This window comes from Micromonospora sp. NPDC000121, assembly GCF_042899165.1.
Lineage (GTDB): Bacteria > Actinomycetota > Actinomycetes > Mycobacteriales > Micromonosporaceae > Micromonospora.
Window position 1 is genome coordinate 450,050 of sequence record NZ_JBIAZP010000001.1, and the last position, 110,682, is coordinate 560,731.

At 72.9% G+C, this 110,682-nt stretch carries 109 protein-coding genes and 1 tRNA gene (2 of these 110 only partly in view); 75 read left to right on the forward strand and 35 right to left on the reverse strand.

Annotation, left to right across the window (positions count from 1 at the left end; all coding sequences use genetic code 11):
- Window positions 1-617, forward strand: partial view of a carboxylesterase family protein gene (locus ACFY23_RS02195; protein ID WP_350681841.1) — the end only. It extends 961 nt beyond the left edge of the window; the window shows 617 of its 1,578 coding nt (coding positions 962-1,578); its start codon lies off the left edge, out of view; its stop codon occupies window positions 615-617.
- A gap of 76 nt (window positions 618-693) precedes the next feature.
- Here ACFY23_RS02195 and ACFY23_RS02200 read toward each other — a convergent pair whose 3' ends face one another.
- Together ACFY23_RS02200 and ACFY23_RS02205 are read right to left on the reverse strand one after the other, a co-directional pair.
- Window positions 694-1,218, reverse strand: coding sequence for a hypothetical protein (locus ACFY23_RS02200; RefSeq protein ID WP_350681842.1), 525 nt, complete (start codon window positions 1,216-1,218; stop codon window positions 694-696).
- A 180-nt stretch (window positions 1,219-1,398) separates the two neighbouring features.
- Window positions 1,399-2,052 (reverse strand): TetR/AcrR family transcriptional regulator, encoded by a 654-nt coding sequence (locus tag ACFY23_RS02205; RefSeq protein ID WP_350681844.1) that lies wholly within the window; start codon window positions 2,050-2,052, stop codon window positions 1,399-1,401.
- A gap of 47 nt (window positions 2,053-2,099) precedes the next feature.
- Here ACFY23_RS02205 and ACFY23_RS02210 point away from each other — a divergent pair, with 47 nt between their 5' ends.
- Window positions 2,100-2,639, forward strand: a complete 540-nt coding sequence (locus tag ACFY23_RS02210; RefSeq protein ID WP_350681846.1) for an HXXEE domain-containing protein — start codon at window positions 2,100-2,102, stop codon at window positions 2,637-2,639.
- Window positions 2,640-2,765: 126 nt separating this feature from the next.
- On the opposite strand, the gene ACFY23_RS02215 is transcribed toward ACFY23_RS02210, so the two are convergent.
- Window positions 2,766-3,602: a glucose 1-dehydrogenase gene (locus tag ACFY23_RS02215; protein WP_350681848.1), complete on the reverse strand. Its 837-nt coding sequence runs from the start codon at window positions 3,600-3,602 to the stop codon at window positions 2,766-2,768.
- A gap of 221 nt (window positions 3,603-3,823) precedes the next feature.
- On the opposite strand from ACFY23_RS02215, the gene ACFY23_RS02220 reads away from it, so the two are divergent.
- Window positions 3,824-4,270 carry a hypothetical protein gene (locus tag ACFY23_RS02220; RefSeq protein ID WP_350681850.1) on the forward strand — a complete coding sequence of 149 codons (447 nt, stop codon included), beginning with the start codon at window positions 3,824-3,826 and terminating at the stop codon, window positions 4,268-4,270.
- Window positions 4,271-4,402: 132 nt separating this feature from the next.
- On the opposite strand, the gene ACFY23_RS02225 is transcribed toward ACFY23_RS02220, so the two are convergent.
- On the reverse strand, window positions 4,403-5,575 hold the full coding sequence (locus ACFY23_RS02225; RefSeq protein ID WP_350818920.1) for an N-acetylmuramoyl-L-alanine amidase: 1,173 nt from the start codon (window positions 5,573-5,575) through the stop codon (window positions 4,403-4,405).
- 274 nt (window positions 5,576-5,849) lie between these two features.
- Window positions 5,850-6,605: a class I SAM-dependent methyltransferase gene (locus ACFY23_RS02230; RefSeq protein WP_350681854.1), complete on the reverse strand. Its 756-nt coding sequence runs from the start codon at window positions 6,603-6,605 to the stop codon at window positions 5,850-5,852.
- 156 nt (window positions 6,606-6,761) lie between these two features.
- On the opposite strand from ACFY23_RS02230, the gene sigJ reads away from it, so the two are divergent.
- Together sigJ and ACFY23_RS02240 are read left to right on the forward strand one after the other, a co-directional pair.
- Window positions 6,762-7,706: an RNA polymerase sigma factor SigJ gene (gene sigJ / locus ACFY23_RS02235; RefSeq protein WP_350681856.1), complete on the forward strand. Its 945-nt coding sequence runs from the start codon at window positions 6,762-6,764 to the stop codon at window positions 7,704-7,706.
- Between the two features lie 93 nt (window positions 7,707-7,799).
- Window positions 7,800-8,984 carry an FAD-dependent oxidoreductase gene (locus ACFY23_RS02240; protein WP_350681858.1) on the forward strand — a complete coding sequence of 395 codons (1,185 nt, stop codon included), beginning with the start codon at window positions 7,800-7,802 and terminating at the stop codon, window positions 8,982-8,984.
- Here ACFY23_RS02240 and ACFY23_RS02245 read toward each other — a convergent pair.
- On the reverse strand, window positions 8,981-9,370 hold the full coding sequence (locus ACFY23_RS02245; protein ID WP_350681860.1) for a hypothetical protein: 390 nt from the start codon (window positions 9,368-9,370) through the stop codon (window positions 8,981-8,983). The two genes, ACFY23_RS02240 and ACFY23_RS02245, sit on opposite strands and share 4 nt — an antisense overlap.
- 545 nt (window positions 9,371-9,915) lie before the next feature.
- A complete protein-coding gene (locus ACFY23_RS02250) occupies window positions 9,916-10,263 on the reverse strand; it encodes a DUF5713 family protein (RefSeq protein ID WP_350681862.1) in 348 nt (115 codons plus the stop codon).
- Window positions 10,264-11,304: 1,041 nt separating this feature from the next.
- Here ACFY23_RS02250 and ACFY23_RS02255 point away from each other — a divergent pair.
- From ACFY23_RS02255 to ACFY23_RS02275, 5 genes are all read left to right on the forward strand, one after another.
- Window positions 11,305-11,376: transfer RNA gene (locus tag ACFY23_RS02255), tRNA-Lys, on the forward strand.
- Window positions 11,377-12,027: 651 nt separating this feature from the next.
- The gene (locus ACFY23_RS02260) at window positions 12,028-12,375 is read left to right on the forward strand and encodes a PadR family transcriptional regulator (RefSeq protein WP_350681864.1); all 348 of its coding nucleotides are present in this window, start codon (window positions 12,028-12,030) and stop codon (window positions 12,373-12,375) included.
- The gene (locus tag ACFY23_RS02265) at window positions 12,372-12,758 is read left to right on the forward strand and encodes a DUF1048 domain-containing protein (RefSeq protein ID WP_350681866.1); all 387 of its coding nucleotides are present in this window, start codon (window positions 12,372-12,374) and stop codon (window positions 12,756-12,758) included. The genes ACFY23_RS02260 and ACFY23_RS02265 overlap by 4 nt, the downstream gene beginning before the upstream one ends.
- Entirely contained in the window at window positions 12,755-13,567 is an 813-nt protein-coding gene (locus ACFY23_RS02270; protein ID WP_350818919.1) for an ATP-binding cassette domain-containing protein, read from the forward strand. Before ACFY23_RS02265 ends, ACFY23_RS02270 begins: the two co-directional genes overlap by 4 nt.
- Entirely contained in the window at window positions 13,564-14,328 is a 765-nt protein-coding gene (locus tag ACFY23_RS02275; protein ID WP_350818917.1) for an ABC transporter permease, read from the forward strand. Before ACFY23_RS02270 ends, ACFY23_RS02275 begins: the two co-directional genes overlap by 4 nt.
- 634 nt (window positions 14,329-14,962) lie before the next feature.
- Here ACFY23_RS02275 and ACFY23_RS02280 read toward each other — a convergent pair.
- Window positions 14,963-16,159 carry a tyrosine-type recombinase/integrase gene (locus ACFY23_RS02280; RefSeq protein WP_350679092.1) on the reverse strand — a complete coding sequence of 399 codons (1,197 nt, stop codon included), beginning with the start codon at window positions 16,157-16,159 and terminating at the stop codon, window positions 14,963-14,965.
- A 250-nt stretch (window positions 16,160-16,409) separates the two neighbouring features.
- Between ACFY23_RS02280 and ACFY23_RS02285 the strand changes: the two genes are divergently transcribed.
- The 5 genes from ACFY23_RS02285 (at window position 16,410) to ACFY23_RS02305 (ending at window position 19,159) form a co-directional block, all read left to right on the forward strand.
- The gene (locus ACFY23_RS02285; RefSeq protein ID WP_350679094.1) at window positions 16,410-16,670 is read left to right on the forward strand and encodes a hypothetical protein; all 261 of its coding nucleotides are present in this window, start codon (window positions 16,410-16,412) and stop codon (window positions 16,668-16,670) included.
- The gene (locus ACFY23_RS02290) at window positions 16,664-16,927 is read left to right on the forward strand and encodes a flavin reductase (RefSeq protein WP_350679096.1); all 264 of its coding nucleotides are present in this window, start codon (window positions 16,664-16,666) and stop codon (window positions 16,925-16,927) included. The genes ACFY23_RS02285 and ACFY23_RS02290 overlap by 7 nt, the downstream gene beginning before the upstream one ends.
- 154 nt (window positions 16,928-17,081) lie before the next feature.
- On the forward strand, window positions 17,082-17,570 hold the full coding sequence (locus tag ACFY23_RS02295) for an anthrone oxygenase family protein (protein ID WP_350679098.1): 489 nt from the start codon (window positions 17,082-17,084) through the stop codon (window positions 17,568-17,570).
- Window positions 17,571-17,703: 133 nt separating this feature from the next.
- Complete coding sequence (locus ACFY23_RS02300) at window positions 17,704-18,006, forward strand: hypothetical protein (RefSeq protein WP_350679100.1); 303 nt, start codon at window positions 17,704-17,706, stop codon at window positions 18,004-18,006.
- Window positions 18,007-18,076: 70 nt separating this feature from the next.
- On the forward strand, window positions 18,077-19,159 hold the full coding sequence (locus tag ACFY23_RS02305) for an NAD-dependent epimerase/dehydratase family protein (RefSeq protein WP_350679102.1): 1,083 nt from the start codon (window positions 18,077-18,079) through the stop codon (window positions 19,157-19,159).
- 10 nt (window positions 19,160-19,169) lie between these two features.
- Here ACFY23_RS02305 and ACFY23_RS02310 read toward each other — a convergent pair whose 3' ends face one another.
- From ACFY23_RS02310 to ACFY23_RS02320, 3 genes are all read right to left on the reverse strand, one after another.
- Complete coding sequence (locus ACFY23_RS02310) at window positions 19,170-19,919, reverse strand: ZIP family zinc transporter (RefSeq protein ID WP_350679104.1); 750 nt, start codon at window positions 19,917-19,919, stop codon at window positions 19,170-19,172.
- Window positions 19,920-19,954: 35 nt separating this feature from the next.
- A complete protein-coding gene (gene eis, locus ACFY23_RS02315) occupies window positions 19,955-21,154 on the reverse strand; it encodes a GNAT family N-acetyltransferase (protein ID WP_350679106.1) in 1,200 nt (399 codons plus the stop codon).
- A 135-nt stretch (window positions 21,155-21,289) separates the two neighbouring features.
- Window positions 21,290-22,009 (reverse strand): PP2C family serine/threonine-protein phosphatase, encoded by a 720-nt coding sequence (locus ACFY23_RS02320; protein WP_350679108.1) that lies wholly within the window; start codon window positions 22,007-22,009, stop codon window positions 21,290-21,292.
- Window positions 22,010-22,071: 62 nt separating this feature from the next.
- Between ACFY23_RS02320 and ACFY23_RS02325 the strand changes: the two genes are divergently transcribed.
- Complete coding sequence (locus ACFY23_RS02325; protein ID WP_350679110.1) at window positions 22,072-23,226, forward strand: LuxR family transcriptional regulator; 1,155 nt, start codon at window positions 22,072-22,074, stop codon at window positions 23,224-23,226.
- A 24-nt stretch (window positions 23,227-23,250) separates the two neighbouring features.
- Here ACFY23_RS02325 and ACFY23_RS02330 read toward each other — a convergent pair whose 3' ends face one another.
- Window positions 23,251-23,718: a helix-turn-helix domain-containing protein gene (locus tag ACFY23_RS02330; protein ID WP_350679188.1), complete on the reverse strand. Its 468-nt coding sequence runs from the start codon at window positions 23,716-23,718 to the stop codon at window positions 23,251-23,253.
- Between the two features lie 146 nt (window positions 23,719-23,864).
- Here ACFY23_RS02330 and ACFY23_RS02335 point away from each other — a divergent pair, with 146 nt between their 5' ends.
- On the forward strand, window positions 23,865-25,217 hold the full coding sequence (locus ACFY23_RS02335) for a benzoate/H(+) symporter BenE family transporter (protein WP_350679112.1): 1,353 nt from the start codon (window positions 23,865-23,867) through the stop codon (window positions 25,215-25,217).
- A 122-nt stretch (window positions 25,218-25,339) separates the two neighbouring features.
- Here the strand turns inward: ACFY23_RS02335 and ACFY23_RS02340 are convergent, their stop codons facing one another.
- From ACFY23_RS02340 to ACFY23_RS02355, 4 genes are all read right to left on the reverse strand, one after another.
- Entirely contained in the window at window positions 25,340-25,711 is a 372-nt protein-coding gene (locus ACFY23_RS02340) for a hypothetical protein (protein ID WP_387035560.1), read from the reverse strand.
- A gap of 83 nt (window positions 25,712-25,794) precedes the next feature.
- Complete coding sequence (locus ACFY23_RS02345) at window positions 25,795-26,043, reverse strand: hypothetical protein (RefSeq protein ID WP_350679114.1); 249 nt, start codon at window positions 26,041-26,043, stop codon at window positions 25,795-25,797.
- 82 nt (window positions 26,044-26,125) lie between these two features.
- Window positions 26,126-26,599 carry a large conductance mechanosensitive channel protein MscL gene (gene mscL / locus ACFY23_RS02350; protein WP_350679116.1) on the reverse strand — a complete coding sequence of 158 codons (474 nt, stop codon included), beginning with the start codon at window positions 26,597-26,599 and terminating at the stop codon, window positions 26,126-26,128.
- A 39-nt stretch (window positions 26,600-26,638) separates the two neighbouring features.
- Window positions 26,639-27,322, reverse strand: a complete 684-nt coding sequence (locus ACFY23_RS02355) for a FadR/GntR family transcriptional regulator (RefSeq protein ID WP_350679118.1) — start codon at window positions 27,320-27,322, stop codon at window positions 26,639-26,641.
- Window positions 27,323-27,372: 50 nt separating this feature from the next.
- On the opposite strand from ACFY23_RS02355, the gene ACFY23_RS02360 reads away from it, so the two are divergent.
- The gene (locus ACFY23_RS02360; RefSeq protein WP_387035556.1) at window positions 27,373-28,680 is read left to right on the forward strand and encodes an MFS transporter; all 1,308 of its coding nucleotides are present in this window, start codon (window positions 27,373-27,375) and stop codon (window positions 28,678-28,680) included.
- A gap of 10 nt (window positions 28,681-28,690) precedes the next feature.
- Here ACFY23_RS02360 and ACFY23_RS02365 read toward each other — a convergent pair whose 3' ends face one another.
- Window positions 28,691-29,047 (reverse strand): STAS domain-containing protein, encoded by a 357-nt coding sequence (locus ACFY23_RS02365; RefSeq protein WP_350679120.1) that lies wholly within the window; start codon window positions 29,045-29,047, stop codon window positions 28,691-28,693.
- A 163-nt stretch (window positions 29,048-29,210) separates the two neighbouring features.
- On the opposite strand from ACFY23_RS02365, the gene ACFY23_RS02370 reads away from it, so the two are divergent.
- Genes ACFY23_RS02370 through ACFY23_RS02395 form a run of 6 tightly spaced genes read left to right on the forward strand, consistent with a single transcriptional unit; the run spans window position 29,211 to window position 34,818 of the window.
- Window positions 29,211-30,071: an STAS domain-containing protein gene (locus tag ACFY23_RS02370; protein WP_350679122.1), complete on the forward strand. Its 861-nt coding sequence runs from the start codon at window positions 29,211-29,213 to the stop codon at window positions 30,069-30,071.
- Window positions 30,071-30,484, forward strand: a complete 414-nt coding sequence (locus tag ACFY23_RS02375; protein ID WP_350679124.1) for an STAS domain-containing protein — start codon at window positions 30,071-30,073, stop codon at window positions 30,482-30,484. Before ACFY23_RS02370 ends, ACFY23_RS02375 begins: the two co-directional genes overlap by 1 nt.
- On the forward strand, window positions 30,481-30,900 hold the full coding sequence (locus ACFY23_RS02380; protein ID WP_350679126.1) for an ATP-binding protein: 420 nt from the start codon (window positions 30,481-30,483) through the stop codon (window positions 30,898-30,900). Before ACFY23_RS02375 ends, ACFY23_RS02380 begins: the two co-directional genes overlap by 4 nt.
- Complete coding sequence (locus tag ACFY23_RS02385; RefSeq protein WP_387035898.1) at window positions 30,897-31,916, forward strand: SpoIIE family protein phosphatase; 1,020 nt, start codon at window positions 30,897-30,899, stop codon at window positions 31,914-31,916. Before ACFY23_RS02380 ends, ACFY23_RS02385 begins: the two co-directional genes overlap by 4 nt.
- Window positions 31,917-31,948: 32 nt before the next feature.
- On the forward strand, window positions 31,949-33,277 hold the full coding sequence (locus ACFY23_RS02390; RefSeq protein WP_350679194.1) for a sensor histidine kinase: 1,329 nt from the start codon (window positions 31,949-31,951) through the stop codon (window positions 33,275-33,277).
- 2 nt (window positions 33,278-33,279) lie between these two features.
- Window positions 33,280-34,818, forward strand: a complete 1,539-nt coding sequence (locus tag ACFY23_RS02395; protein WP_350679130.1) for a SpoIIE family protein phosphatase — start codon at window positions 33,280-33,282, stop codon at window positions 34,816-34,818.
- Window positions 34,819-34,895: 77 nt separating this feature from the next.
- On the opposite strand, the gene ACFY23_RS02400 is transcribed toward ACFY23_RS02395, so the two are convergent.
- Complete coding sequence (locus tag ACFY23_RS02400; RefSeq protein ID WP_350679132.1) at window positions 34,896-35,744, reverse strand: AraC family transcriptional regulator; 849 nt, start codon at window positions 35,742-35,744, stop codon at window positions 34,896-34,898.
- Window positions 35,745-35,775: 31 nt separating this feature from the next.
- On the opposite strand from ACFY23_RS02400, the gene ACFY23_RS02405 reads away from it, so the two are divergent.
- The 3 genes from ACFY23_RS02405 (at window position 35,776) to ACFY23_RS02415 (ending at window position 39,115) form a co-directional block, all read left to right on the forward strand.
- Window positions 35,776-36,348 carry a TIGR03086 family metal-binding protein gene (locus ACFY23_RS02405; protein ID WP_350679134.1) on the forward strand — a complete coding sequence of 191 codons (573 nt, stop codon included), beginning with the start codon at window positions 35,776-35,778 and terminating at the stop codon, window positions 36,346-36,348.
- A gap of 209 nt (window positions 36,349-36,557) precedes the next feature.
- Window positions 36,558-36,980, forward strand: a complete 423-nt coding sequence (locus ACFY23_RS02410) for a hypothetical protein (RefSeq protein WP_350679136.1) — start codon at window positions 36,558-36,560, stop codon at window positions 36,978-36,980.
- A gap of 2 nt (window positions 36,981-36,982) precedes the next feature.
- Window positions 36,983-39,115, forward strand: a complete 2,133-nt coding sequence (locus tag ACFY23_RS02415) for a bifunctional polysaccharide deacetylase/glycosyltransferase family 2 protein (protein WP_350679138.1) — start codon at window positions 36,983-36,985, stop codon at window positions 39,113-39,115.
- Between the two features lie 12 nt (window positions 39,116-39,127).
- On the opposite strand, the gene ACFY23_RS02420 is transcribed toward ACFY23_RS02415, so the two are convergent.
- Together ACFY23_RS02420 and ACFY23_RS02425 are read right to left on the reverse strand one after the other, a co-directional pair.
- Entirely contained in the window at window positions 39,128-39,319 is a 192-nt protein-coding gene (locus ACFY23_RS02420; protein ID WP_350679140.1) for a hypothetical protein, read from the reverse strand.
- Window positions 39,320-39,489: 170 nt separating this feature from the next.
- Entirely contained in the window at window positions 39,490-41,586 is a 2,097-nt protein-coding gene (locus ACFY23_RS02425) for a S9 family peptidase (RefSeq protein WP_350679142.1), read from the reverse strand.
- Window positions 41,587-41,676: 90 nt separating this feature from the next.
- Between ACFY23_RS02425 and ACFY23_RS02430 the strand changes: the two genes are divergently transcribed.
- A complete protein-coding gene (locus ACFY23_RS02430) occupies window positions 41,677-43,026 on the forward strand; it encodes an FAD-binding oxidoreductase (protein ID WP_350679144.1) in 1,350 nt (449 codons plus the stop codon).
- 70 nt (window positions 43,027-43,096) lie between these two features.
- On the opposite strand, the gene ACFY23_RS02435 is transcribed toward ACFY23_RS02430, so the two are convergent.
- Window positions 43,097-45,184, reverse strand: coding sequence for a SpoIIE family protein phosphatase (locus ACFY23_RS02435; RefSeq protein WP_350679146.1), 2,088 nt, complete (start codon window positions 45,182-45,184; stop codon window positions 43,097-43,099).
- Window positions 45,185-45,471: 287 nt separating this feature from the next.
- Here ACFY23_RS02435 and ACFY23_RS02440 point away from each other — a divergent pair, with 287 nt between their 5' ends.
- Window positions 45,472-49,839: a HAMP domain-containing protein gene (locus ACFY23_RS02440; RefSeq protein WP_350679148.1), complete on the forward strand. Its 4,368-nt coding sequence runs from the start codon at window positions 45,472-45,474 to the stop codon at window positions 49,837-49,839.
- Window positions 49,836-50,390, forward strand: coding sequence for a response regulator (locus ACFY23_RS02445; protein WP_350679150.1), 555 nt, complete (start codon window positions 49,836-49,838; stop codon window positions 50,388-50,390). The genes ACFY23_RS02440 and ACFY23_RS02445 overlap by 4 nt, the downstream gene beginning before the upstream one ends.
- Before the next feature lie 20 nt (window positions 50,391-50,410).
- Here ACFY23_RS02445 and ACFY23_RS02450 read toward each other — a convergent pair whose 3' ends face one another.
- Window positions 50,411-50,746: an STAS domain-containing protein gene (locus tag ACFY23_RS02450; RefSeq protein ID WP_350679152.1), complete on the reverse strand. Its 336-nt coding sequence runs from the start codon at window positions 50,744-50,746 to the stop codon at window positions 50,411-50,413.
- A gap of 195 nt (window positions 50,747-50,941) precedes the next feature.
- Between ACFY23_RS02450 and hemL the strand changes: the two genes are divergently transcribed.
- The 6 genes from hemL (at window position 50,942) to ccsB (ending at window position 57,058) form a co-directional block, all read left to right on the forward strand.
- Window positions 50,942-52,279, forward strand: a complete 1,338-nt coding sequence (gene hemL / locus ACFY23_RS02455) for a glutamate-1-semialdehyde 2,1-aminomutase (RefSeq protein ID WP_350679154.1) — start codon at window positions 50,942-50,944, stop codon at window positions 52,277-52,279.
- Between the two features lie 64 nt (window positions 52,280-52,343).
- The gene (locus ACFY23_RS02460) at window positions 52,344-52,991 is read left to right on the forward strand and encodes a histidine phosphatase family protein (protein ID WP_091099474.1); all 648 of its coding nucleotides are present in this window, start codon (window positions 52,344-52,346) and stop codon (window positions 52,989-52,991) included.
- Window positions 52,991-53,566, forward strand: a complete 576-nt coding sequence (locus ACFY23_RS02465; protein WP_350679157.1) for a TlpA disulfide reductase family protein — start codon at window positions 52,991-52,993, stop codon at window positions 53,564-53,566. The genes ACFY23_RS02460 and ACFY23_RS02465 overlap by 1 nt, the downstream gene beginning before the upstream one ends.
- Window positions 53,566-54,429: a cytochrome c biogenesis protein CcdA gene (locus tag ACFY23_RS02470; protein ID WP_350679159.1), complete on the forward strand. Its 864-nt coding sequence runs from the start codon at window positions 53,566-53,568 to the stop codon at window positions 54,427-54,429. Before ACFY23_RS02465 ends, ACFY23_RS02470 begins: the two co-directional genes overlap by 1 nt.
- Window positions 54,429-56,084: a cytochrome c biogenesis protein ResB gene (locus tag ACFY23_RS02475; protein WP_350679161.1), complete on the forward strand. Its 1,656-nt coding sequence runs from the start codon at window positions 54,429-54,431 to the stop codon at window positions 56,082-56,084. The genes ACFY23_RS02470 and ACFY23_RS02475 overlap by 1 nt, the downstream gene beginning before the upstream one ends.
- Window positions 56,084-57,058: a c-type cytochrome biogenesis protein CcsB gene (gene ccsB / locus ACFY23_RS02480; RefSeq protein ID WP_350679163.1), complete on the forward strand. Its 975-nt coding sequence runs from the start codon at window positions 56,084-56,086 to the stop codon at window positions 57,056-57,058. Before ACFY23_RS02475 ends, ccsB begins: the two co-directional genes overlap by 1 nt.
- A 66-nt stretch (window positions 57,059-57,124) precedes the next feature.
- Here the strand turns inward: ccsB and ACFY23_RS02485 are convergent, their stop codons facing one another.
- Window positions 57,125-57,598, reverse strand: a complete 474-nt coding sequence (locus tag ACFY23_RS02485) for a MarR family transcriptional regulator (RefSeq protein WP_350679196.1) — start codon at window positions 57,596-57,598, stop codon at window positions 57,125-57,127.
- Window positions 57,599-57,706: 108 nt separating this feature from the next.
- Between ACFY23_RS02485 and ACFY23_RS02490 the strand changes: the two genes are divergently transcribed.
- Window positions 57,707-58,261, forward strand: a complete 555-nt coding sequence (locus ACFY23_RS02490) for a carboxymuconolactone decarboxylase family protein (RefSeq protein ID WP_350679165.1) — start codon at window positions 57,707-57,709, stop codon at window positions 58,259-58,261.
- Window positions 58,262-58,273: 12 nt separating this feature from the next.
- On the opposite strand, the gene ACFY23_RS02495 is transcribed toward ACFY23_RS02490, so the two are convergent.
- Complete coding sequence (locus ACFY23_RS02495) at window positions 58,274-59,089, reverse strand: alpha/beta hydrolase (protein ID WP_350679167.1); 816 nt, start codon at window positions 59,087-59,089, stop codon at window positions 58,274-58,276.
- 164 nt (window positions 59,090-59,253) lie between these two features.
- Here ACFY23_RS02495 and ACFY23_RS02500 point away from each other — a divergent pair, with 164 nt between their 5' ends.
- Both ACFY23_RS02500 and mqnP read left to right on the forward strand, forming a co-directional pair.
- On the forward strand, window positions 59,254-60,714 hold the full coding sequence (locus ACFY23_RS02500; RefSeq protein WP_350679169.1) for a menaquinone biosynthesis decarboxylase: 1,461 nt from the start codon (window positions 59,254-59,256) through the stop codon (window positions 60,712-60,714).
- Window positions 60,714-61,628: a menaquinone biosynthesis prenyltransferase MqnP gene (gene mqnP, locus ACFY23_RS02505; protein ID WP_350679171.1), complete on the forward strand. Its 915-nt coding sequence runs from the start codon at window positions 60,714-60,716 to the stop codon at window positions 61,626-61,628. The genes ACFY23_RS02500 and mqnP overlap by 1 nt, the downstream gene beginning before the upstream one ends.
- Window positions 61,629-61,722: 94 nt before the next feature.
- Here the strand turns inward: mqnP and ACFY23_RS02510 are convergent, their stop codons facing one another.
- On the reverse strand, window positions 61,723-62,706 hold the full coding sequence (locus ACFY23_RS02510; protein WP_350679173.1) for a terpene synthase: 984 nt from the start codon (window positions 62,704-62,706) through the stop codon (window positions 61,723-61,725).
- A 192-nt stretch (window positions 62,707-62,898) separates the two neighbouring features.
- Between ACFY23_RS02510 and ACFY23_RS02515 the strand changes: the two genes are divergently transcribed.
- A complete protein-coding gene (locus ACFY23_RS02515) occupies window positions 62,899-63,528 on the forward strand; it encodes a UbiX family flavin prenyltransferase (RefSeq protein ID WP_350679175.1) in 630 nt (209 codons plus the stop codon).
- Between the two features lie 66 nt (window positions 63,529-63,594).
- Here the strand turns inward: ACFY23_RS02515 and ACFY23_RS02520 are convergent, their stop codons facing one another.
- Window positions 63,595-63,861, reverse strand: coding sequence for a BldC family transcriptional regulator (locus tag ACFY23_RS02520; RefSeq protein ID WP_089002465.1), 267 nt, complete (start codon window positions 63,859-63,861; stop codon window positions 63,595-63,597).
- A gap of 269 nt (window positions 63,862-64,130) precedes the next feature.
- On the opposite strand from ACFY23_RS02520, the gene ACFY23_RS02525 reads away from it, so the two are divergent.
- The gene (locus ACFY23_RS02525) at window positions 64,131-64,589 is read left to right on the forward strand and encodes an Lrp/AsnC family transcriptional regulator (protein ID WP_350679178.1); all 459 of its coding nucleotides are present in this window, start codon (window positions 64,131-64,133) and stop codon (window positions 64,587-64,589) included.
- A gap of 110 nt (window positions 64,590-64,699) precedes the next feature.
- Window positions 64,700-65,791, forward strand: coding sequence for a PLP-dependent cysteine synthase family protein (locus tag ACFY23_RS02530; RefSeq protein ID WP_350679180.1), 1,092 nt, complete (start codon window positions 64,700-64,702; stop codon window positions 65,789-65,791).
- Window positions 65,792-65,873: 82 nt separating this feature from the next.
- On the opposite strand, the gene ACFY23_RS02535 is transcribed toward ACFY23_RS02530, so the two are convergent.
- The 4 genes from ACFY23_RS02535 to ACFY23_RS02550 all read right to left on the reverse strand — a co-directional run bounded on the left by ACFY23_RS02535 (window position 65,874) and on the right by ACFY23_RS02550 (window position 71,569).
- Window positions 65,874-66,494 carry a putative glycolipid-binding domain-containing protein gene (locus tag ACFY23_RS02535; protein WP_350679198.1) on the reverse strand — a complete coding sequence of 207 codons (621 nt, stop codon included), beginning with the start codon at window positions 66,492-66,494 and terminating at the stop codon, window positions 65,874-65,876.
- A 109-nt stretch (window positions 66,495-66,603) separates the two neighbouring features.
- Entirely contained in the window at window positions 66,604-68,460 is a 1,857-nt protein-coding gene (locus ACFY23_RS02540; RefSeq protein WP_387035533.1) for a DEAD/DEAH box helicase, read from the reverse strand.
- A gap of 199 nt (window positions 68,461-68,659) precedes the next feature.
- Entirely contained in the window at window positions 68,660-69,844 is a 1,185-nt protein-coding gene (locus ACFY23_RS02545; protein ID WP_350679184.1) for a hypothetical protein, read from the reverse strand.
- A 165-nt stretch (window positions 69,845-70,009) separates the two neighbouring features.
- On the reverse strand, window positions 70,010-71,569 hold the full coding sequence (locus ACFY23_RS02550; RefSeq protein WP_350818915.1) for an NlpC/P60 family protein: 1,560 nt from the start codon (window positions 71,567-71,569) through the stop codon (window positions 70,010-70,012).
- Window positions 71,570-71,812: 243 nt separating this feature from the next.
- On the opposite strand from ACFY23_RS02550, the gene mqnE reads away from it, so the two are divergent.
- Genes mqnE through ACFY23_RS02565 form a run of 3 tightly spaced genes read left to right on the forward strand, consistent with a single transcriptional unit; the run spans window position 71,813 to window position 73,749 of the window.
- A complete protein-coding gene (gene mqnE / locus ACFY23_RS02555) occupies window positions 71,813-72,982 on the forward strand; it encodes an aminofutalosine synthase MqnE (protein ID WP_350686558.1) in 1,170 nt (389 codons plus the stop codon).
- 23 nt (window positions 72,983-73,005) lie between these two features.
- Window positions 73,006-73,428 carry a hypothetical protein gene (locus tag ACFY23_RS02560; protein WP_350686559.1) on the forward strand — a complete coding sequence of 141 codons (423 nt, stop codon included), beginning with the start codon at window positions 73,006-73,008 and terminating at the stop codon, window positions 73,426-73,428.
- A 45-nt stretch (window positions 73,429-73,473) separates the two neighbouring features.
- Complete coding sequence (locus ACFY23_RS02565) at window positions 73,474-73,749, forward strand: DUF4229 domain-containing protein (protein ID WP_350686560.1); 276 nt, start codon at window positions 73,474-73,476, stop codon at window positions 73,747-73,749.
- Between the two features lie 70 nt (window positions 73,750-73,819).
- Here the strand turns inward: ACFY23_RS02565 and ACFY23_RS02570 are convergent, their stop codons facing one another.
- On the reverse strand, window positions 73,820-75,151 hold the full coding sequence (locus tag ACFY23_RS02570; RefSeq protein ID WP_350686561.1) for a peptidase C39 family protein: 1,332 nt from the start codon (window positions 75,149-75,151) through the stop codon (window positions 73,820-73,822).
- Between the two features lie 212 nt (window positions 75,152-75,363).
- Here ACFY23_RS02570 and ACFY23_RS02575 point away from each other — a divergent pair, with 212 nt between their 5' ends.
- From ACFY23_RS02575 to ACFY23_RS02590, 4 genes are all read left to right on the forward strand, one after another.
- The gene (locus tag ACFY23_RS02575; RefSeq protein ID WP_350686562.1) at window positions 75,364-77,250 is read left to right on the forward strand and encodes a M14 family metallopeptidase; all 1,887 of its coding nucleotides are present in this window, start codon (window positions 75,364-75,366) and stop codon (window positions 77,248-77,250) included.
- 359 nt (window positions 77,251-77,609) lie between these two features.
- Window positions 77,610-78,545 (forward strand): ABC transporter substrate-binding protein, encoded by a 936-nt coding sequence (locus tag ACFY23_RS02580; protein WP_350686564.1) that lies wholly within the window; start codon window positions 77,610-77,612, stop codon window positions 78,543-78,545.
- A gap of 13 nt (window positions 78,546-78,558) precedes the next feature.
- Entirely contained in the window at window positions 78,559-79,662 is a 1,104-nt protein-coding gene (locus ACFY23_RS02585) for an iron ABC transporter permease (RefSeq protein WP_350818914.1), read from the forward strand.
- The gene (locus ACFY23_RS02590) at window positions 79,659-80,531 is read left to right on the forward strand and encodes an ABC transporter ATP-binding protein (protein WP_350683137.1); all 873 of its coding nucleotides are present in this window, start codon (window positions 79,659-79,661) and stop codon (window positions 80,529-80,531) included. Before ACFY23_RS02585 ends, ACFY23_RS02590 begins: the two co-directional genes overlap by 4 nt.
- Window positions 80,532-80,587: 56 nt before the next feature.
- On the opposite strand, the gene ACFY23_RS02595 is transcribed toward ACFY23_RS02590, so the two are convergent.
- Window positions 80,588-81,349 carry a VOC family protein gene (locus ACFY23_RS02595; RefSeq protein WP_350683139.1) on the reverse strand — a complete coding sequence of 254 codons (762 nt, stop codon included), beginning with the start codon at window positions 81,347-81,349 and terminating at the stop codon, window positions 80,588-80,590.
- Between the two features lie 193 nt (window positions 81,350-81,542).
- Between ACFY23_RS02595 and ACFY23_RS02600 the strand changes: the two genes are divergently transcribed.
- Together ACFY23_RS02600 and ACFY23_RS02605 are read left to right on the forward strand one after the other, a co-directional pair.
- Window positions 81,543-82,025, forward strand: a complete 483-nt coding sequence (locus ACFY23_RS02600) for a sigma-70 family RNA polymerase sigma factor (protein ID WP_350683141.1) — start codon at window positions 81,543-81,545, stop codon at window positions 82,023-82,025.
- On the forward strand, window positions 82,018-82,749 hold the full coding sequence (locus ACFY23_RS02605; RefSeq protein WP_350683143.1) for a hypothetical protein: 732 nt from the start codon (window positions 82,018-82,020) through the stop codon (window positions 82,747-82,749). Before ACFY23_RS02600 ends, ACFY23_RS02605 begins: the two co-directional genes overlap by 8 nt.
- Before the next feature lie 17 nt (window positions 82,750-82,766).
- On the opposite strand, the gene ACFY23_RS02610 is transcribed toward ACFY23_RS02605, so the two are convergent.
- Window positions 82,767-84,947, reverse strand: a complete 2,181-nt coding sequence (locus ACFY23_RS02610; protein ID WP_387035522.1) for a HelD family protein — start codon at window positions 84,945-84,947, stop codon at window positions 82,767-82,769.
- A gap of 282 nt (window positions 84,948-85,229) precedes the next feature.
- Here ACFY23_RS02610 and ACFY23_RS02615 point away from each other — a divergent pair, with 282 nt between their 5' ends.
- Window positions 85,230-86,081 (forward strand): menaquinone biosynthesis protein, encoded by an 852-nt coding sequence (locus tag ACFY23_RS02615; RefSeq protein ID WP_350683145.1) that lies wholly within the window; start codon window positions 85,230-85,232, stop codon window positions 86,079-86,081.
- Between the two features lie 33 nt (window positions 86,082-86,114).
- Here ACFY23_RS02615 and ACFY23_RS02620 read toward each other — a convergent pair whose 3' ends face one another.
- Both ACFY23_RS02620 and ACFY23_RS02625 read right to left on the reverse strand, forming a co-directional pair.
- The gene (locus tag ACFY23_RS02620) at window positions 86,115-87,062 is read right to left on the reverse strand and encodes a hypothetical protein (protein ID WP_350683147.1); all 948 of its coding nucleotides are present in this window, start codon (window positions 87,060-87,062) and stop codon (window positions 86,115-86,117) included.
- Window positions 87,062-88,015, reverse strand: a complete 954-nt coding sequence (locus tag ACFY23_RS02625; RefSeq protein ID WP_350683149.1) for a hypothetical protein — start codon at window positions 88,013-88,015, stop codon at window positions 87,062-87,064. The genes ACFY23_RS02620 and ACFY23_RS02625 overlap by 1 nt, the downstream gene beginning before the upstream one ends.
- Before the next feature lie 360 nt (window positions 88,016-88,375).
- Between ACFY23_RS02625 and paaA the strand changes: the two genes are divergently transcribed.
- The 23 genes from paaA to ACFY23_RS02740 all read left to right on the forward strand — a co-directional run.
- A complete protein-coding gene (gene paaA, locus ACFY23_RS02630; RefSeq protein WP_350683151.1) occupies window positions 88,376-89,443 on the forward strand; it encodes a 1,2-phenylacetyl-CoA epoxidase subunit PaaA in 1,068 nt (355 codons plus the stop codon).
- Window positions 89,440-89,760 (forward strand): 1,2-phenylacetyl-CoA epoxidase subunit PaaB, encoded by a 321-nt coding sequence (gene paaB, locus ACFY23_RS02635; protein WP_350683153.1) that lies wholly within the window; start codon window positions 89,440-89,442, stop codon window positions 89,758-89,760. Before paaA ends, paaB begins: the two co-directional genes overlap by 4 nt.
- Before the next feature lie 76 nt (window positions 89,761-89,836).
- Window positions 89,837-90,562, forward strand: coding sequence for a 1,2-phenylacetyl-CoA epoxidase subunit PaaC (gene paaC, locus ACFY23_RS02640; RefSeq protein ID WP_350683155.1), 726 nt, complete (start codon window positions 89,837-89,839; stop codon window positions 90,560-90,562).
- A gap of 19 nt (window positions 90,563-90,581) precedes the next feature.
- Entirely contained in the window at window positions 90,582-91,058 is a 477-nt protein-coding gene (paaD, locus tag ACFY23_RS02645) for a 1,2-phenylacetyl-CoA epoxidase subunit PaaD (protein WP_350683191.1), read from the forward strand.
- Window positions 91,055-92,164, forward strand: a complete 1,110-nt coding sequence (gene paaE / locus ACFY23_RS02650) for a 1,2-phenylacetyl-CoA epoxidase subunit PaaE (RefSeq protein ID WP_350683157.1) — start codon at window positions 91,055-91,057, stop codon at window positions 92,162-92,164. The genes paaD and paaE overlap by 4 nt, the downstream gene beginning before the upstream one ends.
- A 31-nt stretch (window positions 92,165-92,195) precedes the next feature.
- Window positions 92,196-92,474 carry a type II toxin-antitoxin system prevent-host-death family antitoxin gene (locus ACFY23_RS02655; protein ID WP_350683158.1) on the forward strand — a complete coding sequence of 93 codons (279 nt, stop codon included), beginning with the start codon at window positions 92,196-92,198 and terminating at the stop codon, window positions 92,472-92,474.
- Entirely contained in the window at window positions 92,471-92,881 is a 411-nt protein-coding gene (locus tag ACFY23_RS02660; RefSeq protein WP_350683160.1) for a type II toxin-antitoxin system VapC family toxin, read from the forward strand. The genes ACFY23_RS02655 and ACFY23_RS02660 overlap by 4 nt, the downstream gene beginning before the upstream one ends.
- Window positions 92,882-92,958: 77 nt before the next feature.
- A complete protein-coding gene (mqnC, locus tag ACFY23_RS02665) occupies window positions 92,959-94,149 on the forward strand; it encodes a cyclic dehypoxanthinyl futalosine synthase (RefSeq protein WP_350683162.1) in 1,191 nt (396 codons plus the stop codon).
- A gap of 340 nt (window positions 94,150-94,489) precedes the next feature.
- The gene (locus tag ACFY23_RS02670) at window positions 94,490-95,662 is read left to right on the forward strand and encodes an LPXTG cell wall anchor domain-containing protein (RefSeq protein WP_350683164.1); all 1,173 of its coding nucleotides are present in this window, start codon (window positions 94,490-94,492) and stop codon (window positions 95,660-95,662) included.
- A gap of 208 nt (window positions 95,663-95,870) precedes the next feature.
- A complete protein-coding gene (locus tag ACFY23_RS02675; RefSeq protein WP_350683166.1) occupies window positions 95,871-97,124 on the forward strand; it encodes a cell wall anchor protein in 1,254 nt (417 codons plus the stop codon).
- A gap of 108 nt (window positions 97,125-97,232) precedes the next feature.
- Complete coding sequence (locus tag ACFY23_RS02680) at window positions 97,233-97,943, forward strand: demethylmenaquinone methyltransferase (protein WP_350683168.1); 711 nt, start codon at window positions 97,233-97,235, stop codon at window positions 97,941-97,943.
- A 65-nt stretch (window positions 97,944-98,008) separates the two neighbouring features.
- Window positions 98,009-98,239 carry a hypothetical protein gene (locus tag ACFY23_RS02685; RefSeq protein ID WP_350683170.1) on the forward strand — a complete coding sequence of 77 codons (231 nt, stop codon included), beginning with the start codon at window positions 98,009-98,011 and terminating at the stop codon, window positions 98,237-98,239.
- A 182-nt stretch (window positions 98,240-98,421) separates the two neighbouring features.
- A complete protein-coding gene (locus tag ACFY23_RS02690; protein WP_350683172.1) occupies window positions 98,422-99,699 on the forward strand; it encodes a geranylgeranyl reductase family protein in 1,278 nt (425 codons plus the stop codon).
- Between the two features lie 181 nt (window positions 99,700-99,880).
- The gene (locus ACFY23_RS02695) at window positions 99,881-100,246 is read left to right on the forward strand and encodes an NADH-quinone oxidoreductase subunit A (protein ID WP_350683174.1); all 366 of its coding nucleotides are present in this window, start codon (window positions 99,881-99,883) and stop codon (window positions 100,244-100,246) included.
- A 14-nt stretch (window positions 100,247-100,260) separates the two neighbouring features.
- Window positions 100,261-100,938 carry an NADH-quinone oxidoreductase subunit B family protein gene (locus ACFY23_RS02700; RefSeq protein ID WP_350683175.1) on the forward strand — a complete coding sequence of 226 codons (678 nt, stop codon included), beginning with the start codon at window positions 100,261-100,263 and terminating at the stop codon, window positions 100,936-100,938.
- Window positions 100,935-101,672 (forward strand): NADH-quinone oxidoreductase subunit C, encoded by a 738-nt coding sequence (locus ACFY23_RS02705; RefSeq protein ID WP_350683177.1) that lies wholly within the window; start codon window positions 100,935-100,937, stop codon window positions 101,670-101,672. Before ACFY23_RS02700 ends, ACFY23_RS02705 begins: the two co-directional genes overlap by 4 nt.
- Window positions 101,669-102,994, forward strand: coding sequence for an NADH-quinone oxidoreductase subunit D (locus tag ACFY23_RS02710; protein ID WP_350683179.1), 1,326 nt, complete (start codon window positions 101,669-101,671; stop codon window positions 102,992-102,994). The genes ACFY23_RS02705 and ACFY23_RS02710 overlap by 4 nt, the downstream gene beginning before the upstream one ends.
- Window positions 102,991-104,148 (forward strand): NADH-quinone oxidoreductase subunit NuoE, encoded by a 1,158-nt coding sequence (nuoE, locus tag ACFY23_RS02715; RefSeq protein ID WP_350683181.1) that lies wholly within the window; start codon window positions 102,991-102,993, stop codon window positions 104,146-104,148. Before ACFY23_RS02710 ends, nuoE begins: the two co-directional genes overlap by 4 nt.
- Complete coding sequence (gene nuoF, locus ACFY23_RS02720; protein ID WP_350683183.1) at window positions 104,145-105,461, forward strand: NADH-quinone oxidoreductase subunit NuoF; 1,317 nt, start codon at window positions 104,145-104,147, stop codon at window positions 105,459-105,461. Before nuoE ends, nuoF begins: the two co-directional genes overlap by 4 nt.
- Window positions 105,461-107,974 (forward strand): NADH-quinone oxidoreductase subunit G, encoded by a 2,514-nt coding sequence (locus tag ACFY23_RS02725; protein WP_350818912.1) that lies wholly within the window; start codon window positions 105,461-105,463, stop codon window positions 107,972-107,974. Before nuoF ends, ACFY23_RS02725 begins: the two co-directional genes overlap by 1 nt.
- A complete protein-coding gene (gene nuoH, locus ACFY23_RS02730) occupies window positions 107,971-109,326 on the forward strand; it encodes an NADH-quinone oxidoreductase subunit NuoH (RefSeq protein WP_350684290.1) in 1,356 nt (451 codons plus the stop codon). The genes ACFY23_RS02725 and nuoH overlap by 4 nt, the downstream gene beginning before the upstream one ends.
- 1 nt (window position 109,327) lies before the next feature.
- The gene (nuoI, locus tag ACFY23_RS02735; RefSeq protein WP_350684291.1) at window positions 109,328-109,969 is read left to right on the forward strand and encodes an NADH-quinone oxidoreductase subunit NuoI; all 642 of its coding nucleotides are present in this window, start codon (window positions 109,328-109,330) and stop codon (window positions 109,967-109,969) included.
- On the forward strand, window positions 109,966-110,682 hold the 5' portion of the coding sequence (locus ACFY23_RS02740; protein WP_350684292.1) for an NADH-quinone oxidoreductase subunit J. 54 nt of this gene lie beyond the right edge of the window; the window shows 717 of its 771 coding nt (coding positions 1-717); its start codon is at window positions 109,966-109,968; its stop codon lies beyond the right edge, outside the window. The genes nuoI and ACFY23_RS02740 overlap by 4 nt, the downstream gene beginning before the upstream one ends.

Here is a 110,682-nt window from a genome sequence, read left to right on the forward strand (position 1 = left end):
TCAACCGCGTCCCCGTGCTCGTGGGCGTGAACCACGACGAGGAGAACGGCATGTACGCCGGGATGGAGGTCAACCCGGGCGGGGCGCCCATCCCGGCGGAGGCGTACGAGCCGACGGTCCGTGAGCAGTACGGCGCCGACGCCGACGCGATCCTGGCCCGCTACCCGCTGTCGGCGTACGACAACTCCGCCGGGCTGGCCCTGTCGACCATCGGGACCGACCGGAACTGGGCGACGCCGACGTACGACACCGCCAAGCTGCTGTCGAGGTGGACGAAGACGTACATGTTCGAGTTCGCCGAGGAGCAGACGCCGTGGTTCGTCGGCTATGACGAGCCGAGCTTCCCGTGGCGGGCCCAGCACATGGCCGAACTGGCGTACCAGTTCGACATGGCCCTCTTCCCGGCGCTGACCCCGCAGCAGGACCGGCTCGCCGACCGGCTGATCGGCGCCTGGGCCCGGTTCGCCGAGGAGGGCGACCCCAACGGCAAGCGTGACGGCGGCTGGCAGCCGTTCACCGAGCGTCGTCCGCACGTCCAGTCGCTGACCTCGGGGCGCTGGAAGCCGACCGAGTTCGTCCGCGACCACCAGTACGCGTTCTGGTCCAGCCTGAGCTGACCCCGTACGCCGCACCGAGCGGCCCCGGCGCCCCGCGCATCGGGGCCGTTCCGCGTCCTCCCTGGCGGCCCCGCCGCTAGCGGTCGTTCAGCATGAGCAGCACCGTCTCGTGCTCGACGTCGAGGAACGCCACCCGCCGGCGCGTGGCGGGCGGGGCCTCGTCGTACGACCGGCTGTGCAGCCAGCGGGCCTCGGCCGGGACGTGCGGCTGGAGGTCGGGCCACACGTCGGCGGGCGTCTTGCCCTGGTCGTGCTGGGCCGGGTCGCCGGCCGCGATGGGCGCGAAGTCGTACTGCTCCGCCAGTTCTCGCGCGTCCTGCGGATGGAGTCTGACGACGGCCTGGTACGCCCAGTCCGTCGGGCCCGGCACCCGGGAGCACGGGTCGCCCAACGCGCGAGCCTGCCAGTGGATCTCGGGATAGTCCCCGAGACCCGGCAGTTCCTCCGGCGGGTCCCAGCGGTCCACCCGGACCTTGGCCTCCGCCTCGTGCACCGACTCCTGGCACCCCCGCCCCTCGCGCGCCGCCGCGCCGCCGCAGCCCGCGACCAGCCCGATCGCCGTGACGATGGTGGCGGCTCGTGCCAGCGTCCCCGTCCTCATGGCGAGGACAGTAGGCGGTCGCCGCTCACCCCTGACCCGGGGGACGGTGCGGCTCGGGACTCACGTCCAGATCGCCGTGCCTCTCGGTCTTCGTAGAGCGGGTGCTCCCTGGTGTTCGGCTTCGTGTCGTCCACACCGATCGCCCGCAGGTCGGCCGTGCTGAACGTCAGGTCCGCGCGGTCACCGAGCATCACCGCGACGAGTGCGTCGAGCATCTCCAGGTGGTGCGTCGACAGCTTCGGTTTCAGGCGTCGACGGCAGCGCCGCCCCGGCCGTCAGAGCCTTCCAGGCGGTGTCGACGAGTTCGTGGACGTCAGTGTCCGTCAGGGTGCCGTCGACCAGCCAGCGGTATACGAGCGGGCCGGCGAGGAGATCGCGGGCGGTGGCCGGCGAGGTGTCGGACGGGAGGTCACCGCGGACGATGCCACGGTCGACGACGTCGGTGATGGTGGCGAGGCGGGGGCGCAGGTACCGATCCCGCAGCGGCGCGGCGAGGTCGTCGCGTCCGATGCTGTCGGCGAGTACGCCGAGGATGACCGGCGCCAGGCCGGTGAGCCGGTCGACGAGGCCGCGCGCCAGGTGGTGCAGGTCGGTACGGGTGTCGCCGGTGTCCGGAGCGGGCGCGACGGGCACCGCGTCGGCCAGGGCGTCCACGACCAGGCTGGCCTTGTCGGGCCAGCGGCGGTAGACCGTCGGCCGGGTCACGCCCGCCCGGGTGGCCACCTTCTCGATGGAGAGGGCGCGGTAGCCGCCGTCGCGGAGCAGGTCCAGGGTCGCGCGCAGAATCGCCGCGTCGGTCTCCGGCCGTCGCGGTCGGCCTCGGTCGTTGGCCACGCCACATCCTCTATAATTTACGGTCTGTATCGTAAATTATAGAGCCCATGACATCACAGCAGGACGGAGCCCTCCCCGCAGCGGCCACCTGGGGGCTGCTGGCGGCCTGGGCGATCCACGACGCCGAGGAAATCGCCACGATGGGCGGCTGGCTCGACCGCGCCCGGCCACGACTGCGGGCCCGCTTCCCGCAGGTGCCCGAGCGGGTGTGGGACCGGCTCCGGGTCAGCCCGGCGCAGGCACGCATCGCCATCGGCACGATGGGCGTCGTGATGGCCGCCGCCGCGGCCCGGGGCGCTCGCACCGGCGGACGCAGCCGCTTCTACCAGTCGGCCCTGGTCGGCTTCGGCCTGCACGCGGGCGGGCACGTCGCCCAGGCCGTGGTCACCCGCGGCTACACGCCCGGCGCGGTGACCGCGCCGCTGGTCGTCGCCCCGTTCTCGCTGTGGGCCTGGCGGCGCCTGCGGGCGGCCGGCGTGCCCCGGGTCGGTGGCGGTGCTGCCGCCAGCGCGATCCTGCTGCTGCCGCTCGTCGCCGGCGCCTGTCACGCCGTGGCCCGCACCCTGGCGCCGGAGCGGCCACGCTGACGGACGTGCCGGACAGGCCGAGCAGTTGCTCCACGTCGGCGAGGTGCAGGCCGGTGGTCGAAGGAGAGGACCCCGCGGGCGTCCGTGCCGCGCTGGCGGGTCACCGCGGGCGGGGACGCCGGGTCGTCAACGGGTGCTGAACTCGTTCGCGGCCGCGACCACGTCGGTGGCGAAACCGCCCGCGTACGCTGTCGTTGCACCGCCGTCAACGGGCAACACGACCCCCGTGACGAAGGACGACGCGTCGCTTCCGAGCCACAGGGCGGCCTCGGCGATGTCGGACGGCAAGCCCAAGCGCCCGATCGGCTGTGAGGCGCCCAGCTTCTCCTCGAGGAAGTCGCTGAACGCCTCCGCCTGGTCTGGGGCAATGCCGAAGCTGCGCGCCATGATGGGCGTGCGGATGATCCCGGGGGCGATGGCGTTGGACCGGATGCCGAGCGGTGCGAGCTCGGCGACGGCCTGCCGCACGACCCCGACGACCGCGTGCTTCGCGATCGTGTATCCCGCGGCACTCCAGCCGCCCTGTAGGCCGGCGGCGCTCGCCGTCGAGACGATCGAGCCGCCGGTGCCCTGGCTCCGGAACTGCCGCGCCGCGTACTTGTGGCCGAGCACGACCGAGCGCGTCAGCAACGCGATCGTCTTGTCGAAGCCCTCGCTCCCGATCTCGATCATCGGAGACGGGTCGCCCTGCGCGCCCGCGTTGTTGAACATGATGTCGAGCTTCCCGAACTCGCTCACCGCCCGGTCGACAGCAGCGGCGATGTCGGCCTCGCTCGTGACGTCGGTGTGTACGTAGACGAGCGAGTCCCCGTACTCCTTCTGGAGCGCAGCGCCCTGTTTGTCGTCGATGTCGGCGGCGACGACCTTCGCGCCCTCGGCGACGAAGAGCTCAGCACCGCCGCGACCGATGCCGCTCGCCGCGCCCGTGATCACCGCGACTTTGCCCTTCAACCGATCTGCCATGAGTCTTGTCCCTTTCGTGAGACCCGCCTCTGGTAGCCGTCCGCCCAGCGTGCGCGGGCGGCTGCGGCAAGCCCACCCGGAGCGGCCCGCCTCGACCAACGAGCCTCCGCCATTCCCGTTGCCAATATCGTTAAGCCAGGGAGCGGTCTGGTTGTGGACCGCTGGGACTCGAACTCTCCGAGCTGACGCAGCTCGACGATCAGATGTGGCGAGGGGCGGTAGTGGATATCGACGCGCTGCTACCACGTGCACGGACACCACAGGACTACCTGAACCTCGTTGCGGACCCACGAATCGATCAGGACGGGCTGCACATCCTTGCCCGAAGTCCCTACTCGTTCGTGCGGCTCGCCGTCGCCAAGGACATCCGCACCGGGCCGGCGACCCTGATCGGGTTGCTCGCAGGCGAGTTCGACCAGTGGGACCGCAACCAGCTGCTCCGGCTGGTCGCTCAGCACCCACAGGCGGGCCGAGAGGTCCTGCTCAAGGTCCTGCAGGAGACCGAGGTTCTGCTACGTCGGGCCGACACCAGACCGTACGGCGCAGTGGTTGCCCTGGCCAGTCGACAAGAGTTGGAACCGCACGAGGTTCGCCGATTGCAGGGCCTGTCAGGTGCGTCGAGACGGATGCGTCGAGGCGTGGAGCGGGCACTCGCGCGACGACCATGAACCCGATGGAAGGGATTCCGGCCGATCGCCTCCGCCGACGACCCGGCCCGACCCGATCTCTTCGCGTCGGGAGGGCGCGGAGCGTGACCATGCACCGGCCGCGCCCTCCCATTCAACGCTGAGGTCGGCGCCTCAGACCCGGGTGACCCGCACCGCGTCGGCGATCACGTATCCGCCGGCGCTGGTCCAGCGGCTCACGCCGACCAGGTTGCGGTCGCCCGCAGCGAGGTTGAAGGTGCCGATCGAACGCCAGGCACCGCCGTTGCTGCGCTGGTCCACATGCACGGTCTGGTTCCCCGCAGCGGTGACGATCACGTGCGGCGCCGCGCTGTTGTAGCCGGAGTTGGCCGGGTGCCTCACCTCGACGCGGTAGTTGCCGGCCTGCGGGATGTTGACCTTGAACCATGCGGCGTCGCTCGCGGACACCGGGTTGGCGTACCGGTAGTCGGCTCCGTATCGCTGGGTCGAGTACGTCGAGGTGCCCCAGTTGGCGCTTGCCGTGAAGCGGCCTGCGGTGGCGTTGTCCACGATGGTGCTGTATGCGGGCGGAGGAGCGCTGGCGAGCCCCAGGTACTGAGCGATGCCTCGGGCGTGACCGCGGGCGGTGGCGGTGATGAAGTCGGCCCGCTTCAGAAGGTTCGCGTCGGCAACGGTGTCGATGAACAGGTTCTCGGTGAGGACCGCCGGCATGGTGGTCTCGCGGAGTACGTGGAAGTTGGCCGTCCGCTTGCCTCGGTCGGCGACGGCACCGATCGAACGCATGCCCGACAGGACCTGCGAGTGCAGGGCGTTGTGCAGGTTGACCGTAGCCGTGTCCGTCGTCGGGTAACGGTAGCTTTCGAAGCCGGTGCCACCGCCCGAGTTGATGTGGACGCTCACGAACAGGTCGGCGCCCCACGCGTTGGCGTCGTCGGTGCGGTAGGTGAGGCTACGGGTGACGTCGCTCGTACGCGACATCCGAACATCGACGCTCCAGTTGCTCAGCAGGATGCTGCGCGTCTGCAGGGCGATGGCGAGGGTGAGGGCCTTCTCCTGCAGGCCGTTCCCGATCGCGCCGGGGTCGGTGCCGCCGTGCCCGGGGTCGATGTAGACGCGGGGGATCGCGGCCTCGGCCCGGCCGGCGACCATGGGCGCGAACGCGGCGCCGGCCGCGGCGGCCAACAATGTGCGGCGCCGCACGGGGGTGTTACTGAGCATGGGTGCCTCTCGGATGGGGGGTGGGGCAATGGGGGTCATGAGGCACCGAGCACGGCGCTGGTCCGGCGCAATCTGCTCCCGTCCGGCGAACCTCGCGTACGTGAGCACTCTGCGGTGACGCCATGTCGGAGAAGGGCCGCGCTCAGCGGTGGCATGCGCGCCGGGCCGACGCGGTGGCGGCATCGGCTGCCACCGTCGACATCGCGCACGCAGTCCGCGGAAGCCTCACGGCGGAGACTGTAACGAGCGCCGACGCGTTCGTGAGAGAGGTTTACGTATTCGTATCGTGATCTTGAAAACCAACTTCATCCGGTGAGTTGCCCTGCCGCCATGGCGGCTTGACGAGTGGTTACGCGATGAGCAAGAGCGCGCTGATCGCCAGCTAATCCTCGTCAGCGGCGTCGAGCGGCTTGCGCCAGACCGACACGTGGCTCTCGCTGTCGGACGTGAAGGGCGCGCCATTCCAGTCCGCCACCCGCTGCTCCAACGTCAATCCGGCCAGCCGGGCCATCAGGTCGCACTCGGCGGGCCAGATGTAACGGAAGTTGCTGTAGCCGTAGCGGCTGCTCCCGTCGTCCAGCCGCCAGTAGTGGTGGGAGGTCCCCTGCTGGGTGACCATGTCGTAGGTGTCAAAGCCGACGTGCCGGTCGGTCACCTCGAACGGCACCGCCGACTGCCCTGGGGGGAACCGCCGGATGCCCGGCACCCACAGCTCGACGACGAACCGACCACCCGGCGACAGGTGCCGGGCGGCGTTGCGGAAGCACTCCACCTGCTCGTCCTGCGTACGCACGTTCCCGATGCTGTTCCACACGACGTACACCAGCGAGAACCGGCCGGGGACGGCCGTGGTGGCCATGTCCCCGACGACCACCGGCAACTCCTCCGCCGGCACCTTGCGTCGCAACTGGTCGGCCATCGGACGCGACAGCTCGATCCCGGTCACGGGGATGCCTCGGGCAGCGAGCGGGATCGCCACCCGCCCGGTGCCGATCGCGAACTCCAATGCAGGACCGTCATCGGCCAGCCGCGCCAGGAACTCCACGGCAGGGTCGAGCACCTCGGGCGCGAACATCTCCGCCGAGATGTCGTCGTACCGCTCTGCGGTCTCCTCGTCCCACAGGTCACTGCTCGTCATGACCCCGAAGCCTGCGCGCCCCCCTGAGCCCGCGCCACCGATTTTCCCGACGTGTCAGCATCGGCGGTCCACGGTCTACGCCGCAGGGGTCAGGTAGGGCCACGACAGGTGGCTTGCCGGCGGTGCGGAGTCGAGGTCGCTGGTTAGGCTCGGAACATGCCCCTTACCGCGGACGATGTCGACCGGTTCGTGGCTTTCAGGCCGCGCCTGGAGGCCATCGCCTACCGCCTCCTCGGATCTGCGGGGGAGGCCGAGGACGCCGTGCAGGAGGCGTTCCTGCGCTGGCAGGCCGCCGACGTCGACCGCATCGAGGTCCCGGAGGCGTGGCTGACGAAGGTCCTCGCCAACCTGTGCCTCAACCAGCTCACCTCCGCGCGGGCGCGCCGCGAGACCTATGTGGGTCAATGGCTCCCTGAGCCGTTGCTCGCCGGGGACCCGATGCTTGGCCCGGCTGACACCGCCGAGCAGCGCGAATCGGTCTCGTATGCGGTCCTCACCCTCTTGGAGCGCCTCTCCCCGAACGAGCGGGCGGTGTACGTGCTGCGGGAGGCCTTCGACTACCCGCACCGAGAGATCGCGGAGATCCTCGACATCACCGAGGCCGCCAGCCAGCAGATCTTCCACCGTGCCAAGAAGCACGTCGCGGACGGCAAGGCCCGCACCGAGATCGACGAGGCCGCCGCCCGGCGGATCGTCGAGGAGTTCCTGGCGGCCGCCACCAGCGGCCAGACCGAGCCGCTCGTGCGCCTGCTCACCGGGGACGCCATCGCGGTCGGTGACGGCGGCGGGAAGGTCCCGGCCCGCGTCAAGGCGTTCGAGGGCGCCGTCGCGGTCGCGAAGTTCCTGCGGGGCCTGTTCAAACCCGGCGAGGCCAAGCGCGCCCTGGCCGGCGGCGCCCCCGAGGTCTACGCCTGGACCGCCAACGGTGACCCCGCCGTCGTGGCCGTCGTGGACGGCCGGGTCGTCGGCGTCATGTGCCTGGAGGTCACGGCCGAGGGCATCGCCGCGTTCCGCAGCCAGGTCAACCCCGACAAGCTCGAACGCGCGACCGCGCACTGGGCGGCCGCCAACCACGGGGAGCCTCTGTTCAACGCCTTCTGACCGCCGTGTGAGGTGCTTCATATCGCGTTCCTGTCAGGAAACGGCGGGCCGCCCGGTTCAAGGGGCGAACCCGCGGAAGACAGGAGCAGGGACATGCAGCACCGCATCATCGTTCTCGGAGCCGGGTACACCGGAGCCGTCGCCGCCGGCCGGCTCGCCAAGCGGCTCCGCCGCGAGGACGTCGCCATCACCCTCGTCAACGCCGAGCCCGACTTCGTCGAACGCGTCCGGATGCATCAGGTGGCGGTGGGCCAGGACCTCAAGCCCCGGCCACTCAGCGAGATGTTCACGGGCACCGGCGTCGAACTGAGGCTCGCGAGGGTCACCGGCGTCGACGTCGACCGCAGGACCGTCGCCGTCACCGACGCGAACGGCTCCGAAGAACTCTCCTATGACACGCTCGTCTACGCCCTCGGAAGCGGCTGGAACGCCCAGGGTGTCCCCGGGACGGTCGAGCACACCTATGAGATCGCCAGCCGTCCCGGTGCACTCCGACTGCGCGAGCGCCTGGCCCGCCTCGACGCCGGGCAGACCGTGGTCGTGGTCGGCGGCGGCCTCACCGGCCTGGAGGCCGCGACCGAGATCGCCGAGGCCCGCCCCGACCTCGACGTCGCCCTCGCCGTCCGTGGCGGCCTCGGCGACTGGCTCTCGCCCAAGGGCCGCGCGCACCTACGGAAGGTCTTCGGCAAGCTCGGGATCACCGTGTACGAGCACGCCGCCGTCACCGGCGTCGAAGCCGACCGCGTCGCCACGGCCGACGGCACGACCATCCCGGCCGCAGTCACCGTGTGGACCACCGGCTTCGTGGTGCATCCGATCGCGAAGGCGACCGCCCTGGAGGTCACCGGCACCGGCCAGATCGTGGTCGACGAAACCATGCGCTCGGTCTCGCACCCCGACGTGTACGCCGTCGGCGACGCGGCCCACGCGATGGGACCGGGCGACAAGCCGCTGCGGATGTCGTGCGCCTCGGGCGTCCCCACGGCGTGGCAGGCCGCCGACGCGATCGCGGCGCGCCTGACCGGCGGAAATCTCCCAGACACGCCGCTGCGCTACTTCAACCAGTGCATCTCGCTGGGCCGCAAGGAGGGCTTGATCCAGTACGTCACCGCCGACGACCGTGCCGTGCAGGCGGTCCTGACCGGACGACTCGCCGCCGTCTACAAGGAGCTGGTCTGCAAGGGCGCCGCCTGGGGCGTCGCCAACCCGACGCTCGGGCTGCCGACCCGCCGCCGCGGCGTCACGCGGGAGGGCGCCGCGGCGGGCGCAGCGCGCTAGTTGTCGGACGGCCGCGCCACGCGTCCGCGTATTTCGCCGTCGGTGCGGGCGAGCCGGCTTGCGAGGTAGTCGCCGAGCGACGTGGCTTCCGGCACCTCGGGGTCGCCGGTGCGGCCTGCGGGGGCGTAGCGGGTGTGCCGTAGTTCCGCCACGAACTCGGACACGGGCGCGCCGGCGTGCAGCCCGACGGTGATCGCGGTCGACATGGCGTCGGTCAGGCCGGCCAGGGTGGAGCCGTGCTTGCCGACGTGCAGCGAGACGTGGGCAGACCGGTCAGCGGCGGCGGTAACGACGAGGCGACCGGGCGTGCCACCCAGGACGAATTCGGTCGTGGTGCCCGCCGTCCGGCGAGGTGCTGGTATCCGAGTTCGCCCATGATCCGCCATCGTCGGTGCTCCTTCACGGTCACGCCTCACCCGGTGCCGGCGAGGACCTCGACACGGTAGGCAGCCGGGCGGGCCGGCGCCAGCGCGACACGGCATCCATTCGCACAGGTGAACGAAGGCGAGATCAGGAAGGCAGGCACGCGGCCCGCCGCGAGACGGTGAAGGAGGCCGGGTTCGAGATGAGCACGATCAGGGCCGCTGGCCTGCGGAGGAGTGGGCCGCCAGGGACTCGAACCCTGAACCTATGGACTAAAAGTGCCCAGGAGCGGACAAATCCATGCTAAGCGTCGCGCGGTGTTGACGGTCCGGACTCCGCGTGCGTAGTCCGGCCGTGTTCGCGCTGGTCCGTCGCCCAACCTGCGTGTCGTGATGTTGCGGTTGGCGTCTAATGAGGACGCGAATCCGCGGACGGCGTGGTGAATCCGACTGATGCGGCGTCGTCCGAGCACCCGTAGAGCACCCACGAGCCGACGCGGTCCGGCATCGGTGATTCCATCTGGTGGGCCGCAAGCGCCTGGGTCAGCTACCTGTTCTGCCTGATCGGCTCACCATTCCCGGTTGGCGATCAATCGCTCGCTGTCGGCGTCGGTGAACCCGTAGCTCGTCGCGACGAACCAGAAGTCCTCTCCGATCGCTTCACGTGCGACCGTCTCGATCTCGCTGCCGGCCGCCTCAAACTCCGCCTCGAGCAGGTTGAACTCGTCGGTCGCGGCGTCGGTGAGCGTGTAGAGGGCTGCCAGGTCCTTCGGCTGCTCCGCCTCGATCTGCTCGCACAACCGCAGCAGGATCGCTCGGCCCTTGTCGACGACGTGGTCCGGGAAGTACCCGTCCTCGTGCAGCTCGTACAGAAAGGCGTACTCCGCCACCTGCTGGTGCGCGATCGGCATGGTCATGCTCCCCTTCGCAGATCCACCGGTCGATCATGCGACACGCTGCCGACACTTTCGGTCCGGCTGAATGCCCAGCACCCAACGCCTCTCGACGCGCTTCCAAGCCGCGGGCGGTGCGCCTTCGACGACAGTCATTTTGTCGGTCCGCCCGGCGCGGCGATGTCAGCGCCGCGCCGCATCGGCAGAAGGGAAGCGCGCATCGTCCTGCGGTGTCGCCGGTGCACCACGCGCCACGTCTCACACCCCGGACCGGTGTACCGACGCCTCCACACCTGGTCGCCATCCACGCCGACCGGGTCCTCGCCCACATCACCGCCGGCGCCACTACCCGGGACCTCACCCTCACCTGGCGGCCCGAACCCCTGCACGCAGTCGACCAGCACGACGCCGAACGCGGACGGCGTCTCGCCGCCGCCCGCATGCACGCCGCCACCGACCCCCTACGCGCCCGGCGGCTCCTGCGCGACACACTCGCCGGCGTCGACCCCGCCACCGCACCCGCTCACCCGCTATACGCCGATGCCGCCACCCTCCTGGCCGAACTGCTTCTACGCCTCGACCAGCCCACCGACGCCGTCCCCTGGGCCACCTACGCCCACCACAGCATGTGCCACCTCCACAGGCGCGCGTCCTCGATGCCCTTCACCTCCTCGCCCTCGCCCACCGGCGGGCCGGACACCCCAACGCGCCCACCACCTCTACCGGCAACTCGCCGAGCACCTCGCCGCCACCGAAGGCCCGCATGCCCACCGCACCCTCGCCACCCACGCCAACACCGCCCTCGTGCTGCACGAGCTCGCCACTGCCACGCCGCCCGAGCCCTGCTCGCCGACACCATCACCACCCACCGCCGCCGCCACCCCGGCCACCCCGCCACCGCCCGCATGACCCACCGCCTGACTCACATCTGGCGCGACTGCGCCGCCCAGGGCCACCAACACGATCAGGACACCTGACCCCGGCCACGACGTACCCGCGAAGATCCAGATACGCGAGCGAGCGCGCACGCCCCGCCTCCACGCTTCGGGTAACCTGTGGGCCTGCGGGCCGTTAGCTCAATGGCAGAGCTGAGGACTTTTAATCCTTAGGTTCTGGGTTCGAGTCCCAGGCGGCCCACCCATAGCGCATGACCTGGGAAAACGTAAACCGGATGGGCGGTACACGAACCGCCTTGGCGAGGCGCGCTGCGACCTGGGTAAACGTGTGTCCCGGTGGAGCTGTCGTGGGTCGTGCGGTGACGGCGGGCGGTTCGAGGGGCACGTTGATCGGGCGGATCGGCTACTGCTCGGGGGTGCACTGACGCCGGCGGGCGGCTCGTCGGTAAGCAGCTGGCACTTGGCTGAGCCGGCATCGAGCCTCTTCCGCGGCAGGAGTGCGGGCCAAGGGATCGAAGCGGCGGTGTGGTCGCCAGCTTGGTCGAGCGTTCTGGGCTCCTGCCAGGCGGTCCAGCCTGATCACACCGTCGTCTCCGTCGAGGCGTAACCGACGATCACGCGAGAAGCCCAGAATCCTGGCGGCCTGGGCCCGATTTCGAGGAACAGCTCGTGACGATGAGGGTTCACGTGCCCGGACCGTCCGCGATCGTTCCGGCGCTGTTGATCACCTCGTCCACCCCAGCCTCGTAGCGCGTCCGGACCAGCAGGGTGTGGACTCCGGCGCCGAGTGGCGCGTTCTGAGATCCCTCGGTATTCAGCGTTGCTATCTACCGGTACCTAGTGTTACCGTCTACCGGTAGTCAGTGTTGCTTGGTAGCGAGGAGATGGTGGCATGGGCAACCAGATGACAGAGATGCTGAAGGGGACGCTCGAAGGCATCGTCCTGGCGATTCTGGCCCGCAGATCCGCATACGGCTACGAGATCACCGCGTGGCTGCGCGACCGCGGATTCTCGGACATCGCGGAAGGCACGATCTACGCGCTGCTCGTCCGCGTCGAGCAGCGCGGATTCGTGGACGTGGAGAAGGTTCCCTCCGAGAAGGGGCCCCCGCGGAAGGTGTATTCGCTCAACGCGAAGGGGCGAGACCAACTCGCCGAGTTCTGGAGGACGTGGAGCGTTCTCGCGGAACGCATCGAGCAACTCCACCACAACGACAACCAAGACAAAGAAGGAGCATGAGGGTGGCCGCGAAGTGGATCGAGATGCTCGTCGGGTCGTTTGAGCAGAAGAAGCAGTACAAGCACCACATGGCCCGCATCGAGGCCCTGCCGGAGCCCTATCGCAGCGCGGCCAAGGCTCTTCAGCGGTACTTCATGTACCACGGAGGGATCCTCGACGGCGACACGCTCATCACGATGCTCGGCGACTTCGTCGACCTCTGGGAGCGTGCGGTCGCCGATGGAACGCCGATCCGCGCGATCGTTGGCGGCGACCCGGTCGAGTTCGCCGAGACGTTCCTGCTGGCGTACTCCGGCAAGCAGTGGATAGACAAGGAACGCGCGCGCCTCCGAAAGGCGATCGACGCCGCCGCCGGCGACGACGGCGAGGAGAAGAGCGCATGACCACCGAGACGCGCGAACCCGCGATCAGGGTGCGGGCCATCACCAAGTCCTACAAGGACCTGCACGTGCTGCGGGGCGTCGACTTCGACGTGGCAGCCGGGAGCATCTTCGCTCTGCTCGGCTCCAACGGCGCCGGAAAGACCACGCTGGTGCGGATCCTGTCGACGTTGCTGAAGGCGAACACCGGCACCGCGACCGTCCACGGCTTCGACGTCTCCTCGGCCCCGGGCGAGGTACGCAAGTCGATCAGCCTGACCGGGCAGTTCGCCGCAGTCGACGAAGTGCTCACCGGCCGGGAGAATCTGGTCCTAGTCGCGAAGCTTCGCCACCTGAAGAACCCGGGTGCGATCGCCGACGACATGCTCGCCCGTTTCTCGCTCACTGATGCCGGGAATCGCCGGGCGGCGACGTACTCGGGCGGCATGCGCCGGCGGCTGGACATCGCGATGAGCCTTGTCGGCAACCCGCCGGTCGTATTCCTCGACGAGCCGACCACCGGCCTCGACCCGCAGGCCCGCATCGAGGTCTGGCAGACGGTGAAGCAGCTCGCCAAGGATGGCACGACCATCCTGCTGACCACCCAGTACCTCGACGAGGCCGAGCAACTCGCCGACCGGATCGCGATCCTGCACAAGGGCACGATCATCCAGAACGGCACTCTCGCCGAGCTGAAGCAGCTCCTCCCGTCCGCCAAGGTCGAGTACGTCGAGAAGCAGCCGACCCTCGAGGACGTCTTCCTCGCCCTCGTTGGCGACACCAGCGACACCGCCGACAAGGCAGCCATCTCCGCAGGAGAGGAGTCCCGATGACCGCCCACGTCCTCAGCGACACCGGTACCCTCACTGGCCGCTCGCTGCGTCACATCCTCCGCAGCCCGGACACCATCATCACCACAGCGGTCACCCCGGTCGCGCTGATGCTGCTTTTCGTGTACGTGCTGGGCGGGGCCATCAACACCGGGTCCGACGAGTCGTACATCAACTACATGCTCCCGGGCATCCTGCTCATCACCATCGCCTCCGGCATCGCCTACACGGCGTACCGCCTGTTCCTCGACATGCAGGGCGGCATCTTCGAGCGCTTCCAGTCGATGCCGATCCCACGACCCTCCGTGCTCTGGGCGCATGTCCTGACCTCACTCGTCGCCAACCTGGCCTCGCTCGTGATCGTCACAGGCGTCGCGCTGATCATGGGGTTCCGCACCGACGCATCCGTAGCCGACTGGCTCGCCGTCGCCGGCATCCTGATCCTGTTCACCCTCGCCCTCACCTGGATCGCCGTGATAGCGGGCCTCTCCGCCAAGACCGTCGACGGCGCGAGCGCCTTCAGCTACCCGCTGATCTTCCTGCCCTTCATCAGCTCGGCGTTCGTCCCCACCGACTCGATGCCGGGCCCGGTCGCGTGGTTCGCCGAGAACCAGCCGGTAACGTCCATCGTGAACACCCTCCGCGCGCTGTTCGCGCAGCAGCCCGTCGGCAACGACATCTGGATCGCCCTCGCCTGGTGCGCCGGCCTGCTCGTAGCCGCCTACGCCGCCGCGACAGCGATCTATCGCAAGAAGATCAGCTAGCCGATCGCAAGAAAGACAGCGCCGCATCCGCATGGATACGGCGCTGTCTTCTGCGCAGGTCTGCCACCCTGCGCGCGGCACAGTCTGAGCGGAAACCTCCCGCTTTGAACCACGAGGCGGATATCCGGGTGGTGGTCGAGCAACCGGTGCCGCAGCACCGATGCTGTTCGTGGATCGGATCCGTCGGGCGGCGCTGCGGCGGATGACCAGCGGTGAGCTGGTCAGGGCATGCGTCGGCGTACGGCTGGTAGCGTCACGATCGGCCCATGAGCTGCGGGAATGCGGATCGGGTTCTGCCCCACCCGGTCCACCACAGCTCCGGCGGGACCAGCACATACCGTCCGGCGTACCGCCGTCCTCCGGTTGCCTGGCACGACGAGCCCGGGCGCCTTTCGGCGGCGATACCCGTGGGGCCAGCGGCTGTCGGCATCGACGTCCCGCCGGGCGGCCTACGATCACCGACTTCTTGATCACCACCAGTCGGCTGCTTCGACATCCCATCGACCTTGGGCGTGGTTGTGTAACCGGGCAGGCCCGCTAATGGTGCTGTCCTGCGGTGGCGCCGAGCGGGAGGCGGTGGCGTAGGCCGGGCGGCAGCCGCAGCTGACCGCCCGACCCTGTGAGCGGTGATCGTCTACGCGGCTGGGCGGCGTCGGCGGCGGGGGAGGAGTTTGGCGGCGGCTTCGGCTTTGGCGCGTTCGACGTCGAGTTCGGCGATGACGGAGGTGTAGACGTCGGTCATGGCGATGGAGGAGTGGCCGAGGAGTTCCTGGATGTCTTTGAGGTCGGCGCCGGCTGCTTTGAGGTAGGTGGCGGCGCAGTGCCGGAGGTCGTGCAGCCGGATCGGGGGTAGTCCGGCGTCGCGGACGAGGGCTTCGAATCGGTCGGTGACGGTGTTGGGGTGCCAGGGCCGCCCGTCGGGTTGGACGAAGAACAGGCCGGTGTCGGGCCATGCGGCGCCGCAGGCGAGTTTCCACTGGGCGCGGCGGGTGTGGTGGGCGCGCAGGATGGTATGGGTGACGCTGGCCAGGGCCATGATCCGGTTGCCGGACTCGGACTTGACCTTTTTGATCACGGGTGTGTAGCCGTGGGTGGCGATCTGTTGGGTGACGCTGATCAGGGAGTTGTCGAGGTCGACGGCGGTGTCGGTGAGTCCGACGGCCTCACCTCGGCGCAGACCCCGGTGCAGGATCAGCGTGAACAGCGGGTAGAGGGCGATGTCGTGTTCCTCGGCGTGGTCGAGGAACGCGCCGGCCTGCTGCGGGGTCCACACCATGACGGGGCTGGGCCGCTCACCGGTCTCGCGCCAGCGCTGGACGGCGTTGGCGGTCCACACCCGGGCTTTGGGGCGTGCTCCGGAGGGCAGTTCGATGTGGGCTGCGGGGTTGAAGTCGATGAGCCGGTTGTTGCCGCGGCGGATGGCGTCGTTGAGTGCCTTACGCAGGGTGGCGCGGATGCGGTGCATGCTGGCCGGGCTGGTGGTGCGCTGGCCACGGACGGTGGCGCGGATCCAGGGCTTGTCGCTTTGTCGGGCGATCTCGATGGCGGTGTTGCGGTCGGCGATGGCGGTAAACATCGCCTCGATGTGCTCCACCCGCAGTTTCACCAGGGGGATGGCGCCGAGGTGCGGGACCAGGTGGGTGCGGATGTGTGACTCGTAGGCCAGCAGGGTGTTGGGTTGGATGCTGCGCAGATTGCGGCGGGACGCCAGCCACGAGTGCAGGTACTCGCCGACGGTGGTCGTGACGGTCGCGGGCAGCCCGGCACGGACCCGCCGAGCGATGGTGTCGCGGTCTGGTAGCGGGGCACCGGAGGTGACGGCGAGGAGCATGTCGGCGATCTCTGCCGCGACAGCCGGGTCGTCGCCGGCGAAGCGAGGGCTGCTCGTGGAGCACTGGCCGGGGGCGGTCTTCGCGGGGGCCGCCCCGGGCGAGCATCCGTCGGCGGCCCCCTTCCGACCAGGGGCAGGCCGACGACAGTCCGACGGACAGGTCGACAGCCAGGCCTGAGGGACAGGTAGACGGACAGGCCCCGACGGCAGGGCCAGGCTCCGACGGCAGGGCGACGGACGGGAGGCAGGCGTGACGGGCGACGGGCCGCGCCGGGAGGGCGCGATCGTGACGGGTGAGGTCATCCGCGTGCCGGAGGACGCCTACCGGTTCGGCACCGGGCCCCTCACGCTGTACGTCACCGAGATCCTCAGCCGGGGCCCGTTCCAGGGCGCGGAGTGGGTCGAGTTGCGTGGCCGGGAGCTGGCCCCGGACGGCACGTTCCGGCCACGCGAGCGGTACGCCTTCGTCCGGGTCGACCGGGCGACCGTCGTCACGGTGCCGGCGTGGTGACCCGCCGCCGCGACCACCTGCCGTCCCGGCCGACCTGGCGCTGCGCGGCCTGCGGGATCGCCTGGCCCTGCTCGGCGGCGAAGCTGCGGCTGCTCGGCGCGTACCGCACCGACCGGGCCGCGCTGCTGGTCTACCTCGCCACCCTTCAGGCCGAGGCGGCCGGGCAGCTCGCGGGGCTGGACGGCGAGCGGTCGTGTGTCGACCTGGCCGAGCGTTTCACCGGCTGGGCCCGCCCGCGCGGGCAGGCCGCCCCCTGATCCCGCCCGGGCCGGTCTTCCCGTGGGCCGGCCCGGGCGGTCCCCTCGCCGGGCGGTGGACGCTCGCTTATCGGGTCGAGCGGTCCGACCATGGCCGGCAGGATCACCCCCCGGGTTGACTGGCGGGGACATACCGACCGGGGGAGGAACATCGATGTCCGAGACGATCCGCACCGCCGCCCTGGCCGGGGCGACCCTGACCACCGGGCTGGTGGCGGGGCTGTTCTTCGCGTACACCTGCTCGGTCATGCCGGGTCTGGGCGCGACCGACGACCGGACGCTGATCGGCACCATGCAGTCGATCAACCGGAAGATCCTCAACGGCTGGTTCCTGACCGCCTTCCTCGGCGCGCTGCTGCTGCTCGCCCTGGCCGCCGCCCTGCACCTGACCCGGGGCGGCCCGGCCCTGCTCTGGACCGTCGCCGCGCTGGCCTGCTACCTGGTCACCTTCGTCGTCACCATGCGGTTCAACGTGCCGCTGAACGACCGACTGGAGGCCGCCGGCCCGGTGGACCGGATCGGCGACCTGGCCGAGGTGCGGGCCTGGTTCGAGGCGGCCTGGGTGCGCTGGAACATGGTCCGCACGGTCTCCTCGGTGGTCGCCTTCGCCTGCCTGGTCGGCGCCCTGCTGACTCGCCGCTGACCGCCCGCCTCTGCCCCGGCGCGGCTGACCGCTTTGCCACGCACCGGCCACCGTGGGCCGAGCCGCCCGCGCCTCTGGGCGGAGCGCCGGGGCGGCAGGCATGGGCGGGGCGGCGCGGGGGAACCGTGCCCGCATGAGGATGAGCAGCACCCCGGCCGCCGCGGCCTCCGGTGAGGAGACCGGCCCGGACGGCGTACGGGAGCCGGCCGGCGAGGTGCACGCCTGGCTGCCGGGCCAGAACCAGACCGTCTGCGGGCTCCCGCTCAGCCGGACCCGGCTGCGCCGCTTCCCGCACGTGCGGTTCGACTACCGGTCGACGGACGTGCTCACCGAGGCGGACCCGGTCGGCCGGATCTGCCCGCGCTGCCTGGCCGCCTCGGACGGTCGGCGCCGGGACGAGAAGAAGAGCTGGGTGCGCCACGCGCCCCGCCCCTGATGGCCGTCCCGCTCCTGACGGCCGCCGGTCCCGGCGATTGGCGCGCGGCTGACCGGGTACGGGGTCGGGCATGCGGATCGTGGTGGTGGGCGCGACCGGCAACGCCGGCACCGCCCTGTTGCGCCGGCTGCGCCGGGAACGCGGAGTGGACCTCGCCGGGGTGGTGCGCCGGCTGCCGGGGCCGGAGGCCGGTGAGCCGTACGACCAGGTGGAGTGGCATTCGTGCGACGTCGGGCTGCCGGGCGCGGCCGACCAGCTCGCCGAGGTCTTCGCCGGGGCCGACGCGGTGGTGCACCTGGCCTGGCAGATCCAGCCCAGCCACGACCAGCGGGTGCTGCGGCGGACCAACGTCGGCGGCAGCGCGGCGGTGATCGACGCCGTGGTCCGCGCGCACGTGCCGGCCCTGGTGGTCGCCTCGTCGGTCGGCACGTACGCCTCCGGCCCGAAGGACCACCCGGTCTCCGAGCGCTGGCCGGCGACCGGGGTGCCCGGCTCGTCGTACAGCCGGGACAAGGCCGAGGTGGAGGCGCTGCTCGACCGGGCCGAGCGGGAGCACCCGGGGCTGCGCGTGGTGCGGATGCGGCCCGGCCTGAACTTCCAGCGGGCGGCGGCGACCGAGATCGCCCGCTACTTCCTGGGCCCGTTCGCGCCGGTCCGGCTGCTCCGCTTCGGCCGTATCCCGCTGGTGCCGACGCACCGGCGGCTGCGGATGCAGGCGGTGCACACCGACGACGTCGCCGACGCGTACGCCCGGGCGGTCCTGGGTGACGCGCGCGGCCCGTTCAACCTCGCCGCGGACCCGGTGCTGACCCCGGAACTGGTGGCCCGGCACTTCCACGGCTGGACGGTGCCCGTGGCCGCCCCGGTGCTGCGCGCCGCCGCCGCGCTCACCTGGCGGGCGCGGCTGCAACCGATCGACGCCGGCTGGGTGGAGCTGGCCCTGAACGCGCCGCTGATGTCGAGCGAGCGCGCCGAGACGGAGTTGGGCTGGCAGCCGCGGCACGACGCGCTCAGCGCACTCAAGGAACTCTTCGCCGGGATGGCCGACCGCGCGCACACCGCCAGCCCGCCGATGTCCGCCGCCGGCAACCGCCCCGGGCGGCCGGCCGCCCTGCTGCGCGGCCGTCCCGCCGGCCACGGCAACCCGTACTGAGCGGGTCGGGTCAGGGGCGGGAGAGGGCGAAGGCGGTCAGGAAGCCGGCCACGGTGACGAGGCCGACCAGCAGGTGGGCGTTCTCGAACGCCTCCGGGACCATGGTGTCGGTGATCATCGCCAGGATGGCGCCGGCCGCCAGCGCGGTCAGCGCCGCGAGCGCCGCCGGCGGGGCGTCGCCGAGCAGCGTGAAGCCCGCCACCGCCGCCACGCCGCTGACCAGGGCGATCGCCGACCAGAGCGCGAAGACGTACCGCCGGGAGCGGCCGGCCCGGCGCATGCCAGCCGCGCTGGACAAGCCCTCCGGCACGTTGCTGAGGAAGACCGCGACCACGGTGGCCAGGCTGACCGGCCCGCCGGCCAGCAGGCTGGCCCCGATCACCACCGATTCGGGTACGCCGTCCAGCAGCGCGCCGACCGCGATCGCGGAGCCCGAGCCGGGCCGCTCGACCTCGGAGGGCTGCCGGTCGCCGGAGCGCTTGCGGTGCCGCGCGCCCCAGCGGGCGAGCGCCACGTTCGCCAGGGTGTAGACCAGCGCGCCGCCGGCCGCGCCGAGCGTCGTGGGCAGCAGGCCGCCCGTCTCGTGCGCCTCCGCGATCAGCTCGAACGAGACGGCGGAGAGCAGCACCCCCGCGCCGAACGCCATGACCGACGCGATGACCCGCTGCGGCACCCGGGCGAACCAGCCGACGGCCGCGCCGAGCACCAGGGCGGACCCGGCCAGCAGCCCCCACCCACCCGCCTGCAACCACTCCGGCATGTCGGACCGTACCCGTCGGCGCCCAGGAACCGGGATCAGAAGTCGGCGAACAGGTACGGCAGGTGGCGCGGGAAGAGGCGGCGCAGCTCCGCCGCCGCGTCCGCCGGCACCTCGCCCAGCCCCCGCAGGCCCACCTCCACCGGGTCGAGCACCCCGTACGCCAGGGCGGAGATCCCGGCGGCGGTGAGCGTGGCGGTGGGCGGCTTCCCGGCGGTGGCGGCGGCGCCGGTGACCAGTTCCAGCGCCCCGGTCGTGCCGTCCAGCAGGTACGACCCGGCCAGCCAACGGTCGCCGGTCAGCTCGACGCGCACCCGGCCCGGCCCGGTGGGCAGCCCGGACAGCGCGTCCACCGAGAGCAGCCGGGCCATCGGCGCCGACGAGCCCGGCCGGGCCACCCGCGCCTCGACGTGCACGGCCAGGTCGGTCAGCCACAGCTCCGGCACCTCGTCGGCGGGGATCTGCACGCTCACCCGCTCCACCTGGTCGACGTGCTGAGCGAAGAACCGCAACAGCAGCGCGCGGGCCACCGGGTCGGTGACGAGCAGGTCGTCGGCGGCCAGCGTCCCGCCGTGGTCGTCGATCCGGTAGGTCACCGCGCCCGTGACCGTCCCGCCGACGCGGGCGGTGAGCAGCCACCGCTCGTCGCGGTCGCGCAGCCCCACGTCCCGGTAGTCGGGGAAGATCGCGAAGCCGTGCCGCTCGCGCAGGCAGCGCTCGGTGAACTCGCGCCAGGTGGGGTAGCCCGTGCCGATCCGCTCCCAGCCCACCTCGCCCGGCAGGTCGGCGCGGACCAGCTCGCCGAGGTCGGCCGGCGAGAAGGTGGCCGTGCGGGCCTTCGGCAGCCCGACGTAGCCGAACCGGGCGTAGAACGACGACCGGAACGGCCAGAGCGCGGTCAGCGCATGCCCCTCGTCGCGCATCTCGTCGAGCAACTGGTGCAGCAGGGCCCGGACGTGTCCCTGCCGGCGGGCCAGCGGGTGGGTGGTCACCCCGGCGACGCCGGCCATCGGCAGCACCGTGCCGCGCAGGTTCTGCCGCATGGGCACCGCCGAGGCGGCGGCCACCGTCGCGCCGTCGGCCTCCACGACCAGCGTCCGGTTGCCCTCGTTGTAGGGCAGGTAGTCGCGGTACTCCTCGGTCCGGCGCGCGCTGGACGGCGACGTCTCGAACGCGTACGCCTGGAGCGGGAAGCTGGTCGTCAGGCGCTTCTCGGAGCGCACCCGGCGGATGGTCATCCGCCAATCCCAACCCGGCTTCCCGGTCCGCGCAACCGCAATCGCCGTGACGGTCGCCCCGTACGCGCCCGTGGCGGCCAGTCGAGCGGCAGGTGGCGCAGGTGCCGACGGCGGCGCAGCGGGGACGGGATCGCGTCAGACGGCGGTGACGTCGGAGACCACGACGGTGACGTTGTCCGGCGCGCCGGCCTGGTGGGCGAGCTTGACGAGCTGCTCGCCGCACTGCTGGCGGTCGGCGTACGTGCTCAGCGCCGCGGCGATCGTGGCGTCCTCGACGTAGTCGGACAGGCCGTCGCTGCACAGCAGCAGCCGGTCGCCGGGGACCACGGTCAGCACTCCGATCGCGGGCGGCGCGTCCGCGCCCTGCACCGCCCGGGTCACCAGCGACCGCTGCGGGTGGTGGCGTGCCTGCTCGGGCGAGAGCGCCCCCTGGTCCACCAACGCCTGGACGAAGGTGTCGTCCCGGGTGAGCTGGGTGAGCTGCCCGTCGCGCAGCAGGTAGCAGCGGGAGTCGCCGACCTGGGCCAGCACCAGCGCGTCCCCGGCGAGCAGGGCGGCGGTGAGCGTCGTACCCATGCCGTCGCGGGCCGGGTCGACGGTGATGGCGGCGTGGATGCGCCGGTTGGCGGTGCTCACCACGGCCCGCAGCGCGTCGGCGGCCTCGTCGGGGGTGGTCGGCGGGCTCAGCTCGTCGAGGATGCGGATGACGATCTCGCTCGCCACCTCGCCCGCGGGCAGGCCGCCCATGCCGTCCGCCACCGCGACGAGGCGGTCACCGGCGAGGGCGGAGTCCTCGTTGTTGGTGCGGACCAGGCCGATGTCGTTCAGGATGGCCGAGCGGAGGATCAGCGTCATGGGACAAGCTTGCCAAGAACACCCTGCCGCCGTCTCTACGCACTACTGCGTAGGGTGTGGGAATGATGCCGGTGTCCATGGTCGGGCGCGCCGGTGAGCTGGCCGAGCTCGACCGGGCGTGGTCCACCGTGGCCGATTCCCGGCGCGCCGCGCCGGCCGTCGCGGTGATCACCGGCGAGGCCGGGGTGGGCAAGTCGCTGCTGGTCGCGGCCGCCCTGGACGCCTTCGCCCCGCGCCCGGCGGCGGTGCTCTCCGGCGCCGCCCGGGTGCACAGCCCCGCCCCGTACGACTGGCTGGCCGCCGTTCTCACCGGTCGGGACACGAGCGCGCTCGACCTGCCGCCCGACGCGCTGGCCTGGCTCGCCCAGCAGCCCACCGCGCCGCGCGAGCGCTACGCGCCGGGCACCCTGCTCCGGCTCGCGGTGCGGGTCGTCCGGCTGCTGGTCGGTTCCGGCCCGGCCGTGCTGGTGGTGGAGGACCTGCACGCCCTCGACCCGGCCAGCCTGAACCTGGTCGGCGAGCTGGCCACCGCCGCCGACCTGCCGGCGCTGCTGGTCGTGGCCACCCGCCCCGCCGCCGACGCGGTCGCGCCGGACCTCGCGGTCCGCGCGCTGGCCCGGCTCTGCGGCGTCCGGGGCGCCGTCCGCCAACACCTCGGACCGCTGCTCCCGGCCGAGGTCGCCGAGGTCCTGGCCCAGGTGTACGCCGAACCGCGCCCGTCCGGTCGCCTGGCGCACGCGGTCTGGCGGCGCACCGGCGGCAACCCGTACGCGCTGACCGAACTGCTCGCCGCGCACGCCGGGCAGGGGCCCGAGGCGTTGCTCCGCCCGCCGCCGCCGTCCCGCCTCGCGCAGCCGCCGGCGGCCCGGTCCACGGCGGCCCGGTCCCCGGCGGCCCGGTCGACGGCGGCCCGGTCGACGGCGGCCCGGTCGACGGCGGCCCGGTCCACGGCGGCGGCACGATCGCCGGCGGCGGTGGCGCCACGGCCGGCCGACCCGGCCGACGCCGAGCTGACCGGGCGGGAGATCGAGGTGCTGGGCTGCCTGGTCGCCGGGATGTCCAACAAGCAGGCCGCGCGGGCGCTCGGCATCTCGGTGCGGACGGTCACCGTGCACGTGTCCAACCTGCTGCGCAAGACCGGGTCGGCGTCGCGTACCGAGGCGGCGATCTGGGCGGTGCAGCGGCGGTTGCCGGTGCCGACGCCGGTCGACGGCTGAGCCGGCGCCGTCGGCGTTGCGGGGTCAGCGGCGGGGATAGCGGAGCAGGAGACTGGCGGCGACCTCCTCGTCGCCGACGGCGGCGTACACGTGCGGCACGTCCGACGTCCAGCGCAGATGCTCGCCGGCGGCGGCCGTCAGCGGCGCGTCGACCGGGCCGGCGCGCAGCACGCCCGCGAAGACGGTGACGTGCTCGGTGACGCCCGGCTGGTGCGCGGGGGAGAGCTGCTCCGGGCCGGGCGCGACCAGCATCCGGTACAGCTCGTAGGTGGCGTCGGTGTCCTCGAAGACCTCCAGCAGGATGGCGGTGACCGCCGCGCCGCGGACGGTCGGTCCGGCGGCCGGGCCCGAGAGCACGGCGGTCAGCGGCACGCCGAGCTGCGCCGTGATCGCGTAGAGCGTCTCCAGGGTCGGGTTGCGGGTGCCGTTCTCCAATCCGGAGAGGGTCGCCTTCCCCACCCCGGCCAGCCGGGCGAGGGTCGACAGGGACATCCCCCGTTCCTCGCGCAGCGCGCGTACCCGGCGGCCGACGGCGTCGGCGCCCGGATCGGGGTGCGGTGGGCGGGCTGGTGACGGGTGCGGCACCCCGCTATCGTGCTACACGTTCCTGTTCCGTAAACGGAACGATCGGGGTGGAGATGGCGGGACGGACGCAACCGTTGCTGGCGGGCGTGGTGACCGCGCTGGTGGGCTTCGCCAGCTCGTTCACCGTGGTGCTGGCCGGCCTGCGGGCCGTCGGCGCCACCGACGCGCAGGCCGCCTCCGGGCTGCTCGCGGTCTGCGTCGCGTCCGGGATCTCCGCCGTCTGGTTGGGCCTGCGGCACCGGATCCCGATGAGCGTCGCCTGGTCCACTCCGGGCGCGGCGCTGCTGGTCGCCACCGGCCCGGTGCCCGGCGGGTGGCCCGTCGCCGTCGGGGCGTTCCTCGTCTCGGGCGTGCTGATCGTGGCCGCCGGGCTGTTTCCGGCGCTCGGTCGGGCCGTCGCGGCGATCCCCCGGCCGATCGCGGGCGCCATGCTGGCCGGCGTCCTGCTGCCGCTGTGCACGGCCCCGGTCCGCGCGCTGGTCGAGGTGCCCGAGCTGGCCGCGCCCGTGGTGCTGGCCTGGCTGCTGCTGCACCGGTTCGCGCGCCGCTGGGCGGTGCCGGGCGCGTTGGTCGTGGCGGTGGCGGCGATCGCGTCAACCGCCCCGGTCGCCGGCCTCGGCGGCGCGCGGCTGCTGCCCGCCGTGGAGCTGACCGCGCCGGCCTGGAGTGTCTCCGCCCTGGTCGGCCTGGCGCTGCCGCTCTTCCTGGTCACCATGGCCGCGCAGAACGTGCCCGGGATGGCGGTGCTGGTCGGCTACGGCTACCGGCCGCCGTTCGGGGCCGCGCTGCGGGCGACCGGGCTGACCAGCATGGCCGCCGCGCCCGCCGGTGGGCACGCGGTCAACCTCGCGGCCATCACCGCCGCGCTGGCCGCCGGCCCGGACGCCCACCCCGACCCCGACCGGCGCTGGATCGCCTCGGTCACCGCCGGCACGGGGCTGGCCCTGCTCGGCCTGGGCACCGGGGCGGCCACCGCGTTGATCGCGCTCGCCCCGCCGGTACTGATCGAGGCGGTCGCCGGGCTGGCGCTGCTCGGCGCGCTGGCCACCGCGCTCACCTCGGCGCTGGCCGAGCCGGCGGCGCGGGAGGCCGCGGTGGTCACGTTCGTGGTCACCGCCTCCGGGGTGACCCTGCTCGGCGTGGGCGGCGCGTTCTGGGGCCTGGTCGCCGGCGGGCTGATGCTGCTGCTCTTCCGCCGTCACGCGGAGGCCCCGGCCCACGCCGCGTCGTCCGCCCCGCCTTCGGCGGTGCCGGGTGCGTCCTCGGCGGTGCCGGGTGTGCCCTCGGTGGTGCCGGTCCCGCCGCCCGGCGTGCCCGCGTCCGCGCCGCTCCACCCGGCTCCAGTCGGTCCGGATACCCCCACGGCCACCTCGTCGCCGAGGCTCGGTCGGGTCGGCGGGGGCTGATCCGCCAGGCGCTGTCGAGCTGAATCGTCTACGACATCAAGAATCGTCTACGACATCAGCTCGACAGCGCGCGTGGGATGTGCCCGGCTCGGCCCCGGCCCGGCTCGGCTCGTTCCTCGGTCTCACTCCTCGGGCGGCAGGGCGGCGGCGGGGACGTCGAGGCGTACCTGGCCGTCGGCGACGGTGGCGATCTGCTCGGCGAGCACGTAGACCGCGCCGGTGCGCGCCAGGTCGGTGGAGACCTTCAGGTAGCCGCTGTGCAGCAGCCGGGCCGCCAGATCGGCCGGCACGTCCGGTTCCTCGACCGCCGTGGACTCGATCAGCTCGTCCAGGCTGCTGCCCGGATCGGCGGTCGGCGCCTGGACCGTCACCGCGTTCGGGTCACCCCGCTGCACGAGGTCGACCGTGCCGACCTCGGTGCCGTCGACGTCGATCACCCGCATGCCCGTGGTGACCCGGGAAACCATCGCCTGCCGCTCGATGCCCTGATTCATTCTCGCGCGGTTCCCGGCCCCCGCTCCGGCTAAACCGCCCGCGCCCCGCCCCGCCTCGCCCCGCACCCGCCCGCCGGCCCTTCTCACCGCTCGGGCGACCAGGCGCTCGGCGGGCGGGGGGACAGCTCGCGCCAACCGTCGGTGCCCTGGAGCAGCGCCCGCACCGTCTCCTCGGCCTCCTCGACGGTGTCGTACTCGTAGAACTGGGAGACGCCCTCGGAGCCGCCGGCGCGCTGCTCGACGTGCCAGCGGTCGGCGTCGACCCGCAGGAAGACGTCCCGCCGCGCCAGCCGGCCCCATTTCCCGTTCCACCAGTGCTTCCGCTGCTCCATGGCGGGGACTCTATCGAACATGCGTACGAAAATGTGCGGCCCCCGCGGGATTCCCGCAGGGGCCGATGTGCGTGTGCCGGATTCAGCGCGGAGTGGGCGGTTCCTGCCGGCGGCCGAGCACGTCGTCGAGCGCGCCGCGCTGCTGCCCGGGGGTGGCGTGGCCGGCGGTGACCAGGGCGTCCCGGATCTCGGTGAGCAGCTTGACCTCCTCGCTCGGCGCCTTCGGCGGCGGCTCCTCGCCCCGCTTGCGCCGCTCGGCCAGCTTGTTCATCGGGTAGACGACCAGGAAGTACAGCGCCGCCGCGGTGAGCGCGAAGGTGATCATCGCGTTGATGAAGCTGATCCAGTCGAACTCGACACCCCGGACCTTCCACGTCGTGCCCTGAAGGCCGCCCTCACGACCCGTGACCACGAGCGTGATCAACGCGATCAGCGGCTTGAGGAACGAGTTGGTGAGCTGCGTGACCACCGCCGTGAACGCGGCGCCGATGACGACGCCGACCGCGAGGTCGACGACGTTTCCGCGCATGATGAAGTCTTTGAAGCCCTTGAGCATCCGTACTCCCGAGGTGTCCGGTCTTCCGTCCGGCACAACCTATGCCCCGCGCGGCGACTCCAGAAAAGCGCCGGCCTCGATGGCCGCCCGGTCCGGGTCGCCGGCCCGGATCGCCTCGACCAGCCGGGAGTGGTCGACGTAGCGCTCCGGCTCCAGCGCGTCGCCCATCGACTGGGTGATCGTGCTGCGCAGCGCGGCGCCGACCGAGGCGTACAGCTCGGCGAGCATGCCGTTGTGCGCCGCCGCCACGACGGCGGTGTGCAGCGCGGCGTCGGCCTCCACGAACTCGTCGACCCGGCCGCCGCGCCAGGCCGCCTCGCGCACGTCGAGCGCGCCGTCGAGCGCGGCCAGGTCCTCGGGCGTACGCCTCAGCGCGGCGAGCCGGGCCGCCTCCACCTCGAAGGCGCGCCGCACCTCGACGACCTCGGCCGCCCGGTCGTCGGTGAGCCGGCGGGCCACCACCGGGGCCAGCTCGTCGGTCGACACCACGTACGTCCCGGAGCCCTGCCGGCACTCCAGCACCCCGGCGTGCACCAGCGCCCGCACGGCCTCGCGGACCGTGTTCCGCCCCACGCCGAGCGCCGCGACCAACTGCGGCTCGGTGGGGATCCGACCGCCCACCGGCCACTCGCCGCCGAGGATCCGCTCCCTGAGCTGCGCGATGGTCTGCCGCACCCGATGCCCGCGGGGCGGCGCGGTGGGGGAATCAACCGACGGTGGCACTGGTTACAACTCCTGCCCGAAATTCATCCCATGATTGTAGGTTCAACGGTATGACCCCGCCACCGCCCACCGCCACCGCCGACGTCACCGCGTCCACCACCGACCCGGCCCCGGCCCGCGTGCCGGTCGCCCCCGCCGTGGAGCGGGCTGCGCCGGGCCGGCCCCTGCACCCGGCCACCGGGGGCGTCCTGGTGCTGGTCGGGATGCTGCTGGTCGCGGTGAACCTGCGGGCCGCCGTGACCAGCCTCGGGGCGCTGCTCGACGAGGTGCGGGACGGCCTGGGGCTCTCCGGGGCGATGGCCGGCCTCGTCACCACCCTGCCCACCATCGCCTTCGCGGGGCTCGGCGCGCTGACCCCGTGGCTGGTCCGCCGGTTCGCCCCGGCCCGGGTGCTGGTGGTCGCGATGCTCGCGCTCGCCGCCGGTCAGGTGCTGCGGGTGGTCACCGACTCCGCGCTCGTCTTCGTGCTCACCAGCGCGCTGGCGCTGGCCGGCATCGCGGTGGCGAACATCCTGCTGCCGATGCTGGTCAAGCAGCACTTTCCGCACCGCACCGGGCTCGTCACCGGGGCGTACACGATGGCGCTGACCCTGGGCACGTCGGTGGCCGCCGCGTCGGCGGTGCCGGTGGCGCACGCCTTCGGCTCCTGGCGGGTCGGGCTCGGGGTCTGGGCCGGGCTGGCCGCGGTGGCCGTACTCCCGTGGGTGCCGCTGGCGCTGCGGGCCCGGGCCGCCGCGCGGCGGGCGACCCCGACGGGGGCCGTCCCGTCCCGCGGCCGGGTCCGGCCCGGCCGCACCCGGCTCGGCTGGGCGATGGCGGTCTACTTCGGAGCGCAGTCGCTCAGCGGGTACGCGATCATGGGCTGGCTGGCCCAGCTCTTCCGGGACGCCGGCTACCACCCGGAGACGGCCGGGCTGCTGCTCGCCGGGGTGACCGCGCTCGGTGTGCCCATCGCCCTGCTGATGCCGACGCTGGCCGGCCGGCTGCGGACGCTGAGCCCGCTCGTGCTCTCGCTGACCGCCGCGTCGACCCTGGCCTACCTGGGGCTCGCCCTGGCCCCGTCCGGCGCGGCGCTGCTCTGGGTGACCCTGCTGGCGATCGGGCAGGGCGCGTTCCCGTTGATCCTGACGGTGATCGGGCTGCGCGCCCGGACCGCCGAGGGAACCGTCGCGCTGTCGGCCTTCGCGCAGAGCACCGGCTACGTCATCGCCGCGCTGGGGCCGCTGCTCGTGGGCATCCTCTACGAGGCGACCGGCGGATGGACCGCCCCGATCGGCTTCCTGCTGGCGGCGCTGGCCGTGCAGACCGCCGCGGGCATGGTGATCGCTCGTCCCCGGCACATCGAGGACGAGGCGTGAGGAGGAACGGTCAGGAGGAGGCCGGCGTGGGGTCGCCCGCCACGGCCTCGTCGACCGTCGGGTAGGTGTGCAGCACCTCGACGAGACCGCTCACCTCGAGGATGCGGAGCACGCCCCGCTGCGGGGCGGCCAGCCGCACGACGCCCCCGGCCTCGTCGCAGCTGTTCTTGGCGCGGACGAACACCGACAACCCGGTGGAGTCGCAGAACGAGACGTTCGCCAGGTCGAAGACGAGCCGGCTGCGGCCCTTGTCGAGCAGGTCGGTGATCTGGTCCTGCAACTGGGGTGCGGTCGCCATGTCCAGCTCGCCCGCGACCGACACGACGACCACGTCGCCGCGCTGTTCCGTGTGCACCGTCAAGGACATTCGCCAGACCTCCCGTTATCGGGGAAACGGTATCCCACCATCGGGGTGGTACGCAGAACGGGAGCCGGTATCCGGTGGCCACCGTCATTCCTTTGCCGTGCGGCAACTAGCGGCCCGGCCTCCGGTGATAGAGTCCGCCGGTCCAGGTCGAAGGGGGTTTGCCATGGCGCTGAGCGCCGAGGAGAACGGCCGGCTTGCGAGTCTGCTGACAGGTCAGGCGGAGCGGATCACGCAGCGTTGGACGGAGATCGTCGCCGCCTCCCTGCGCGGGCGACTCACCCAGGGAGAGCTGCGCCGGCAGGTGCAGGAACTGCACGGCAGCATGGTCGCCGCCGCCGAGCAGGGGGCCGTCGACCTCGACGCCGAGCAGGCCACCGAGCTGCGCGCCGTGCTCGCCGAGTTGTCCCGGGGCCGGGCCCGGCAGGGCTTCTCCGCCTCCGAGACCGCGATCAGCGTCTTCGCGCTGAAGGACGTGCTGCTGGAGCTGTTGGAGACCGACGGCGGCACCAGCACGCTCCGCGACTACGTCGCCTTCTCCGGGCTGATCGACCAGATGGGCCTGTTCACCTTCGAGAGCTTCGTCCGCACCCGGGAGAGCCTCATCGCCGACCAGGCGGAGCAGCTGCTGGAGCTCTCCACCCCGGTGGTGAAGCTCTGGGAGGGCGTCGTCGCCGTGCCGCTGGTCGGCACGCTCGACTCGGCCCGCGCCCAGGTCGTGATGGAGCGCCTGCTCCAGACCCTGGTCGACACAAGCTCGCCGTACGCGATCATCGACATCACCGGCGTACCGGCGGTGGACACCCAGGTGGCCCAGCACATCCTGAAGACCGTGGTGGCCGCCCGGCTGATGGGCGCGGACTGCATCATCTCCGGCATCCGGCCGCAGATCGCGCAGACCATCGTGGCCCTGGGCATCGAGTTCGGCGACATCGCCACCAAGGCCAGCCTCGCCGACGCGCTGCGGCACGTGCTCCGGCTCACCGGGGTCGAGACCGGCCGCCGGCAGCCGCGCCGGGAGGCGTGATGGAGCGGGTGCCGATCCTCAAGATCGGTGAGATCCTGCTGGTCTCCATCCAGGTCGACATGTCCGACCAGACGGCGGTCCAGCTCCAGGAGGACCTCGCGGAGCGGATCGTCGCGACCGGCTGCCACGGCGTGATCATCGACATCACCGCCCTGGACATCGTCGACTCCTTCGTCGGGCGGATGCTGTCGACCATCGCCTCGATCTCCAAGGTGCTCGACGCCGAGACGGTGGTGGTCGGGATGCGCCCCGCCGTCGCCATCACCCTCGTCGAGCTGGGCCTGTCCCTCAACGGCATCCGGACGGCGCTCAACGTCGAGCGGGGCATGGAGTTGATCGCGACGGCGCGCGCGGACGAGTTCCAGTTCGCGTTCGACGACGAACCGGACGCCGAGACGACGGCCTCGTCATGACCGCGGGCGTCGACCTGGGCCAGCCGCAGGCGCAGGCGATCCGCAGCGACGAGGACGTGGTGCGCGTCCGGCAGCTGGTGCGTACGGTGGCGGTGGCGGTCAAGCTCTCGCTGGTCGACCAGACCAAGGTGGTCACCGCGGCGAGCGAGCTGGCCCGCAACACCCTGGTGTACGGCGGCGGCGGCACGGTCGAGGTGGGCACGGTGGACAACGGGACGCGGCGGGGCGTGCGTATCGTCTTCGCCGACTCCGGCCCGGGCATCGCCGACCTCGACCTGGCACTGACCGACGGCTACACGACGGGGGGCGGCCTCGGCCTCGGGCTCAGCGGCGCGCGCCGGCTGGTCGACGAGTTCGACATCCAGACCGCGGTAGGTGAGGGCACCCGCATCACGGTCACCAAATGGTCCAGATGACCGAGGACGCGGTCCCCGACCGTGGCGTCTGGTTCCGGGTGGAGACCGGCAGCGCCGCCAGCGCGGTGCGCCGCGCCGCCGAGCGGCTCGGCGAGCAGCTCGACCTGGGGGAGGCCCGCACCGCCGACCTGGCGATCGTCGCCGCCGAGCTGACCAGCAACCTGGTCAAGCACGCCGAGGACGGCGTGCTGCTGCTGCGGCCCGTCCGAAACGAGCGGGTGGCCGGCGTGGAGCTGGTCGCGATCGACGCCGGACCGGGGATGGCCGACCTGACCGTCTCCTCACAGGACGGACACTCCACCACGGGCACGCTCGGCATCGGTCTCGGCGCGATCGTCCGACAGGCCAGCTGGTTCGACGGCTACTCCCGGCCGGGGCGGGGCACGGTGCTCGCCGTCCAGGTCTGGCCGGGCCGCGCCGGTGAGCGGGAGCGGCCCTGGGTCGGCGCGCTCACCCGGCCGCTGACCGGGGAGTCGGTCAGCGGCGACGGGTACGGCTGGCGGATCGTCGAGGGCCGGCGGCAGGTGCTGGTCTGCGACGGGCTGGGGCACGGACCGCTCGCCTCCGCCGCCACCGACGCCGCGCTCGACGCGTTCCGGAAGGCGCCGGCGGGGCCGCCGGCGGCCGTGGTCCAGCACCTGCACCGGGCCATGTCCCACACCCGGGGCGCGGCGCTGGCCGTCGCGGAACCGGACCCGTCGGCCGGGGTGCTGCGCTACGCCGGGTTGGGCAACATCTCCGCCGCGGTCGTCGGCGCGGCCGGCCAGCGCCGGGGCCTGGTCTCGCTGCCCGGCATCGCCGGTCACCAGCGTCCCCAGGTCCGGGAGTACGACTACCCCTTCGAGGCCGGCGCCCTGCTGGTGATGCACAGTGACGGCGTGGTCGACCGCTGGCAGCTCGCCGACTGTCCCGGTCTCGCCGACCGCTCGCCCGTCGTGGTGGCCGCGTCGCTGCTGCGCGACGCCGGCACCCGCCGCGACGACGCGTGCGTCCTGGTCGCCCGGGCGTGGTCGTGACCCGGCCGACCGGGGCGGCGCCGCTGCTCCAGATGGCGCTGCGGGTCGAACACGACATCTTCGTGGTCCGGCAGCGGGGCCGTGAGGTCGCCGCCGCGGTCGGGCTGGAACACCAGGACCAGGTACGCATCGCCACCGCGCTCAGCGAGGTGGCCCGGGACCTGCTGCGCGGGGTCGGCGGGGCGGACGTGACATTCACCCTGGTCCACGACGCTGTTGGTGGTGGACGGCACCTGCGGGTGGACCTCGTCCCGGTGCGCCCGCTGCCCGGCGGGCGGTACGAGCCGCAGTCGGGTGCGGTGGCGCGGTTGGTGGACATGTTGGGCGTGGTGACCGGGGAGGGGGATACGGTCGTAAGGATGTCCCGACGTGTTCCGGTCACCGCCGAGGTGCTGACCCAGGAGCGTCTCGCCGAGCTTCGCGCCGAACTCGGCCGGAACGCCCCGGGCAGCGCCCTGGACGAGTTGGCCGCCCAGAACGCACAACTGATCGCCGCCCTCGACGAGGTACGCAGCCAGCGCGACGAGCTGGCCGTGCTCAACGAGGAACTCGCCGAGACCAACCGCGGCGTGATGGCGCTCTACAACCAGCTCACCGAGGAGCTGGAGGAGACCAACCGCGGCGTGGTGGCGCTCTACGCCGAGCTGGACGAGAAGTCCGCCCAGTTGCGGGCGGCCAGCGAGTCGAAGAGCCGGTTCCTGGCGAACGTCAGCCACGAGCTGCGCGCCCCCGTCACCGCGATCATGGGACTCGGTCGGCTGCTGGGTGACTCCGCCTCCGACCCGCTCACCGCCGAGCAGGCCCGCCAGGTCGGGCTGATCCGTTCCTCGGCGAGCGACCTGCTCTCGCTGGTCAACGAGCTGCTCGACCTGGCCAAGGCCGAGTCCGGCCGGATCGAGCCCGACTGGGCCGAGGTGGACCTGCGACCGCTCTTCGGCCAGTTGCGCGGCACGCTGCGGGCCCTGGCCACCCGGCCGGAGGTCGAGCTGGTGGTGGAGGAGCCGCCGGTCCCGGCCACGCTGCGCACCGACGAGGTGCTGCTCGCCCAGGTGCTGCGCAACCTGCTGCACAACGGGCTCAAGTTCACCGAGCGCGGGGAGGTCCGGCTGCGGGCGGAGCGGCGGGACGACCGCTGGCTGCTGTCCGTCTCGGACACCGGCCCGGGCATCGCGCCTGAGCAGCACGACCGGATCTTCGAGGAGTTCTACCAGGTGCCCGGCGCGACCCGGGTGGGCGGCACGGGCCTCGGCCTGCCGTACGCGCGGCGGCTGGTGACCCTGCTCGGCGGCACCCTGGTGCTGTCCAGCGAGCCCGGGCGGGGCAGCACGTTCACCGTCAGCCTGCCCGCGGGCGGAGTGTGACGGTGGAGGGCGGCCCGGCGACCGTGCTGGTGGTCGACGACAGTCGCACCAAGCGGTACCTGCTGGTCAGCTGGCTCTCCCGCGCGGGTTTCACGGTGCTGGAGTCGGAGACCGGCGGCGAGGCCCTGGCCCGCGTCGGCGTGGACCCGATCGACCTCGTGGTGCTCGACGTGCGGCTGCCCGACCTGAGCGGGTTCGAGGTCTGCGAACGGATCAAGGCCGCGCACCCGGCGATGCCGGTGATCCACGTGTCCGCGCACGCGGTGGACGTGGTGGACCGGGCGCAGGGGCTGACCCGGGGCGCGGACGCGTACCTGGCCGAGCCCATCGAGCCGGAGGAGCTGGTCGCCACCGCGCACGCGGTGCTGCGCTACTACCGGGCCCGGCAGCGGGCGGAGCTGCTCGCCGAACGGCTGCTCGGGCTGGCCGACACCACCGTGGCGATGCACGCCGCGCCGAACTTCGCTCGGCTGCTGGAGGCGGCGGCGGCCGGGGCGGCCCAGATATTCAAGGGCCCCGCCGCGGTGATCGCCGAGACGTTCGACGGCGACTGCGTCGCCGGGATCGCGGGCGGCCCCGACGGCACGGCCACGATCGTCCCGTGGACCGTGGACGACAGCGGCGTGCCGATCGGGACGACGGTCCGGATGGACGACCCGGCCGGTTGGGGTCTGGTCGACTGGCCGGCGGGGGACACCGTCACCGTGGCCGCCGCCCGGCTGCGCGAGGACCGGACGCCGCTCTACGTCGTCGTGCCCACCGCCACGCAGACGGCCCGTACCCCGGTGCTGAGGCAGCTCGCCCAGGCGGCGGCGGCGGCGGTGGAGGCGCAGCGCTCCTTCGACGAGGAGCACCGCATCGCGGTCACCCTTCAGCGCAGCCTGCTGCCGCGCCGGATCCCCGAGATCAACGGGCTCGACCTGGCCGTGCGCTACGAGCCGGCGAGCGCGCAGACCGAGGTGGGCGGCGACTTCTACGAGCTGGTGATGCTCGACGGCCACCTGCTGCTGGCGATCGGCGACGTGGCGGGCCACTCGCTGCACGCCGCGACCGTGATGGCCGAGCTGCGGCACGCGGTGCGGGCGTACGCGGTGGAGGGGCACCAGCCGGGCGAGATCCTGGAGCGGGTGAACGAGCTGATGCGCACCCTGCTCCCCACGGAGCTGGCCACGATCTGCGTGCTGCTGCTGCACCCGCCCACCGGCCGGATCCGGCTGGCCAGCGCCGGCCACCTGCCGCCGGTGCTCAGCCTGGACGGCAAGGTGGAGTTCGTGCAGCACTCGGCGCCGCTGCTCGGGGTCCGCGCGCAGCGACCGCCCGACCTGGAGTTCGTGCTGCCGGCCGGCGCGACGCTGGTGTTCTACACCGACGGCCTGATCGAGCGGCGGGACACCACGATCGACGACGGGCTGGCCGCCCTGGCCGCGGCCGCGGGGCGGATCGACGACGACCTGGACCGCTTCTGCGCGCGGCTCCTGGTCGAGCTGGCCCCGCCGGAGATCCACGACGACGTCGCCGTGGTCGCCCTCCGCCGCCGCTGACGTGTAAGGAAGGGCAACCCTGTTAACGCCTGGCGCTGTGGAAGGGGCCCTTCCTGACTCCGGCAGCCGCGCCCGGGTCAGCCGACCGAGCGGGCGTACGCGGCCGGCGAGACGCCGACGACGGCGGTGAACTCGCGGACCAGGTGGGCCTGGTCGCTGTAGCCGAGGTCCGCCGCGAGCGCCGCCCAGTTCGGCGGGTCGCCAGCGGCCTGCTCGACGGCCTCCTGGAGCCGGTACTGACGGATCACCCACTTCGGGCCGACACCGACGTGCGCGAGGAACAGGCGTTGCAGCCGGCGGACGGAGAGCCCGTGCCGCCGGGCGAAGTCGTCCACCCGCAGCACTGTCCGGTCGGTGCGGATCGCCTCGACCAGGCCGATCACCTCGTCGGTGACCGGGTCGGCGACCGGCGCCCAGCCGAGCAGCAGCTCGTCCAGCGCGCGGCGGCGTTCGGCGTCCGTACCGTCGCAGCGGCCGGCGGGCGGGGGCCCCTCGCCGGCCGACGCGGCGGCGACCAGGGCGGCGGCCGGCGGCCAGCGGTCGGCGAGCGTCGGAATCGGCCACCGCCGCCCGGTCAGCTCCGCGACCGACCGCCCCCGCCAGAACGGCCGGAAGCCGCCCGGCCGGAACTGGACCCCGCTGACCCGGCCGAGACCGGACAGCGTGATCGAGAACAGTTCGCGCCCCACGCCGGCCACCTCGGCGGTCTCCGGGCCGTCGCCGTCGCGCCGGAACACCACGTTCACAGCCGGGTGCGGCACGACCTGCTGCGTGAGCGGCTCGGTCAGCTCCCAGTCGACGAACCAGTAGTGCTCGACGTACGGCCGGAGCGCGACGGCGGGCAGGTGCCGGCGGAAGCGGACCTGCCGCAGCAGCCGCGCCGGGTCCAGGATGCCCCGGCTGTCCCCGCGCGGCTGCTGTCGCATTTCTTCAAGACCACCCTCATACGCTGGCCGTATGGCAACCCAGACTAGTGACCTGCTGGCGGTGGCCGCGCCGCCGACCGTGGCGGTGGTACGTGGAATCGCCGACGACCAGCTCGACCTGCCGACGCCCTGCCGCGAGTACGCGGTGCGCGACCTGCTCAACCACCTGTTCGAGGTGGTGGTGAACTTCCAGTCCCTCGCGGCGAAGCGCCCCGTCGAGTGGGCGGACAAGCCCGACCATCTCACGGACGGTTGGCGCGACCGGTTCGAGGCCGAGACGCGGCGGCTGGTCGACGCCTGGTCCGACCCGTCGACGCTGGAGGGCGTCTCGCCGGGGATGGGCTTGCCGCAGGCCACGGTCGGCGGCATGGTGCTGCTGGACCTGACGGTGCACGGCTGGGACCTCGCCGTCGCCACCGGCCAGCCGTACCGGCCCGCCCCGGAGACGACGGCCGCGCTGCACGAGCTGGTGGGGCAGCTCGGGCCGCAGGCCCGGAAGATGGGCGTCTTCGCGGAGCCGGTGCCGGGCGCCGCCGACCTGCCGGAGTTCGACCGGCTGCTCTGCCACACCGGCCGCGACCCCGGCTGGCCCCCCGCCGCCTGAGCACCGCCGGCCCGCGCGGCTCGCCGCCGCACGGGCCTCCTTGCCGCCCGGCCTGCTGTTCCTCGGTGCCCGGCGGTGGAGAAACTTTGGGGAACCTGAGCTGTGTAACGCCGGCGGCGACGTGGGCGCTGTTTGCTCTGGAGGCCCGGCCGGACGGGCCCTGGGCTGGGCCGGAAGGCCCGTCGCGTGTGGCAGCGGGAGTTCAACAGATGCACAACCAGCCGGGCGGAGCGCCGCCGGTGTTCGTCGACCGGACCGGGCGTCGCCGACGGCTCACGGTGATCGCCGGCACCGCGATGGGCCTGGGCCTGCTCACCAGCCTCGGCCTGATCGCCGCCGGTCTCTTCATGGACTCGTCGGTGTCGCTGCCCGGCTGGTCGGACAGCCGCCCGTCGGCACCGCTCGAAGCCGGGGTGGACGGCCGCGGCGAGCTGGGCGGCGCGTCGCCGGCCGGCCCCCGCCCGTCGCCCGCGACCAGCACCTCGGCTCCGATGCCCACCCGTACGGCCGGCGACGGGACCGCCCCGGCCACCGGCGCTCCCGCCGCCAGGCCGAGCCGGTCCGAGCAGCCGGGCCAGGGCGACGAGCGGCGCACCGCGAAGCCCAGCCGGTCCCCGGGCAAGCCGAGCTAGCGGTGGCGCGGCACGTCGCCCGCCGTGACCCGCGGGCGCACTGGATCCTGCTCCTGCTCGGCCTGGCGCTGCTGCTCGCGGCGCTCACCGTCGACGGCCTGGTGACCGGGCTCGCCGGCGGCTCCGGCGGGGGGCGGGCCGACACGTCCGCCGGACCGGCGGTGCCGAAGGATGTCGTTACCGGCGGGCCGGTGCTGCGGCTCGACCGGGACCGGCCGGTCAGCCGCGCCATGCCCGACCGGACGATCGCGCTGACCTTCGACGACGGGCCGGACCCGCGGTGGACGCCGCAGGTGCTCGACGCGCTGCGCCGGCACGGCGCGCGCGCCACCTTCTTCGTGGTCGGTGCCCGGGTCAACGAACACCCCGAGTTGGTCCGCCGGATCCTCGCCGAGGGACACGAGCTGGGCTCGCACAGCTTCACCCACGCCGACCTCGGCGCCGCCGCCGACTGGCGGCGGGACCTGGAGCTCTCGCTCACCCGCAAGGCCGTCGCCGGGGCGGCCGGCCGGGAGGTCACCCTGCTCCGGCCGCCGTTCTCGTCGCATCCGTCGGCGCTGACCGGCCCCGAGTACGCCGCGCTGCGCGCTGCCGCCGGCACCGGGCACGTCGCCGTGCTCGCGGACCGGGACACCAGGGACTGGCAGCGGCCCGGCGTACCGGCCATCGTCGAGGCCGCCACCCCGGAGCGGGGGCGCGGCGCGGTGGTGCTGATGCACGACGGCGGCGGCGACCGGGCCCAGACGGTGGCCGCCCTCGACCGGCTGCTGCCCGCGCTGACCGAGCAGGGCTACCGGTTCACCACCGTCTCCGAGGGGATCGACGCGCCGGCCTCCATGCTGCCGGCGAGCGGGGGCAGCCGGCTGGGCGGGCACGTCCTCCGGTGGACCCAGACCGGCGCCGGCTGGCTGGCCGGGGCGATGGACCTGCTGCTCGCGGTCGCGCTGGTGCTGGGCGTGGCCCGGCTGGTCGTGCAGGTGATCTGCGCGCAGGTGCACGTGCGGCGGGTCCGTCGGCCGAGGCGCGTGTTGCCGCCGGTCACCGCCCCGGTGTCGGTGATCGTGCCCGCGTACAACGAGGCCGCGAACATCGCCGCGACCGTCCGGTCGCTGGTGGCCAGCGACTACCCGGCGCTGGAGGTGATCGTCGTGGACGACGGGTCCAGCGACGACACCGCCGGGATCGTCGAGCGGCTGGGCCTGCGCGGGGTGCGCGTCATCCGGCAGGCCAACGCCGGCAAGCCGGCGGCGCTGAACACCGGCATCCGGGCCGCCCGCGCCGACCTGCTGGTGCTGGTCGACGGGGACACCGTCTTCCAGCCGGACACCGTGCACCGGCTGGTGCAGGGCTTCGCCGACCCGACGGTGGGCGCGATCTCCGGCAACACCAAGGTCGCCAACCGGCGCCGGCTGCTCGGCCGCTGGCAGCACCTGGAGTACGTGATCGGCTTCAACCTCGACCGCCGGATGTACGACGTGCTGGAGTGCATGCCGACCATCCCCGGCGCGATCGGCGCGTTCCGCCGCGAGGTGCTGATCGCCGTCGGCGGGGTGCCTTCGGACACCCTGGCCGAGGACACCGACCTCACCATGAAGGTGCTGCGGGCCGGCTGGCGGGTGGTCTACGAGGAGGCGGCCATCGCCTGGACGGAGGCGCCCTCGTCGCTGCGGCAGCTCTGGCGGCAGCGCTACCGCTGGTGCTACGGCACCATGCAGGCGATGTGGAAGCACCGGCACGCGCTGCGCGAGCGGGGCGCCGGCGGCAAGCTGGGCCGGCGCGGGCTGCCGTACCTGAGCGTGTTCCAGATCGTGCTGCCGCTGGCCGCCCCGGCGGTGGACGTCTACGCCGTCTACGGACTGCTGTTCCTGCCCTGGTCGACGCTGGTGCTGGCCTGGGCGGGGCTGCTGCTGCTCCAGGCGGTCACCGCCGCGTACGCGCTGCGGCTGGACCGGGAACGCTTCGGTCCGCTGTGGAGCCTGCCGTTCCAGCAGTTGCTCTACCGGCAGGTGATGTACCTGGTGGTGGTGCAGTCGGTGGTCACCGCGCTGATCGGCAACCGGCTGCGCTGGCAGCGGATGGCGCGTACCGGCGAGGCGGCGGCGCTGGTCGGGGCACAGGGACGGGCGCCCTTCTGACGCCCGGCGGGGTCAGCCGGCGGTGAGCAGGCCGGCGGAGAGCGCGAGCAGCGTCCCGGCGGCGGTGGAGCAGCAGCAGACCAGCAGGATCGCGACCACCGCGAGGATCGCCCAGACGCGCCGGTCGCGCGCCGCCGCCCGCCAGCCCGACGCCGGTACGTCCCCGGCCGGCTCGCCGTCGTCCACCCCGCCGGCCTCGGTCACTCCGGCAGTCTAGGCACCCACGGGCGGGCCGTCGGGCGCCGCACCCGGACGGGTGACCGCGGTGCGGTCGGTCCACGCATCGCGCGGCGACCAGGCGGTCCCACCGGGCGGACGGCGCCGGGCAGCCAGGAAGGGCCCCGTCCTGTCGGCGAGGGCCCTTCCTGACCCGGTCAGGCGCGGCCGAGGCGGTCGAGGATCCAGGCGTTGATGAACGCCTCCTCGCGCCACGCGTCGTAGCGGCCGCTCGGCCCGCCGTGGCCGGCGCCCATCTCGGTCTTGAGCAGGTAGTCGCCCTGCGGGGCGACCGCCCGCAGCCGGGCGATCCACTTCGCCGGCTCGTGGTAGAGCACGCGCGTGTCGTTGAGGCTGGTCACCGCCAGGATCGCCGGGTAGTCCACCGCCCGCACGTTCTCGTACGGCGTGTAGGACTTCATGTACGCGTAGACCTCCGGGTCGTCGAGCGGGTTGCCCCACTCCTCCCACTCCGTGACGGTCAGCGGCAGCGACGGGTCCAGGATCGAGGTGAGCGCGTCCACGAAGGGCACCTGCGCGACGATCCCGGCGAACGCGTCCGGGGCGAGGTTGGCCACCGCGCCCATCAGCAGCCCGCCGGCCGAGGCGCCCCGGGCGACGAGCCGGTCGCTCGCCGTCCAGCCGGCCTTGACCAGGTGCCGGGCGCAGGCGACGAAGTCGGTGAAGGTGTTCTTCTTGGCCAGCAGCTTGCCCTGGTCGTACCAGCGGCGGCCCAGCTCACCGCCGCCGCGGATATGCGCCACGGCGAAGATGACGCCCCGGTCCAGCAGGGACAGTCGGGCGATGGAGAACCACGGGTCCATGCTCGCCTCGTACGAGCCGTAGCCGTAGATGACGCAGGGGGCGGAGCCGTCCTTCGGCGTGCCGGCCCGGCAGACCAGCGAGATCGGCACCCGCGTCCCGTCGTCGGCGAGCGCCCAGTCGCGGTGCTGCTCGTAGTCGGCCGGGTCGTACGCCCGCCCGTCCGGCCCGGGCTTCACCGGCTTCTGCCGACGCAGCACCATCTGCCGGGTGACCAGGTCGTAGTCGTAGACCGAGTCGGGGGTGACCAGCGAGGTGTAGCGCAGCCGGATCTGCCGGGTCTGGTATTCCGGGTTGCTGTCCAGCCCGACGCTGTAGAGCGGCTCCGGGAAGTCGATGTCGAAGGGGTCGCCGCCGCCGATCGGCAGCACCCGCAGCCCGGTCAGCCCGTTGGTGCGCAGCGAGACGACCAGGTGATCGGAGAAGGCGTCCACCGCCTCCAGCCGGGTGCCGGGCGAGTGCTCGATCAGCGGCACCCAGTCGCCGGGCGCGTCCGCCGAGGTGTAGGCGAGCGCGAAGTCCTCGGCGCCGTCGTTGTGCAGGATCAGGAAGCGGTGGCCGTGGTGCTCGACCGTGTATTCCACGCCCTGCCGGCGGGGCGCCACGGAGGCGGGCGCGCCGGTCGGGTTGCCGGCCGGGATCACCAGCACCTCGCTGGTGATCTTGCTGTGGATGTCGATGAGGACGAACTTCTCGGAGCGGGTCAGCTCGACGCCGACCCAGAAGCGCTCGTCGTCCTCCTGGTGGACCACCACGTCCTCACTCGACGGGGTGCCCAGGGTGTGCCGCCAGACCCGGTTGGGCCGCCACGCCTCGTCCACCGTCACGTAGAACAGCACGGAGGCGTCGGCGGACCAGGCGGTGCCGTAGAAGGTGCCGGGCACCTCGTCGGGTAGCAGTTCGCCGGTCGAGAGGTCCTTGACCCGCAGCGTGAACCGCTCGTCGCCGGAATGGTCCGTCGAGTATGCGAGCCACCGCCCGTCCGGGCTGACGTCGAACGCGCCGAGCGCGAAGAAGTCGTGCCCCTCAGCGAGCAGGTTGCCGTCGAGCAGCACCTCCTCGCCCTCCAGCGGCGCGCCGTCCACGCTGACCGGCGGGTCGGTCTCGCCGTCCCGGACGGCCCGGCGGCACTGCACGCCGTACTGCTGCCCCTCGACCGTGCGGGTGTAGTACCAGTAGCCGCCCTTGCGGCTGGGCACCGACAGGTCGGTCTCCTGGGTGCGCCGGCGGGTCTCCTCGAACAGGTCGGCGCGCAGCCCGTCGAGATGCGCCGTCCGCGCCTCCGTGTACGCGTTCTCCGTGGTCAGGTAGGCGATCGTCTCGGGATCGTCCTTGGTGGCCAGCCACGCGTACTCGTCGGTGACGGTGTCGCCGTGGTGGGTGCGCTCGCTGGGCACCCGCTTCGCCGTGGGCACGGGGGTCTCGGTGGTCACGGCGCCACGTTACCGGCGCGGGTCGCCCTCCGGGTGGTCTCGCCGGTCGACCCGCCGCCACATCTTTCGAACATGTGTACGATGACCGGCATGGCGGCAGCAGCGAGTTCCACCGATCGACCCGGCGCCCTTGACATCACCCGGCGGTTGACGGAGATCTGCGGCCCGCCGTTCGCCCGCCTCGCCGGCCCGGCAGACGAGGTGGCCGGCCGCCCGGCCCGCTGGGTGGCCGTGCCCGGCGGTCCGCACGCCGCCGCCGAGGTGCTGCGGCTGGCGGCCCGGCACGACCTGACCGTGGTGCCGCGTGGTGCCGGCACGAAGATCGACTGGGGTGCCGCCCCCGACCGGGTCGACATCATGCTCGACACCGGCCGGCTCGCCGGGATCGGGCACGAGCCGCTCGGCGCGCCCACCGCCGAGGTCGGCGCGGGCACCCCGCTGCGCGCGGTGCAGGCCACGCTCGAACGCACCGGGCAGCGGCTGGCGGTCGACGCCCCCTCGCCCGGCGCCACCCTCGGGGGCGTGCTCGCCGCCGGCGAGGCGGGTCCGCTGCGGCACCGCCACGGCAGCCCGTGCGACCAGCTCCTCGGCGTGCGCTACCTCGACGCCGACGGCGAGCTGGTCAACGCCGGCGGCGGCCTCGACGGGCTGGAGCTGGCCCGGCTGCTCTGCGGATCGCAGGGGGCGCTCGGCGTGCTGGTCTCCGCGACCCTGCGGGTGCAGGCCGTGCCGGCCGGCCGGATCTGGGTCAGCCGGCCGGTCTGGACCCCGCTGGAGGTGCACGACCTCGTCCGCACGGTGCTCGCCGCGCGCCTCGACCCGGCCGCGGTCGAGCTGGACCTGCCGGCCGGCGCGGGACCCCGGCCGCGCCAGGATGGCCGGGCCGAGGCGATGGCGCGTCACCCGTCCATGGCGGGGCGCGCCGCGCCCGGCCCGGCCGGTGCCGGCCGGCTCGCGGTGCTGCTGGAGGGCGGCCCGGCCGACGTCGCCGAGCGGGCCGACCGCCTGGTGAACCTCCTCGGCGGCAGGGCGGGGGTCAGCCATTCGGCGCCGGAGTGGTGGCGCCGCTACCCGTTCGGCCCGGGCGACACGGCACTGCGGATCGAGGTGCCGATCGCCGACCTGCACGCCGCCGTCTACGCGCTGCGCGACGCCGCCGGCACCCCCGTCCCGGTGCGCGGCTCCGCCGGCCTGGGCGTGGTGCACGCGGCCCTTCCCGGCGCCATGGCTCCCGACCGGGTGGCCTCGATCCTGGCCGCCGTCCGCGGGGTGCTCCTCGCCCGGCAGGGGCGATGCGTGGTGCTCTCCGCGCCGCCGGCCGTCCGGCGGGCCGTCGACCTGTGGGGCGAGCTGGCCGGGCTGCCCCGGCTGCGCGCGGCCAAGGAGCACCTCGACCCGCACCACCGCCTCGCCCCGGGCCGCCTCCCCGGCGGCCTCTGACAAGGCCGCGTCGTCAGGCGTCGTCGTCGGGCGGCGTCGTCGTCGGGCGCGGCCTCGTCGGGCCGCGTCGTCAGGCGGCGTCGTTGCGGAGCACGAGGATGGCGATGTCGTCGCGGGGCGCCTCGGCCGAGAAGCCGAGCGCGGTCGAGCGCAGGCGGGCGGCCACCACGTCGGCCGAGTAGCCGGCCAGCGGGGCGGCGGCGTCGCGCAGCCGGTCGGTGCCGAACAGCTCCCGGCCGCGCCGCCGCTCCGTGACCCCGTCGGTGTAGAAGACCAGCGAGTCACCCGGGTCGAGCGGGATCTCCGCCGTCGGCGAGGTGATCGAGTCGAGCAGCCCGAGCGCCGTGCCGCCGGCGCCGACGAAGGCGGCCCCGCCGCCGGAGCGCAACAGCACCGGCCGGTCGTGGCCGGCGAGGTGCAGCGACACGTCGAGCTGCGTGCCGTCGCCCGGCCCGACCGCCGCGAGGGCAAGCGTGCAGTACCGCCCGCCGCCCCGCTCGACCAGCGTCTCGTTGACCCGGGCCAGCGCCTCCGGCAGCGGCTTGCCGTCGCCGACCAGCACCCGGATGACGTCGCGGACGAGGCCGGTCACCGTGGCCGCCTGCACCCCCTTGCCCGAGACGTCGCCGACCACCACCAGCCAGCGCCCGTCCGGCAGCGGCACCACGTCGTAGAAGTCGCCGCCGACGTCGGCGTCGTCGCCGGTCGGGACGTACTCGGCGGCGAAGCCGATGCCCTCGACCACGGGCAGCACCGGCGGCAGCAGCGACTGCTGGAGGGTCTGCGCGACCCGGCGGCGCTCCGCGTGGATCCGGGCGTTCTCGATCGCCAGCGCCGCCCGCCGCGCCACGTCCTCCAGCACGGAGACCTCGTCCGGGTCGTGCCGGTGCCGCTGGTGCCGGCCGACGGCCAGGGTGCCGAGGCGCTGCCCCCGGGCGATCAGCGGCACCGCGAAGCCCTCCATCGGCGCGCCGAGCGGCATCTGCGTGCCGTTGCGGGACGCCTCCCGCAGCCGCGCCTGGACCGACTCCGGGCCGGTCTCCTGGAGCACCTTGTGCAGGTGGGGCAGCACCGACTCGTCGGCGTGGCTGGCCGCCGCGAGGCGCAGCCGGCCCCACTCGTCGGTGGTGTGCACCGCGCACCACTGCCCGAGCCGGGGCACCACGAGCTGTGGGATGAGCGCCATCGTCAGCTCGACGTCCAGGGACTGCGCGAGCAGCTCGCTGGCCTCCGCGAGGAAGGTCAGCCAGGCCTGCCGGCGGACGTCCGCCCGGCGCAGCCGGTCGTTCTCCAGGTGCAGCGAGAGCCGCTCGGCCATCAGCACCGCCAGCGGCCGGGCGTACGCCGAAGGGGCCGCGTCCAGCTCCAGCTCCCCGCTGTACGGCCGGTGCACCGCCAGCGGCACCCGGAGCAGCTCGTTGCCGGGCCGGGGCTGGCGGCCGTACCGGGCCAGCACCTGTGCGCCCTGTCCGTCCCCCCGGTTCAGCCGCACCACCCCGCCGGCCGCGCCGACCATCTCGGCGACCCGGGTGAGCAGACCGGTCGCGAAGTCGGGCAGCGGGTCCTCGGCGTACGGGTCGGGGGTGGTCTGCATCAGCTCGCTCATCGCCCCCGCGCTCGGCGCGGAACTCTCCGCCGTCGCGGCGGCGCCACCCCCGGCGGCCGCGACGCCCGGCGCCGTCCGCAGCCCGGCGTGCGTCTCGGCGTCACCGGCCGGGTCGGGCCGGTCCAGCCGGAACCAGACGCCCTTGCCGGTGGGCAGGTAGGTGGTGCCCCAGCGGCTGGCGAAGTGGTCGACCAGCAGCAGGCCCCGGCCGCGCTCGGAGACCTCGTCGATGTCCGTGGCGTCGTTGCGGACCCCGACGGTCAGCTCGTCCACCGGGCCGGCCGCGAAGTCGGAGACGGTGACGGTGAGCCCGTCCGAATCGGCGACGACCTCGACGTCCAGTTCGGTGCGGGCGTGCTCCACCGCGTTGGTGGAGAGTTCCGTGGTCAGCAGCAGCGCCTCGTTGAGCAACTCGTCCAGGTGCGCCTCGTTGAGCACCGACCGCACCAGGGCTCGCGCCGCGGCGGGCGTACGCCGGTCGGCGGGGAGCCGGACGCGCCGGACGTGCTCGTCTCGGCCCCCGGTCTCCGCGGGCCCCGTCTCCGCTGACACCCTCGTATCCTCCACCGCCGCCCGCTCGGCTGCCAAGCCGGTGCCGGACGAGTGGCGCGGACGGCACCGGGTCGGCGTGGCGAGCCGCGCGGGACGGGGCAAACCGGACGGGTGCGACGGGTTGTCGCGCGTGCCGACCGGCTGCGGGACGGGGCGAAACCGGACGGGTGGGACGGTTGCCACGCGTGGCGAGCGGCCGCGCAGACGTGGCGGGGACGACGTCGCGGGCACAATGATGGGATGGCCTGCGTCGCAGGAGTCGGTGGCCCCGAGCTGAGCGAGGAATGATGACCACGGCGAAACAGTCGTCAGCCGCGGATCCGTCCGCGCCCGACCACGAGGCGCTCCTCGTCGAACTGACCGAGGCGCTACGGCGGGTCCGCCGCGGCGAACTGAAGGTCCGGCTGCCGCGACGGGCGGGCCGGGCCGGCGAGGTCGCGGACGCCTTCAACGAGGTCGTCTCGCTCCAGGAGCGGCAGTACCTCGACCTGCGGCGGATCAGCCGGATCGTCGGCCGGGACGGCCGGCTCACCGAGCGCCTGGACGACGAGGGGCTCGACGGCTCCTGGGCGGAGGGCCAGCGGGCCGTCAACTCGCTGATCGACGACCTCGGCCGGCCCACCACCGAGATCGCCCGGGTCATCGTGGCGGTCGCCGAGGGCGACCTGTCCCAGCACATGGCCCTGGAGATCGACGGCCGGCCGCTGCGCGGCGAGTACCTGCGCATCGGGCGCACCGTGAACACGATGGTCGACCAGCTCTCGTCGTTCGCCGACGAGGTGACGCGGGTGGCCCGCGAGGTGGGCACCGAGGGCAAGCTCGGCGGTCAGGCCGACGTGCGCGGCGTCGCCGGCACCTGGAAGGACCTCACCGACTCGGTGAACACCATGGCGTCGAACCTGACCGGCCAGGTGCGGTCGATCTCCCAGGTGGCGACGGCGGTGGCCAAGGGCGACCTGTCGCAGAAGATCACGGTCGGGGCGCGCGGCGAGGTCGCCGAGCTGGCCGACACGATGAACTACCTGACCGACACCCTGCGGCTCTTCGCCGAGCAGGTGACGCGGGTGGCCCGCGAGGTGGGCACCGAGGGCAAGCTGGGCGGCCAGGCCGAGGTGCCGAACGTGGCGGGCACCTGGAAGGACCTGACCGACAGCGTCAACTCGATGGCGTCGAACCTGACGTCGCAGGTGCGCAACATCGCGCAGGTCTCCACGGCGGTGGCGCGGGGCGACCTGTCGCAGAAGATCACGGTGGCGGCGCAGGGCGAGATCCTGGAACTCAAGGACACCGTCAACACGATGGTGGACCAGCTCTCGTCGTTCGCCGACGAGGTCACCCGCGTCGCCCGCGAGGTGGGCATCGAGGGCAAACTGGGCGGTCAGGCCCAGGTGCGCGGCGTCTCCGGCACCTGGCGGGACCTGACGGAGAACGTCAACCAGCTCGCCGGCAACCTGACCAGCCAGGTCCGCAACATCTCCCAGGTCTCCACCGCCGTGGCGAAGGGCGACCTGTCGCAGAAGATCACGGTTGACGCGCAGGGCGAGGTCCTGGAGCTGAAGAACACCGTGAACACGATGGTGGACCAGCTCTCGTCGTTCGCCGACGAGGTGACCCGGGTGGCCCGCGAGGTGGGCACGGAGGGCAAGCTGGGCGGTCAGGCCCAGGTCAAGGGCGTCTCCGGTACGTGGCGGGACCTGACGGACAACGTGAACTCGATGGCGTCGAACCTGACGTCGCAGGTGCGCAACATCGCCTCGGTGACCACGGCGGTGGCGAAGGGCGACCTGTCGCAGAAGATCACCGTCGACGCCCGGGGCGAGATCCTGGCGCTGAAGTCGACGGTCAACACGATGGTGGACCAGCTCTCGTCGTTCGCCGACGAGGTGACCCGCGTCGCGCGCGAGGTGGGCACGGAGGGCAAGCTCGGCGGCCAGGCCCAGGTGCGCGGGGTCGCCGGCACCTGGCGGGACCTGACCGACAACGTGAACTCGATGGCGTCCAACCTGACCGCCCAGGTGCGCAACATCGCCCAGGTCTCCACCGCCGTGGCGAAGGGCGACCTGTCGCAGAAGATCACGGTCGACGCGCAGGGCGAGATCCTGGAGCTGAAGTCGACCGTGAACACGATGGTGGACCAGCTCTCGTCGTTCGCCGACGAGGTGACCCGGGTGGCCCGCGAGGTGGGCACGGAGGGCAAGCTGGGCGGTCAGGCCCAGGTCAAGGGCGTCTCCGGTACGTGGCGGGACCTGACGGACAACGTGAACTCGATGGCGTCGAACCTGACGTCGCAGGTGCGCAACATCGCCTCGGTGACCACGGCCGTCGCCAACGGCGACCTGTCGCAGAAGATCACGGTCGACGCGCAGGGCGAGATCCTGGAGCTGAAGAACACGGTCAACACGATGGTCGACCAGCTCTCGTCGTTCGCCGACGAGGTCACCCGCGTCGCCCGCGAGGTGGGCATCGAGGGCAAGCTGGGCGGCCAGGCGCAGGTGAAGGGCGTCTCGGGCACCTGGCGGGACCTCACCGAGAACGTCAACCAGCTCGCCTCGACCCTCACCACCCAGCTGCGCGCCATCGCGCAGGTCTCCACCTCGGTGACCCGGGGCGACCTGACCCAGCGGATCACGGTCAAGGCGCAGGGCGAGGTCGCCGAGCTGAAGGACAACATCAACCAGATGATCGTCACCCTCCGGGAGACGACCAAGAAGAACGCCGAGCAGGGCTGGCTCGACTCGAACCTGGCCCGCATCGGCGGCCTGCTCCAGGGCCAGCGCGACCTCGGCGAGGTCTGCCGCATGATCATGATGGAGGTGACCCCGCTGGTCGACGCGCAGCTCGGCGCGTTCTTCCTGGCGGACACCTCCGAGGGCGTGATGCGGCTGCGCCTGACCGCCTCGTACGGCTACGTCGCCCGGGGGCACGACGTCACCTTCGGGCCCGGCGAGGGGCTGGTCGGCCAGACCGCCCTCTCCCGCCGGACGATCCGCATGGGCGGGACGCCGGACGGCAAGCTGATGCTCCGCTCCGGGCTCGCCGAGACCCCGCCGGCCGACCTGGTCGTGCTGCCCGTGCTCTTCGAGGGCGAGCTGCTCGGGGTGATCGAGTTCGCCAGCGTGACGCCCTTCTCCGAGCTGCACCTGTCGTTCCTGGAGCGGCTGGTGTCCACCACCGGCATCGCCGTCAACACCATCCAGGCCAACCGGCGTACGGAGGAGCTGCTCGCGCAGTCCCAGCGGCTCGCCCACGAGTTGCAGGAGCAGTCGGCCGAGCTCCAGCGCACCAACGCCGAGCTGGAGGACAAGGCGCAGCTGCTCTCCGAGCAGAAGGGCAACATCGAGACCAAGAACCGGGAGATAGAGCTGGCCCGGCTCGGCCTCGAGGAGAAGGCCCAGCAGCTCACCCGGGCGTCGGCGTACAAGTCGGAGTTCCTGGCCAACATGAGCCACGAGCTGCGTACGCCGCTGAACTCCCTGTTGCTGCTGGCCCGGCTGCTGGCCGAGAACTCGGAGCAGAACCTCTCCCCGAAGCAGATCGAGTTCGCCCGGACCATCCACGGGGCCGGCTCCGACCTGCTCTCGCTGATCGACGACATCCTGGACCTGTCCAAGATCGAGGCCGGGCGGATGGACGTCGAGCCCACCGAGGTGCGGTTCGACGAGATCCGCAGCTACGTGGAGCAGGCGTTCGCGCCGCAGGCCGACGAGAAGGGCCTGGACTTCCAGGTGCGGGTCAGCAAGGACCTGCCGCCGGCCCTGGTCACCGACGCCCAGCGGTTGCAGCAGATCCTGCGCAACCTGCTCTCCAACGCGGTGAAGTTCACCGACAACGGCGCGGTGACGCTGCGGATCGCGCCGGCGCCCGAGAACGTGGCCTTCGACGTGCCGGCGCTGACCAACGCGCGGCAGGTCATCGCGTTCACGGTCGTCGACACCGGGATCGGCATCTCCGACGACAAGCTGTCGTTGATCTTCGAGGCGTTCCAGCAGGCCGACGGCACCACCAGCCGCCGCTACGGCGGGACGGGGCTGGGGCTGTCGATCAGCCGGGACCTGGCCCGGCTGCTGGGCGGCAGCATCGCCGTGTCGTCGGCGCCCGGGCAGGGCTCGACGTTCACCCTCTTCGTGCCGGACGTGCTCGCGCCGGACGCGGTGGTGGCGCCGCTGCCGCCGTCGCCGGCCCGCGCCGGACTGCCGTCGTCGCTGCTGATGCCGCCGCCGGAGCTGCCCGAGCCGGCCTCCACGCCGGCGACCCGCCAGCTGGAGGGGGCCACCGTGCTGATCGTCGACGACGACGTCCGGAACGTCTTCGCGCTGACCAGTGCGTTGGAACTGCACGGGCTCACCGTGTTGTACTCGGACAACGGGGCGGACGGCGTCCGCCTCCTGGCCGAGCATCCGGAGGTGGACATCGTCCTGATGGATGCGATGATGCCCGATCAGGACGGTTACGAGACGACCCGACAGATCCGACGCAACCACCGGTTCGTCGACCTGCCGATCGTCTTCCTGACCGCCAAGGCCATGCCCGGCGACCGCGAGTCGGCGCTGGCGGCCGGGGGAAGTGACTACATCACCAAGCCCGTCGACCTGGACGAGTTGATCGAACTCATGTCGTCCTGGATCAGCGGCAGCCGAACCGAGGAGAGTTCGTGACCCAGATGGCTAAGGCGCTGCTGGTGGACGACCGCCGGGAGAACCTGATGGCGCTGGAGGCGATCCTCCAGGGCCTGCCGGTCCAGTCCGTCGCCGTCGAGAGCGGCGAGGCGGCACTGAAGCAGCTGCTGGTCGACGACTTCGCGGTGATCCTGCTCGACGCCCAGATGCCGGACATGGACGGCTTCGAGACGGCGAGCCACATCAAGCGGCGCGAGCGTACGCGGCACGTGCCGATCATCTTCCTCACCGCCGCGGACCGGGACGCCCAGCTCGCGCTGCGCGGCTACGCGGTCGGCGCGGTCGACTACCTCACGAAGCCGTTCGACCCGTGGGTGCTGCGGGCCAAGGTGTCGGTCTTCGTGGAGCTGTGGGTGAAGACCCGGCAGCTCGCGGCCCAGTCGGATCTGGTGCGGGAGCGCGACGCGCAGTGGCGGGTGCTCACCGACGCGGTCGACGAGGCCACCGCGATGCTGCGGGCGGACGACCCGGACGCCCGCGACCGCGCCGTCGAGCTTCTCGAGCAGGCCCGCTGGGGCAACACCCCCTGACCGGCGCCTCCGAGGTGGGGTCAGGCCGTGGTCTGGTCGTTGCGGATCATCAGGGCGCTGCGCAGGCCGGTGATGTCCAGGACGCGGAGCAGGAAGTCGCCGACGTTCGTCAGGACCAGGAGGCTCTGCGCGTGGCTGGCCTTGCGGCTGAGCACGACGAGGGTGCCCAGGCCCTGCGAGTCGCAGAAGGTGACCCCGCCGAGGTCGAGCACGATCCGCGGCGGCGGATCGGCGAGCACCTCATTGACGACAGTCGACAGCTGGGCGGCCGTGAGCATGTCGATCTCACCGGCCAGGCGCAGCACAGCTTCGTCGCCCGTCCGGTGTAGCGTGATGGACAGTTCGGCACGATCCACCCGGTCAGCCTAGCGCGATCCCGACGACCCGGCCTGTCGAGCCGGGGTGCCGCACCCATCGAGCGGGACACCGCCGGCCCGGAGCCCGGAAGGGCTGCGGCGAGAGCGATCGGGAGGCCGGGGCGGGTGAGCCTGGTAACCCCGGTGCGGGGTGCCTGCCGATTCGCCGCCCGGCGCTGACACAATGGCGGCATCGTGACCGATATGTTTCCCGCCGGATCCGGCCGCTACCCGGCCGACGCGCCGGCCTCCGAGGCCCTGTTCGACCGCGCCAAGGCCATCGTGCCCGGCGGGGTGAACTCCCCCGTGCGCGCCTTCCGTGCCGTCGGCGGCACCCCGCGCTTCATGGTCCGGGGGGAGGGGCCCTGGCTCTACGACGCCGACGACCGGCGCTACGTCGACCTGGTCTCCTCCTGGGGCCCGCTGATCCTCGGCCACGCGCACCCGGAGGTGGTGGACGCGATCCGGGCCGCCGCCGTCCGGGGCACCAGCTTCGGCACCCCCACCCCGGGCGAGGTCGAGCTGGCCGCCGAGATCGTCGACCGCACCCCCGTCGAGCAGGTCCGGCTGGTCAACTCCGGCACCGAGGCCACCATGTCGGCGATCCGGCTGGCCCGCGGCTTCACCGGTCGCCCCCGGATCGTCAAGTTCTCCGGCTGCTACCACGGGCACTCCGACGCGCTGCTGGCCGCCGCCGGCTCCGGCGTGGCCACCCTCGGCCTGCCCGACTCGCCCGGCGTGACCGGCGCGGCGGCGGGCGACACGATCGTGCTGCCGTACAACGACGTCGCCGCCGTGGAGCAGGCGTTCGCCGCCGAGGGCCAGCACATCGCCGCGATCATCACCGAGGCCGCCGCCGGCAACATGGGCGTGGTCGCCCCGCGCGACGGCTTCAACCAGCAGCTCGCCCGGATCGCGCACGCGCACGGCGCGCTGCTCATCGTCGACGAGGTGATGACCGGGTTCCGGGTCTCCCGCGCCGGGTGGCACGGCCTCGACCCCTCCGACGCCGACCTGTGGACGTACGGCAAGGTCATGGGGGGTGGGCTGCCGGCCGCGGCGTTCGGCGGGCGCGCGGAGATCATGGAGCGACTGGCCCCCGCCGGGCCCGTCTACCAGGCCGGCACGCTCTCCGGTAACCCGCTGGCCTGCGCCGCCGGCCTGGCCACCCTGCGGCTGGCCGACGACGCGCTCTACCGCCGGCTCGACGAGACGGCCGCCGTCGTGAGCAAGCTCGCCGCCGACGCGCTCGCCGCCGCCGGGGTCCCGCACCGACTGTCGTACGCGGGCAACATGTTCTCGATCTTCTTCACCGATGCCGACGTGGTCGACTACGACAGCGCCCGCACCCAGCAGGTGCCGGCCTTCAAGGCGTTCTTCCACGCGATGCTCGCCGGCGGCGTCTACCTGCCGCCGAGCGCGTTCGAGGCGTGGTTCGTGTCGGCGGCGCTGGACGACGCCGCTCTGGAGCAGATCGCCGCCGCCCTGCCGGTGGCGGCCAACGCGGCGGCAGCGGCGGGTCACGGGGGGTAGCGGTGAGCGCGAGGAGTGAGCCGGGTCTGCGAGCCCCGCAGTCGCGAACGAAGGGGGCGCAGCGGTGAGCAAGACGGTGGTCCACGTGCTGCGGCACGGCGAGGTGCACAACCCGGAGGGCATCCTCTACGGCCGGCTGCCCGGCTTCCGGCTCTCCGAGCTCGGCGTGCAGATGGCCAAGGCCGCCGCGCAGGGGCTCGCCGAGCGGGAGGTCGTGCACGTGGTGGCCAGCCCGCTGGAGCGCGCCCAGCAGACGGCCGAGCCGATCGCCGCGCAGTTCGGGCTGCCGGTCGGCGTGGACGAGCGGCTCATCGAGAGTGCCAACTGGTTCGAGGGCAAGAAGGTCTCGCCCGGCGACGGCTCGTTCCGTGACCCGCGCAACTGGTGGGTGCTGCGGGACCCGGTCACCCCGTCCTGGGGCGAGGCGTACCGGGCGATCGCGGAGCGGATGTTCGCCGCCCTGCACGCCGCCCGGGTGGCCGCCGAGGGGCGCGAGGCCGTGCTCGTCTCGCACCAGCTCCCCATCTGGACGCTGCGCCGCCACGTCGAGCGCAAGCGGCTCTGGCACGACCCGCGCCGGCGCCAGTGCGGGCTGGCCAGCCTCACCTCCTTCCACTTCGACGGCGCCAAGGTCGTCGGCATCGGCTACTCCGAGCCGGCCGCGCACCTGATCGCGATGTCGGCGACCGCCCGGACGGCCAAGGGGGCCTGATGAACGCCCGGAGGTGGACCGCGGGTCTGCTCGCCGCCGTCACGACGGTGGCGCTGGCCGGCTGCTCCTCGCAGAGCCGGGAGGAGGCCTGCGGCACCACTGACGGCGTCATCGAGTGCGCGCCCGACAAGCGTTCCGCGGCGCCGAAGATCTCCGGCGAGCTGCTCGCCGGCGGCAGCCACGACGTGGCGCAGGACCGCGGTCAGGTCGTCGTGATCAACTTCTGGGGCTCGTGGTGCAACCCGTGCCGGGCCGAGGCGGACGACCTGGAGAACACCTACCAGGCCACCAAGGGCTCCGGGGTCACCTTCCTGGGCGTCAACATCCAGGACAGCCGGGACAAGGCGATCGCCTTCGAGGAGCGGTTCGGGGTGACCTACCCGAGCCTGTTCGACCCGCCCAGCCGCGTCGCGCTCGCCCTGGACATCCCGCCGAACACCATCCCGGCCACCATCGTGCTCGACCGGGACGGCCGGATCGCCGCCGTCATCCGCGCGGCGGTGAAGCAGGAGGGTCTCCAGCCCATCGTCGAGCGGGTCGCGGCCGAGCAGCCCGCCCCCAACGGTTCCCGCTGATGGGCGAGACGTTCCGGGAACTCGCCCAGTCCGGCCCGCTGCTGCTCGCCATCGGCGCGGCCGCGCTCGCCGGCCTGGTCAGCTTCCTCTCCCCGTGCGTGCTCCCGCTGGTGCCGGGCTACCTGTCGTACGTCACCGGCCTCGCCGGAGCCGACCTCGAAACCCGCGGCCCTCGTGTGAGGAATGGCACTCCGTTAACGGATTCGGCAGAGGAAGGGGCCCTTCCTGACGCCGGCGGCGGGGTGGCGGTGCGGGAGCGCACCGCGCGGGCCACCGCCGCCGCCGTGAAGGGCCGGGTGCTGGCCGGCACGCTGCTGTTCATCGCCGGCTTCACCGTCGTCTTCACCGCCACCGCGATCCTCTTCGCCGGCGTCGGCCGGGTCTTCTTCGAGTACGAACGCACGCTGGAGATCGTCATCGGCGCGCTGATCGTCGTGCTCGGCCTGGGCTACGTCGGGGTGTTCCCCGGGTTGCAGCGGGAGTTCCGGATCCACCGGCTGCCCGCCGCCGGGCTGCTCGGCGCCCCGGTGTTCGGCGCGGTCTTCGCGCTCAGTTGGGTGCCCTGCGTCGGTCCGACGCTGGGCGCGGTGCTCGGCATGGCCGCCGTCGAGGGGCAGACCGACCGCGCCGTGGTGCTGGCCGTGGCGTACTGCCTGGGGCTGGGGATACCCTTCGTCGTCTTCGGGCTGGGCTTCCAGCGCCTGCTCGGGGTCTTCCGCGCCGTGCGGCGCCACAGCCGCTGGGTCACCCGGGTCGGCGGCGCCCTGCTGATCCTGATCGGCCTCGCGCTGGTCACCGGCGGGTGGACGAACTTCGTGATCTGGTTGCAGACCACCGTCGGGGTGGGCGAGGTGAGCATCTGATGACCGTCGTGGACGAGCGGCCGGCGACGCCGGCCGAGGCGCCCCGGCGTCGCCCCAACCGGCTGCTGGCCCTGCTGCGCAACTCGTGGCGGCAGCTCACCAGCATGCGTACGGCGCTGGTGCTGCTGTTCCTGCTCGCGATCGCCGCCATCCCCGGCTCGGTGCTGCCGCAGCGCGGGGTCAACCCGGAGGACGTGCGGGACTACTTCACCGAGCACCCCGACCTGGCCCGGGTGCTGGACCGGATCGGCGCCTTCGAGGCGTTCGGCTCGGTCTGGTTCTCCGCGATCTACCTGCTGCTGTTCACCTCGCTGATCGGCTGCATCACCCCCCGGCTGCGCGACCATGTCCGGGCGCTGCGGTCGACGCCGCCGGCCGCCCCGAAGCGGCTGGACCGGCTGCCGCAGCACGCGGTGCTGCCCGCCCCCGAGGGCGGTGCGACGGCGATCGCCGAGACGCTGCGCCGCCGGCGCTGGCGCGTGGTGGTCCGCGGCGACGAGGTCTCCGCCGAGAAGGGCTACCTCAAGGAGACCGGCAACCTGCTCTTCCACACCTCGATGGTGGTGGTGCTGGTCGGCGTCGCGCTCAGCTCCTGGTACGGCTGGACCGGCAACAAGCTGCTGGTCGCCGGCAAGGACAACGCGTTCTGCAACACCGTGCAGCAGTACGCCGAGAGCAACCTCGGCCCCCGGGTCGGCAGCGAGGACCTGCCCGGCTTCTGCGTGCAGCTCGACGACTTCGAGGCCCGGTTCCTGGAGTCCGGCCAGCCGGAGTTCTTTGAGGCCAGGGTGACCGTGGACGAGGCCGGCGGCGAGCCGCGGCAGGCGGAATTCTCGGTCAACTCCCCGCTGCGCCTCGACGGCGCGAACGTCTACCTGCTCGGCCACGGCTACGCCCCGGTGATCCGCTACACCGACCGGTTCGGCCGCAGCCAGACCAGCGCAGTGCCGTTCCTGACCACCGGCGACGTCGGGCTGACCAGCGAGGGGCTGGCGGCCTTCCCGGACGCCAACGTCGACCCGGCCACCGGCAGCCGGGACCCGGACCTCCAGGTGGCCTTCTCGGGTCTCTACCTGCCGACCGCGCCGGAGTCGGCGCCGTTCGCGCGCTCCGAGTACCCGACCGAGCGCAACCCGGCGCTGAACCTCGTCGCCTACCGGGGCAACCTGGGGCTGGACGCGGGCATCCCCGGCTCGATCTACGAGCTGGACCAGCGGCAGGTGCGGGCCGGCAAGGTGAAGGAGGTCGGCACGAAGCTGCTCCGCAAGGGCGAGACCTGGACGCTGGACGACGGCAGCACGGTCGAGTTCCTGGACAGCAAGCCGTACATCACCCTGTCGGTCCGGTACGACCCGGGCGCCACGCTGCTGCTGGTTAGCTCCGGGGCGCTGCTGGTCGGGCTGATGGGCTCGCTGTTCGGCCGGCGCCGCCGGGTCTTCTTCCGGGTGCGTGCCGCCGACCCCGCGGGTGGATCTCCGACGGGCGGTAGTAGCTTGGTCGAGGCCGGTGGCCTGCCGCGCACCGACCATCCAGGGTTCGCCGACGAGTTCGCGCAGCTCGTGGCCGCGATCAGCGGTGACGGGGGGCCGGCCGGGCGGGCCGGTGTCGATCGCGACGGCGGCGAGCGGCCCGGAGCGCGAGAAGGAGCCGAGTGATGTCCGCACTCTCCGACCAGTTGGTGTCGTTCGCGATCCTGGCGTACCTGGTCGCGATGATCAGCCACGCCGTCGAGTACGCGCTCGGCAACGCCCGCGCCCGCGTCGCGGCACCCGCCCGCGAGCTGGTCGGGGCCGGCGTCGGCGGGGCCGGGGGCGTCATCCCGGAGGCCCGCGTCGAGGCCGACCGGGCGGCGGCCGAGCGCACCGCCCGGCGTGCCCGGCTGGCGGGCCTGGTCGCCGTCGTCGCCACCGCGGTCGCGACGCTGCTGCACCTCGGGGCGCTGGTCACCCGCGGCATCGCCGCCGACCGGATGCCCTGGGGCAACATGTACGAGTTCGTGCTCACGGTCTCGTGGATCGGCGCGGCCGCCTGGCTGGTGGTGCTCTGGAAGCTGCCGATGCTGCGCCGCCTGGGGCTGTTCCTGTCGCTGGTGATGGTGCTCCTGCTGGCGACCGCCGAACTGGTGCTCTACGTGCCGATCGTGCCGCTGGTGCCGGCGCTGAACTCGTACTGGTTCGTCATCCACGTCTCGACCGTCGTCTTCGCCTCCGGCATCTTCCTGCTCGCCGCCGTGCCCGCGGTGGCGTTCCTGATGCGGTCCGGCTACGAGCAGGGCAGACGGAGCTTCCCCTACACGCTGGCGAAGCGGATGCCGTCGGCGGCCGGTCTGGAGCGTCTCGCCTTCGTGCTGCACGCCTTCGCGTTCCCGGTCTTCACCTTCGCGGTGATCGCCGGGGCGATCTGGGCCGAGGCGGCCTGGGGCCGGCCGTGGGGCTGGGACCCGAAGGAGACCTGGTCGTTCATCTCCTGGGTGATCTACGCCGGCTACCTGCACGCCCGCGCCACGCCGAGCGTGAAGCGGAACGTGGCCGCCTGGCTCGCCGTCGCCGGCTTCCTCACCATGCTGATGAACCTGTTCGGCGTGAACATCTTCTTCGAGGGCCTGCACTCCTACGGCGGCCTCGACTGACACCCGTCCGCAGGACGTGCCGCACGAGCCGGGATCCGGCCATGCGGGCCCGGCGGTCGAGCCGGGTCAGCCGCCGAACCAGCCGGGCACGTCGAGGCGGAACCAGTTCGCCGGCGTGACCGTGCGCAGGTCGTCCTCCAGCGCGGTCACCCGGTCCGCGCCGAGGGTGTCGGCCCAGCGCTGCCGCAGTTCGTCGAAGACGACCGCCGACCGGTGCAGCCCGTCCCGGCCGCGGTCGGTCACCCGGACCAGCTTGCGCCGGGCGTCGCGCGGATCGTCGGCGCGTTCCAGGTAGCCGAGGGCGACCAGCCGGTCCACCGTCTTGCCGGCCGCCTGCTTGGAGACGCCGAGCCGCTGGCCCAGTTCGGAGGCGGTGGTGCTGTCGCCGACGGCCTGGAGCACGAAGCCGTGCAGCGGTCGCAGCTCCGGGTGACCCTGCCGGGCCAGCTCCGCGTGCAGGTCGTCGATGAGCGTACGGAAGCCGGCGAGCAGCAGCAGGGGCAGCAGGAAGCCGGGGCGGCCGGGATCAGCGCTTGGCAACTTCGACAACCTCGTTTACTGTTTGGTCAACCACGTTGACGATCGTACGTCACCGCGGGCCGCCACCGGGTAGCCGCGTCGGCTCCCGCCCGACGAGAGGCCACGCCCGTGTCCGTCTTCACCCCGCACACCGCCGACACCGCTCCCACCGCCGCGCGCCCGACCATCGACGGGGTGCGCCGCAAGCTCGGCCACCTGCCCGCCGCGGTCGGCCTGATGGCCGAGTCCCCGGAGCTGCTCAAGGGCTTCCTCACCGTCAACGGCATCTTCGAGAGCTGTGCCCTCGACCCGGTCGAGCGGGAGGTGGTGGTGCTGACCGTCGCCACCCGCAACGAGTGCCACCTCTGCGTGGCCATGCACACCGCCACGCTGACCCGGCACGGCGCCGCGCCCGGGCTGATCGAGGCGCTCCGCTCCGGCACGCCGCTGCCCGACGACCGGCTGGAGGCGCTGCGGCGCTTCACCCTCGCCGTGCTCGACCACCGGGGCGCGGTGCCCGAGGAGGGAACGCGCGCCTTCCTGGCGGCCGGCTACCAGCCCCGGCACGCCCTGGACGTGGTGCTCGGCGTCGGGGCGTACACCATCTCCACCTTCGCCAACCGGCTCACCGGCGCGCCCCTCGACCCGCCCGTGGCCGCGTACGCCTGGGAGCCCGCGGGCTGACGTACCGCCCGGTCAGCGTTCGGCGGCGACCCGGTCGAGCCATTCGCCCACCAGCGCATCGAACAGGCCGGGCTGCTCGATCTGAAGGTTGTGGCCGGCGACGTCGAGCACCGCGAACGTCGCCCGCGGGTAGTGCGGCAGCAGCGCGAACTGGTCGAGGTAGCCGGTGGCGTGGTCCTGCCGCCCGGTGAGGATCAGGGTCGGCCGGGCGAACGGCGCGCCGCCCTCCGGATCCTCGCTGAGCGTCCACCGGCGCCGGATGCGCGCCATCGCCGTGGTGTCCGCGACGTCGAGGCCGGCCAGGACCTCGTCGCGGAACCGGCGCAGCGTCTCCGGGGTCTGCACGACGGCGATGTCCGCGAACTCGGCGGCGGTCCGGGCGTCGGTCGCGGCGAGCAGGTCCGGGTCGGGGCGCAGCACCTGCGGCTGCGGCACCCGGCGCTCCGCGTTCTCCACAGCGGTGCCGACGGGGCAGATCAGCGCCAGCCCGAGCACCTGCCCGGGGCGGGACCGGGCGAGGGCGCGGGCCAGATAGCCGCCGTAGGACTCGCCGACGAGCAGGAACGGCGCGTCGCCGAGGGTGTCGTCCACGAGGTCCTGCACGGCGGCGAGCACGTCGTCGGAGCTGGCGATCTCCGGCGGGCACTTCGATCCGCCCATGCCCGGCAGGTCCGGGTAGAGCCGCCGGTAGCCGGGGCGCCCGGCGAACACCGGTTCGAGGCAGCCGAGCATCAGCCGGTGGTCGGGCGTCCAGCCGTGCAGCGCCAGCACCGGCGTCCCGGCACCCCGCTCGACGACGTTCAACGCTGCGGACGTGCGACGCGGCATCCCGGCTCCCCTTCACGCTCCTGCGACCGACCCCGCATGTTGCCGCCCGGCACCGACGGATCCGGCCCCGCCCGGCGGTCGGTGTGGCGGAACGCACACGGGGCAGTCGACATCACCCGACCCGGCCGGGGCGGCCGGGATACCGGTGCGGGAGACTGGCAGGCATGGCGGCTCGTGGCTTCCCGTACACCGATCTCAAGGACTTCCTCGCGGCGCTGGAGCGCGCGGGCGAGCTGCGGCGGGTGAGCGTCCCCGTCGATCCCACCCTGGAGATCAGTGAGATCGTCACCCGGACGGTCCGCGCGGGCGGCCCGGCGCTGCTCTTCGAGCGGCCGACCCGGGGCGAGATGCCGGTGGCGATCAACCTCTTCGCCACCGAGAAGCGGATGGCGATGGCGCTCGGCGTCGAGTCGCTGGACGAGATCGGCGAGCGGATCGGCAACATGCTCAAGCCGGAGCTGCCGATGGGCCTCTCCGGGATGATGGACGGCCTCGGCAAGGTCATGCAGCTCAAGTCGATGCCGCCGAAGAAGGTCAGGACGGCCCCCTGCCAGCAGGTGGTCTACCGCGGCGACGACGTCGACCTGAACCGGCTGCCCGGGTTGCAGGTCTGGCCGGGTGACGGCGGGATCTTCCACAACTTCGGGTTGACGCACACCAAGCACCCCGAGACCGGCAAGCGCAACCTGGGGCTGTACCGGTTGCAGCAGCACTCGCGGAACACCATCGGCATGCACTGGCAGATCCACAAGAACTCCACGGCGCACCACGCGGTCGCCGAGCGGCTGGGGCAGCGGCTGCCGGTGGCGATCGCCATCGGCACCGACCCCGCGGTCGCCTACGCGGCCAGCGCCCCGCTCCCGGCCGACATCGACGAATACCTGTTCGCTGGTTATCTGCGGGGCGAGCGGGTCGAGATGGTGGACTGCCTGACGGTCCCGCTGCAGGTGCCAGCGCACGCGCAGATCGTCCTGGAGGGCTACATCGAGCCGGGCGAGCGGCTGCCGGAGGGCCCGTTCGGCGACCACACCGGCTTCTACACGCCGGTGGAGCCGTTCCCGGTGATGCACATCGAGTGCATGACCATGCAGCGCGCCCCGGTCTACCACTCGATCGTCACGTCGCAGCCGCCGCAGGAGGACCATGGCCTCGGCAAGGCCACCGAGCGGATCTTCGCGCCGCTGCTGCGCTTCCTGATCCCGGACATCGTCGACTACGACCTGCCCGCCGCCGGCGTCTTCCACAACTGCGCGATCGTGTCGATCCGCAAGCGCTACCCGAAGCACGCCCAGAAGGTGATGAACGCGATCTGGGGCGCGCACATGATGTCGCTGACCAAGCTGATCGTGATCGTCGACGAGGACTGCGACGTGCACGACTACAACGAGGTCGCCTTCCGCGCCTTCGGCAACGTCGACTACGCCCGGGACCTGCTGCTCACCGAGGGCCCGGTGGACCACCTGGACCACGCCTCCTACCAGCAGTTCTGGGGCGGCAAGGCGGGCGTCGACGCGACCCGCAAGCTGCCCGAGGAGGGCTACACCCGGGGCTGGCCCGAGGAGATGAGGATGGCCCCCGAGGTCGTCTCCCTGGTGGACAAGCGCTGGAAGGAGTACGGCATCTGATGGCCGCCGCTGTCGCCGAGCCGATGGAGCGTCCCGGCCGGGTCAAGTCCTTCCTCAAGCTGGTCGCGATCGAGCACTCCGTGTTCGCGCTGCCGTTCGCGTACCTGTCGGCGCTCACCGCCATGCAGGTGCACGGGGGGAGGGTGCGGTGGCTCGACCTGCTCCTGATCACCGTGGCGATGGTGGGCGCGCGGACGTTCGCGATGGCCGCCAACCGGATCCTGGACCGGCGCATCGACGCGCGGAACCCGCGTACGGCCTCCCGGGAGCTGGTCACCGGAGCGGTCAGCGTGCGGACGGCCTGGACCGGCGCGGCGGCTGCGCTCGTGGTCTTCCTCGCCGCCGCCGCCCTGCTCAACCCGCTCTGCCTGGTGCTCGCGCCGCTCGCCGTGGTGCCGCTGGTCGTCTACCCGTACGGCAAGCGGTTCACCAACTGGCCGCACGCCATCCTGGCGGTCGCCCAGGCGGTGGGCCCGGTCGGCGCGTGGCTCGGGGTCACCGGCACCCTCGACGGCTCGTGGCCCGCCTGGCTGCTCGGCGCGGCCGTCGGGCTCTGGATCGGCGGCTTCGACCTCATCTACGCCTGCCAGGACGCCGAGATCGATCGGCGGATCGGTGTGCACAGCGTGCCCGCCCGGTACGGGCTGCGGTTCGCGCTGCACGCCTCGACCGTCGCGCACGTGGTGACGTTCGCGCTGTTCATCTGGTTCGGCGCGCTGGTCGGCTTCGGTTGGCCCTGGTGGATCGGGCTGGCGCTGACCGCGCTCGCGTTCGGCTACCAGCACGTGGTCGTCACCCCGACCGACCTGAGCAAGGTCAACCGTGCCTTCTTCACCGCGAACGGCTTCGTCGGCATCGCGCTGTTCGTCTTCGCCCTGCTCGATCTGGTGATCCGCCTCGACCTGCGCCCCTGACCGCGCCGGCCGCGGCGCCTCTCGGTCGGAGGGTCCGCCGGAGGCCGGCGCGGGGTGTTGCCGGGCGGGTCAGTGCCGGGCGGTGCCGGGCGGGTCAGCGCACAGCGGTGGGCTCGGGGCGGGAGCCCGGGTAACGGGCGCTCTCCAGCGTCCAGTCGACCGTCGCCCGGACGGCGTTCGCCACCCCGTCGAGATGGTCGGTGACCGCCTCGTCCAGCGCCGGCCCGAACGACGGCACCGCCGCCCGCAGCTCGACGAAGCGCCGCATCGACGCCCGCCAGCGCTCGGCCGTCAGCGCCACCGCGGTCTCCACCGGCACCCCGTGCTCGGCGGCGGTCGCGAGCACCAGGTTGTGCCCGCCCGAGGTGGCCCGGTCGCGCTCCAGCGAGGCCAGGTCGTTGTACCAGGAGACCAGGTCGTTCCCGGTGGCGGCGACCCGGCGCAGCAGCGGGTGGTGGTGCACCGGCTCGGGCAGCGGGCGCCCGGTGACGAACTCCACCAGCGGGTACGACACGTACGTGGCGGAGGTGGCGCGCCGCAGCTCGACGTACTCGGCGACGCCGGGGCGGCGCCCGGCCGACTTGTTGACCGCCTCCCGCCACGTGCCGTCGAGGTGGTCGGCGACGGCATCGGCGAAGCGCAGCCGCCAACGGGCCGGCATCCGGCGCCGCGGCTCCCGCCACGCGCGCACCAGCAGCCGCCGCAGCGGTCCGGTCAGCCCGGCGTGCCGGATCCGGGGGCCCTCACGGAGCAGGGTCAGCGCGCCGGCGCGCAGCGCCCGGATCTCGTCCGTGCCGAGCCGGCCCGGCCCGTCGCACGCGTCGTCGACCAGGAAGAACCAGGTGAACAGCGCGGCCAGCACGCGCAGGTCGGCCTCCGTGGCGCCCGGGTAGAGGCGGCCGGCGTACCGGGCGACGCCGGCGTGGGCCAGGCGTTGCGTCGTCCCGTCGTCGGCCGGCAGGCCGAGGCCCGGCAGCAGGTCGTCGGTCAGCCAGCCCTGCACCCGGTCGGCGTGTGGCGAGAGCCGGGGCGGGATGGGGCACTCCGACCGTAGCGACCGGAGGATCTCGTCGGTCATCACCGATTCCTCCCGCGTGCGATCCGCGTCCGTGCGAATCGCCCCGGCAGCATGCCAGGTCGCCGGGACGCCCGCGATCCCGACCGACATCGCGCTCGTCGGGGACAAGCAGCCCCAGAGGAGGGCATCCCGGACGGGCGCCGGCCCGGGGGTGCCCGACGGTGCGGGCGAGCGACCAGGCAGGCTGGTGGCATGCGGGAACCATGGGTGGTCGGGATCTCCGGGGCGTCCGGGACGCCGTACGCGGCGGCCGTCGTGCGGGCGCTGCTCGACGCCGGGGAGCCGGTGGACCTGATCGTCTCCCGGGCCGCCCGGCTGACGATCCTCGACGAGACCGGCCGCCCGTTCCGGGACGCGCACTGGGCGGAGGACCTGGCCGCCTGGCTGGGCCGGGATCTCGCGGGCACCGACGTGCGGCACTGGCCCGCCGGCGACCTGGCGGCCGGCCCCAGCAGCGGCTCCTACCGGGTACGCGGGATGGCGGTGGTCCCGGCGAGCACGGCGGCCTGCGCCGGCATCGCCATCGGGCTCTCCAAGGACCTGCTCCAGCGCGCCGCCGAGGTCAACCTCAAGGAGCGTCGGCCGGTGGTGGTGGTGCCCCGGGAGACGCCGGTGACCCGCAGCCACCTGGAGCACCTGATCGCCCTGCACGACGCCGGGGCGGTGGTGCTGCCGGCCAGCCCCGGCTTCTACGGCGCGGGGGCGGCGGCCTCCGCCCAGCAGCTCGTCGACTTCGTGGCCGGCAAGGTGCTGGACGCCCTCGGCGTACCGCACGACCTGTTCCGCCGCTGGTCTGGTGAGCTGGGCGCGGCGCGGGGCTGAGCCCGGCCGGGTTCACAGGGCCGCGGACCGGAGTTGGCGTCCGGTCCGCGCGCCGATCCGCACCGGTCAGTACATTCCCGCGTTGGCCGGGCCCGGGCCCGTCGAGGCGGCCGGGCCCGCGTTGCGCGGTTTGCCGACGTCCTCCGCCTCGTCCAACATGCCCTCACCCTCAAGCAGGGCCCGCACCTCGGATTCCCGAAACCGGCGATGCCCGCCTGGAGTCCGGATGCTGCCTATCCGGCCCGCCGCTGCCCATCGCGTCACAGTCTTCGGGTCAACCCGAAACAATGCGGCAACTTCACCCGGTGTCAGCAGGCGATCTCCAGTGTCCACAGCCCCCTCCTCGCGTCGACGAAGCCCCCGGCTGAACACACTGCCCCCGGCCGGTGCGAGCCCAGAGCCGTCATGAGGGACGTATGGCAATTACAGCACCAGCGACCTGGCCTGTCCGCCAAACGCGAAAAACGCACTGAGTGGGAAGTTAGGAAATATTACCTGTGGACGACTCCATTGACTGTGAGTTTGCGAACGACTACACCCTGTCATGTTCAACGCGCTCCGAATGCCCGACGTTACGCCCGGACCGCTAGGGTCTACAGTCCGTGGACGCCATCGACCTGAGCCTCGTGGAACTGCTGCGCGGCAACGCCCGCCTGTCCTACGCCGAGCTGGCCCGGCAGGTGGGCCTCTCCGCGCCGGCCGTGCACGAACGGGTCGGCAAGCTGGAGGCCAGCGGCGTGATCCGGGCGTACCGGGCGGAGGTGGAGCCCGAGTCGATCGGCTTCGCCGTCACCGCGCTCATCGGGATCATCCAGGACTCCGGCGCCGACACCGACGACGTGCTCGAGGCGTTCCGGCAGATGCCCGAGATCGAGTCCTGCTACTTCATGGCCGGCGTCGAGTCGTTCCTGCTCAAGGCCAGGGTCGGCACCATCGCGGAGCTGGAGCGGCTGATCGTGCGGCTGAACCGGACCCCCGGCGTCGCCTCCACCCGGACCGGCATCGCCCTCTCCACCAAGTGGGAGAACCGTCCGCAGCCCCCGGTGGTGCCCACCACCTGACCGGCGCCTGCCGCGGCACGCCTGGCCCGCCGGGTCGTCCCGCCGCCGGGCGGGCCAGCGCCGCCGGGCCGGAGCCGAGCCGCGCTGAGCGGGCTTGCTAGGTTTCGGGCGTGACTCATCTCGACCGGTGCGACGAGGCCAGCCGGCGCTGGGTGACCGACGCGATCGCCGCCGTCGAGGCGGACGCCAACCGGTCCGCCGACACCCACCTGCTGCCGTTCCCGCTGCCCCGGGCATGGGGGATCGACCTCTACCTGAAGGACGAGTCGGTGCACCCCACCGGCTCGCTCAAGCACCGGCTGGCCCGGTCGCTCTTCCTCTACGGGCTGTGCAACGGCTGGATCGGGCCGGGCACCACGATCATCGAGGCGTCCTCCGGCTCGACGGCGGTCTCGGAGGCGTACTTCGCGCGGATGCTGGGGCTGCCGTTCATCGCGGTGATGCCGGCCTCCACCTCGCCGGAGAAGATCGCCCAGATCGAGTTCCAGGGCGGTCGCTGCCACCTCGTCGACGACCCGGCCAAGGTGGTCGTCGAGGCCCGCTGGCTGGCGGAGGACTCCGGCGGGCACTTCATGGACCAGTTCACCTTCGCCGAGCGGGCCACCGACTGGCGGGGCAACAACAACATCGCCGAGTCGATCTACGCGCAGCTCGCCCTGGAGCGGCACCCCGTGCCGACGTGGATCGTGGTGGGCGCCGGCACCGGCGGCACCAGCGCCACCATCGGCCGGTACGCCCGCTACCGGCGGCTGCCGACCAAGCTCTGCGTGGTCGACCCGGAGAACTCCGCGTTCTATCCCGCCTGGCAGGCCGCCGACTGGTCGGTCCGCACCGGGCGCGGCTCGCGGATCGAGGGGATCGGCCGGCCGACCGTGGAGGCGTCGTTCCTGCCCTCGGTGGTGGACCGGATGGTCCAGGTGCCCGACGCCGCCTCGCTGGCCGCCATGCGGGCCGGCTCGGCCGTGCTCGGCCGCCGGGTGGGCGGCTCGACCGGCACCAACCTGTGGGGGGCCTTCGGGCTGATCGCGGAAATGCTCGCCGAGGGCCGCACCGGCTCGGTGGTCACCCTGATCTGCGACGCCGGCGACCGCTACGCCGACACGTACTACGCCGACGACTGGGTGGCCGCCCAGGGGCTCGACCTGGGCCCGCACCTGGCGACGATCGAGGGCTTCCTCGCCGACGGCGCCTGGCCGGCCTGACCCGCTCCCGGCTGGTCGACGGCGTCGGCGAGGATCGGCCCGAGCACGGCCACTGCCCGGACCGCCGTCCCCGGCGCGGCGGTCAGCGCGACTCGACGCGCTCGGCCAGCCCCGGGTAGCGGACCACGTAGCCGTCGGCGTCGAGGTCGATGTCGGCGGTGAACGTGTCGCTGGTGAAGCGGACCCGCCCGGGGCCGAGCGGCGTGTAGACCTGCTCGGCGGGCACCACCATCAGGCTGGGCACCAGCACCCAGGCGACGGCGACCCGGTGCGGCGTGTCGGCCGGCGCGCGGGGCAACCCGAGGCGGTGCACCGGCAGGGCGTTGAACAGCGGCGAACCGCCGAGGTCGACGTCCAGCGCCTCAGCCAGCCGGTCCGGGTCGTCCGTGCCGGGCAGCCCCGCGGGCGGATGGCCGGCGGCCCGCAGCGCCGCGTCCAGGTCGCCCTGCTCGCCGGTGGTCACCCGCCACCGGTCGCCGGCCCGCTCCAGGCGTACGCTCCGCAGCCACCCGGAGCCCTCCGCCTCGACCTCGGCCCGGGCGGTCAGCCACTCGGGGTCGGTGGTGAGCTGGTAGCGGCAGGTGTAGGGGACCGGGTCGACGGCCGTGAGCGTGCCCCGAGCGGTCAGCCCCCGGCCGTCGTCGACCAGCGCGTGCTCGGTGCCGGCGGTGTCCGTCCGGGTCCAGAAGAGCGACTTCGGCATGGTCGGCATGAGCCGGACGTTACGCGACGCGACCGACACCGGCAGCGGATGCGGAAACGCCGCCGCGGAGCGCGGGCTCCGCGGCGGCGTTCCCGGTCGATGCTCGTGATCAGTGGGTACGCGCCGGCGGCCGACCGCCGAAGCCCCGCCGCTCGTCGCGCGGGCGGTCGTCGCGGCCCCGGCCCTCGGGCCGGAAGCCGCCCCGGTCGCCGAAACGCCGCTCCCCACGCTCGGCGTAGCCACGCCCCTCCGTGGGCCGGTCGCCGAAGCGCCGCTCGCCGTGCGGTCGGTCGCCGTAGCGCCGTTCGCCCTGGGGTCGGTCGCCGTAGCTGCGGCTGTCGGTCGGCCGCTCGCCGTAGCCACGCCCCTCGGTGGGCCGGTCGGCGTAGCGGCGCTCGCCGCGACCCCCGTCCCGGTCGCCGAAGCGCCGCTCGCCCTGCGGTCGGTCGCCGTAGCGCCGCTCGCCCCGGTCCGCGAAGCCGCGCTCGCCGTAGCCGCGTCCCTCGGTGGGCCGGTCGCCGTAACGGCGCTCGCCCTGCGGGCGGTCGCCGTAGCCGCGGCGGTCGCCCTGGGGCCGGTCGCCGTAGCGGCGCTCGCCCCGGGCGTCGCGGTCGCCGAAGCGGCGCGGGCCGCCCGGCCGGTCGCCGTGCCGGCGCGGCTCCTCGGGCTCGTTGCGCACCGGGACGCCGCTCGGCTCGCGGGCGCCGGTCAGCTCGGCCAGCGCCGGGTCGCCGGCCCGCACCCGGGTCTCGGCCGGCGCCACGCCGGCCTTCTCCAACATGGCGAGGGTCGTCCGGCGCTGCTTCGGCAGCACCAGCGTGGCGACCGCGCCGGACTCTCCGGCCCGAGCGGTACGCCCCGCGCGGTGCAGGTAGTCCTTCGGGTCCTTCGGCGGGTCGACGTGCAGCACCAGCGAGACGCCGTCCACGTGGATGCCCCGGGCCGCCACGTCCGTGGCGACCAGGACGTTCATCCGACCCTCACGGAACTCGGCCAGCGTCCGGGTACGCATCCGCTGCGTCTTGCCGCCGTGCAGGCCGCCCGCGCGTACGCCCACCGCGGCGAGCTGCTCGACCAGCCGGTCCACGCCGAGCTGGGTGCGGGCGAAGACCATGGTCCGCCCGTCCCGGGCCGCGATGGACGCCGCCACCGGGAACTTGTCGTGCGGCGGGATCAGCAGCATGTGGTGGTCCATGGTGGACACCGAGGCGGTGGACGGGGCGGTCGAGTGGGTCACCGGGTCGGTCATGAACCGCTTGACCAGCGCGTCGACGTCACCGTCCAGAGTGGCCGAGAAGAGCAGCCGCTGGGCGCCCGCCGGCGTCTTCGCCAGCAGCTCGGTGACCTCGGGCAGGAAGCCCATGTCGGCCATCTGGTCGGCCTCGTCGAGGACGGTGATCTCCACGTCGTCCAGGTGGCACACGCCCCGGGCGATCAGGTCGCCCAGCCGGCCCGGGGTGGCCACGACGATCTCCACGCCGCGCCGCAGGGCGTCGATCTGCCGGTCGTACGGCACGCCGCCGACGGCGGTCTTCAGGAACACGCCGACGGCCTTGCCGAGCGGCAGCAGCGCGTCGTTGACCTGCATGGCGAGTTCGCGGGTCGGCACCAGGACCAGGGCCCGCGGGTGCAGCGGCCGGGCCCGCTCGCCGTCGGCCACCCGGGCCAGCAGCGGCAGGCCGAAGGCCAGGGTCTTGCCGGAGCCGGTCTGGCCCCGACCGAGGACGTCCCGGCCGGCGAGCGCGTCCGGCATGGTGGCGCGCTGGATCTCGAACGGGGCGGTGATGCCCTGCCGCGCGAGCGCGCGGACCAGCGGCTGGGGCAGCCCCAGCGCGGCGAAGTCGGTGGCCTCGGCCGTCACCGGTGCGGCGGAGTCCTGCGGGGTGACGTCCTGTTCGACGACGGCCTGTGCGTCGGCGGTGTCGAGGGCGGGCGGAAACGTGCCGGGTTCAGCAAACGCGGTCAAGAAATGCCTTTCGAGCGGGGCGCATCTTCGCGATGGCCTGCCGCAGCTGAACGCCGCCGAATCGCCCGCAAGATCGCCCATGGGCGCGCGCGACGCGCGCCGGGTCAATGATCTCCACAAGTGTACGGCGGAGCGGCGAACCCGCCACCGCGCCACGGAACGGTAGTGGGCGGGCTCACCATGGTCGTCGCCGGGCGGCTCACTTGGTCAGGACGCCGCCCACCAGACCGCCCACGGTGTCGGTGGCGAGCAGGACGACCAGCACACTGATCGCCACGAGCAGACCCAGGGACGCGGCCAGGACGATCACCACCCTGGCCGTGCTGGACCGCTCCTCGGTGGGGGTCTCCGTCCACCCCTGCGCCAGGATGTGCCCGGTCAAGGAGCCGGAGTTCTCCACCGGGTTGGCCGGGAAGGAGACCGTGGCGAAGCCCGGGCCGTCCGAGCCGGCGCCGTAGATCGTGCCCAGGTCGGGCCCGCCGTCGTAGCGCCCCGCAGGTCGGCGCGCGGGCGGCGCGGAGACCGACGGCGCGGATGCCGGCGGCGCGGAGACCGCCGGGACGGTGGACGGCGGCGGGCTCGCGGGCGGGGCCGGGACGGTCGCGGTGGCCGTGGCGGGGGGCGGCGGGAACGGTGGTGCCGGCATCGGGCCGGGCGGTGGCGGCGGGGCGGGCACCGGCGGCCCGGGCGGCGGCGTCGGCGGGCCCGGCACGGGCGGCACCGGGCCCGGCGGGGTGGGGCCCGGCCGGGGCGGCACGGGGACGGGGGCCGGTGGGGTCGGCACCGGCGGGGTCGGGACCGGCGGGTTCGGCGACGGCGGTTTCGGGCCGGGCACCGGCGGCACGGGGGCCGGCGCCGGCTCGGGCTCCGGCACCGGTGGCTTGGGCGGCTGCGCCGGTTCCGGCGGCTGGGCGGGCTCCGGCGGCTCCGGGTTGACCGGCGCCGCGCGGTAGACCCTCGCCTCGCCGGTGCGCGACCGGATGGCCGCGGCCTCGTCGGCGGAGACCTGCCGCATCCCGGGCACGGCGGCGCTGGCCCGGGCCGCCGTGGCCGTCGCCCGCTGCCCGGGGACGGGCGCGCCGGCCGCACCGGTGGCCCGGTAGGTGGTGCCGGCGGTCGGGCGGGCCGGCGGTGCCGCGTCGCCCTCGCCGGGGGCGGCCGCGGTGGCCACGCTCACCCGGCCCCGGGCCGACTGCCGGCGTACGTCCCCGGCGGGCGGCTCCGTCGACGGCGCCGACGTGCCCGCGGCGCCGGTGCTCGACGCCGGGCCGCCGTCGGCCGCGGTCGCGACGGCCCCGCTGGCGGGTGCCGGGGCCTCGACGCGGCTCCGGTCGGGCGTGGATCCGTGGTCGACCGGCTCCGCCGGAACCTCTTGCTCGGCCATGCTCGCCCTCCGCGCCGCGCTCGCGCCCGGATCCGCGACGTCGGACCGGGCGTGCCTGCTGTCACCGTGCCACATTCCGGCCCGGCGGCACAGCCGGAGTGCGTTCCGGACCCGTGGTCCGTGCGGACTGGCACCGGGGTGCCGGGCGGAGCCGGCGCGCCCCGGTCAGCTACCCGTGCTGGCCGAGGCGGTGGCCGACGTGCTGCGCTCCGGGTCGGTGCTGCTCGCCGCCGTGGTCGGCGCCACGCTGCCGGAGGTGGCGGTCGGCGTCGACGAGGCCGAGCGGCTCGCGTCCGGCGACGCCTCGGTCGGGGTCGGCGTCGGCGTCGGCGAGGTCGACGCGCTGGGCGACGTCGTGGGCGACGGCGACCCGGTGGGCGTCGCCGAGGGCGAGGTCGACGGGGTCGGCGACGGCGACGGCGAGGTGGGCTTCGGGGTCGGCGTCGCGCTCCCCGTCGGCTTCGGCTTGGTCGGCGTCGGCGTCGGCGTCGGGGTGCTCGTCGGCGCGGGCACCGCCCCGATCACCCGGGTGGCGGCGTAGAGCCGGGACCAGCGCACCGTGGAGATCTTGACGACGTCGCCGGTGGTCGGCGCGTGGATCATCTTGCCGCCGCCGACGTACATGCCCATGTGGTGGATCGTCGTCCAGCTCGTGCCAGAGGCGAAGAAGAGCAGGTCACCGGGGAGCAGCGCGCTGCGGGACACGGTGCGGGACCGGGTGGCGTAGTACTGGTCCCGGGAGACCCGGGGCAGCTCGTAGTAGCCCGCCGACCGGTAGGCGGCGTAGATCAGGCCGGAGCAGTCGAACCGGTCCGGCCCCTCGGCGGCCCACAGGTAGGGGTCGCCGAGCTGCGCCTTGGCGTACGCCAGGGCCTTCAGGGCCGTCGGGTGGGCGGCCAGGCCGTTGGCGGTCTCGTTGCCGATGTAGCCGGCGCCGAGCTGCTGGTCGGCGGCCTCCTGCTGGCGCTCGAGCTCGATGAGCTGCGCGGCGTTGTCCCGGCGCAGCTTCGCCAGCTTGGCCTCGGCGTCGCGCAGGGACTTCTCGCCGGCGGCGTACTCCGTCTGGGCGGTCTTGAGCCGGGACTCGGCGGACACCATCGCCTGACTGGCCGCCTGCTCGCCGGCGCGGGCCCGGGACAGCTCGCCCTCGGCGGCGGTGGTGCCGCCCTCGGCCCTCTCGCCGCGGATGATGCGGGAGAGGCGGCTCAGCTCGTGCAGGTCGTTGGCGAACTCGCCGGGCGGGAGGGCGGCGGCGGCCTTGAACGCGCCCGCGGCGGCGGCGTCGGCGCCCTCCTGGGCGCGGGCCAGCGCGTCCCGGGCGAGCGCGAGGTCGCGCTCGGCGGTGGCCCGCTGGCCCTCGCCTTCGGTGCGCTTCTGCAGCAGCACGAGCAGTTGGTCGCGCAACTGCCCGACCTGCGCCTCGGCGGTGTAGATCTGGGTGGCGAGCGGGCCGTTGATCAGGTTGCCGGCCGGCACGCCCGGCGTCCCGGTGACGGGCGCCCCGGTGACGGGCGCGCCGCCGGGGAGCTGGAGCTGGCCGGTGACGGCCGGGCGGAGGCCGGTGTCGGGGACGCCGGCGGGCAGCGCCGGGTCGGCCTGGACCGGGTTGGCGAGGACCGCGGCGGCGACGGCTCCGAGCAGGGCGGACCAGAGCGCCGGACGCAGCACCGGCGAGATCACCGGGCTCCGTCGTCGCTGCCGTCGCCCGCGCCCGCTGTCGACCATTCCGCTCCCCGTCCGGCGTGCTGTCGCCGCGCCAGGATGGGCACGGCCGTGAGGACGCTACCAGCGTGTGGCGAACGTCCCATCCTGTCTTACCTCACGCACGCAGCCATGTCGATGCGTGGGTAGGTAACGGGAGGCTGAGAGTTCGGTGAATCGCCCCACGGGGGCCGACCGTGCTGCGGCGGCGTCGGCAGGTGGACGTAGGCTCGATTCCTACCGCAGGTGGAAGGGACGTGGCTTTCGATGGACGCCGGACTCAAGCGTGAGCTCGAAGCGAAGGTGTACGCCGGCGAGCGGCTGACCCGCGAGGACGGCATCGCCCTCTACGACAGCGACGACCTGGCGTGGCTGGGGCGACTGGCCCACCACAGGCGCACGGAGCTCAACGGCGACCGGGTGATGTTCAACGTCAACCGGCACCTCAACCTGACCAACGTCTGCTCCGCCTCGTGCGCGTACTGCTCGTTCCAGCGCAAGCCGGGCGAGAAGGACGCCTACACGATGCGCATCGACGAGGCCGTCCGCAAGGCCAAGGAGATGGAGGACGAGCAGCTCACCGAGCTGCACATCGTCAACGGCCTGCACCCGACCCTGCCCTGGCGCTACTACCCGAAGGTGCTGCGCGAGCTGAAGGCGGCGCTGCCGAACGTCAAGCTGAAGGCGTTCACCGCGACCGAGGTGCAGTGGTTCGAGAAGATCAGCGGCCTGACCGCCGACGAGATCCTCGACGAGCTGATGGACGCCGGTCTGGAGTCGCTGACCGGCGGCGGCGCGGAGATCTTCGACTGGGAGGTCCGGCAGCACATCGTCGACCACGCCTGCCACTGGGAGGACTGGTCGCGGATCCACCGGCTGGCGCACAGCAAGGGCATGAAGACGCCGTCGACGATGCTCTACGGCCACATCGAGGAGCCCCGGCACCGGGTCGACCACGTGCTGCGGCTGCGCGAGTTGCAGGACGAGACCGGCGGCTTCGTGGTCTTCATCCCGCTGCGCTACCAGCACGACTTCGTCGACTCGGCCGACGGCAAGATCCGCAACCGGATCCAGGCCCGGACGACGATGGCCTCGCCCGCCGAGTCGCTCAAGACCTTCGCGGTCTCCCGGCTGCTGTTCGACAACGTCCCGCACGTGAAGTGCTTCTGGGTGATGCACGGCCTCTCGGTGGCCCAGCTCTCGCTCAACTTCGGCGTGGACGACCTGGACGGCTCGGTCGTCGAATACAAGATCACCCACGACGCCGACTCGTACGGCACGCCGAACACGATGCACCGGGACGACCTGCTGCACCTGATCTGGGACGCCGGCTTCCGCCCCGTCGAGCGGAACACCCGCTACGAGGTGGTCCGCGAGTACGACGCCGCCCCGTCCCTGGCGGAGCGCCGCGCCGAGCCGCAGCAGGTCTGGGCCTGAGCCGGCACGTACCCTCGTAGGCCATGACCGAGCAGCGGAGCGGGTTCCCCCGGCGCGACGCCGAGGGGCGCATCCTCACCCTGGGCGACCTGCTCGGGGTGAGCCTGGCCGGCCTGGTCATCGGTGTGCTGGCGGTGGCGCTGTTCGACTGGGCGTTCGCGCTGATCGGCAGCGGCGACTTCGGCCGTGCCAACGGCTGGCTGGCGGTGATCCTGCCGGCCTGGCTGTTCTGGGACGACTTCCGGGCCTGGGAGTTCGGCGCGGCCCGGGTGGTGGCGGCGCTCGCGGCCGGCGCGGTGGGGCTGGCCGCCGGGCTGGTGGTGGCCGGTCTGGCCGCCGGGCTCCCGCCGATGGCCTCCGGTGCGCTGGGGGCGGCGGCGTTCACCCTCGGGTACGCGGTGGTCTGGTTCCACGGCGTCCACTGGCTGGCCCGCCGGACGGGCTGAACCTTCCGCCGGGCCACCCCGGCGGCGGAGAACGGAGTGCGGAACGTGAGCGCGGCGGTCAAGTACACGCTGGGCCGGATCGGGCTGTTCGTCGCCGTGCTGGCGGCCCTCTGGCTGGTGGACATCAACCTCTTCGTCAAGCTGATGCTGGCGCTGGCCTTCTCGGCCGCCGCCTCGTTCTTCCTGCTCAAGGGGTGGCGGGACGAGATGGCCGTGGAGATGGCCGAGGCCGCCGAGCGGCGCCGCACCGAGAAGGAGCGCCTCCGCTCCGCCCTGGCCGGCGACGACCAGGAGCCGGACGGCCCCGCCGCCGAGAAGTGACGAGGGGCCCGCGTCACCGGGCGGACCCGGGTGACGCGAACCCCTCGAACGGTGGCGTCGGGCGGTCAGGTCACCAGTTGGTGGAGCCGGGGACCTGGGGCCACGGGACGTCGGTGGGCTTGATCAGGTAGACCACGCCGCCGGGGCCGCCGGCCGTTCCGCCGCTGGCGGTGATCCGCTTGGTACGCAGCCAGATCTGCTCGAACTGCTCGCGCGGGTAGACGTTGCGCACGACGTCGTTGCTGGACGAGGCCGGGTCGTTGACGATCACGTCGCCGTCGGCGGTGAAGCCGACCACCACGAACAGGTGCCCCGACGTGCCGTAGTTCGCCCCGTCCAGCTCGCTGGCGAGGAAGGACTGGCTGGTGACGACGGGGATGCCGGCGGCGATGAAGCGCTCCACCTCGTCCAGCGAGTGCAGTCGCGTCACCCGCGCCTCGAGGCCGGGGAAGCTGGCGGCGTACGCGGTGTTGAACGGCCAGTTGCCCGCGCCGTCGTACTGGTAGTCGTAGACCATCCGGGCGGCGTGGTTGACCGTCGGGTCCGGGTAGGTCGGGTCGACCCAGGCGGTGTCCTCCTCGGACGCCTTCCGGCCCCAGTACTCGATCACCATGGTGGTGGAGGTGGGGGAGCACCAGGCCTGGCCGCCGCCGTCGTACTCGGGGTAGTGGCCGGAGTGGATGTTCTGCGAGTAGCGGGGGACGGCGAGTTCCCGGCCCCAGGCGATCCCGCCGGCGCTGGGCTCGACGGTGAACCGGTCGGGCACGTTCGAGCTCATCGCGCCGAGCATCCGGACCACCGGCGAGGCGGTGGCGGCCGGGTCGCGGTGGAGGGTCAGCCGCAGCTGGTACGCCCGGAGCAGCACGCCGGCGGCCTCGTCGTTGATCGAGAACGTGTCGGTCCAGATGCTGGACCACTTGTCGCCCTGCTTGTCGACGCTGGTCCGCTTGATGTCGGCGTCGCCGGACGCCCAGCGGCCCATCACGTACCAGGGGGTCTGGCCGCCGGTGCTGTAGGTGCCCTGGAGCTCGACCTGGATCCAGGTGCCGGCCGGGGTGTCCGCGTTCCAGGAGGCGATGAGTTCGGTGGCGTCGAAGCCGACGGCGGTGACCGGGGACGTCCACGTCCCGTACGCCCAGGTCCGCTTCGTCTTGTCGTGCGGGTCCTTGTAGGCGGTGGTGCCGACCGGCGTGCCGAGGGTGAGGCCGGCGGGGGTGACGACGGTGCCGGCGGCGGTGCCGGAGCGCCAGTCGGTCTCGCCGGCCCAGTCGTGGTAGGTGATCTGTTCGTCGTGGACGACGGTGCTCGCGACGGGCGCGGCGACGGTGGGCGCCGCGGTGCCGAGAAGGGTGAGCGCGGTGGCGGCCGCGAGGGTGGCCGCACGCAGGCGTGGTCTGGACATGGGTCCTCCGCAGGGACAGGCGGATCGTTGCCGGTCAGTGTCCCGCTCGGAAGGAACTTTCGCCAGAGGTCGACGGTTGGAAAATCCTTGCCGGTGTGAGGATCAGGATGGCATGCAACAAGGCAGCGATGAATATTGATATGACCATGTGAGCGGTGGTGGAGTGTCCTCCACCGAGCGGGATCTTCTCCCGCCCTCCGAGGAGGTTGTCCATGGCCTTCCGCAACCCCGCCCTCCGCCGCCGCCTGGCGCTCGCCGTCGCCGCCGGGTTCGGCCTGCTCACCGTCGCCGCCGCGCCGGCCACCGCCCGGCCGGCACCCGAGCACGCCGACTCCCCGACGGCGTCCTACCGGGTGCTCGGTCCGCGTACGGTCGCCGACCGCACCGCGGTCGCCGGCACCGGCGCCGCCATCGACTACGTCGAGCACGGCGTGCTGAACGTCTCGGCCACCCCCGCCGAGGCGGCGGCGATCACCCGGCTCGGCTTCCGGCTGGAGGCGGTCCCGGCCCCGTCGGCCGACGGCCACAGCCACGGCCACGATGAGGGGGACGTCGGCACGACCGCCTTCCCGCCCGCCGACTCCAACTACCACGACTACGCCGAACTGACCGCCGTGGTGAACCAGGTGGTCGCGGACCACCCGTCGATCGCCCGGAAGATCAGCATCGGCTCCTCGTACGAGGGCCGGGACCTGATGGCGGTGAAGATCTCCGACAACGTCGGCACCGACGAGGCCGAGCCGGAGATCCTGTTCAACTCGCAGCAGCACGCCCGCGAGCACCTGACCGTCGAGATGGCGATCTACCTGCTCAACCTCTTCACCGACAGCTACGGCACGGATTCCCGGATCACCAACATCGTCAACGGCCGGGAGATCTGGATCGTGCCGACGGTCAACCCGGACGGCAGCGAGTACGACATCGCCACCGGCTCCTACCGCTCCTGGCGCAAGAACCGGCAGCCGAACAGCGGCTCGACGTACGTGGGCACCGACCTGAACCGCAACTGGTCCTACCAGTGGGGCTGCTGCGGCGGCTCGTCCGGCTCCACCTCGTCGGAGACCTACCGGGGCCCGTCGGCGTTCTCCGCGCCGGAGACCCAGGCGCTGCGGAACTTCGTCAACAGCCGGGTGGTCGGCGGCACGCAGCAGATCAAGGCCAACATCGACTTCCACACGTACTCGGAGCTGGTGCTCTGGCCGTTCGGCTACACGTACAACAACACCGCTCCCGGCATGAGCGCCGACCAGTACAACACCTTCGCCACCCTCGGCCAGCAGATGGCGAACACCAACGGCTACACCCCGCAGCAGTCCAGCGACCTCTACATCACCGACGGCGACAGTATCGACTGGATGTGGGGGCAGCACGGCATCTGGGCGTACACCTTCGAGATGTATCCGGGCTCGGCCTTCGGTGGCGGCTTCTACCCGCCCGACGAGGTGATCCCCGCCCAGACCTCGCGCAACCGGGAGGCGGTCCTGCTGCTCAGCGAGTACGCCGACTGCCCGTACCGGGTCATCGGCAAGGAGGCGCAGTACTGCGGCGGCGGTGGCGGCGGCACCACGGTCTGGTCGGACACCTTCGAGACGGCCACCGGGTGGACCACCAACCCGAACGGCACCGACACCGCGACCGTCGGGGCGTGGGAGCGGGGCGCCGCGCAGGCCACCACCTCCAGCGGCGCCAAGCAGCTCACCCCGTACGGCGGGAGCAACGACCTGGTCACCGGCCGGCTGGCCGGCACCGGGGCGGGCGACTACGACGTCGACGGCGGCGTGACCAGCGCCCGGTCGCCGGCGGTGACCCTGCCGTCCTCGGGCACGCTGACCCTTTCGCTCGCCTGGTACCTGGCCCACGGCTCGAACGCCTCGTCGGCCGACTACTTCCGGGTCAGCGTGGTGCACAACGGCGGCACCACGGCCCTGTTCACCCAGTCCGGGGCGGCCACCAACCGCAACGGCGCCTGGGCCGTGGCGAACGCCAACCTCACCCCGTACGCCGGCCAGTCCGTGCGGATCCTGGTCGAGGCGGCCGACGCCTCGGGGGCGAGCCTGGTCGAGGCGGCTGTGGACAACGTCACCATCACCAGTTCCTGAGCCCGGTGGGGCCCCGTACCGCCCCCGGCGGGGCCCCACCACCCCCCAGCACGCGTCGATCCAGGGCATATCGCTGCTGTTGTAGATCAACAAGCGCCGATGCGACCTGGATCGACGAGGCACGTCCGGGGCGTGCGCTACCGTTCTACCGACCACTAGCAGCGAAGCCGGTGCGAAACCGGCGCTGTCCCGCAACTGTGATGCCCCACCGCTCCCGGCCGAGGCCGGCGCGGCGGGGACGAGCCAGGTCGCCTGCGTCAGTGGTCGCGACTCGCGCTCTCGAGGAAGGGCGCCTCGCGGACGGGCGCACGAGGTCCCTGTCGGCGAAGCACCACGCTCCTCGACCGACAGGAGGACAGATGCTCAGACGTACCCCCCGGCTCTTCGCCGCGACCCTCGCGGTGGCCGCGCTGGCCCTCGGCGCCTGTGCCGAGAAGACCACCGACACGCCCGCCGCCGGCGGCAGCTCCGCGGCGGCCGCCTACCCGGTGACCGTCGGCAAGGTCACCCTCGACAAGCGACCCGAGAAGATCGTGTCGCTGTCGCCGTCGGCCACCGAGATGCTCTTCGCGATCGGGGCCGGCCCGCAGGTCACGGCCGTCGACGACAACTCGAACTACCCGCCGGACGCGCCGAAGACCGACCTCTCCGGCTTCTCCCCGAACGCCGAGGCGATCGCCGGCAAGAGCCCCGACCTGGTGGTGATCTCGGACGACCGCAACAAGATCGTCGAGCAGCTCACCACGCTGAAGATCCCGGTCTACCTCACTCCGGCCGCGACCACGTTGGACGACTCGTACCGGCAGATCACCGAGCTGGGCGCGCTCACCGGCCACGCGACCGAGGCGGCCGACGTGACCAAGCGGATGAAGGACGACATCGCCAAGCTGGTCGCCGGCCTGCCGCAGCGCGCCGAGAAGCTGACCTACTACCACGAGCTCGGCCCGGAGCTGTACACCGCCACCAGCAAGACCTTCATCGGCTCGCTCTACGCGATGGCCGGCCTGGAGAACATCGCCGACCCGGCCGACGCCGACGGCAAGAACGGCGGCTACCCGCAGCTCTCCCAGGAGGTCATCGTCAAGGCGGACCCCGACTTCGTCTTCCTCGCCGACACCAAGTGCTGCCAGCAGAGCGCGGACACGGTCAAGGCGCGCGCCGGCTGGGCGGGCATCACCGCGGTCAAGAACAACCAGGTCGTCGCGCTCGACGACGACATCGCCTCGCGCTGGGGCCCCCGCGTCGTGGACCTGCTCCGGGCCGTCATCGACGCGGTCGCCAAGGTGCCCGCGTGAGCCGCGCCCGTCGATGACCAAGGCCCCCGACACGGCACGACCCACCCGGCGGGCCGGGACGCTCCCCGCGTCCCGGCCCGCCGGGCTGCGGCGGCGCTGGCTCGTGGCCGGCGTCGCCGCCGTGCTGGTCGCCCTGGTCGCCGGGGTGTCGCTCGGCCCGGTCAGCCTGCCGCCGGGCAGCGTCGCGGCCGAGCTGCTCAACCTCCTTCCCGGGGTACGCATCGACAGCGGGCTGACCGAGCGGGAGATCGCCATCGTCACCGAGCTGCGGCTGCCCCGGGTGGTGCTCGGCCTGCTGGTCGGCGGGCTGCTCGCCCTGGCCGGCGGCTGCTACCAGGGCGTGTTCCGCAACCCGCTGGCCGACCCGTACCTGCTCGGGGTGGCGGCCGGGGCCGGGCTGGCGGTCACCGCCGTGATCACCCTCGGGGTGGGGGCGGGCGGCGCGCTCACCGGGCTGCCGCTCACCATCCCGCTGGCCGCGTTCGTCGGCGCTCTCGGCGCGGTGGCGATGACCTACCTGCTCGGGGCGTCCGGCGGGCGCGCCCGCTCCACGGCGACGCTGATCCTGGCCGGCGTGGCCGTCTCCGCGTTCCTCTCCGCCGGGCAGACCTACCTGCTGCAACGCAACTCCGACAGCATCCAGCAGGTCTACTCCTGGCTGCTCGGGCGGCTCGCCACCGCCGGCTGGCACGACGTCCGGCTGGTGCTCCCGTACTTCCTCGTCACCGCCCTGGTGGTGCTGCTGCACCGGCGGGAGCTGGACGTGCTCTCCGTGGGCGACGACGAGGCGACCGGCCTCGGGCTGCACCCGCAGCGGTCCCGCTACCTGCTGATCGCCGCCGCCTCGCTCGGCACCGCCGCCGCCGTCTCCGCCTCCGGGCTGATCGGCTTCGTCGGGATCATCGTGCCGCACACCGTACGGCTGCTGGCCGGGTCGAGCTACCGGGTGATCCTGCCGCTCTCGCTGCTCTTCGGCGGCGCCTTCCTGGCCCTGACGGACGTGGTCGCGCGTACCGTCGCCGCCCCGGCGGAGGTGCCGATCGGCGTGGTCACCGCGCTGCTCGGCGGCCCGTTCTTCGTGCTGGTCCTGCGTACCTCCCGGCGGGTGCTCGGATGAGCGCGCGACGTGCGCCGGCGCCACGGCCGGTGGCGGGCGCGGGAGCCGTGCCGCGGCCGGCGGACGGCGGTGACCGGACGACCGGGCTCGCCGTCGCCGCCGTCGAGGTCCGTGACCTGCACGTCCGCCTGGACGGCACGCCGATCCTCGGCGGCGTCGACCTGACCGTCGCCCCGGGCGAGTGGGTCACCGTGATCGGCCCGAACGGCGCCGGGAAGTCGACCCTGCTGCGCGCCGTCGGCGGCCTGCTGCCCGCGCCGGGCGCCATCTCCCTCTTCGGTACGCCGAGCGAGGCGCTGCGCCGCCGCGACCGGGCCCGGGTGGTGGCGACCGTGGCGCAGTCCCCGGTCGTGCCGGCCGGCATGACGGTGCTCGACTACGTGCTGCTCGGCCGCACCCCCTACATCCCGCCGCTGGGCCGGGAGTCGGCCGCCGACCTGGCGGCCGCGTACGACGTGCTCGACGGGCTGGACCTGACCGGGTTCCGGGACCGGGAGCTGGCCACCCTCTCCGGCGGCGAGCGGCAACGGGTCTTCCTGGCCCGGGCGCTGGCCCAGGGCGCGACCCTGCTGCTGCTGGACGAGCCGACCAGCGCCCTGGACATCGGCCACCAGCAGGAGGTGCTGGAGCTGGTCGACCGGCTCCGGCGCGAGCACGGCCTGACCGTGCTCGCCACCATGCACGACCTCTCGATAGCCGGCGAGTACGCCGACCGCATGGTGCTCCTCGCCGACGGCCGGGTGGTCGCCGCCGGCACCCCGCGCGAGGTGCTGACCGAGCAGCTCCTCGCCACCTGGTACCGCGCCACCGTCCGCGTCGTCGACGGCGACCACGGCCCCCTGGTCGTCCCCGTCCGCCCCCGCTCCTGACCTGCGCGCCCGCCCCGCCTCTGCTGCGGGGCACCACAACCGCGTGATCGACAGGATCAGGGGCGGGTGAGGATGTTGAAGAGGGCGCCGTGGGGGTCGCGGAGGGCGGCGAAGCGGCCCGCCGGGGCGTCCTGGGGTGGGACGAGGATGGTGCCGCCGAGTTCGGCGGCGCGGGCGGCGGCCGCGTCGGCGTCGGCCACCGCGAAGTACACCGACCAGTACGCGGGCGTGTCCGCGGGGAACCCGTCGCCGAGCGGCGGCACCATGCCGGCCACGATCCGGGCGCCGAGCCGCCAGCCGGTGTAGGTGACGGGGCCTGCCGGCTGGTCGTCCGGGTGCCAGCCGAAGACCAACTCGTAGAAGACCTTGGCACCGTCCGGGTCGGGGGTGACCAGCTCGGTCCAGGTCAGCGCGCCCGGGGTGTCGAACACCTCGGCCCCGGGCATGGCCATCGGCTGCCAGACGCTGAAGGCGGCCCCGGCCGGGTCGGCGAAGACCGCCATCCGTCCCCGGTCGAAGACCTCGAACGGCGGCACCACCACTTGCCCGCCGGCCCGCTCGACCCGGCCGGCCACGAGGTCCGCGTCGTCCGTCGCCACGTACGTCGACCAGATCGGCACCTGGTCGGGGATGGCCGGCGGTCCCGCGCCTGCCACCGCCCGGCCGCCGAGCAGGAAGACCGTGTAGCCGCCCGCCTCGGGCTCCGGGTCGATCCGGCCCGTCCACCCGAACAGCTCCGGGTAGAACCGCCGCGCGTCGGCGAGACCGGGGGTGGCGAGGTCGGCCCAGCAGGGTGTGCCCGGCGGGACGGTGCTCACGTCGACCCCTCTCGGCGGGGGGCGACCACGACGGCGCGCCCCTGCCGGCATCGTGGCACCGACCCGCCGCGCCCGGGGGCGGATCGGACGAACCAATCCACCCTAGTGGGGTGCCGATGGCTGAAACCGTCGCCGGCCGTCGTGCGCCTGTACGGTGTCGCCCGCTTCGACGGCGGGCGGGAGCGGAGTGGGCATGACAGGCCGGACAGCGCTCGCGGACGTCGCGGACGACGTCTTCGGGACGACGTACGAGCGGCACTTCCGCGGGATGGTGGCGTTCGCGTACCTCACCACGGGTAGCGCCACCGCGGCGGAGGACATAGTGCAGGAGGCGTTCATCGACCTGTATCGCCGCCGTGCCCAGGTGCGGGAACCGGAGCGCTGGCTGCGGCGGGCGGTGGCCAGCCGCTGCACCTCCTGGGTACGACGGCGCATCCTCGAACGGCGGCACGCCTTCGCCGACCCGACGCACCCGGTCACGGTGCCGCACGAGTCCGCGTCGGTACGGGCGGCGCTGCGCCGGATCCGGCCCCGGCAGCGCGCCGCGTTGTTCCTCCGCTATTACCTCGACCTGCCGGAGCGGGAGATCGCCGAGACGCTCGGCTGCCCCGCCGGCACCGTCAAGACCCTCCTGCACCGTGGACTCGCCGCCCTCAGGGAGCATCTCGATGACTGACCCGACACAGCAGCTCCGTGACGCTTTCGACCGGCTGCTCGCCGACGAGCGGCTGCCGGTCACCCCGCTGGGCGAGATCGTCCAGCGGGCCGAGGGCCGCGCGCGACGCGGCTGGCCGGGCATCCTGGCCACCGCCCTGGCCACCGCGTTCGTGCTGGTCGTCGGGGTCGGGTTGTGGCAGGTCGGGCCGCGCCTGTTCGGCGACGCCGGGCCGGGCCGGCCGCTGACCGCGATGGCGGAGCCGGAACGCGCCGACGCGCTGGCCCAGTGCCGGGTGGGCGGCCAGGGCGACCGGCTGGTCAACGCCGTGGAGTGGCGCGACGGACGCCGCGCCGCCATCGTCGTCAACGGCACCGATCTCGCCTATTGCATGGCCCGTCCCGGGGAGGACCTCAGGATTTCGAGCAGCAGCCACATGGACCCGGGGCAGGACCCGCTGTACTGTCCGCCGCGCACCTGCGCCGTCGCCGGCGGCATGACCGTGCTCACCCTGAGTGATCTCCCCCTCGGGTACGCGAGCGTGATGGAGGGGCTCGCGCCCGAGGGCGCGACGCGGGTGCGGGTGCGGACCGACCGCGGGTACAGCGTCGAGGCGCCGGTGGTCAACGGGACGTACATAGTCCGGGCCGACAGTTGGACCACCAGTGCCGTCGAGTTCACGGAGATCACCGTGCTCGGCGCCGACGGCGCGGTGCTGATGCGGGCGCCGGCGTACGGGTACTGACGCCTGCTGACGGCCGGTCAGCCGAGCGGCGCGGGCAGTGGCGCGGCGTGCAGCACGGCGAGGCGGGAGACGGCCCGGGTGAGCACCACGTAGAGCCGGTGCAGGCCGCGCGGCTCGGCCGCCACGATCGCCGCCGGCTCGACGACGACGACGTGGTCGTACTCCAGGCCCTTGACCAGCGTCGCCGGCACCACCGTGACGCGCGTCGCGGCGGCCGGGTCGTCGACGGTCGCGGTCTCGACCCCGGCGGCGGCGAGGGCGGCCCGCAGCCCGTCGACCGCGTCGTCGGCGGCGATCACCGCGACCGAGCCGTCGAACGCCAGCGCCGCGCGCACCTCGGCCACCGTCGCGGCGGTCAGGTCGTCGACGGTACGCACGTCGAGCGCGCCGTCGCGGCGCAGCGACTCCGCCGGCGGCACGTCGACGGCGAGCGCCGGCAGCAGCCGGTTGGCGAACGCGACCACGGCGGCGGGCACCCGGAAGCCGACCGTCAGCGGGACCACCACCGCGTCCGGCTTGCCCAGGTGGCGCAGGGACTCCCGCCAGTCGGCGGCGGCCCACGGGGCGGTGCCCTGGGCCAGGTCGCCGAGGAGCGTGATCGACCCGTGCTCGCTGCGCCGGGCGATCACCCGGCACTGCATGGGGGACAGGTCCTGCGCCTCGTCGACCACCACGTGGCCGAAGCCGGCCGGCCGCTCGATCAGCCCGGCCGCCTCGTCGATCAGCACCGCGTCGGCGGCCGTCCACTTCGTGGCCTTCGGGGTGCGCCCGAGCTTCGTCCCGGCCGTGGCGGGGCGGCGCGCCGGACGCGGGGCATCCGCCGCCACCGCGTCGGGCGTCCCGTCCGGAGTGGCCGTCCCGCGCAGCAGCGCCTGCTCGTCGGCGGTCAGCAGCCCGCCGGCGCTGGCGGCCAGCAGCTCGGCGTCGGTGAGCAGCCGGTGCACCAGCCCTTCCGCGGTGAGCGCCGGCCAGACCGCGTCGAGGAAGGCGGCGACCGGCGCGCACCTGCCCATCCGGCGCAGCCAGGCGTCGCTCGGCGACTCGGCGCGCCGCGCCTCGGCCTGCCGCTGGAGCAGGGCCACCACCCGGGCCCGGACGCGTTCCCGCCCGGTGGCGTACGGCAGCCGCTCCCGGCGGGTCTCCTCGACCAGCCGGTGCAGCGGGTCCAGCCCGATCCGCCACCGGTAGGAGCCGTCCGAGACCATGATCGGCTCGGTCGGCTCGCCGATGTGCGCGTCGACGGCCCGGCGCAGCACCTCGGCCATCCGCACGTCGTGCTTGACGGCCGCCACCGCCGGGTCGTCGACCGCCCGCACCGGCACCCGGGCGACCAGGTCCTCCACCGTGGCCTGTTCGACCTCGACCTCGCCGAGCGCCGGCAGCACCGCCGCGATGTACGACAGGAAGGCCCGGTTCGGCCCGACGATCAGCACACCCGCGCGGCGCAGCCGCTCCCGGTGCAGGTAGAGCAGGTACGCGGCCCGGTGCAGGCCGACCGCCGTCTTGCCGGTGCCCGGCGCGCCCTGCACGCAAATCGAGTCGGCCAGGTCGGCCCGGACCAGCTCGTCCTGCTCCGGCTGGATCGTGGCGACGATGTCGCGCATCGGCCCGACGCGGGGCCGCTCGATCTCGGCGGTCAGGATCCGGCTGGCCGTGCCGAGTTCCTCGCCCCGGTCGAGGTGCTCGTCCTCGAAGCTGGTGAGCGTCCCGTTGCTGAACCCGAAGCGGCGTCGTACCGCCACACCCTGCGGGTCGCGGGCGCTGGCCCGGTAGAACGACCGGGAGACGGGTGCCCGCCAGTCCAGCACCAGCGGCTCGCCCCGCTCGTCGGTGACGTGCCGCCGCCCCACGTGGTAGCGCCGGCCGGCGTGGTCGGCGTGCCCGGGGCCCGCCCCGTCGTCGCTGCCGCCGGGGGTGCTGTCGGTGGACGTGTCGACGGGCGCGCCGTCCATGGCCGGGCCGAAGTCGAGGCGGCCGAAGAAGAGCGGCGTGGTCGGGTCGTCGGCGAGTTCGGCGACCCGGCGGGCCAGGGTGCGCCCGAGCGTCTCGGCGGCGTAGGCGTCGCCGGCAACCTGGTCGCCGGTGGCGAAGAGGGCCTCGGCGCGTTTCCGCATCCGGGCCAGGGCGGCCCGGGAGGTGGCGAGGTGCTCGCGCTCGGCGGCGAGGTCGGTGTCGAGGTGGAGGTCGACTGCGGTCACGCTGAATCCTCATCGAGGTCATCTGCTGATCGCTCGCGTGTCCGGCGGGCGGATGGCCGGCCCCCGGCGCGGGACGTCCGATGCGGTGCTCACCTCACCCTGGCCGTCAAGCGACCTGTCAGCCTACGCGCACACCGGCTCCCGCTCCACCGAATTGTCCGCCCTCCGGCCCGGCGTCCCGGCGCAGCGGTCTCGGGTGCCGGGGCGGGGCCGGGTGCGGGGTTGGCCACTCAGGCGCCGACCCGCTGAGCCGCGGGCGGAACGCGGGGATACGGTCGGGGTATGGCTGAGCACGTCGCACGCCCCCGGGTCGGGCACATCCAGTTCCTGAACTGCCTGCCGATCTACTGGGGGCTGATGCGCTCCGGCGCCCTGATCGACGTCGACCTGCACAAGGACTCGCCGGACCGGCTGAGCGCCGCGCTGGTCGCCGGCGACCTGGACATCGGCCCGATCACGCAGGTGGAGTACCTGCGCCACGCCGACGAGCTGCTGCTCCTGCCCGACCTGGCGGTCGGCAGCGACGGCCCGGTGCTGTCGGTCAACCTCGTCTCCACCCGGCCGTTGGCCGAGCTCGACCACGGCAAGGTGGCGCTGGGCTCGACCTCGCGGACCGGCGTCCTCCTGGCCCAGCTCCTGCTCGGCGAGCGGTACGGGGTGAATCCCGAGTACTTCCGTTGCCCGCCGGACCTGACCCAGATGCTGCTGGAGGCCGACGCCGGGGTGCTGATCGGTGACGTGGCGCTGCGCGCGCTCTACGAGGCGCCGAAGCTCGGGCTGGAGGTCACCGACCTCGGGCAGGCGTGGCGGGAGTGGACCGGCCTGCCGATGGTCTTCGCCGTGTGGGCCGTACGCCGGGACTTCGCCGCCGCCCACCCCGGTTTGGTCAAGGAGGTGCACGACGCGTTCCTGCGCTCCCGGGACCTCTGCCTCTCGGAGCTGGATCAGGTCGCCGAGGCGGGCGCGCGCTGGGAGCCGTTCGACGCGGAGACCCTGGCGACGTACTTCCGGGCACTGGACTTCTCGCTCGGCGACCGCCAGGTGGCCGGCCTGCGCGAGTTCGCGCGCCGCGCCGCCGCCCTCGGCGCCGCCCCGTCCCTGCCCGACACGGGTCCCGACTTCTTCACGGGCTGACCCCCGCCCGCCCCGATCGGCGGCGGCGAGGGGTCAGGTGGGGTCGCGGAGAAGGGCTTCCGTGATCGTCTGGCAGTTCTTCATGCCGTACTCGTAGCCCTTGCCGATCGGGTAGCGGACCATCACGCCCATCGTCCAGGTGTCGCCGATGGCCAGGCAGTTGATGTGCATCTCCTGCTCCCTGGTCCGGTCGATCCAGCCGTTCTTGATGGCGATGGTCTTGCGCTCCGCGGCCGGGAACGCCTTGCGGATGCCGAAGTCGCCGGCCCCCCGGACCAGTCGCATCTCCTTGAGCAGCCAGTCCGTCCACGTCGGACCGGCTGCCCGGCCGTCGGCGATGCAGGCGCCCATCCGCGCGGTGTCGCGGGGGGAGAGCGCCGTACGGCTCCATCCGCCGTCGGGGGCGACCTTGCTGTCGGTCAGCTCGCACAGCGAGATCAGCCGCTTGATCGAGGCGGACCGGCCGACGGTGTTGTAGAACTGCTCGGCCCGGGTGTTGTCGCTGTCCCGGATGATCTTCGTGGCGTCGGCGAGCTTGGCGTCGCTCGGCGTCTGGCCGGCGTCGGCGGCGCGGCGCAGGTAGTCGGCCACGATCCAGGCCTTGATCAGCGAGGCGGTGGTGCTGGTCTCGTCCATGTTGTCCGAACCGATGATCTCGCCGGTCCGGCGGTCGAGGACGCTCCAGGAGTACCAGCCCTCGATGTCCAGGTCGAGGTCCTTCGCCTCGAACGGCAGCGGCTCCGGCGTCGGGCTGGGCGACGGCGACGGCGACTCCCGCGTGCTTCGGTCGCTCGGCGTGCTCGCGCCGCGGTCGGCCGGCGCGGCTGGCTCTCCCCACTTGGCGACGGCGGTGGACTCGAACGGCGAGCCCGGCATCAGCCGCAGGGACACGAGCACCAGGCCGACCAGGATCACCGCGACGGCGATCAGCTTGACGGGGGAGGCGTCGCCGCGCCGGTCCTCCCGGCGCTGCCCGGCCATCAGAGCTTCCCGACCGGCTGCTGCGGCACCTTGAGGGCGGCGCCGGGCTGCGGGGTCACCAACTGGCTGGCGACCGAGGCGCAGGTCTGCGCGCCGTAGTCCAGCCCGCTCTTCTGCGGGTAGCGCAGCATCACCGCCAGGCTCCACTTGTCGGTGACCGCGAGGCAGTTCACGTGCCAGTTGCCGTCGTAGTTCAGCGGCGTCCAGCCGTTCTTGATGCTGACCGGGCCCTGGCTGAGGATCGACTGGGGGAGCCCGTCGATGATGCCCCAGCGGCCGCCGCCGGAGCGGGCCTTCTGGTCCTTGGCGGCGGTGGTGCCCTTGACCTTGCTCATCTCGTCCAGCAGGTAGTTGGTCCACTTCGGGCCGGCGGCCGTGCCGTCGCCGATGCAGTCGCCCAGCCGGACGGCGTCGCGGGGGGACATCCGGGTGAAGCTCCACCAGCCCACGTAGCCCGGCACGTTGCCCGGCTTGGTGTCGGTCAGCTCACAGGTGCTGGTCATCCGCTTGATCGTCTCGGCGCGGCCCACCGCGCTGTAGAGGGCGTTGGCGGCGTCGTCGTCGCTGTTCCGGATGGCGGCGGAGATCTGCTTCTTCCGCTCGGCCGGCACGGGCTTGTCGCCGAGTTGGCGAAGGTAGTCGGCCGCGAACCAGGCCTTGATCATCGACTCGGTGGAGCTGGTCGATGCCATGTTCTTGCTGCCGGAGATCTCGCCGGTCTCGCGGTCCATCAGGGCCCACGAGAAGAACTCGCCCTTGAAGTTCACCGACACCGGGCCGGCGGCCAGGGTCGGCGGCGGGGGCGGGGTGGGCGCGGGCGCCGCGACGCTGCCGCCGCCGCTGCCGCCCGCGGCGTCGTCGCCGGCGAGTCGGGCGTACGCGGCGGGCACGAGCAGGCCGCCACCGAGGAGGACCGCCACGACGGCGAGCACCAGGGTCACGCGGGATCGCATGAGTGGGTGAGCTCCAGATGTCAGGGCCGGGGGGACCGGCTTGTTGTCCGGACGGATCGGCGGCTCGCCGAGGCCGGGGGTGCGGCCTCCGTGTTCCTGGGGCGATCGTCGGCAGCCGATCGGTGTGACCGGGGGAAGTCTACGTGCGGATCGGCGGCACGCCAGAACATGACACCTGGCAACTTGCCATGAAGGCGGGATATCGGACCGCTATGCGGCCATTGGGGGAATTCACCTTCGCCTCGTGACCCAAGTCATAGCTTACGACCGCAGGGGAGCCGCCGTCCCGTCCCGAACCGTCCTCGGAAACCTGTTACACACCTCTGGTGCGGCGAGTTGCAAGCTGTAACACTTGACCCCATGTATGGCAACGACTTCTCCGCCGAGGACGCACCCGGCGGTGGCCTGCTCGGCGAGGTCGAGGCGGCGGAGGCGGCGCTGCGGGAGGCCGCCGAGCGGGGGCGGCGCGCCGGTGCTCCCGGCCCTGACGAGGACCTCGCGGCGTACTTCGCGGAGGTCATCGACGCCGACCAGAAGATCGAGCCGCGAGACTGGATGCCCGAGGCGTACCGCAAGACGCTGATCCGGCAGATCGCCCAGCACGCGCACTCCGAGATCATCGGCATGCAGCCGGAGGGGAACTGGATCAGCCGCGCCCCCTCGCTCAAGCGCAAGGCGATCCTGCTGGCCAAGGTCCAGGACGAGGCCGGCCACGGCCTCTACCTCTACGCCGCCGCGGAGACCCTCGGGATCAGCCGGGACGAACTGGTCGAGCTGCTCCTCAGCGGCCGGCAGAAGTACAGCTCGATCTTCAACTACCCGACGCTGACCTGGGCCGACGTCGGCGCGATCGGCTGGCTGGTGGACGGCGCCGCGATCGTCAACCAGGTGCCGCTCTGCCGCTGCTCCTACGGGCCGTACGCCCGCGCGATGATCCGGGTCTGCAAGGAGGAGTCGTTCCACCAGCGGCAGGGCTACGAGATCCTGCACACGCTGGCGCACGGCACCCCGGCGCAGAAGGCGATGGCGCAGGACGCGGTCGACCGTTGGTGGTACCCGTCGCTGGCGATGTTCGGCCCGCCGGACACCGACTCCACCCACTCGGCGCAGTCCATGGCCTGGAAGATCAAGCGGTTCTCCAACGACGAGCTGCGCCAGCGCTTCGTGGACATGTGCGTGCAGCAGGCCGAGATCCTCGGCCTGACCATCCCCGACCCGGACCTGCGCTGGAACGAGTCCCGGCAGTCGTACGACTTCACCCAGCCGGACTACGACGAGCTGATGCGGGTGATCAAGGGCGACGGGCCGTGCAACCGGCAGCGGGCGGAGCACCGCCGCCGCGCCCACACCGACGGCGCCTGGGTGCGGGAGGCCGCCGCGGCGTACGCCGCGAAGCGGGCGGAGAAGAAGGAGAAGGTGGCGGCGTGAGCGAGCGTAGCGAGCGAACGGACCAGCGCGGCGTGAGCGGTCCTTCGCCCTTGTGGGAGGTCTTCGTGCGGGCGCGGCGCGGGTTGTCGCACACCCACGTCGGCAGCCTGCACGCCCCCGACGCCGAGCTGGCCCTGCGTAACGCGCGGGACCTCTACACCCGCCGCCAGGAGGGCGTCTCCATCTGGGTGGTGCCGGCGGGCGCGATCACCGCGTCCAGCCCCGACGAGAAGGACGCCTTCTTCGACCCGGCGGCCGACAAGGTCTACCGCCACCCCACCTTCTACGAGGTGCCGGACGGGGTGGCCCACCTGTGAGCGAGCGCAGCGAGCGAACCATTCGGCTCAGCACCGGGGCGCGTCGCGCCGCCGCCGAGCGGAGCGAGGTGGCGGCGTGACCGGCCCCTTCGACTTCACCCTCGCCCTCGGCGACGACGCGCTGATCGCGGCGCAGCGGCTGGCCGAGTGGACCACCCGCGCGCCGGAGATGGAGGAGGACATCGCGCTGGCGAACATCGCCCTCGACCAGCTCGGCGCGGCCCGGCTCCTGCTGTCGTACGCGGGCGAGCTGGAGGGCGCCGGCCGGGACGAGGACGCGCTGGCGTTCCTCCGCGACGACCGGGAGTTCCGCAACTGCCTCCTCGTGGAGCTGCCGAACGGCGACTTCGCGGTCACCATGGCGAAGCTGCTCTTCCTCTCGGCGTACCAGCTCCCGCTCTACACCGCGCTGGCCGGCTGCGCCGACGAGCGGCTGGCCGCGATCGGGGCCAAGGCCCGCAAGGAGTCGGCCTACCACCTCGACCACGCCTCCCTGTGGGTGAAGCGGCTGGGTGACGGCACCGAGGAGTCGCACCGGCGCATGCAGGCGGCCGTCGAGCAGGTCTGGCCGTACGTCCACGAACTGTTCGCGGCGGACCCGGCGGCGCCGGTCGACCCGGCCACCCTGCGGGCCGACTTCGACGCGACCGTCTCCGCCGTGCTGGACGAGGCCACGCTGACCCGGCCGCAGGGCGGCTGGGCACCGGCCGGCGGGCGGGCCGGGGTGCACACCGAGCACCTGTCCTACCTGCTCGCCGAGATGCAGGTGCTGCACCGCGCTTACCCCGGAGCGAACTGGTGAGCGCGGACGGAAGGCGGCGCTGGTGAACCCGAGGGAGGCCGTGGCTGCGGTGGTGGACCCGGAGATCCGGGTCGTCACCATCGCGGACCTCGGCATCCTGCGGGCGGTCGACGAGGACCCGGCCACCGGCCGGGTCGTCGTCACCATCACCCCCACCTACACGGGCTGCCCGGCGATGGACGTGATCCGCGCCGACATCCGCCGGGCCCTGGCCGCCGCCGGCCACCCCGACGCCGAGGTGCGCACCGTCTACAGCCCGGCGTGGAGCACCGACTGGATCTCCGACGCCGGTCGGGCGAAGCTCGCCGCCGCCGGCATCGCCCCGCCGGCCCCCGTCCGCACCGGCGGCGTGGTGCCGCTGACCCTCACCGTCCGCTGCCCGCGCTGCGGCTCGGCGGAGACCGAGCAGGTCAGCCGCTTCGGCTCCACCGCGTGCAAGGCGCTCTGGCGCTGCCGCTCCTGCCGTGAACCCTTCGACCACCTGAAGGCGCTGTGACTGTCACCATCACCCGCCCGGTCCGCCGCCGGCCCGTCTTCCACCCGCTCTCCGTCGCCGCCGTCGACCGGCTCACCGACGACGCCGTGGCGATCACCTTCGCGGTGCCGCCGGAGCTGCGGGAGACCTTCGCGTTCTCCGCCGGCCAGCACCTCACCGTCCGGCGCGCCACCGACGCGGGGGAGGACGTGCGCCGGTCGTACTCCATCTGCTCCACGCCGGAGGACCTGGCCCGGCACGGCCGGCTGCGGATCGGCGTGCGGGAGATCCCGGGCGGGGCGTTCTCCGCGTTCGCCTGCGGCGCGTTGCGCGGCGGCGACACGGTCGAGGTGCTGCCGCCGCTCGGGCACTTCACCACGGCGTTCGCGCCGGACCGGGCCCGCCACTACGGCGCGGTGGTCGCCGGCTCGGGGATCACCCCGGTGCTCGCGCTGGCCGCGACGGCGCTCGCCGTCGAGCCGGCCAGCACCTTCACCCTGGTGTACGGCAACCGCACGGCCAACACGGTGATGTTCGCCGAGGAGTTGGCCGACCTGAAGGACCGCTACCCGACGCGGCTGCACCTGGTGCACGTGCTCTCCCGCGAGCAGGGCGAGTCCCCGCTGCTCTCCGGCCGGATCGACGCCGACCGGCTGGGCCGGCTGCTGGACACCATCGTCCCCGGCGACGCCATCGAGGAGTGGTTCCTCTGCGGCCCGTACGGCATGGTGGTGGACGCCCGGGAGGTGCTCACCGGGCGCGGGGTGCCGGAGTCGGCGGTCCACACGGAGCTGTTCCACGTCGACGAGGCCCCGGCCCCGCCGCGACGCCCCGCCGACGAGCCGGGGGCCGGCGCCGAGGTGACCATCGTGCTGGACGGCCGCTCGTCGAGCTTCACGATGGGCCGCGACGAGCGGGTGCTGGACGCGGCGCTCAAGGTCCGCGGCGAGCTGCCGTACGCCTGCAAGGGCGGGGTCTGCTCGACCTGCAAGGCCAAGGTCGTCGACGGCGCGGTCACGATGGCCCGCAACTACGCCCTGGAGCCGGACGAGGTGGCCGCCGGCTACGTCCTCACCTGCCAGTCCAGCCCGACCACCGACAGGCTCACGGTCGACTACGACGCGTGACCTGTAGGACAACTTGTTCTACACTCGTCCCGTGGAGCAGATCGCCGTTCGGGAGCTGAACCAGCACACCAGCAAGGTGCTGGCCCGGGTGCGGGCGGGTGAGACGGTCGAGGTGACCGACCGGGGCGAGCCCATCGCCCGACTCGTTCCCATCGTGGCCGGTGACGCCCTCCTGGGTCGGCTGGTCGCCGAGGGGCGTGCCACCGCCCCGACCTCGACCGGGCCACTGCCGATGCCGCCGGTCCTCGGTGACCCCACCATCGATGCCGCAGCCGCCCTCGCCGAGTCGCGCGCAGAGGAGCGCTGGTGATCTATCTCGACTCGGCGGCGGTCATCAAGCTCCTCCGTCGCGAGCCGGGGACCGAGCAGCTCGTCGGCTGGCTCAACGAACGGTCCGGGACGTCGCTGGTGGCGTCGGCCCTGGTCGAGGTCGAGGTGCCTCGAGCTCTCCGTCGCGCCGCCCCGCAGGCGCTGGTGGGCGTGCCCACTGTCCTGTCCCGTCTCTACCGGGTCGAAATCGACGCGACCGTCCGCGCCGCTGCCGGCGCGTACGCCGAACCGCTTCTGCGCAGCCTGGATGCCATCCACCTGGCCACGGCGGAGATCCTCGCCCGCCAGGCGGGCGCCGACTTCGTCGCTTTCGTCACGTACGACCGTCGGCTGCTCGACGCAGCGAAGGCTGTCGGTCTGCCGGTCGCCAGCCCGGGACAGGGCTGACCGCGGCGGCTGTGGGGTGAGCCGCAGCCGGCCGGCCCGAGGCGGTCGGGCCGGCCGGCGGGCGTACCCTCGGAGGCGTGACGGTGAGCCGGGAGATCGACGACATCCTGCAGCGCGGCGCGGACGGTGGGCGGATCACGCCCGAGGAGGCCCTGCTGCTCTACACCGAGGCGCCCTTCCACGCCCTGGGCGAGGCGGCCGACGCCGTACGGCGTCGGCGCTATCCGGACAACGTCGTCACGTACCTGATCGACCGCAACATCAACTACACCAACGTCTGCGTGACGGCGTGCAAGTTCTGCGCGTTCTACCGGGCCCCCAAGCACAAGGAGGGCTGGACCCACCCGACCGAGGAGATCCTGCGCCGCTGCGGCGAGGCGGTCGAGCTGGGCGCCACCCAGGTCATGCTCCAGGGCGGGCACCACCCGGACTACGGCGTGGAGTACTACGAGGAGTTGTTCTCCTCGGTCAAGAAGGCGTACCCGCAGCTCGCCATCCACTCCATCGGCCCGAGCGAGATCCTGCACATGGCCAAGGTCTCCGGCGTCAGCCTGGACGAGGCCATCGCCCGGATCAAGGCGGCCGGGCTGGACTCCATCGCCGGCGCCGGCGCGGAGATGCTGCCCGCGCGTCCCCGCACGGCGATCGCACCGCTGAAGGAGTCGGGCGAGCGCTGGCTGGAGGTCATGGAGCTGGCGCACCGGCAGGGCGTCGAGTCGACCGCCACGATGATGATGGGCACCGGCGAGACCGCCGCCGAGCGGATCGAGCACCTGCGGATGATCCGCGACGTGCAGGACCGCACGGGGGGCTTCCGGGCGTTCATCCCGTGGACGTACCAGCCGGAGAACAACCACCTCAAGGGCCGCACGCAGGCCACCACCCTGGAATACCTGCGGCTGGTCGCGGTGGCCCGGCTCTTCTTCGAGACGGTGCCGCACCTGCAGGCGTCCTGGTTGACCACCGGCAAGGACGTCGGGCAGCTCGCACTGCACATGGGCGTGGACGACCTCGGCTCGATCATGCTGGAGGAGAACGTCATCTCCTCCGCCGGCGCGCGGCACCGCTCCAACCTGCACGAGCTGATCGGCATGATCCGCTCGGCGGACCGGATCCCCGCCCAGCGGGACACCCTCTACAACCGGTTGGCCGTGCACCGGACCCCCGCCGACGACCCGACCGACGAGCGGGTCGTGTCGCACTTCTCCTCCATCGCGCTGCCGGGCGGCGGCGCCGGGAAGGCCCTTCCGCTGGTCGACGCCCGCTGAGCGACGCCGTACCACCAGACACCCCGCCGTCGACGCACGGCGGGGTGTCTGCCTTCCGTCGACCGGTCGGTGAACGCCGAGTTGACCCAGCGTGACCGGCGGCGGCGTCACTGACCGGCCGATCGGGTGAGTGGTTGCCAGCCGTTGATGCCGATTTGGATGCCGGTCCAGCCGGCCGTCCGGCGGCCGGTGAGCAGCAAGACATATCAATCCGGGCATTCCTTAAGCGATTCTTAGCCGCACTGTTCAACCCGGCCGACGGCGGGGGTGGCGGGGGTGATCGCGGACCGCTAACGTCCCCGGCCGTACCTTTCCTGCACCCCAACGGGGGGAACTCTCCATGATCTTCCGTAACCGCGCGCTGGCCGTCGCCGGCACCGGCGCCGCCGGGATCCTGGCCGCGGGCCTCTTCGCCGCCCCGGCCCTGGCCGACGACTCGGCCGACCTGGCCATCGAGGCGACCGGCACCACCATCGCGGTGGGCGCGCCCGAAAAGATCTCGACCGTCTCCCTGCTCAACAAGAGCAAGGTGGACGCCAAGGGCATCCTGGTCGGTCTCGACATCAGCAAGCTGGACACCACCAAGGTGGACATCGACGAGAGCGGCTGCAGCCCGCGCGAGGACGGTCTGATCCTGTGCGGCATCGAGGGCGGCGTCCTGCCCGCCGGCCGGGACATCGACTGGGGCTTCCCGCTGACCCGCAAGGGCGACGCGACGGGTGACGCCGGTGAGATCAGCGCCATCATCCTGCACGAGGGCACCGACCCCGACGAGTCCAACAACGAGGTGACCGTCAAGGTCAAGGTCGAGGGCACCGGCCCGGACCTGACCGTGGTCGCGGGCGACGTGACCAAGGCCGTCACGGTCGAGGGCGAGAAGATCACGGTTGCCGGCGACCTGCGCGCCGGAGACACCGCCCAGCTCATCTACTCCGCCTTCAACCAGGGCGACGCCACCGCCGCCGGGCTGAAGATCAGCGTCAAGCTGCCCAAGGGCGTGACCTTCGCCGAGGCCGAGGACGGCTGCGAGTACAACTCCGGCAAGACCTCGCTCGTCTGCACCTACCGCGACGCCGACCTGATCCCGGTGTCGCAGGACAAGGACGGCGACGAGCTGATCTCGGGCGGCCGGTTCTACCACCTGCTCTCGGTCGGCAAGGACGTCAAGGCCGGCAGCCTGACCGGTGGCCAGGTCACCGTCGAGGCGCTCGGCAGCCAGGCGGCCACCGTCCGCGCCGCGGGCAAGAGCGCCCTCCCGGCCAACGCCGAGGAGGTGACGGCCACCGACGTGGACGCCACCGACAACACCGACGCGTACGCTGTCGTCGTGACCGCCAAGGGCGGCGCGGGCGGCGGCGGCGAGGAGCCGGGCCTGCCGCTGACCGGTCCGCAGACCGGCCTGATCGGCGGGATCGGCGGCGCGGTGCTGGTCGCGGGCGCGGTGATGTTCGTGATCGCGCGGCGGCGTCGGGTCGTCCTGGTGACCCCGGGCGACGAGAAGCCGACGGCCTGACGGTCGTCCTCCATCGACCCGCGAGGGTCGTTCACATAACGCACAGCAGTGGGGGCGGGATGGGTGACCATCCCGCCCCCACTGTCCGTTCGATCGGTTTGGACGGACGGATGAAAGACGATCCGCGTGCTGGCGCGCCACGTCCAGCTTCGATACGGTCCGCTCGGTTCCGCAACCATCCGTTTCTTCCCTAACCCCCGGGGGATCGATGACCCTGTTCGACCGCTCGGCCCTGGCCCGCGCCGGCGCCGTGGCCCTGCTCGCGGCGGGCGGCCTGACCACCGTCGCCGTTCCGGCGTACGCCGCCGACCAGGCGGACCTCGCCCTGACGCCGACCAGCTACCAGTTGGCCAAGGGCGTGAAGGCCGCGAAGGCCAAGCCGTTCAAGTTCACCGTCCAGAACCTCACCGACGGCGTCGACGCCAAGGACGTCACGGTGGAGGTCGACACCAGCGGCCTCAAGGCCAAGCGGGTCGGCTACGTCGTGCCGGACGGCTGCGAGGTGACCGGCAAGACCTTCACCTGCCTCCTCGGCGATCTGCGGGGCGGCACCAGCGAGGACTTCGGCATCCCGCTGTTCAGCACCGGCGGCCGGGGCGACGGCGGCGTGCTGGTGGTAACGGTCAGCTCGGCGAACGGCGACCCGGACCCGGCGAACAACAAGGCCATCGAGGTGCCGGTGACCGTGACGAAGCCGGGCTACGACCTCACCGCCTGGGTGCAGGACGTCCAGGCCAACGTCGTGGTCGACGGGGCGGTGGCCGACGAGCCCGACCTGAAGCCCGTGCGCCGGGGCGAGACGGTCCCGCTGGACTGGGCGGTCTACAACGACGGCAGCCGGCCCGCTACCGGTGTCTTCTACGGCCTCATGCTCCCGTCGGGTGTGAGCTTCGTGACGCTGCCGGAAGGCTGCGTCGAGGACGAGTTCCTCGGCAGGGCGCGGGCGCTGTGCGAGGACGCCGGTGCGGTCATCCGCCGGGGGCAGTACTACACGGCCGACGTGACGGTGAAGGTCGGCGACGACGTCACCGAGCCGGTGCTCCGGGAGGGCGACCTCTTCGCGTACGGGCTGGACGCCGCCGAGGGTGAGCCGGAGGTGGAGCCGCGGGTCGCCAGCCCGGCGCAGCGGAAGAACTTCACCGAGGCCGAGCCGAAGGACAACCACGCGACCTTCGAGGCGTTCGTGGACCTGTCGGCCCAGCCGACGCCGAACCCGACCCCGAGCGGCGAGCCGACCCCGACCCCGACCCCGACCACGACCACGACCACGACCACGACCCCGGGCGGCGGCACGGGCGGCGGCGGAAGCGACGAGGGCCCGCTGCCGGTGACCGGCGTGCAGGCCGGCCTGATCGGCGGCATCGGCGCGGCCGTGCTGCTGGCCGGCGGCGCGCTGCTGCTGATCTCCCGGCGGCGCGACGTCGTCCTGGTCACCCCGGGCGACGAGAAGTCGACCGACTGACGTACGCCCGCACAGGGGCGGGGTGGGCGCCACCCCGCCCCTGTCGCGTGCCCGCCGGCCGGCCGACCCGCCGGGCGTCGGCCCGAGCCGGGCTGGCAGAGTGGAGGGGTGAGCCGTACCCCGCAGGGCCAGCGCGCCGGCCTGGACAAGCAGCCGCACGAGGTCGCCGCGATGTTCGACGGCGTGGCGGCTCGTTACGACCTGACGAACACGGTGATGACGGCCGGCCGGGACCGGGCGTGGCGCCGGGCCACCCGGGAGGCGCTCGGGTTGCGCCCCGGCGAGCGGGTGCTCGACGTGGGCGCGGGCACCGGTGTCTCCACGGAGGAACTGGCCCGGTCCGGGGCGTACGCGGTCGGCGCCGACCTGTCGCTGGGCATGCTGCACGCCGGCAAGCGCACCCGTCCGGCGGTGCCGTTGCTGGCCGGTGACGCGCTGCGGCTGCCCTTCGCCGACGGCGTCTTCGACGCGGTGACCATCTCGTTCGCGCTGCGCAACGTCGTCGACACCGAGGCCGCGCTGCGGGAGTTCGCCCGGGTCACCAAGCCCGGCGGACGGCTGGTCATCTGCGAGTTGAGCCACCCCACCAACGCCGTCTTCCGCACCGCCTACCTGTCGTACCTCATGCGGTGGCTGCCGGCGGCGGCGCGGGTGGTCTCCAGCAACCCCGACGCGTACGTCTACCTGATCGAGTCGATCCGGGCGTGGCCGGACCAGGCCGCCCTGGCGCAGCGGATCCAGGCGGCGGGCTGGGGCTCGGTGGCCTGGCGGAACCTGACCGGCGGCCTGGCGGCACTGCACCGGGCGGTCCGCGACTAGCCGGCACTGCCGACTGTTTCGTGAATATCCGTTTTTAGTCCACTTTGCCCCCGTAAGCTCGCCCCATGACGGGACCAGAGCAGGCGGCCGGTGCGGAGGCCACCGACGACGACGCCGCGGAACTCATCGCGCAGCTCAGGGAGCTGGCCGGCGCGGATCCCGCCGACGTCCGCCAGGTGGTGGCCGAGGTGCTGGCCGCGCTGGACCGCGCCGCCGGCGGCGCGCTGCGCGAGCACCTGCCCGAGGCGATCCGGCTCGACGCCGGCCTGGGCGCGGCAGCTCCGGCCCGGCACTGACGCCCGGCGCCGACCGCGGCCGTCGCCGGAGTCCTGACCTCGGCCGATGCCCGGTCCCGACCCCGCCGTGCGGGTTTCCGGCAAGTTAGGTACCCCTGATCCGGCGTGGATATGACGCCGGTCATAGACTCCCACCGTCTGGCTTGTGAAGCATTTCACGAGCATGCGGGAGGAGGCGCGAGATGACCGCGGTGGAGCATGACGCCGACGTGATCGTCGTGGGCGCCGGTCCCGGTGGGTCGGCTACCGCGTACCACCTGGCTCGGCACGGCGTACGGGTGCTGCTGCTGGAGAAGACGGAGTTCCCCCGGGAGAAGGTCTGCGGCGACGGGTTGACCCCGCGCGCGGTGCGGCAGCTGATCCGGATGGGCGTGGACACCTCGCCCGAGGCGGGCTGGCTGCACAACAAGGGCCTGCGGGTGATCGGCGGCGGCGTCCGGCTGGAGCTGGACTGGCCCGACCTGGCGAGCTTCCCCAACTACGGCCTGGTGCGCACCCGGCTGGACTTCGACGACCTGCTCGCCCAGCGGGCCGTCGCCGCCGGCGCCAAGCTGCGCACCAGCGTGAACGTCACCGGCCCGGTGCTCGACCCGGACGGGCGGGTGATCGGCGTCGAGGCGGAGGTCGGCCCGGACAAGGAGCCCGCCACCTTCCACGCCCCGCTGGTGGTCGCGGCCGACGGGGTCTCCGGCCGCTTCCCGCTCGCCCTCGGGCTGGCCAAGCGGGAGGACCGGCCGATCGGGGTCGCCGTCCGGCGCTACTACCGCTCGCCCGCCAAGCACGACGACAACTACCTGGAGTCCTGGCTGGAGCTGCGCAGCAAGGACAGCGGCGACAACCTGCTGCCCGGGTACGGCTGGATCTTCGGGCTGGGCGACGGCCGGGTCAACGTCGGCCTCGGCGTGCTCAACTCCTCGTCCGCGTTCGGCAAGACGAACTACCGCCGGCTGCTCACCGACTGGCTGGCCAACACCCCGGCGGACTGGGGCATGACCGACGAGGCGAACGCGGAGGGGCCGATCCTCGGCGCCGCGCTGCCGATGGGCTTCAACCGGGTACCGCACTACACCCGCGGCGTGATGCTGGTCGGCGACTCCGGCGGCATGGTCAACCCGTTCAACGGCGAGGGCATCGCGTACGCGATGGAGTCCGGTGAGATGGCCGCGGAGATCGCCGTGCAGGCCCTCGCGCGCCCGGCCGGCGCCGAGCGTGAGCGCGCCCTGATGGCCTACCCGGCGGAGCTGAAGGCCCGCTTCGGCGGCTACTACCGGCTCGGCGGCGTCTTCGTGAAGCTCATCGGCCGCCCGGAGATCATGCGCATGGCCACGAAGCACGGCATGCCGCACCCGATGCTGATGCGCTTCGTGCTCAAGCTGCTGGCCAACCTGACCGACCCCCGTGGCGGAGACGCGATGGACCGGGTCATCAACGCGATGACGAAGGTGGCACCAGCGGTGTAGCGCGACGAGTGGGCTCGCAGCCGCAAAGCGACGGCGGGCTCGTGTGACGGGCGGGCCCCCGGCCGGCGACGGCCGCGGGCGCGGACAGAGATCGACCCCCGGCGACAGGCGCTGCGAGGGACGTGAATAGTGTGATTTTCGTCAAGGACCAGGGGCAGGGAAGGACGAGCAGGAGAAAACGATGACGCTCTCGCCTTACGCACCGATCATCGGGCTGTTCGCCCTCGCCGCGGGGTTCGCGCTGTTCTCCGTGGGCGCCGCCCGCTTCGCCGGTCCCCGGCGTTACAACAAGGCCAAGCTCGAGGCGTACGAGTGCGGCATCGAGCCCAGCCCGCAGCCGGTCGGCGGCGGCCGGTTCCCGATCAAGTTCTACCTGACGGCGATGCTCTTCATCGTCTTCGACATCGAGATCATCTTCCTCTACCCCTGGGCGGTCTCGTTCGACGCCCTGCCGATCTTCGGCTTCGTGGAGATGGTCCTGTTCATCGTCGCGGTCTTCGTCGCGTACGCCTACGTCTGGCGGCGTGGCGGCCTGGACTGGGACTGAGGGAGGAACCTCAGATGGGTATCGAGGAGAAGCTCCCCGCCGGCGTCCTGCTCACCTCGGTGGAGAAGCTCGTCAACTGGTCGCGGAAGTCGTCGGTCTGGGGCGCCACCTTCGGCCTGGCCTGCTGCGCGATCGAGATGATGGCGGCCGGTGGCCCGCACTACGACATGGGTCGCTGGGGCATGGAGGTCTTCCGGGCCTCGCCCCGCCAGGCCGACCTGATGATCGTGGCCGGCCGGGTGAGCCAGAAGATGGCCCCGGTGCTGCGCCAGATCTACGACCAGATGGCGGAGCCCCGCTGGGTGATCTCGATGGGCGTCTGCGCCAGCAGCGGCGGCATGTTCAACAACTACGCCATCGTGCAGGGCGTCGACCACGTCGTCCCGGTGGACATGTACCTCCCCGGCTGCCCGCCCCGGCCCGAGATGCTCATCGACGCGGTCCTCAAGCTGCGCGAGAAGATCATGTACGAGCCGCTCGGCCCGAACGGCCGCAAGATGCTCGAGGCGCGCAAGGAGCGCGGTGACGTCCCGGTCGTCCCGTACGGCTCGATGCCGTCGTCGTACCGCAGCGACAAGGCCCGGCGGGCCGAGTGGACCAAGGCGGTCCGCGAGGGCCGCGAGGAGCAGTTGCGGATCGAGAACTGGATGAAGGCCCAGAACCACCTGCAGCACGGGGGCGTGAACAAGTGACCGCACCTGACCACAAGGCGAACGACGGCGGCGTGCCGGTGCCGGTGACGCCGGCCGGCGCCACCAGCGGGGCCCCGGCCGAACACCCGCCGGCCAGCCCGGCGGGCCGGGGCATGTTCGGCAACCAGGGCTCCGGCGACGTCTCCGGCTTCGGCGGCCTGGTCCGCCAGCGCCGGACCATCGAGGACGCCCCCCGCCCGTACGGGGGCTACTTCGACGAGGTCCGCGACGCGCTGGAGGAGGCGTACCCGGCCTTCGGCGACGCCATCGAGAAGGTCGTGGTCGACCGGGGCGAGCTGACCCTGCACGTACGCCCCGAGCGGATCGCCGAGGTCTGCCAGGTGATGCGGGACGACCTGGCGCTCCGCTTCGAGCTGTGCTCCTCGGTGTCCGGTGTGGACTACCTGGGCGCCGACTCCCGCCGGCTGCACGTCGTCTACCAGCTCACCTCGATGACCTACCGCCGCCGCGTGCGGCTGGAGGCCGCGGTCCCCGCCGAGGACCCGCACCTGCCGAGCGTCACCTCGGTCTACCCGACGGCGGACTGGCAGGAGCGCGAGACGTACGACATGTTCGGCGTCGTCTTCGACGGCCACCCCAGCCTGACCCGGATCCTCATGCCGGACGACTGGGAGGGCTTCCCGCAGCGCAAGGACTACCCGCTCGGCGGCGTGCCCGTCGAGTACAAGGGCGCTGAAATTCCACCGCCGGACCAGCGGAGGTCGTACCAGTGACCACGTCGAACTACGCCACCGAGCGCGACACCACCGAGGGCAAGGTCTTCACCGTCACCGGTGGCGACTGGGACAGCGTCGTGTCGGGCACCGACCCCATCAACGACGAGCGGATCGTCGTCAACATGGGCCCGCAGCACCCGTCGACGCACGGCGTGCTCCGGCTGATCCTCGAGCTGGAGGGCGAGACGGTCCGCGAGGCCCGCTCGGTGATCGGCTACCTGCACACCGGCATCGAGAAGAACCTCGAATACCGCAACTGGGTCCAGGGCAGCACCTTCGTGACCCGGATGGACTACCTCTCCCCGCTGTTCAACGAGACGGCGTACGCGCTGGCGGTGGAGAAGCTGCTCGGCATCGAGGAGCAGATCACCGAGCGGGCGACCACCATCCGGGTGCTCATGATGGAGCTGAACCGGATCTCGTCGCACCTGGTCTGGCTGGCCACCACCGGCATGGAGCTGGGCGCGATCAACATGATGCTCTACGGCTTCCGGGAGCGGGAGCACATCCTGGAGATCTTCGAGATCGTCACCGGCCTGCGGATGAACCACGCGTACGTCCGGCCGGGCGGCGTCGCCCAGGACGTGCCGGACGAGGCGATCGTCAAGATCCGCGACTTCCTGAAGCTGATGCCGAAGAAGCTCAAGGAGTACGAGAACCTCCTCTCCGGCCAGCCGATCTGGATCGAGCGGACGAAGAACGTCGCGGTGCTCGACGTGACCGGCTGCGTCGCGCTCGGCGTGACCGGCCCGGTGCTGCGCTCCGCCGGCCTGGCCTGGGACCTGCGCAAGACGATGCCGTACTGCGGCTACGAGACGTACGAGTTCGACGTCCCGACGCACACCGACGGCGACGTGTGGGGCCGCTACCTCGTGCGGCTCGCCGAGATCCGGGAGTCGCTCAAGCTCGTCGAGCAGGCGCTGGACCGGCTCCGGCCGGGCCCGGTGATGGTGGCCGACAAGAAGATCGCCTGGCCGGCGCAGCTCGCCATCGGCGTCGACGGCATGGGCAACTCGCTGGAGCACGTCGCGAAGATCATGGGTCAGTCGATGGAGTCGCTGATCCACCACTTCAAGCTCGTCACCGAGGGCTTCCGGGTGCCGCCGGGCCAGGTCTACGCCGCCGTCGAGTCGCCGCGCGGCGAGTTGGGCGTGCACGCGGTCTCCGACGGTGGCACCCGGCCGTACCGGGTGCACTACCGCGAACCGAGCTTCGTCAACCTCCAGGCCCTCCCGGCGATGGCCGAGGGCGGCCTGATCGCCGACGTGATCGCCGGCGGCGCCTCGCTGGACCCGGTGATGGGTGGTTGTGACCGATGAGCGTTTTCACTGAAGAGACCCGCGAACGGGCCCGGGAGATCATCGCCCGGTACCCGGCCGACCGGTCCCGGTCGGCGCTGCTGCCGCTGCTGCACCTGGTGCAGGCCGAGGAGGGCTACGTCTCGCCGGCCGGCGTGGAGTTCTGCGCCGAGGTGCTGGGCCTGAACAAGGCCCAGGTCGGCGCGGTGGCCACCTTCTACACCATGTACAAGCGCCGGCCGACCGGCGACTACCTGGTGAGCGTCTGCACCAACACGATGTGCAACGTGCTCGGCGGCCAGGAGGTCTACGACACCCTCGCCGAGCACCTCGGTGTGGGGCACGACGAGACCACCGCCGACGGGAAGATCACCCTGGAGCACGCCGAGTGCCTGGCGGCCTGCGACTACGGGCCGGTGATGACCGTCAACTACGACTTCTTCGACGGCGTGGACCCGCAGACCGCGCTCGGCGTGGTCGACGAGCTGCGCGCCGGCGGTCGGCCGATGCCGACCCGGGGCGCCCGGCTCTGCACGCTCAAGGAGATGGCGGTGCAGCTCGCCGGCTTCGCCGACGAGCGCGAGGGCGCGGTGGCCGACGGCGGGCCGGGGGAGCCCACCCTGCGCGGGCTGCGGCTGGCGCAGCAGCACGGCATCTCGGTGCCGGGCTTCGACCCGAACACCCCGATCCGCAGCAAGGCCGAGGCCGACAAGGCCGCCGCCGAGGCGAAGGCCAGGAGCGAGGCCGCCAAGCCGGCTCCCGCCCCGGCCGCGGGCGGCAACGGCGCCGGGCCCGCCACGGGTACGGCCGGCAACGCGGGCGCCGGCGAGCCGGCCCGCGCCGCCGAGGCCGCCGGCAGCACCACCCGGGACGTGCGGGCGCCGGACGCCAAGTCGCCCGAGGTGCGGGCCGCCGAGACCCGCCAGCCCGACGCGGCGACCGCCGTGCCGGACGCCCCCGGCACCAAGGTCCCCGCCGACAGCGTGCCGCCGGCGCCCCGCGACGCCCAGGCGGCGGAGGCCGCCGGAGCCGCGGCGAACGCGCCGGCCGGCGACGGCAAGCCCGCCGGCGACGAGGCCGGGGCGCAGGAGCGCAACCTCAAGGAAGCCGAGGCGGGGGCCGGCGCCGGTGGCGCGGGCTCCGCCCGCGCGAGCGAGACGGGGGTCCAGAAGTGACCACTCCCCGGCCGGAGACCCTGGCCAAGCTGACGCCGGTGCTCACCAAGCGCTGGCTGTCGCCGGACGCGTGGCGGATCGGCACCTACGAGAAGCTCGACGGCTACGCGGCCCTGCGCAAGGCGCTCAAGGCCCACCCGGACGACCTGATCCAACTGGTCAAGGACTCCGGCCTGCGCGGTCGCGGCGGCGCCGGCTTCCCGACCGGTCTCAAGTGGGGGTTCATCCCGCAGGGCGACGGCAAGCCGCACTACCTCGTGGTCAACGCCGACGAGGGCGAGCCGGGCACGTGCAAGGACCTGCCGCTGATGACGCACGACCCGCACTCGCTCGTCGAGGGCGTGATCATCGCGTCGTACGCGATCCGGGCCAACCGCGCCTACATCTACATCCGGGGCGAGGCGGTGCACGCCGCGCGCCGGCTGCGCAACGCCGTGCAGGAGGCGTACGCCAGGGGCTACCTCGGCAGGAACATCCTCGGGTCCGGGTTCGACCTGGACCTGGTGGTGCACTCGGGCGCCGGGGCGTACATCTGCGGCGAGGAGACCGCGCTGCTGGACTCGCTGGAGGGCTTCCGGGGCCAGCCCCGGTTGCGCCCGCCGTTCCCGGCGACCCATGGCCTGTACGCGAGCCCGACCGTCGTGAACAACGTCGGCACCATCGCGAGCGTGCCGTACATCGTGCTGGGCGGCGCGGACTGGTGGAAGACCATGGGCACGGAGAAGTCCTCCGGCCCGATGATCTACTCGCTCTCCGGCCGGGTCGCCAACCCCGGCCAGTTCGAGTGCACGATGGGCGTCACGCTGCGGGAGCTGATCGAGCTGGCCGGCGGCATGCAGCCGGGCCACAACCTGCGGTTCTGGACGCCGGGCGGCTCGTCGACGCCGCTGCTCACCGCCGAGCACCTGGACGTGCCGCTGGACTTCGAGGGGGTGGCGGCGGCCGGCTCGATCCTCGGCACCACGGCCACCCAGATCTTCTCCGACCAGGACTGCCCGGTCTACGCGACCTACCGGTGGCTGGAGTTCTACCACCACGAGTCGTGCGGCAAGTGCACCCCGTGCCGTGAGGGCAACTACTGGATGGTCCGGGTCTACCGGCGGATCCTCGCCGGCCAGGGCACCCACGAGGACCTGGACACCCTGCTCGACACCTGCGACAACATCCTCGGCCGCTCGTTCTGCGGCCTGGGTGACGGTGCGACCAGCTCGGTGACCTCGTCGCTGAAGTACTTCAAGCAGGACTACCTCGACTACATCGAGGGACGTACCGCGCCGAAGCTGTCGGACAAGCAGCTGGTGGGAGCGCACTAATGACTGACGTCGTCAAGGCCCAGGAAACCGTCACGCTCACCATCGACGGCGTCGAGGTCACCGCCCCCAAGGGGGCGCTGCTGATCCGGGTCGCCGAGCAGTTGGGCACCGAGATCCCCCGGTTCTGCGACCACCCGCTGCTGGCCCCGGCCGGCGCGTGCCGGCAGTGCCTGGTCGAGGTGGAGGGGCAGCGCAAGCCGGTCGCCTCCTGCACCCAGACCGTCGCCGACGGCATGGTCGTACGCACGCAGCTCACCTCCCCGGTCGCCAAGAAGGCGCAGGAGGGGGTCATGGAGCTGCTGCTGCTCAACCACCCGCTCGACTGCCCCATGTGTGACAAGGGCGGCGAGTGCCCGCTACAGAACCAGGCGATGTCGACCGGCCGCGCCGACTCGCGGTTCCACGAGCACAAGCGGGAGTACCCGAAGCCGCTGCCGATCAGCACCCAGGTGCTGCTCGACCGCGAACGCTGCGTGCTCTGCCAGCGCTGCACCCGGTTCTCCGAGGAGATCGCCGGCGACAAGTTCATCGACCTGATGGGCCGGTCGTCCGCCGAGGAGATCAACATCTACCGGGACGAGGAGTACGGCGAGGAGGGCGACGCGGGTGACGTGCCGTTCAACTCGTACTTCTCCGGGAACACGGTGCAGATCTGCCCGGTCGGCGCGCTGACCGGCGCGCAGTACCGGTTCCGGGCCCGCCCGTTCGACCTGGTCTCCACCCCGAGCGTCTGCGAGCACTGCTCGGCCGGGTGCGCCCAGCGCACCGACTGGCGGCGGGGCAAGGTGCTGCGCCGGCTGGCCGGCGACGACCCGCAGGTCAACGAGGAGTGGAACTGCGACAAGGGGCGGTGGGGCTTCCAGTACACCCGCGCCTTCGACCGGCTCACCACCCCGCTGGTCCGCGACGAGCGCACCGGGGAGCTGCGCGAGGCGTCGTGGAGCGAGGCGCTGGCCGTGGCGGCCGAGGGGCTTCGCGCGGCGCGGGACGGCGGGCAGGGCACGGCGGTGCTGACCGGCGGCCGGCTGACCGTCGAGGACGCCTACGCGTACGCGAAGTTCGCCCGGGTCGCGCTGAACACCAACGACATCGACTTCCGGGCCCGGCCGGTCTCCCGCGAGGAGACCGACTTCCTGGCCAGCTCGGTCGCCGGGGTCACGGACGTGACGTACGCCGACGTGGAGAACGCGCCCGCCGTGGTGCTGGTCGGGCTGGAGCCGGAGGAGGAGTGCCCGATCCTCTTCCTGCGGCTGCGCAAGGCGTACCTCAAGAAGAAGCTGACGGTGTACGCGATCGCGCCGTTCGCCACCCGCGGCCTGGAGAAGCTCGGCGCCAAGCTGGCCCGGGTGGTGCCGGGCGAGGAGGCGACCGTGCTCGCCGAGCACGCCACGGTCGCCGAGGCGCTGAGCGCCGAGGGCGCGATCCTGATCGTCGGCGAGCGGCTGGCGAGCGTGCCGGGCGGCCTCTCCGCGGCGGCCGACGTCGCCCGGCGTACCGGCGCGAAGCTGGCCTGGGTGCCGCGGCGCGCGGGCGACCGCGGCGCGGTCGACGCGGGCTGCCTGCCCAACCTGCTCCCCGGTGGCCGCCTGGTCACCGAGCCGGCCGCCCGGGCCGAGCTGGGCGAGGCGTGGGACATCGCGGCCGGGGTGATCCCGAGCCAGGCCGGCCGGGACACCGACGGCATCCTCGCCGCCGCCGCCGGCGGCCAGCTCGGCGCGCTGGTGGTGGCCGGGGTCGACCCGGCCGACCTGGCGGACCCGCGGCTGGCCGAGGCGGCCCTCGACGCGGTGCCGTTCCTGGTGAGCCTGGAGCAGCGGATGAGCGCGGTGGCCCGCCGGGCCGACGTGGTCTTCCCGGTGGCCCCGGTCGCCGAGAAGGCCGGCAGCTTCCTGGACTGGGAGGGCCGGCTGCGCACCTTCGAGGCGGTGCTGCGGACCGCCGCGATGACCGACGGCCGGGTGCTGGACGCCCTCGCCGCGCAGCTCGACGTGCAGCTCGGCACCGGCGACGTGCTCAGCGTCCGCCGCGAGCTGGGCGCCCTGCCGCGCACCCGCACCGACCGGCCCGCCGCCCCGGCGGTGGAGCCGGCCTCGGTGCCGCAGCCGGGCGCCGGCGAGGCCGTGCTCGCCACCTGGCACCAGCTGGTCGACCTGGGCAGCCTCACCGACGGCGACGAGCACCTCGCGGGCACGGCCCGCCCGCCGGTGGTCCGGCTGGGCAAGGGCACCGCGGAGGCGCTCGGCGTCGCCGACGGCGATCCGGTGACGGTGGGCACCGACCGGGGGGCGCTGACCCTGCCGGCGGCGATCACCGAGATGCCGGACGGCGTCGTCTGGCTGCCGACCAACTCGCCCGGCTCGACCGTGCGGCGCAGCCTCGGCGCGACGTCCGGCGCGGTCGTCCGGATCTCCGCTCCCGCCCCGGCCGGGTCGGCGCCGGAGGCCGGAGAGGTCGCCGCGGACGCGGCCGGCCGTCCGGGCCCGCTCCTCAACGCAGGGGGTGCAATCCAGTGAACGCGGTCTACCTGGCCCAGGATCCGACGCTGGCCGACTTCGGCCGGGATCCCTGGTGGCTGGTCCTCGGCAAGGTCGTCTTCGCCTTCGTCTTCGGTCTGCTCGCCACCCTGCTCGGCGTCTGGTTCGAGCGGCGGGTCGTGGGCCGCATGGCCGTGCGGCCCGGCCCCAACCAGGTCGGCCCGTTCGGCCTGCTGCAGACGCTCGCCGACGGCCTGAAGATGGCCTTCAAGGAGGACATCCTGCCGAAGGCGGCCGACAAGGTCGTCTACTTCTTCGCCCCGACCATCTCGGTGATCTGCGCGGTCACCGCGCTGTCGGTGGTGCCGTTCGGCCCGATGGTGAGCATCTTCGGCCACTGGACGCCGTTGCAGGTCACCGACGTGCCGGTGGCGGTGCTGGTGCTGCTGGCCTGCTCGTCGATGGGCATCTACGGCATCGTCCTCGGCGGTTGGGCCTCCGGCTCGACCTACCCGCTGCTCGGCGGCCTGCGCTCCAGCGCCCAGATGATCTCGTACGAGGTCGCGATGGGCCTGAGCATCGTGGCGGTGTTCATGACCGCGGGCACGATGTCCACCAGCGGGATCGTCGCCGCCCAGGCGGACGGCACCCGGCTGAGCATCGCGGGCGTCGAGGTCCCGGCCCCCGGCTGGTACGCGATCCTGCTGCTGCCCAGCTTCATCATCTTCTTCATCGCCACGGTCGGCGAGACCAACCGCGCGCCGTTCGACCTGCCCGAGGCGGAGTCCGAGCTGGTCGCGGGCTTCATGACGGAATACAGCTCGCTGAAGTTCGCGCTCTTCATGCTCAGCGAGTACGTCTCGATGGTCACCATGTCGGCGGTCACCACGACGCTCTTCCTGGGCGGCTGGCGGGCCCCGGCGCCGATCACCACGTTCTGGGCCGGCGCGAACTCCGGCTGGTGGCCGATGCTCTGGTTCTTCGCCAAGGTCGTCCTGCTGGTCTTCGTCTTCGTCTGGCTGCGGGGCACCCTGCCCCGGCTGCGCTACGACCAGTTCATGCGCTTCGGCTGGAAGGTGCTGCTCCCGATCAACCTGGTCTGGATCCTGGTCCTGTCCGGCCTGCGCTCGATCGAGGACTGGGACTCGCGCAGCAAGCTGATCGCGGTCGGCATCCCCGCCGGCATCCTGCTGCTCGCCACGCTGCTGTGGCCGAGCCGGAAGCCGCAGCCGAAGCCGACCGTCCAGGAACAGGTCGACAACCGGCCGCACGGCAGCTTCCCGCTGCCCCCGATGGACCTGCAGGTACCACCGAGCCCGCGCACCAGGCGCGTGGTCGCCGAGCGGGAGCCGGCCAACATTGCCGCCGGCTCGGACTCCAGGGAGGTGTGACGTGGGCGCGATCACCGGAACGTTCAAGGGCTTCGGGGTCACCTTCTCGCACATGTTCAAGAAGGTCGTCACGACCGACTACCCGTTCAAGCCGCCGGTCTCGGCGCCGCGCTACCACGGGCGGCACATCCTGAACCGGCACCCGGACGGGCTGGAGAAGTGCATCGGGTGCGAGCTGTGCGCCTGGGCCTGCCCGGCGGACGCGATCTACGTCGAGGGTGGCGACAACACCGACGAGCAGCGCTTCTCGCCGGGTGAGCGGTACGCCAGCATCTACCAGATCAACTACGCCCGGTGCATCTTCTGCGGGCTCTGCATCGAGGCCTGCCCGACCCGTTCGCTCACGATGAGCAACGAGTACGAGCTGGCCCGGGACAGCCGGCAGGACCTCATCTTCACGAAGGAGCAGCTGCTCGCGCCGCTGCTGCCGGGCATGGAGCAGCCGCCGCACCCGATGCGGCTGGGCGACAGCGAGAAGGACTACTACGTCGGCGCGCTGACCAACCCGGGCACCTCGGCCGGCGCGGAGCACTCGGCCAACAACCCGGGCCGGTACCAGGTGGAGGAGCACCCCGGCGTGACCTTCCCCGGCGCCGAGCAGCACGCCCAGCGGGCCGCGGCCGGCAAGGGGGACGGAGCATGACCACGCAGACGGTGCTCGCCGCGGCGGGCGGGGTCTCCGGCGGCGAGGAGGTCACCTTCTGGATCCTCGCCCCGCTGGCGCTGATCGGCGCGATCGGGATGGTCGCGGCGCGCAACGCCGTGCACTCGGCGCTCTGGCTGGTGCTGACCATGCTCTGCCTGGGCGTGTTCTACGTGCTCCAGGCGGGGCCGTTCATCGGCATGGTGCAGATCATCGTCTACACCGGCGCGATCATGATGCTGTTCCTGTTCGTGCTGATGCTGGTCGGCCGGGACGCCTCGGACTCGTTGATCGAGACGCTCCGCGGCCAGCGGGTCGCGGCGGTGGTGCTCGGGCTCGGCTTCGCCGGCCTCGTCGGCGGCGGGCTCTGGCGCGCGCTGGAGGGGACCACGGCCGTCGGCCTGGAGCAGGCCAACGCCGAGGGCAACGTGCAGGGCATCGCCCGGCTGCTGTTCACCAAGTACGTCTTCGCGTTCGAGCTGACCTCGGCGCTGCTCATCACCGCCGCGGTCGGCGCGATGGTGCTGGCGCACATCGAGCGGCGCAAGCAGGACAAGGTCGACCAGCCGACGACCATGCGGGCGCGCTTCCGGCCCGGCAACTACCCGGGCCCGAAGCCCGGCCCGGGCGTCTACGCGACCTCCTCCTCGGTGGCCACCCCGGCCCGCCTGCCCGACGGCCGGCTGACCGAGGTGAGCACCCCCGACATCCTG

Excerpts from the sequence above, each read along its gene's own strand:
- ACFY23_RS02605 (WP_350683143.1), top strand. The coding sequence starts at position 82,018 with ATGACTGACCCGACACAGCAGCTCCGTGACGCTTTCGACCGGCTGCTC.
- ACFY23_RS02215 (WP_350681848.1), bottom strand. The coding sequence starts at position 3,602 with ATGGCAGATCGGTTGAAGGGCAAAGTCGCGGTGATCACGGGCGCGGCG.
- ACFY23_RS02335 (WP_350679112.1), top strand. The coding sequence starts at position 23,865 with ATGGCGGGACGGACGCAACCGTTGCTGGCGGGCGTGGTGACCGCGCTG.
- ACFY23_RS02535 (WP_350679198.1), bottom strand. The coding sequence starts at position 66,494 with ATGCCGAAGTCGCTCTTCTGGACCCGGACGGACACCGCCGGCACCGAG.
- ACFY23_RS02690 (WP_350683172.1), top strand. The coding sequence starts at position 98,422 with ATGACCGCGGTGGAGCATGACGCCGACGTGATCGTCGTGGGCGCCGGT.
- ACFY23_RS02320 (WP_350679108.1), bottom strand. The coding sequence starts at position 22,009 with ATGACGCTGATCCTCCGCTCGGCCATCCTGAACGACATCGGCCTGGTC.
- ccsB (WP_350679163.1), top strand. The coding sequence starts at position 56,084 with ATGTCCGCACTCTCCGACCAGTTGGTGTCGTTCGCGATCCTGGCGTAC.
- ACFY23_RS02500 (WP_350679169.1), top strand. The coding sequence starts at position 59,254 with ATGGCGGCTCGTGGCTTCCCGTACACCGATCTCAAGGACTTCCTCGCG.
- ACFY23_RS02210 (WP_350681846.1), top strand. The coding sequence starts at position 2,100 with ATGACATCACAGCAGGACGGAGCCCTCCCCGCAGCGGCCACCTGGGGG.
- ACFY23_RS02345 (WP_350679114.1), bottom strand. The coding sequence starts at position 26,043 with ATGGAGCAGCGGAAGCACTGGTGGAACGGGAAATGGGGCCGGCTGGCG.
- ACFY23_RS02385 (WP_387035898.1), top strand. The coding sequence starts at position 30,897 with ATGACCGAGGACGCGGTCCCCGACCGTGGCGTCTGGTTCCGGGTGGAG.
- ACFY23_RS02695 (WP_350683174.1), top strand. The coding sequence starts at position 99,881 with ATGACGCTCTCGCCTTACGCACCGATCATCGGGCTGTTCGCCCTCGCC.
- sigJ (WP_350681856.1), top strand. The coding sequence starts at position 6,762 with ATGCCCCTTACCGCGGACGATGTCGACCGGTTCGTGGCTTTCAGGCCG.
- ACFY23_RS02330 (WP_350679188.1), bottom strand. The coding sequence starts at position 23,718 with ATGTCCCTGTCGACCCTCGCCCGGCTGGCCGGGGTGGGGAAGGCGACC.
- nuoE (WP_350683181.1), top strand. The coding sequence starts at position 102,991 with ATGAGCGTTTTCACTGAAGAGACCCGCGAACGGGCCCGGGAGATCATC.
- ACFY23_RS02580 (WP_350686564.1), top strand. The coding sequence starts at position 77,610 with ATGCTCAGACGTACCCCCCGGCTCTTCGCCGCGACCCTCGCGGTGGCC.
- ACFY23_RS02370 (WP_350679122.1), top strand. The coding sequence starts at position 29,211 with ATGGCGCTGAGCGCCGAGGAGAACGGCCGGCTTGCGAGTCTGCTGACA.
- ACFY23_RS02380 (WP_350679126.1), top strand. The coding sequence starts at position 30,481 with ATGACCGCGGGCGTCGACCTGGGCCAGCCGCAGGCGCAGGCGATCCGC.
- ACFY23_RS02700 (WP_350683175.1), top strand. The coding sequence starts at position 100,261 with ATGGGTATCGAGGAGAAGCTCCCCGCCGGCGTCCTGCTCACCTCGGTG.
- mscL (WP_350679116.1), bottom strand. The coding sequence starts at position 26,599 with ATGCTCAAGGGCTTCAAAGACTTCATCATGCGCGGAAACGTCGTCGAC.
- ACFY23_RS02245 (WP_350681860.1), bottom strand. The coding sequence starts at position 9,370 with ATGGCGGATCATGGGCGAACTCGGATACCAGCACCTCGCCGGACGGCG.
- ACFY23_RS02545 (WP_350679184.1), bottom strand. The coding sequence starts at position 69,844 with ATGGCCGAGCAAGAGGTTCCGGCGGAGCCGGTCGACCACGGATCCACG.
- ACFY23_RS02550 (WP_350818915.1), bottom strand. The coding sequence starts at position 71,569 with ATGGTCGACAGCGGGCGCGGGCGACGGCAGCGACGACGGAGCCCGGTG.
- ACFY23_RS02240 (WP_350681858.1), top strand. The coding sequence starts at position 7,800 with ATGCAGCACCGCATCATCGTTCTCGGAGCCGGGTACACCGGAGCCGTC.
- ACFY23_RS02305 (WP_350679102.1), top strand. The coding sequence starts at position 18,077 with ATGCGGATCGTGGTGGTGGGCGCGACCGGCAACGCCGGCACCGCCCTG.
- ACFY23_RS02570 (WP_350686561.1), bottom strand. The coding sequence starts at position 75,151 with ATGTCCAGACCACGCCTGCGTGCGGCCACCCTCGCGGCCGCCACCGCG.
- ACFY23_RS02260 (WP_350681864.1), top strand. The coding sequence starts at position 12,028 with ATGGGCAACCAGATGACAGAGATGCTGAAGGGGACGCTCGAAGGCATC.
- ACFY23_RS02200 (WP_350681842.1), bottom strand. The coding sequence starts at position 1,218 with ATGAGGACGGGGACGCTGGCACGAGCCGCCACCATCGTCACGGCGATC.
- ACFY23_RS02675 (WP_350683166.1), top strand. The coding sequence starts at position 95,871 with ATGACCCTGTTCGACCGCTCGGCCCTGGCCCGCGCCGGCGCCGTGGCC.
- ACFY23_RS02440 (WP_350679148.1), top strand. The coding sequence starts at position 45,472 with ATGACCACGGCGAAACAGTCGTCAGCCGCGGATCCGTCCGCGCCCGAC.
- ACFY23_RS02300 (WP_350679100.1), top strand. The coding sequence starts at position 17,704 with ATGAGGATGAGCAGCACCCCGGCCGCCGCGGCCTCCGGTGAGGAGACC.
- ACFY23_RS02625 (WP_350683149.1), bottom strand. The coding sequence starts at position 88,015 with ATGCGATCCCGCGTGACCCTGGTGCTCGCCGTCGTGGCGGTCCTCCTC.
- ACFY23_RS02670 (WP_350683164.1), top strand. The coding sequence starts at position 94,490 with ATGATCTTCCGTAACCGCGCGCTGGCCGTCGCCGGCACCGGCGCCGCC.
- mqnE (WP_350686558.1), top strand. The coding sequence starts at position 71,813 with ATGGACGCCGGACTCAAGCGTGAGCTCGAAGCGAAGGTGTACGCCGGC.
- ACFY23_RS02325 (WP_350679110.1), top strand. The coding sequence starts at position 22,072 with ATGATGCCGGTGTCCATGGTCGGGCGCGCCGGTGAGCTGGCCGAGCTC.
- ACFY23_RS02560 (WP_350686559.1), top strand. The coding sequence starts at position 73,006 with ATGACCGAGCAGCGGAGCGGGTTCCCCCGGCGCGACGCCGAGGGGCGC.
- ACFY23_RS02620 (WP_350683147.1), bottom strand. The coding sequence starts at position 87,062 with ATGGCCGGGCAGCGCCGGGAGGACCGGCGCGGCGACGCCTCCCCCGTC.
- ACFY23_RS02430 (WP_350679144.1), top strand. The coding sequence starts at position 41,677 with ATGGCGGCAGCAGCGAGTTCCACCGATCGACCCGGCGCCCTTGACATC.
- ACFY23_RS02265 (WP_350681866.1), top strand. The coding sequence starts at position 12,372 with ATGAGGGTGGCCGCGAAGTGGATCGAGATGCTCGTCGGGTCGTTTGAG.
- ACFY23_RS02515 (WP_350679175.1), top strand. The coding sequence starts at position 62,899 with ATGCGGGAACCATGGGTGGTCGGGATCTCCGGGGCGTCCGGGACGCCG.
- ACFY23_RS02410 (WP_350679136.1), top strand. The coding sequence starts at position 36,558 with ATGCACAACCAGCCGGGCGGAGCGCCGCCGGTGTTCGTCGACCGGACC.
- ACFY23_RS02510 (WP_350679173.1), bottom strand. The coding sequence starts at position 62,706 with ATGACCGACGAGATCCTCCGGTCGCTACGGTCGGAGTGCCCCATCCCG.
- ACFY23_RS02590 (WP_350683137.1), top strand. The coding sequence starts at position 79,659 with ATGAGCGCGCGACGTGCGCCGGCGCCACGGCCGGTGGCGGGCGCGGGA.
- ACFY23_RS02615 (WP_350683145.1), top strand. The coding sequence starts at position 85,230 with ATGGCTGAGCACGTCGCACGCCCCCGGGTCGGGCACATCCAGTTCCTG.
- paaA (WP_350683151.1), top strand. The coding sequence starts at position 88,376 with ATGTATGGCAACGACTTCTCCGCCGAGGACGCACCCGGCGGTGGCCTG.
- ACFY23_RS02585 (WP_350818914.1), top strand. The coding sequence starts at position 78,559 with ATGACCAAGGCCCCCGACACGGCACGACCCACCCGGCGGGCCGGGACG.
- ACFY23_RS02470 (WP_350679159.1), top strand. The coding sequence starts at position 53,566 with ATGGGCGAGACGTTCCGGGAACTCGCCCAGTCCGGCCCGCTGCTGCTC.
- ACFY23_RS02365 (WP_350679120.1), bottom strand. The coding sequence starts at position 29,047 with ATGTCCTTGACGGTGCACACGGAACAGCGCGGCGACGTGGTCGTCGTG.
- ACFY23_RS02360 (WP_387035556.1), top strand. The coding sequence starts at position 27,373 with ATGACCCCGCCACCGCCCACCGCCACCGCCGACGTCACCGCGTCCACC.
- ACFY23_RS02275 (WP_350818917.1), top strand. The coding sequence starts at position 13,564 with ATGACCGCCCACGTCCTCAGCGACACCGGTACCCTCACTGGCCGCTCG.
- ACFY23_RS02495 (WP_350679167.1), bottom strand. The coding sequence starts at position 59,089 with ATGCCGCGTCGCACGTCCGCAGCGTTGAACGTCGTCGAGCGGGGTGCC.
- ACFY23_RS02575 (WP_350686562.1), top strand. The coding sequence starts at position 75,364 with ATGGCCTTCCGCAACCCCGCCCTCCGCCGCCGCCTGGCGCTCGCCGTC.
- ACFY23_RS02390 (WP_350679194.1), top strand. The coding sequence starts at position 31,949 with ATGGCGCTGCGGGTCGAACACGACATCTTCGTGGTCCGGCAGCGGGGC.
- eis (WP_350679106.1), bottom strand. The coding sequence starts at position 21,154 with ATGACCATCCGCCGGGTGCGCTCCGAGAAGCGCCTGACGACCAGCTTC.
- ACFY23_RS02475 (WP_350679161.1), top strand. The coding sequence starts at position 54,429 with ATGACCGTCGTGGACGAGCGGCCGGCGACGCCGGCCGAGGCGCCCCGG.
- ACFY23_RS02310 (WP_350679104.1), bottom strand. The coding sequence starts at position 19,919 with ATGCCGGAGTGGTTGCAGGCGGGTGGGTGGGGGCTGCTGGCCGGGTCC.
- mqnP (WP_350679171.1), top strand. The coding sequence starts at position 60,714 with ATGGCCGCCGCTGTCGCCGAGCCGATGGAGCGTCCCGGCCGGGTCAAG.
- ACFY23_RS02465 (WP_350679157.1), top strand. The coding sequence starts at position 52,991 with ATGAACGCCCGGAGGTGGACCGCGGGTCTGCTCGCCGCCGTCACGACG.
- ACFY23_RS02725 (WP_350818912.1), top strand. The coding sequence starts at position 105,461 with ATGACTGACGTCGTCAAGGCCCAGGAAACCGTCACGCTCACCATCGAC.
- ACFY23_RS02280 (WP_350679092.1), bottom strand. The coding sequence starts at position 16,159 with ATGCTCCTCGCCGTCACCTCCGGTGCCCCGCTACCAGACCGCGACACC.
- ACFY23_RS02340 (WP_387035560.1), bottom strand. The coding sequence starts at position 25,711 with ATGAATCAGGGCATCGAGCGGCAGGCGATGGTTTCCCGGGTCACCACG.
- ACFY23_RS02270 (WP_350818919.1), top strand. The coding sequence starts at position 12,755 with ATGACCACCGAGACGCGCGAACCCGCGATCAGGGTGCGGGCCATCACC.
- ACFY23_RS02405 (WP_350679134.1), top strand. The coding sequence starts at position 35,776 with ATGGCAACCCAGACTAGTGACCTGCTGGCGGTGGCCGCGCCGCCGACC.
- ACFY23_RS02375 (WP_350679124.1), top strand. The coding sequence starts at position 30,071 with ATGGAGCGGGTGCCGATCCTCAAGATCGGTGAGATCCTGCTGGTCTCC.
- ACFY23_RS02295 (WP_350679098.1), top strand. The coding sequence starts at position 17,082 with ATGTCCGAGACGATCCGCACCGCCGCCCTGGCCGGGGCGACCCTGACC.
- ACFY23_RS02250 (WP_350681862.1), bottom strand. The coding sequence starts at position 10,263 with ATGACCATGCCGATCGCGCACCAGCAGGTGGCGGAGTACGCCTTTCTG.
- ACFY23_RS02685 (WP_350683170.1), top strand. The coding sequence starts at position 98,009 with ATGACGGGACCAGAGCAGGCGGCCGGTGCGGAGGCCACCGACGACGAC.
- ACFY23_RS02230 (WP_350681854.1), bottom strand. The coding sequence starts at position 6,605 with ATGACGAGCAGTGACCTGTGGGACGAGGAGACCGCAGAGCGGTACGAC.
- ACFY23_RS02600 (WP_350683141.1), top strand. The coding sequence starts at position 81,543 with ATGACAGGCCGGACAGCGCTCGCGGACGTCGCGGACGACGTCTTCGGG.
- ACFY23_RS02400 (WP_350679132.1), bottom strand. The coding sequence starts at position 35,744 with ATGCGACAGCAGCCGCGCGGGGACAGCCGGGGCATCCTGGACCCGGCG.